We start from the raw sequence: 111428 nt of genomic DNA, 5'->3' as shown, positions 1-111428 counted from the left end.
TCGAACGGATGGATGTTGTAAGTCTGGGCTTCGGCCTCCGGCATCACCTGCACATAGACCTTCCAGCGCGGGAAGTCGCCCCGCTCGATGGCATTGAACAGATCCGCTTGGCTGGTCTCCCGATCTTGCCCGACAGCGGTAGCGGCCTCTTCATCGGTGTAGAAGCTGTGGCCCTGCTCGGTCTTGAAGTGGAACTTGACCCAGAAGCGCTCGTTGGCATCGTTGATAAAGCTGAAGGTGTGGCTGCCGTAGCCGTTCATCTCCCGCAGGCTCTTGGGGATGCCGCGATCGCTGAACAGTATGGTGACCTGATGCAGGGATTCCGGATGGCGTGACCAGAAGTCCCAGGCGGCGGTGGCGCTGCGCAGGTTGGTGCGCGGATCCCGCTTCTGGGTGTGGATGAAGTCAGGGAATTTCAGCGGATCGCGGATGAAAAAGACCGGGGTGTTGTTGCCCACCAGATCCCAGTTGCCCTGTTCGGTATAGAACTTGAGGGCGAAGCCGCGCACATCGCGTTCGGCATCGGCGGCGCCCTTCTCACCGGCCACGGTGGAGAAGCGCAGGAATACAGGCGTCTGCTTGCCGATGGCGCTGAACAGATCGGCCTTGCTGAACGCTCTGATGTCGTGGGTCACGGTAAAGGTGCCGTAGGCGCCCGAGCCCTTAGCGTGAACCACCCGCTCGGGAATGCGCTCGCGGTCGAAGTGGGCGAGTTTCTCCATCAACCAGATATCTTGCATCAGGATGGGGCCGCGCGGACCGGCGGTGAGGCTGTTGTTGTTGTCGACGACGGGGGCGCCGTTGGCGCTGTGCAGGGTCTTGTCAGTCATGGCTTCTCTCCTTGTTGATCTGGGGTCAGCCTACGGATCTGCGCCGTGCTCGGCCAATGGGCCTTTCCTCGCCCTTTGATAGGCAAGACAAATGGGTGTTGCTGGGGGATGTGTAACCGCGCCGGATATTGCATGATGGTGGTTTCGAGAAGGAGCCTCATATGCAGATTACTATCCGTCATGCCGAACCCGCCGATGCCCCCGCCTTGCGGGATCTCTATGCCATGCCCAATGCCCAGGCGGGCACTTTGCAACTGCCTTTTCCGACCTTGGGGCTGTGGCAACAGCGGTTGGAACAGAGTGGTGTGGTGGCGCTGGTCGCCGAGGTCGACGGCCTGCTGGTAGGCCAGCTCTCGCTGCTGGTTGAGTCCAATCCGAGACGCAAGCATGTGGCCTGTATCGGTATGGGGGTACGGGATGACTGGGCCGGCAAAGGGGTGGGCTCTGCCCTGATGGCCGCGGCGCTGGATCTGGCCGATAACTGGCTCAACCTGCATCGGATTGAGCTGACCGTCTATACCGACAATGAGGCCGCACAGGCGCTTTATCGCAAGTTCGGTTTTACCGAGGAGGGGCGAGCCCGTGACTATGCCTTCCGCCAAGGGCGTTATGTGGATGCGCTCTATATGGCCAGAGTCGCGGGGGGCGCCAGTCGCTAACGGCATGGTCGACTATCAGGCCAGATTGCGCCCGGTGATCCGGGCGCTGGAGCAGAACCCCGATCTCTCCATCGAAACGCTGGCAAGCAGTGCCTGCTTGTCTTTCTACCATTTTCACCGGGTGTTTACGGCTGTGGCGGGGGAGACGCCCGGGGAGATGTGTCGTCGTCTGCGCATCCAGCGGGCTGCTTGGCAGCTCTGCTATACCGATGCCAGTGTCACGGCCATTGCGTTGGGGGCGGGGCTCGCCAGCTCTCAGGCGTTTGCCAAGGTATTTCGCCGTTACTATGGTTGCACGCCGGGAGAGTTTCGCCGCGACAAGAGCAAGAATGGACACTTGATGAGCAAGGATGGACACGCACTTGTGCAGCCTAATCCTTATGCTGAGGGTCACTCATCAGCAAGGAGCAATACCATGAAAACCATCGAGATGGACGCCCGCACTCTGGCCTATATGCGTGTCACCGGCCCCTATGGCGAGGGGTATGACCCCGTCTGCAGCCAGCTGCATCAGTGGGCCAGCGCCCGCGGTCTGGAAGGTGGGGAGTGGATCTTCATCTATCACGATAACCCCGAGGTGACTCCGCCAGCCCAGTGTCGCACTGACATCGGGGTGACGGTGCCTGCGGGGACGGTGGGGATGGGTGCGGTCGAGATCCAGATTATTCCCGCCGGTCGTTACGCCCAGTCCCGTTATCTTATTACCGACCGCAGTCAGTATGGCCCTCGTTGGCAGGAGCATATCGGCGACATCGTTGCTGCCGGGCTGGAGTTTGGCAATGGTCCCTGCTTCGAGCTTTATCACAGCATGAGCGATGATCCTGTGCAGGACGATGTCAGCTTTTGCTCCAGCCTCAAGGGGTAGGACGCAGCAAGACGGAAGGGATGGTACAGAACGTCGCGCAGAAACGAGAGAGCCGGACAGTGTCCGGCTCTTTTGCATCTGGCGGATAGGGCGGCGGTTAGCGCTGGAACCCCTTCTGGGCGAACTTGGGACGGGCGTTCATGATCTGTTCCACCTGCTCGTCGCTCATCTTGCCGCGCGACAGCCCCAGCACCTTGTAGGTGAGCAGCGGTCGGGCGGGCAGGGCGATCATCAGGGCGCGGATCTGGTTCTCGTCATCCTTCTCCCGGGTCGGCTTGCCGTAGGCGTAGGTGAGGACGCCGGCATCCATCAGGTTTTTGACGGCGGGCTCGGTGATCGGCAAGTTTATGACGCTTTTACGCTGCAGCACGAACTCGCGCAGCACCGCCTTCTCGTTGAAGTCGAGGAAGCCGATCATCTGGGCCAGCTGGTCCTGCTGACGGCGCGCCTGCCACTCTTCGCATGCCCACTCCCAGGCGATCAGGAAGCCCTGACTGCAGAAGTAGGAGATGGCGATCAGCATGCCGATCCCCAGCCAGGCCGCATGATCCGCAGCCCACTGGCTGACGGCCCCTTTCATCAGCCCGGCCGGAAACAACAGAATGATGCTGCAGCAGAGCAACAACCAGACCATCAGCCAATTGAGGCGGTTCAGTTGATAGAAATGTTGGATCCACCGTTTCATTGTTCATCCTTCCCAAACTGTTGTGGATAGTGAACTACCTACAGCAATCGGTGTGCCAACAGCGCAATAGCGGTGGGGAGGAGGGACTGGCGAGGTTACATTCCCTTACAACTTATTGAATGAGTTGTCATTAATTTGCCTTGTGAGGCGGTGGTCGAGTTGCTAAAACGTCTCCTCAGTCATTGGGGAGTAGCAACCCGCCCGCATTCCGGGCCGGGCCCATGTCAACACTCTTGGATCCTCGCATCCATGGCATGGGCGGCGATAGGCACTATCGCTCTGCAAGACCTTTGGCCTCGATATGCACGCCAGCCGGGCGAGCCATGTCGGGTCCATCGGTTATTCTGCTCGCCTGGCGGTATCTATTATGTTGATTACCCTGCTGTTATTTCTCGTCTCTGCGGTCACCATCTACCTTGCCTGCGAATACTTCGTCAACGGCATCGAGTGGACCGGCCACCACTTCAAACTCTCCCAAAGCGCCACCGGTTCGCTGCTGGCGGCACTGGGTACGGCGCTACCCGAGTGTATCGTGACCCTGACCGCTCTGCTGATGGGCAACACAACCGCCCAGCAGGAGATCGGCATTGGCGCCGCCCTTGGCGGGCCGCTGGTGTTGGCGACCATCGGCTATGCGGCAGTCGGCCTCACCCTGCTGCTTTGCATGGGGCGTACCGAACGGGCCATCGATGGCGAGGTGCAGCGCGAGATTGGCCGGGATCAGCGCTGGTTTATCGGCATCTTTCTGGTGGCGACCGCGCTGGGGCTGGTCGCCTTCACCGGCAAGAGCTGGCTGGCCCCGCTCTTCCTGCTGGTCTACCTCGTCTATGTAAGGCGCGAGCTGAAACAGAGTGACAGCCACGAAGTCGAATTGCCGGAGCCCCTCAAATTGGCACCCGATGCCGGGATCCCGCCCCTTGGCAAGGTGTTGCTGCAGACGTTGGCTGCGCTGGTGGTGGTAGCGCTGGCGGCCCAGCTGTTTGTCCATCAGCTGGAGAGCATGGGCGAGCTGTTTGGCCTCTCTCCGGTGCTGGCGGCCCTGCTGCTGAGTCCGGTGGCGACCGAGATGCCGGAGCTGATGAACGTGCTGATCTGGGTGCGGCAGGGCAAGAACCGGCTGGCGCTGGCCAATATCTCCGGGGCCATGATGATCCAGGGCACCATCCCCAAGGCGTTCTGTCTGCTCTTCACCCCCTGGCTGCTGGATGGCGCCATGATGGCCTCCTCGCTGGTGACGCTGCTGGCGGTCGGGTTGCTCTGGTGGGGGTTCAGAAAGGGAGTGATGACCGCCGGGCGGTTGGCGCTGGTGGGCTTGCTCTATCTCGGTTTTTGCGGCTGGCTGCTGGTGAGCTGAAACGGGAAGCGCGGATATGAAAAAGCCCCCTTGGCAGGGGGCTTTGTTGTATCGGTTGGGGCGGTGCTTACAGCGCGGCGATTTCGGCCTGCTGGGCTTCCAGCTTGGTCAGCTGGAGACGGTAATCTTCCAGCTTCTCGCGTTCTTTGGCGATGACCGCTTCCGGTGCCTTGGCGACGAAGGCTTCGTTGCCGAGTTTGCCTTCGATACGGCCGCACTCGCCCACCAGACGGGCAACCTCTTTGGCCAGACGGGCCAGTTCGGCATCCTTGTCGATGAGACCGGCCATCGGGATCATCAGCTCGGTGGCGCCGATCAGCTTCTTCACTGACAGCGGGGCGGTTTCACCGTCCGCCAGTACGCGGATAGACTCCAGACGGGCCAGCGACTTGAGGAAGGCCTCGTTGTCGGCGGCGCGCTGGGCATCCTTGGCATCGCACTGGAGCAGCACGTTGAGGGGCACGCTCGGTGCCACGTTCATCTCGGCGCGGATGTTGCGGATGCTGACGATGAACTCCTTCACCCACTCCTGATCCGCCATCGCTGCTTCGTCCACCTTGGCGGCGTCGAACTCCGGGAAGGCCTGAATCATGATGGTGTCGGCGTGTACGCCAGCCAGCGGCGCGACCGATTTCCAGATGGTCTCGGTGATGAACGGGATGATCGGGTGCGCCAGACGCAGCAGGGTTTCCAGCACAGTCACCAGGGTATGGCGGGCAGCGCGCTGCTCGGCCTCGGAACCCTTGGTCAGCACCGGCTTGGTCAGCTCCAGATACCAGTCACAGAACTGGTTCCAGATAAATTCGTACAACACACCGGCCGCGATGTCGAAGCGGTAGGTATCGAGGGCGGTACGGAAGTCACGGATGGCCACTTGTAGCTGGGACTGGATCCAGCGATCCGCCAGGCTGAACTGCATTTCGCCACCGGCAAAACCGCAATCCTGATCTTCGGTGTTCATCAGCACATAGCGGGAGGCGTTCCACAGCTTGTTGCAGAAGTTGTTGTAGCCGTCCAGGCGCTTCATGTCCCAGTTGATGTCACGACCGGTAGAGGCCAGCGCGGCCAGAGTGAAGCGCAGGGCGTCGGTACCGTGGGCATCGATCCCTTCCGGGAACTGCTTGGCGGTACGCTTGGCGATCTTCTCGGCCATCTGCGGCTGCATCATGTTGCCGGTGCGCTTCTCCAGCAGATCTTCCAGCGAGATGCCATCGATCATGTCGAGGGGGTCCAGCACGTTGCCCTTGGACTTGGACATCTTCTGGCCCTCTTCGTCACGGATAAGGCCGGTGATGTAGACGGTCTTGAACGGGACTTGCGGCTGGCCGTTTTCGTCCTTGATGAAGTGCATGGTCATCATGATCATCCGGGCAATCCAGAAGAAGATGATGTCGAAGCCGCTCATCAGCACGTCGGTCGGGTGGAAGGTCTTGAGTGCCTCGGTGTTGTTCGGCCAGCCCAGAGTGGAGAAAGTCCACAGGGCGGAGCTGAACCAGGTGTCGAGCACGTCTTCGTCCTGACGCAGTACGGTTACGGCCGGGATGCTGTGCTTGGCGCGCACTTCATCTTCGCTGCGGCCAACGTAGACATTGCCTGCGTCGTCATACCATGCCGGGATGCGGTGACCCCACCACAGTTGACGGGAGACGCACCAGTCCTGAATGTCGCGCATCCAGGAGAAGTACATGTTTTCGTACTGTTTCGGCACGAACTGGATACGGCCATCTTCCACCGCCTCGATGGCGGTCTTGGCCATCGGAGCCACGCGCACGTACCACTGGTCGGTCAGCATCGGCTCGATGGGCACGCCACCGCGATCGCCGTACGGCTGTTGCAGTATGTGATCCTTGATCTCGTCCAGCAGACCCAGCTCTTCGAGCTTGGCCAGAATCGCCTTGCGGGCGGCGAAGCGCTCCAGACCGGCGAACTCGGCCGGCAGGGTTGCGTCATAGGCGGTGCTCGGGTTGCCGTTGGTATCGACCACTTCGGCCTCGGCACGCACGTGGGCGTCCAGAGTGAAGATGTTGATCATCGGCAGGCTGTGGCGCTTGCCCACTTCGTTATCGTTGAAGTCGTGGGCAGGGGTGATCTTCACGCAACCGGTGCCCTTCTCCATGTCGGCGTGTTCGTCGGCAACGATGGGGATCAGACGGTTCACCAGCGGCAGCAGAATGTGCTGGCCGATCAGTGCCTTGTAGCGCGGGTCTTCCGGGTTCACTGCCACGGCGGTATCGCCCAGCATGGTCTCCGGACGGGTGGTGGCGACGATCAGGTAATCCTTGCCTTCGGCGGTCTTGGCGCCGTTGGCCAGCGGATAGCGCAGGTGCCACATGTGGCCCTTGATCTCGCGGTTCTCCACTTCCAGATCGGAGATGGCGGTGTTGAGTTTCGGATCCCAGTTCACCAGACGCTTGCCGCGGTACATCAGGCCATCTTCGTAGAGACGAACAAACACTTCCTGCACGGCGGCGGAGAGACCCTCATCCATGGTGAAGCGCTCGCGCTCCCAATCCACGGAGTCGCCCAGACGGCGCATCTGGCGGGTGATGGTGCCACCGGACTCTTCCTTCCACTGCCAAATCTTGTCGATGAAGGCATCACGGCCGTAATCGTGGCGAGTCTTGCCCTCTTCTGCGGCGATCTTGCGCTCAACCACCATCTGGGTGGCGATACCGGCGTGGTCGGTACCTGCCTGCCACAGGGTGTTTTTGCCCTGCATGCGGTTGTAGCGGATCAGGGTATCCATCAGGGTTTGCTGGAAGGCGTGACCCATGTGCAGGCTGCCGGTGACGTTCGGCGGCGGGATCATGATGCAGAAGGAGTCTTTGCTGGTGTCGCCGTGGGGCTTGAAGTAACCCTGGGCTTCCCAGTGCTGATAGAGCGCCTGTTCGATGGCGTTGTGATTAAAAGTCTTTTCCATGGTCTCGCCGTAATCTGGATGGATGGAGTCTGGTGTTGATTCTTTATGGATCAATTGGTTGCAGTCAGGGCTGCGCCGGATCCGGTGCGGCAAGGACGGGCTGATCCCTCATTTCGAGGGTATGGCCTGCCTGGCGATAGTGCTTGTAGCGCTCGCGGGCTTGCTGCTTTTGTGTTTCGTCAGTGGGGACAAAATCTACCACTTGAGCGAAGTGTCCTGCAAACAAAGGTGTCGCAGTGGCCAGATTGATGAGGCGGGCGTAGCGCCGTTTCGGTGGCTGATAGCCGATCTCCACCGGGGCCATGCCGCTTTCGCCTTGCAGCTGGTGCGGCACGAAGCGCTCCGGCGGCAGTTGCCACAACAGCTCGTCCAGGCGCAGAGCCTGAGCCTCATCGTCGCAGAACAGGTAGATATGGCCCGCGCCCCACGACTCGGCTGCAAGAGTGCAGGCCAGTCGCTCGACCGCAGAGGCCTGCGCGTCATCCTGTTCGCTCATCAGGTAAAAGGTCACTTGGCTCATCAGGTTGATCCCGTTTTGCGGTGACGGACTGTTGACCGCCTCATGAGGCTGACGGGGCGTTTCCCGTCTGCAGCTCACTGATTCAAGAATGAAACAAGGAAGAGGCGGGCCTCTTCCTTGTGGTTCAGGGTAACGCCAACCCTTCCGATGTAGCCATCGGCAGGGGCCGGAGAGTTACTCTTTCTCTTCGATATCCACGCCAGCCCGGTTCAGCAGGAACTGGGTCAGCAGGGGCACCGGACGACCGGTAGAGCCTTTATCCTTGCCACTTTTCCAGGCAGTTCCGGCGATATCCAGGTGGGCCCAGTTGTACTTCTTGGTGAAGCGTGACAGGAAGGCGGCCGCGGTGATGGTGCCGGCCGGACGACCACCAATGTTGGCCATGTCGGCGAACGGGCTGTCGATCTGCTCCTGATACTCGTCGAACAACGGCAGACGCCAGGCGCGATCTCCCGCCTGCTCGGAGGCGTTGAGCAGCTCGTGGGCCAGCGGGTTGTGGTTGGCCAGCAGACCCGAGGTGTGGTGGCCCAGCGCGATGACGCAGGCACCGGTCAGGGTCGCCACGTCGATCACGGTTTCCGGATCGAAGCGGTCCACATAGGTCAGTGCATCACACAGCACCAGACGACCTTCCGCATCGGTGTTGAGCACTTCGATGGTCTGGCCTGACATGGAGGTGAGGATGTCACCCGGACGATAGGCGTTGCCACCCGGCATGTTCTCGCAGCCAGCCAGCACGCCGATGACGTTGATCGGCAGTTGCAGCTGGGCCAGCGCATGCATGGTACCGAGCACGGAGGCGGCGCCACCCATGTCGTACTTCATCTCGTCCATGCCGTCGGCCGGCTTGATGGAGATGCCGCCGGAGTCGAAGGTCAGACCCTTGCCGACCAGCACGATGGGCTTGGCATCCGGATGACCCTTGTATTCGATGATGGCCATCATGGCTTCGTTATCGGAGCCGCGAGCCACCGCCAGATAGGAGTTCATGCCGAGCTCGGCCATCTCCTGCTCGCCCACCACCTTGGTGGTGATGTTGTCGTAGGCATCGGCCAGACGACGGGCCTGGGAGGCCAGATAGGCCGGGTTGCAGACGTTGGGCGGCATGTTCGCCACGTCGCGGCAGACCCGCACACCCTTGGCCACGGCCAGACCGTGAGCGATGGCTTTTTCACCAATGGTCAGTTCCCGACGCGTCGGCACGTTGAATACCAGCTTGCGCAGCGGGCGACGTGGCTCGGCCTTGTTGGTCTTGAACTGATCGAAGCTGTAGAGGCCCGCCTTGGTGGTTTCTACCGCCTGGCGCACCTTCCAATAGGTATCCCGACCCTTGACGTGCAGCTCAGTGAGGAAGCAGACCGCTTCCATGGAGCCGGTTTCGTTCAGGGTGGTGATGGTCTTGTTGATGATCTGCTTGTACTGGCGTTCGTCGAGTTCCCGCTCCTTGCCGCATCCGACCAGCAGTACGCGCTCGCTGAGCACGCCCGGTACTTGATGCAGCAGCAGCATCTGGCCTGGTTTCCCTTCCAGGTCGCCACGGCGCAGCAGCGAACTGATATAGCCATCGCTGATCTTGTCCAGTTGTTCGGCAACCGGAGAGAGGCGACGAGGCTCAAATACGCCGACTACGACGCAGGCGCTCCGTTGCTTCTCTGGACTGCCACTCTTTACACTGAACTCCATGGAATCTCCTACATCCTAAAGACAAAAGGCACCTTTTATTGAATAATGCGGTGCTTGTTGGGGTATCAGAGGCGGAGCGAACAGCCACAGGCTCCGCAGTTCAAACTGGTAAAAATCCAATATACGGCCCTATTTTTCAGGCATTCGACTAAAAACACAAGTTTACTTGGGAATGACTGTGATCGTTTTCCGATATTTGTTCAGGGAAACCCTGAAAACCCAGCTGGCAGTGTTATTCGTATTGCTGCTTATCTTTGTCAGCCAACAATTTATCAAGATCATCGGTGATGCCGCCGATGGCGAGGTGCCGACACGTCTGGTCTCCACCCTGCTGCTGCTCAACTTGCCCAATATGGCGTTGTTGATGCTGCCTATCAGTCTCTTTTTAGCCATTTTGTTTGCCCATGGTCGCCTCTACGCCGAAAGCGAGATGACGGTGATGCATGCGGTCGGCTTCAGCCACCGTTTCGTGATGCGCAGCGCCATGTTGCTGGCCTTGCTGACGGCGGTGGTCGCGGCGTTCAACACCGGCTGGATCGCCCCGCAAGCCAAGGAGCGCGAGTATCAGGTGATCGACGAGTTCAAGTCGGATCCGGGTATCTCCTTCCTGCAGGCGGGCCGCTTTATGGAGCTCGACAAGGGGCGTCTGGTTGCCTATATCCAGGATTTGAACGACAACGGTTCAAAACTACAAAAGATCTTCGTGCTGCAGCGGGCGGAGGGGAACAATCCTCCCTCGGTGGTGGTGGCGAGCGAAGGGGTGGTGACGGTCGATGAGAACGGCCTGCAGTGGCTGACCCTGATGGATGGCTCCCGCTACGAGGGTAACTTCTCCGGCAAGCAGTTCCAGATCTCCGATTTTCGCGAATATGGTCTGGTGATCCGCCAGCAAGAGATGGAGCGTTCCAACCGCAAGGCGGCGGCCAAGCCGACCATGGAACTGTTCGGTACCCAGGACAACGCCATGATGGCGGAATTGCAGTGGCGTATCTCGCTGCCCCTCTCCATTCCGGTGCTCACCCTGCTGGTGGTACCGCTGGCGCGGGTCAATCCCCGTCAGGGGCGCTACGCCAAGCTGCTGCCGGCCATCATGCTCTATCTCTCCTACTTCCTGCTGCTCAGCGCCGCCCGTTCGGCCATCGACAGCGGTCGGCTGCCCTACTGGCCGGGGATGTTCCTGGTGCCGCTCGGTTACCTGCTGTTTATCGGCCTGCCCCTCAATCTGCAGGGCACCAGCTGGTGGAACGGGGTGAAAGGGCGCTATTTCAACAGAAAATCAGCATGATGCTGCAACATAGGAACTTCTGCTGATGTTTGGCATTCTCGATAGATATATCGGTAGGGTCATCTTTATGTCGATCCTGCTGTGTGAAATCACGCTGGTTGGTCTGGCGGCGCTCATCAAATATGTGGAGCAGCTCAAGTCGGTCGGTGACGGCAACTACGACATGATCAACGCCCTCTACTATGTGCTGCTCTCCATGCCCAAGGAGGCGGTGCTCTTCTTCCCGCTGGCCGCGCTGCTGGGTGGCCTGATTGGTCTGGGTCAGCTGGCGACCAGCTCCGAGCTGGTGGTGATGCAGGCGGCGGGTCGCTCCAAGATCAGTATCGTGATGGCGGCGCTCAAGACGGCGATCCCGCTGATGATCATGGTGGGGCTGATGGGGGAGTATGTGGCCCCCATCGCCAAGCGGATGGCAGATGACATCAAGGCGGGCGCGCTCTCCGAAGGTCGTCTGACGGTTTCCGCCTACGGGGTGTGGGCTCGCGATGGCAACAACTTCGTCAATATCAACGGGGTGCGTAACGATGGCGCCCTCACCGGCATCACCCTCTATCGCTTCACCCCCGAGCGCAAGCTGATCGACGTGGTGCAGGCGCAGGAGGGGGTGTTCGAGCGCCACCACTGGCTGCTCAAGCAGACCCAGGTTACCCGCTTCGACGATCCCGCGCAGATCCGCAGCGAGCAGCATGACAAGATGGAGTGGAGCTCAGAGTTGACGCCCAAGCAGCTGGGGGTGGTGAGTATCGACCCCGAGAACCTCTCGGTCTCCGGTCTGCTCGACTACATCGGCTATCTCGATGCCAACAAGCAGGATGCCGGTCGCTACAAGCTGGAGATGTGGCGCAAACTGCTGTCACCGCTCTCGGTGGTGGCGATGATCCTGCTGGCCTCCTCCTTCATCTTTGGCCCGCTACGCTCGGTGAGCATGGGGGCTCGGATGCTGATGGGGATCATGACCGGCTTTGCCGTCTATGTGAGTGATCGGGTGTTTGGCCCCATCAGTCTGGTCTATGCGGTACCGCCCATTCTGGCGGCTATCGCGCCCAGCCTGCTGTTTGGCGGTATCTCCTTCTACATCCTCAGCCGCAAGCAGTAATCCGCACGAGGTTATGAGGAAATGCAAAGAGGGCACCTGTTGGTGCCCTCTTTCGTTGCTGCATTGATCCGGGATTACTTGTTCAACAATTCCAGATTTTCCTGCTTGCTCAGCACAATCACTTCGCACTCGGCCCAGATATCCTGAAACGCCCGCGGACGCTGGCGGTTGAACAGGCACATCAGGTTGCCCAGACCAAAGGCGGCGGTAGCGAGACGGATCAGCGCCTGGGTAACGCGGATGTGGCTGCCATCCTCGTTCTGAATGCGCAGCCGCCAGGCGCGCATGCCGACGGTCTGGCCAGCGCGGGTCCAGAACCAGGTGTAGAAACCGCAGATGACGAAGGCGAGCCACAGGGTGTAGATCAGGCTCAGGTGGTGGCGGGTCAGCAACCAGACGGTATCTTCACCCGCCGGTACGCTGGCCATGCCGGTGACCAGCAACAGCTTGGCGACCCCCATGCCGATGAAGCCAGCGATGATCAGCAGCGAAGTCACCACCAGCGCATCATAGATGAGGGCGCCGAGGCGACGCATCAGACCCGCTGACGGGTATGGCTGAGTGGCGGGAGAGGGGGATTTTTGTTGGACTTTTTTAGGCTTGGCCATCGTTTTTATTCCATTATGATGATGGCGGCATTCTATGTAACTGGCCCCGCATCGGCAAGGCGTTGAATAAATGAACAAACGGGAGTGTTCAATCGAAAAACACCTTGCATGGCATCGCGCCATTCGTATAATCCCTCGCAGTTGCCCGGGTGGCGAAATCGGTAGACGCAGCGGATTCAAAATCCGCCGGTGAATAACCGTGTCGGTTCGAGTCCGACCCCGGGCACCATCAAATTCATGACAAAAGGCCATCATCAATGATGGCCTTTTGTTTTTTGGCGTTACTGCGCATTGGTGCGTTGCTGCTGAGTAGGCAGTACTTCCCGTTACCTCTTGGTATCCCTTCTCTTTTCCCGCTCTCCGTTATTTCATTTCCTTGATACAGCCGCTGACGTCATCACTGCCAGCGGTCTGTTTCTATAGCGGTTTTCTTTCATTTCCTTGCTACGCAGTAGCATGGTTGCGCGCTATCCAAGCAGGGCAAACAGCAGGGTACCGAGGGTGCCAGCGAGCGTCAGCGTGATGATGGCTCTGGGTGTGCCGTGCAGCTTGGTCCACATAAACAGGCTGGTGAGGGCGAGCAGCAGCAGGGCCAGGGCGGCGATATCGCCAAACAGCTGCCAGCCGAGGCCGGTGCCCATACCGCGGTGCAGCCGGTTTAGGCTGGCGGCAAAGTTGGCCAGTTGCAGGTCGGTACGTACCAGCAGGGTACCCTCAACATAGCTGGCGGCCACGCTCTGGCTGAGGGTAACGCCGCGCATCTCCCACTTGGCGGGCAGGGTGAGCGGGCCGTTCGGGGTGGGCAGGGTCTGGGCCGGGGTGATCATGGTTCGCCCGTCGGCAAAGGTATCGGGATAGCGCTGTTGCAGCAGGCTTTTCAGCTGCTCCTGGCTGGCGAGTGGCGCCTCCAGTACTATCTCTTCACTCGATTTGTCGGTGTGGGGGCCGGGAATGGGCAACACGGCACGGTGTTGCAGCCAGAGACCGGTGATGCCGTACATCAGCATCAGGGCGAGAGTAAAAAAGCCGGCCCAGGCATGGAGGCGGCGTACCCATTTGTTGTTGTGAAGGGGAACTCTTCTGCGTTTCATCGTGGTTGCTTCATAAGAAAACTGGCCAGCAGGGGCTGGCCAGTCGGGGTGGTTGTCACAGAGATCAGAAGCGGTAGGTACCGGTCAGACTCAGCTGACGGGGCGTACCCGGCATGATCTGGGTGGCACTGGTGGCGCTGACAAAGTACTCGTGATCGGTCAGGTTTTCGGCGCTCAGCTCGGCTTCCCACTGCTGCCAGCGATAACCGGCGCGCGCATCGAAGCGAGCGTAACCGGGCAGAGTGGTGGTGTTGGCGTTGTCGGCAAAGCGATCGCCCACTGCCGTCACGCCGGTTTCGCCGAACCAGCCCTGCTCGCCACTCTTGTAGCCGAGATAGAACTGGCCATTCTGACGGGAGACGTTCATCGGGCGCTTGCCCTGCAGATCCGCATCCGCCTTGACCTGCTCGGCATCCTGAATGGCAAAGCCGCCACGCAGATAGATCTCGTCGGTCAGCTCGGCGCGGGCGCTCAGTTCGACCCCTTCGGTACGCTGCAGGCCGGTGAGGATCACCTTGGTGGGATCCAGCGGATCCTTGGTGCGCTTGTTGTACATCTCCAGTCGATAGAGGGAGAGAGTGGTCGCCAGCTTGCCGTTCAGCCAGTCACTCTTCACACCACCTTCGTAGAGGCGGGTGTGCTGGGGGTCCAGCCCGTTGTTCTTGTCACCCGGGGTGATGCCGATCAGCTCGCCGCCCACCGGAGTGAAGGTCTTGCTGTAGGAGGTGTAGAAGGCGTGATCCTCGAGGGGGTTCCACACCAGACCGAGGCGCGGGCTCAGGCTGTTGACCGAGACGCTCTCCTCCTTGTTGAGGTCGTAGCGGCGACTGGTGACAGTGAAGTCGTCACGGCGCAGCCCGCCCACCAGATGCCAGTCACCCAGGCTGAGCTGATCCTGCAGATAGAGGCCATTGCCGCGCACCTTGTGTTTGGCGTCGCTGGAGAGCTTCATGGCCCCATTGTAAGTAGGCAGCGAGCCCGGATCGTAGAGGTTGCCAGACGGGATGGCGGTGGCGTTCTGGTAGAGCTTGGGTGTGCGCTCCTGCCAGTTCTGCTCGAAGCCAACCAGCAGGCGATGTTCCACCGGGCCGGTCTGGAACAGACCTTCTGCCTCGGTGTTGCTAATCAGGTTCTTCGCTTTCAGATCCTGCTGCCAGCGGGAGCGGGTCACCTGATCCCCTTTGACGCTGGTGACATAGGTGTTGTCAAACTGGCTGTCGAGGGTGGAGTACCCGAGCTGCTGGCGCAACTGCCACTGATCGTTGATATCCCAGGAGAGGCGGGAGCGGGTGGATTGCGCCACGTCATCGATGAAGTCGCGGCTGGTATCGCTGTAAACATACTCTCGCGGCACATCGGCCGGACGGCCATTGACCCCGGGAATGCCGCGATCCGGGGTGCGGTCATGTTCGTTGCGCTCGTACTGTACCAGCCAGTTTAGGTTGTCGCTGATCTCCCAGTTGGCGGAAGGCGCCAGCAGGGTGCGCTTGCTCTTCACGCCGTTGCGGAAGCTATCTTTGTCCTCTTGCGCCATGTTGAGGCGCAACTGCACCTGCTCACTCGCCTCGCCATTGAGGTCGGCGGCCAGCCGCTGGCTGTCAAAGCTGCCGACCCGGGCGGTGACGCTGGACTCCTGCCCTTTTTGCGGCTTCTTGCTGACCCGGTTGACGATGCCCCCCGTGCTGCCACGGCCGTAGAGCACGGCAGCCGGGCCCTTGAGCACTTCCACCCGCTCGATGTTGCCGAGATCCCGGGTGTACTGCATGTCGTCGCGGAACCCGTCGAGATAGAAGTCGTTGCTGGCGCTGAAGCCGCGGATATTGACCCCATCGAAGCGGGTGTCACCGCTGGCGTTGACCCCGGGAATGCCGCTCAGGGCTTCACTCAGCGTCGGTTGGCCGAAGGCGGTCAGCTCGCTGACCTTGACGCTGTCGATGGTCTGGGGCACCAGCTTGGCTGGCGTATTGGTACGGGTTGCGGTGGCAACTTCCTGATGCTGGGATCGTTTGCCAACCACTGTCATGGTTTCATCGGCGGCCTGGGCAGTGAAGCCTGTGCCCAGCAGTGCCAGCGAGACCAGCGTTCTGCGAAAGTGAGGGTGCTGCATATTCAATATTGACTCTTTGGATGTCGACCTGACGGCTCGAACATATTGATTTAATTATAATTAGCCTGACCCGCTTAAGCGGGATGTCAATGATATTGATTTTCATTTGTCTGGCAAGGTGAAAATGGAGAGGGGTATTGGAGGCGGGTTCTGCGGTCGGGGGAGCTCGGCTGAAAAGCAGAGTCATTGCAGCAAACCGCTAGAACGAAGCGAGGGAAAAAGGGCGTAGAGGAAGAAAAAGGGGCTAAACGTGAAGCGATATCTGGCCCGATAGGACGGGCCGGATATCGGACTCAGTGGGTACGCAGCAGCCGGCGGGTGAGGGGCTGGGCCGCCAGCAGGCGATAGGCCAGCAGAGACGATCCCAGCAGCAGCGGCACCTTGGCGATCTCCCACAGGATGGATGCGCCCTGCGGGCCGAATACGAAGAGCCAGACCACCAGCATCATGTGCAGGCAGTAGATCCCGAGCACTTTGGGGGCCTGACGTTCAAGCCAGCTGCCCTTGCCCCACTCGGGGTTGGCCAGCAGCAGGCCAAACAGGCCGATAGTCCAGGGAAGGGAGCCGAGCAGGAAGTCGTGGCGGGTGAGTGGCACCCCGGCGAAGTGCTGCAGCGCCCAGGCTTCACAGCCATAGAGCGCCACGCCCACCAGCAGCAGTTGCCAGCCGGTGTGGGCATCGGGCTGCCACTGACGCTGGCGCAGCAGGGCACCAAGCGCCACAAACAGCAGGGAGAAGAAGGGGCCGTTACGGGTGAGCAGTGGCCACTCGGCACCCAGCAGCGGCTTGGCATAGGAGCCCCCCAGCAGCGCCAGCAGGTAGAGGCCAAGACCCAGCCAGAGGGCGAGCGCTGGTCTGCCAAGCCGGTAGCAGAGTGCCAGCAGGGTCACCGCCATGATCAGGGCTGGCAGGAACCAGAGGTGGATCATGCCGCCCACCAGCCAGCCATTGAGGGGGTCGCCGAGCTGGAATTGCCACTGCCCGCGCAGGGAGGCCAGATAGCCTTGCTGCACGGCATCCAGCGGATTGAACGGCACCAGCAGGTAGACCAGACTCCATACCAGCCAGAGCAGCAGCAAGGGGCGGCAGTAGCTCCAGGTAACGGTCAGCGGCGCCTCGCGACTCAGTCTCGGCTGCAGAAAGTAACCGGCACAGAGGAAAAACAGCGGCACGGCAAAGCGGCATAACTGGTTGATGGTGCCGCTCAGCCAGAGCCAGGATCCGCTTCCCCACAGGGTGGGATTGAAGGGGTTGGCGAAGGGGGATACGTGAATGGTCATCACGGCCAGAATGGCCAGTACCCGCCCGCACTCGATACTGGAAATACGCATGGTGGCTCGTCGTTACAGGGGTTGTGATGGCACGCTAAAATTCTTACTGCTAGGTTACAACCAATTGATTCTATTAGTGTGAATCACACTGTTGAGTAGTTACGTTTTGTAACGGGATGGCGGAAGGTGTTACCTGTAGCGGGAACTGGATCCCATTTTTTGGGCGCGCTCATGCAGATAAAAAAGCGAGGCAGGTGCCTCGCTTGGTTGGGGATCTCGAGCTTACTGGTGAGTCAGCATGCTGCTCTGGTTGGCTGCAAGGGTGGTTCTGCCCGAGCTCTCCAGCCAGGTTTTGATCCGCTTGGCATCGGCGACCCGATCGTTGGTGGTTTCGGCATTGAGTAGCACCATGATCACCGGCTCACGATTGACCTTGGTACCCAGCACCAGACAGCGGCCCGCTTCGCGGATATAGCCGGTCTTGGAGAGGGTGAACTCCCATTGCCCTTCGCGGATCAGCCGGTTGGAGTTGAGGTAGTGCAGCTGACGCTTGTTGGTACGCACATAGCTCTGCTCGTCGGTGGAATATTGGCGGATCAGCGGATAGGAGGCCGCTGCGGCGGCGAGTTTGGCGAGATCCTGCGCGGTGGAGACATTGCGCGGGTTGAGCCCTGTGCTGTCGGCGTAGCGGGTATTCCACATCCCCAGCATGCGGGCTTTGGCGTTCATCGCCTCGACGAAGGCACGCTGGCCGCCAGGATAGTGGCGGGCCAGCGCCGAGGCGGCGCGGTTTTCAGAGGACATCAGGGCGATATGGAGCATTTCGGCGCGGCTGAGCCTGGAGCCGATGGCCAGTCGTGAACCGGTTCCCTTGATGCGGTCGATGTCGGCATTGGTCACGGTGAGCATTTCGTTGAGGCGCAGGTTGGCATCCAGCACTACCAACGCCGTCATCAGCTTGGTGAGGGAGGCGATGGGCATCACCCGGTTGCCGTTGCGCTCGGAGATCACCTCGCCGGTTCTGTGGTTGGCCACCACGAAGGCAGCCGAGCTGAGGTTGGGCACATCCCGTCGCTCGAGAAAGCCGCTGCTGCTTTTGCTGCTGGCGGAAAAGGGGTTGGCATGGGCATTGTCCATAGTGGCCGGCAGCATTACTGCGCCAAGCAACAGGGGAAGGAGGGAACGCATCATCATGATCAGCTCTACCGGACGAAATACAGGGATATCTCGCTAAGTTATATGTCGTGAACTGGCGCTTCACAATCATTCTCACCTTGATATTGATAATTTACGGCGTTGAGCGTGCTCTGACGGCGAGGAGAGCGTAAAAAAGGTCTCCATAGAGACCTTTTTTGCATTGAAACTATGGACTGGCCGTGATGGCGAGCGGAAGCCAGCGCTAAAAAAATCGGGACCAGAACGGTCCCGATAGGCATGGAGCATTGCTTGCCGTTTAGTGGGCATCTTCCTGCTTGATCTTGAAGCGCATGGCGATCACCACGAACAGCAGCGGGCCAATGATGGTCCAGACGCCGGTGGAGATATCGCCGGAGATAAAGGGGGCGACCACGGTAAAGACGTTGCCGAAGGCGACCAGGATCAGGCTGATGATGGTGGCAAGCAGTACCGAGCCTGCGCTCTTGAAGAAGATCAGGTCCTTGCCCAGCGCCGGGTTGTTGCGATAGCGATACCAGGCGTAGATGAGGAACATGTAGGGCAGGGTCATGCCGACGTTGGTCATGGTGATGATCAGCTCATAGAGGGCGGCGGCCCCTTCCGGGTTGATCAGGGTAAAGATGGACTTGGCGGCAATGAACAGACAGACCACCCAGGCTTGCACCTTGAGGGCTTCAATCCGCACGCCATTCTCGTTCTCGCGCTGGAAACGCTCCGGCCAGAAGTAACTCGGGGTGCCGGTGATGAACTGGCGCAGTGGCGCGTAGGAGAGGGCGATAAAGGCACCCAGATAGCTCAGGAACATGCCAAGGCCAGCAAAGCGCATGAATACCTGTCCCAGCCACTCGCCACCGAGATGGCGCCCCAGCTCCAGCATGATGATGAAGAGGGCGGAGAGAGAGGTGATCCCCTCGGCCGGGAAGTCGCTCCAGCGCATGATGGAGCCGACCGCCAGAAAGCCGATGATGTAGCAGAGCACGATGAAGGCGCCGGAGAGGAAGATGCCGCGCTTGAGGTCGCGCTCCGGATCTTCCAGTTCGTCAGCCACCCCGGCCATCGCCTCGACCCCGCCGTAGGCGAAGATGGCGAACACCATAAAGCCGAGGAAGGGGATGATGTCGTTGAAAGCGGCATTGGGAGAGGCCGTCAGCGATGCCTGGGTGAAGGGCTCCTGCAGAGTCATGCCGCTCACCGCGAAGGTGAAGACGCCACCGACCAGCAGCAACACGTTGAGTGCCACCACGGAGAGACCGCCGATGGCCGCCACTTTGGCGAAGCGGGCGCTACCCAGGGTGATGAGCTTGGTGACGGTGGCAACCAGCGCGATGGCGACCACGCCCAGAATAAAGGGGCCGAAGTCGATGCCGGTGCCCAGGGTGACCGGGATGACGGTGATGTCGCGGCCAAACAGCATGAAGGAGAGGGGCACCCACATAGAGAGCGCCTTGCCAAACATCCAGATGACGTAGGAGGCGAACCACATGGTCAGACCGATAAAGGCGAATCGGGTCGAGACCGAGTGGCGCATCCAGGTAAAGATACCGCCCGCCTCTTTGCGAAAGCCGGTGCCGAATTCGATCATCATCAAAATGAACGGGATGAAGAAAAACAGACCGCCAATCACGAACATCGGAATGGCGGCATATCCCATTCGGTAAAAACCGATCCCGATATTAGTGACGCCAAATACCGATGTTAATATCATCAATATAAAAGCGCCCAACTTCAGCTTTTTTGCTGACATATTAAAAACTCCCTGATGGTGCTGGATTTAAAATAATCAAAAATTAAACAGACGAAACTGGGCCCATTAATAACGCGGTAGCGCCATGCCATCCTGCTGTGACGGGCGCGATCGGGTCATCTCTGACCGGGCTGGCTTACCCGTCAGGCGGTCAATGAATGTATGGGCGGAGCTGCATGGTCTGTGCCATGCGCGGTATTGGTCAGCGTTGCCGAAAAATAACTGTGAACGATTTTATCATTAATGCTGCTGGGCAGGTAAGTTTCCCGAATGAAGCTGTGGTTGAAATAAACAGACCTGCCAGTTAATTGATACGTTGCGGATGTAAACATTTACGCCCGGGCCGACACTTATTTCCATTATTGGTATTCGGCATATTTGGCGGAGTGAATTACGCCATCCTGCCTGATAAATACGCACCAATGGCGACAGCGCTTATCCTCCCAGCCGGGTCAGCAGCACGCCGCCGGTAATAATGGCCGCCGCCGTCAGCCGCATGCGCCCGAGCGGCTCTTTCAGCAGCCAGACAGAGAGCAGCATGGCAAACAGCACACTGCTTTCGCGCAGAGCCGCGACCACGCCAATGGGGGCTTGGGTCATGGCCCAGATAACAATCCCGTAGGCGAGCAGTGACATGGCACCTCCTGCAATTCCCGCCATCGTATGGCGACGGATCTGGCGCCATGCGTTGCGTTTCTGGTGGACGAGCAACACCAGCAGCATCGCCAACCCGGTACAGGCAAAGAGCCAGAGGGTGTAGCGTACCGGTTCACCCCCTGCGCGGGCGCCGGCTCCATCCGAGAGGGTATAGGTCGCCGTGAACATGGCCGTGATCAGTGCTGCCCGAACCGCTTTGCTGTCAAGGCGCTGCTGCCCGCCTCGCCAGGCCATCAGCAAGACCCCCATGATCAGCACGCAGGCGCCGATGATGCCGCCGTAACCGGGGTAGTCCCCCAGCAGCAGGGCACTTAACGCCATGGCGAGCAGTGGGGCACTGCCACGGGCCAGCGGATAGATCTGGCCAAAATCGCCCTGATTGTAGGCATGGCTGAGAAACAGGCAGTAACCGATATGGAGCAGGACTGAGAGGCCGAGCCAGGGCAGCTCGGCAGCAGAGGGAAGCCCCATGGGCAGCAGCGCCACGGCGGCGATAAGCCCTGAGAAGATCGCCACCAGTGACACCCCCACCAGCCGCTCTTCGCCAATTTTGACTAGCGCATTCCAGCTGGCGTGAAGCAGGGCTGCCAGCAGAACGGCAAAAAAGACGGTGGTGCTCATGGGAAAGGACTCTCGGGCGATGGGGGTCAACAGCATACCCGCCCGGAGCCTGATTGGCCGAGATCTTTATCAAGGCTTCGGCTTTGCGGGGCTCGCCTCCTGCGTGGTGGCGTTACCCAGCTGCCCCAGCACCAGTTTGGGATGGGGGTCGGTCTGCAGCGGAATATCCTGCAACTCTGTTCCCTGCTGATGGCGATGGATGATCCCGGCGGCCATCTTGCCCAGCGCCTCGTAGCTGCTGATGGTGCCAACGCTGCAGCCGTGCTCGACGAACAGCTCGGCACTGCAGATGGTAGGGATGGCAGCTGCGTTGAGCGCATTCAGCAGGCGGGGGGCGATGGAGAGCAGATAGCTGTCTGCGGCCAGAAAGACGATGTCGTTTTTGGCATCCTGTTGCAGCCGCTTCAGTTCGTTGTCCAGCCGCCGTGGGTCAGGGGCCATTCGCCAGGTGACCATCTGCCACTGATAGCGTTTTGCTTCATTGAGCAGCATGTCGGCCACCAGCAGGGTGTTCTGCTCACGGGGGTTGAAGGGCAGCAGCAGCCGCTTGCCGGTGGCCAGATGCTCGCTGGCGTTGGCCAGTTGCAGCGCCATCGGCACCATGTTGCTTACCCCGGCCACCATGCTGTTCTGGGCTTTGTCTTCCGAGAGAATGTCAGCCCCGACCGGATCGGAGACCACATTGAAAATCAGAGGCTTGCGGTTGGCCACCAGGCTCTTGGTCATGGTGGTGGCGGTGGTGCCAAAGGTGTAGATGTAGTCGTATTCGGCCAGTTTCGGCAGCATCTGCTGGCGCAGCATGGTTGCCAGCGCCGTACGATCCTGATCGGCGTTATAGATGGTGATGGTGGCCTGATAGCCAAGGCGGGTCAGCTCTGCCCGAAAGCCCGCCTCGGCTGCGGTTTCACCGCGCCACAGCACCATGGCGATAGAGAGGGCGTGAGCGGGAAGAGCCAGCAGCAACAGCAGGAAGAAAGGCAGCCTGACCATAATCATCTCTCCGGCGATACATCTACTGTTGAGCCTAGGCTACTTTATCCGGTCGTGAACGACGCCCAGCAAAAAGCGCGATGGCAAGCCATCGCGCTTTGGGGATCCGCAAAACCTCGATTAAAAGTCGTAGCGGGCAGCCAGCTGGAAGTCATCCTTGTTGGCAGTCGCTTTGCCGGCAACGCTGTCCAGATTGTTGATGCGGTACTCGCCAATCACCCGCAGGTTCTTGTTGAATTTGTACTGGGCACCCAGGGTGTAGTAGTCAATGGCATCGGTTTTCTTGCCGCCACTGACTTCCTGCTCCTGTTTGTTCCACAGAGCCATCAGACCGAAGCCGTTCTCGAAGTTGTAGCCCAGCGCGGCTTCCCAGCCGGTATGGTCGGTGCCACTTTGGACAAAGTCAGAGCCATCGGCATAGCTCAGAGCCGCATAGGCCGCCTTGTTGTCGAACTTGGCAGAGATCAGCCACAGTTTGGCGTCTTCGGTATTCTTTTCCTGACGTTGGCCAACGTTGTAGGCGGTACCCAAAGACAGATTGAACGGGAAGGTGTAAGCCATGGCTGCACCATAGGCTGGGTCAGCTGCGGAGGTCTTGTTGCTGCTCTTGTCTTCTTCTTGGCCGCCATCAAATTTGTAGCTGGCATCAAACTGGAAGCCATTGAACAGGCCGGAATATTTCAACACGGAACCGGCGCGGTTGGTGGCGAAGGTGTCAGTCTTGGCGCCCAGCGCGTCGTTGCCGTAGCCGTCGGAGAGGGAGACATCTGTCCAGTCGGCCAGGAAGCCCGGGGCCCCTTTCTGGCGACCGAAAGTCACAGTACCCCAGTCAGCGCCGACACCGGCAAAGGCCAGACGGGTGCGCAGGTTGTCTGTGCTTCCATCTTTACCCAAGGTCTTTTCGCTGTCGTTGATGTACATCTGCACTTCGTACTGGGCCAGCGCCTTCAGGCCGCTCTGGATCTGGGTCTCGGCCTTGGCACCGAAACGGACAAACTGGTTTGCCCCTTGCTTAGCGCTGTAATCCTTGGTGCCATTCGGATTGGCAGTATCGACGTTTTCTTTCTTGTCGCCGAAGAATTGGCCAGCGTAGATACGGCCATAGAGATCCAGCATGGAGGTGTCATTTTTGTACACTTCAACGGCTTGAGCCTGGAAGGCTGCGGTGAGAGCCAGTGCCACTACAGTCAGCTTTTTCATCTTAATCCCTTGTGGTGTTGCAAGCTTTTGTTTTGAAAACGGGGTCATGCTAGGCAGCGGGGATGACAGCGGGGTGACAGTTGGATGAAGAGTCGATGGCAGTTGGGTTGCAATTGGATGAATTGGCTACATTCTTGCTCGCAGCGGCTACTTTTGTGCGCAAAGGTTTGCCCTTGTGGTAGAATGCCGCCCGTTTTCGAGCTCCATAGGTTGGATATGCGATGAGACGTGAACTGGCAATCGAGTTTTCCCGAGTGACGGAAGCGGCTGCACTGGCTGGCTACAAGTGGCTCGGACGTGGTGACAAGAATATCGCTGATGGGGCGGCTGTAGCGGCCATGCGCCACATTCTCAACCAGATCGAGATCGATGGTGAGATTGTGATCGGCGAAGGTGAAATTGATGAAGCGCCGATGCTCTATATTGGCGAGAAGGTTGGTACCGGACACGGCGACGCGGTGGATATCGCGGTCGATCCCATCGAGGGTACCCGCATGACTGCCATGGGTCAGGCCAACGCACTGGCCGTGCTGGCGGTGGGCGACAAGGGTTCTTTCCTGAAAGCGCCTGACATGTACATGGAAAAGCTGATCGTCGGGCCCAAGGCCAAAGGCGCCATCGACCTGGATCAGGCTCTCGAGCTGAACCTGAAGTCCGTGGCCAAGGCGCTGGGCAAGCCGCTCTCCCGTCTGACCGTCATTACCCTGGCCAAGCCGCGTCATGACAAGGCAATCAAGGAGATGCAGGGTCTGGGTGTGCGGGTGTTCGCCATTCCTGATGGTGACGTTGCCGCCTCCATCCTCACCTGTCTGCCGGACAGCGAAGTCGACATGCTGTATGGCATCGGCGGCGCACCGGAAGGGGTGATTTCCGCGGCGGTGATCCGCGCGCTGGATGGTGACATGCAGGCCCGTCTGGTGCCGCGTCATCGCGTCAAGGGCGACAGCCCGGAAGTGCGTGCGCTGGGCGAGCAGGAAATTGCCCGCTGCGAAGCGCTGGGCATCGATGTGAACAAGGTGCTCAAGCTGGAAGACATGGCGAAGAATGACAACGTCATCTTCTCCGCCACCGGCATCACCAAGGGTGATCTGCTGGATGGCATCACCAGCGATGGCGTGATGGCGACCACCGAGACTCTGTTGATCCGTGGTAAATCCCGCACCATTCGTCGTATCAAGTCGATCCATTATCTTGAGCGTAAAGACAGCGTGGTTCGCGATATCATCCTGTGATGATGGCTCGCTGAACCGGCTGTGTCTGAAGCCCGATCGCCCGTGCGGTCGGGCTTTTTGTTATGCGCCAGCTACGTTTGTGCCGCCGCTTCGGCTATGGTGGCTCAGACCGTCCCAAAGGAGTGGAGTCTATGGAGTGTCGTAGCGGCTGCGCTGCCTGTTGCATCGTCCCCAGTATCAGCAGTGCCATTCCCGGTATGCCAGATGGCAAACCGGCTGGCGTCCCCTGTATCCAGCTCGATAGCGCCCTTGGCTGCAAGATCTTCGGTCAACCGGAGCGGCCAGCGGTGTGCGGCGGTTTCCGCCCCATGATGGATGTGTGCGGCAGCCACCGTGCCGAGGCCATCTGGCTGATCGGCGAGCTGGAGCGGCTCACTACCTGACGAGGGCAGGGCGAAGAGATAAAAAAAGAGGCCGCATCATGCGGCCTCTCGCGTTTCTGTTCGCCGGGAATCAGATCCCCGCCAGTTCCAGTGCCTGACGATAGTACTCGTTGGCCTTGTTGGTAAGGCGGCGTTTGTCCATCAGCTGGCCGAGGGCGTGGTAGGCGGCGGCGCTCGGCGCCCGCTCCACCTCCTGCTCCAGCAGCTTCTGGGCGTCGTCCAGCTGACCTGCCAGCAGATAGAGCTGGGCCAGTGCGGTGTCCACCTCCGGTTGCCCCTGCTGCTTTTGCAGCAGCGTCAGCAGCGGCTGGTAGCTGTCGAGTTTCAGCTTGGGCAGGCGAGTCAGCAGCTGTGGCATCGGCTGTTTGCGCAGCGCCTCCTGCCACAGGGTGGCGGCCTCGCCATCGGCGCCCAGCTGGCGCAGCAGATCGCCGTAGCATGCTAGCAGTTCTGGCTCGAGGCGCAGCTTGCGCGGCAGATCCTGCCATACCGCTTTGAGGGTCTCGAGGCTGCCGGCAGCCTGTTGCAGGCGGCCACACCAGGCCTGTTGCAGCAGATCTTCTTCCTGTTTCGGGGTCAGCTTGCCGACCTTGTGCAGTGTCGGGATCAGGTCGCATAGGGCGCTCCAGTCCTGACGGGCCAAATGCACCTGGCGCAGCTGATCCAGCACCATGGGGTGGCGCGGGTTGAGGGCGTAGACCGACTCCAGCATCGCCAGCGCGGTATCGTACTGGCCCTGCTCGATCTGCAACTGGGTCTGGGTCAGGGTGAGCGCCAGCTCGGCTTTGGGATTCTCCTCCTGCGCTTTTTGCAGGTATTGATCCCGGCGGGCGTCGTCACCACGGGCCTGTGCCGCCTTGGCGGCGCTCAGGTAGTTGAGCAGCGGGGTGTCGCTGTTGCTGGCCCCCTTGATCATCAGCTTTTCAGCCTGACTGTAGTGCCCTTCGGCCATTGCCAGGGTGGCGGCGACGGTCTGTTGATTGGCCTTGCGGCGGCGGCGCGAGCCGTACCAGCCGAGGGTCTTGCGGCGCAGGCCGAATACCCGACCCAGCAGCCACTCGACGATCAGCAGGGCGCCGTAGAACAGCACGGCCAGGATCACCGCGCTGGTGACGGAGGATTCGATGGTGTAATTGCCAAGAGCAATCAGCACATAGCCCTTGTTACCGGAGGCTTGCGGGCCAAAGATCAGCCCTGCGACCATCACGGCAACCAGAATGATTATACGGATCATGGTGCCCTCCTCAGCTGCTGGCCAGAATGCGTTGCAGGCGTTCGGTCAGCACCTGCTCCAGCATGGCCTGGGTCTTGAACTGGGCCGGATAGTCGATCTGGATCTGCTCACCCTTTAGCTTGTCGATCTCGCCCTGCATGTAGCGGGTGGCGCTATTGTCGGTGTCGAAATATTGGGTCAGCCAGCGCTGGGCCTTGTCCAGGCTGTCTTCGTAGAGCGCCTGCTGCTCGCGATAGACGGAGAGCTGGGCCTGCAACAGCTTGGTCTTGAGGTTTTCACGCAGGAAGATCTCCTGCTGCGGCGAGAGCAGTGCCTCGACCGCGCCATCGCGGCGACGGATGGTGACGAAGTTCTCGGTGAACTTGACCCAGTTTTTCTTCAGGTTGCTCTCCCACTCGTCGGGATTGGTGCTGACCGCTTGATCCGGCTCGGCCTTGGCTTCCGGCATGCTGACGGTGGAGAGGGGCAGCAGCTCGATCTGGTCGGACAGGGCAGCCAGCTTGAGGGTCAGCCCCTCGCGGTCGATGCGCGGCATCCCCTTGAGCTTGGCGATATCCTCGGCCAGCGCCTTGCGGATCGGCATCAGGCTGGGGTCGTTGAGGGCGGCGATGCGCTCGTCAGCGTTGCCGAGCAGGGTGATGGCGGAGACGAGGTCATGCTCCAGCCACAGTTTGCGGCCCGCCATCCGAACCAGATACTCGGATTCGGCCAGCATCCAGTCGTTGGGGCGCTTGTCATTCAGGTCCAGTACCCGGTTTTGCAGACCCTGCATCTCTCCCTGCAGCCGCTGCTGGGTCTGGCCCAGCGCGGCCAGCTGCTCGGCATCCTTGCTGCTGGTCTGGTCGATCTTGCTCAGGGCGCTCGCCAGCTGTTGCTTGAGCTGGGCCAGTTCGGCCTGCTGGGCCACGGCGTTCTTGTGACCGTGCAGATAGAGACCACCGGTCAGGCCAAGGGCCAGCAGGATGGCGACCCCTCCCAGTACGGCACCGGAGCGGCTCTTGCTGCCATTGAGCACAGCGGTCGGCTGGGGTTTGACCTGGGATTCTTGTTGTTCTGTCATTCTATCTTCCTCAGTTCCAGTGCGGCCGTCAGGGCCTGGTTGGATGCACCTTGGGCAATCGTGATATGGATAAAGCCCGCTGCGCTGGCCATCTCGGCCACGCGCGGGCTGGGGACCACCAGCAGGCGGTCAAAAAGCCAAGGCCGCTGGTGGTCGGGAACCAGCTCCAGCAGCCGTTGCAGCAGTTCACCACTGGTAATGAGCAGGCTGTCCAGCCCCGCTGCCTGCCAGTGGCGGGTCAATCTGTCCCCGTCAAGCTCGGGGTAGTGGCGCTCATAGGCCGCACAATAGTGCACCAGAGCACCGCGTGAGGCCAGTGTGCTGGCGATGAGATCCCGCCCGCCATTGCCGCGCAGGATCAGTACCCGTTTGCCTGCTATCTGCTGCAGGGCGGGCAGGGCCAGCAGCCCTTCGCTGCGCGGGTCATTCGGGCAACTTGCCGTGATGCCTATGGCTGCAAACGCATCTGCGCTGGCCTGACCCACCGCAAAGTACTCAATATGTGGCCAGGTCTGACCAGTTTGCAACAGAAAATCGTGTGCAAAATGAACGGCATGGATGCTGACGGCGATAACCACGTCAGCACTGCGCAACAGGTCGGGCAGGAGAGGGAGTTCGCTGCCCGCCACGGTTTCCAGCAGCGGGCAGCAGAGTGGTGCATGGCCGTGCTGGCGCAGCAACTGCACCAGCTCGGCGGCCTGGGCGGCCGGACGCACCACCAGCGGGGTCATGCGCGGTAGACCTCGGCCAGGATCTCGTCGGCACCGGCGGCCAGCAGGCGCTGGGCCAGTTGCTCGCCGAGGGCCTCACCATCGGCCAGCGGACCGCGGATCTCGTCACGAATCACCTGGCTGCCATCCGGGCTGCCCACCAGACCGCGCAGCCAGATCTGCTCGCCTTCGACCAGTGCGTAGGCACCGATAGGCACCTGACATCCCCCTTGCAAGGCGCGATTCATGGCTCGCTCGGTCAACACCCGGGCGCGGGTCTCGGCGTGCTCCAGCGGCGCCAGCAGAGCGTGCAGCTCAGTATCGTCGAGGCGGCATTCGATGCCGACCGCACCCTGGCCGTTGGCAGGCAGACTCTGCTCCGGCTCGATAAAGGCGGTGATGCGGTGCGCCATCTCCAGTCGTTTCAGACCGGCGGCGGCGAGGATGATGGCGTCGTACTCACCCGCATCCAGCTTGGCAAGGCGAGTGTTGACGTTGCCACGCAGGTCGCGGATCACCAGATCCGGGCGGGCTGCGCGCAGCTGGCACTGGCGGCGCAGGCTGGAGGTGCCGACCACGGCCCCTTGCGGCAGTTCGGCAATGGCCTTGAAACGATTGGAGACGAAGGCATCGCGGGGATCTTCCCGCTCGCAGATGGTGTGCAGGCCGAGCCCCTCGGGGAACTCCACCGGCACATCTTTCATGGAGTGAACGGCGATATCGGCCCGCCCTTCCAGCATGGCGGTCTCCAGCTCCTTGACGAACAATCCCTTGCCGCCCACTTTGGCCAGCGGGGTATCGAGGATCTTGTCACCCTGAGTGCTCATGGGCACCAGTTCGACCTGCAACTGCGGGTGCAGGGCTTCGAGCCGGTCTTTGACAAAGTTGGCCTGCCACAGGGCCAGCGGGCTCTTGCGAGTGGCAATTTTCAGGGTTCGGGCTGCCATATCAATCAGTTGTTTCATTTTTAGAAGGAAATCGATATTACCACCCTTTGCCCGGGCTTTCATGGCGGAGCCGGCAAAAGCGGGGCCAAGCTCAAAAATGCATGCTGAAAATGATTTTCATTAAGCAAGGGGTGTTGATTAATTCATTGAATTTATTGTGATTTAATGATTTCCCCTGATACTTGATGTGGTCATACCAGAAATAATCTGACGTTTAGCTGAAGGCTTGTTTACCACCGCTGTTTGCATTGTTAACATGATCACACTTTTTTGACGTATCCCCCTTTTGGTGCGTCATTTTCACTTAGGTGATAGGCAGGGCATTGCAGGAACACATCGATACGCTGGTTGCGCGTTATGACGACATTACCCGTCTCAAGACGCAACGGGCGTTAGGCCTCATGAGTCGCTATGGGCAGCAGGTATTCCAACTGCTGCCTGTCATGCTGCACTTCAATCATCCCCTGCTGCCCGGTTATGTCTCCGGTGATGTCCCTCATGGTATCTGGAGCTTCAGCGCCACCGCCGAGCAGCAAGCCTTTATCGATGACCTCTGCCGCAACGCCAACTGTCAGAGCGGCCTTGCCACCCATGATCGGGCCATTCAGGGGCTCTACTCCATGGGCAGCACCTCCTCCATCGGTCAATGCTGTCACTCCGATCTTGATATCTGGGTCTGCCACGTGGCCGGTTTGTCGCAGGAGCGGCTCGATCTGCTGGAGCTGAAATGCCAACAACTCTCCAAGTGGGCCGAACAGCGCGGGGTCGATCTCAACTTCTTCCTGATCCCGGAAGACAAGTTCCGCCAGACCAACGATGCCCAGATGCAGGGGGAGAGCTGCGGCAGTGCCCAACACCTGCTGCTGCTCGACGAGTTCTACCGCAGTGCCATGCGTATCGCGGGCAAACGCTTGATTTGGTATCTGGTGCCCACCGAGTGTGATGATCACTACGATGCGTATGTGAACGAGCTGTTCGAGAGCGGCAAGCTCAAGCAGGACGACTGGCTCGATCTAGGCAGTTTTGACCGTATTCCGGCCGAAGAGTATTTCGGTTCCGCCCTGTGGCAGCTCTACAAGGGGATCGACTCCCCCTACAAGGCGGTGCTCAAGTCGGTGCTGATGGAAGCCTACTCGCACGAGTATCCCAATACCCGCCTGCTGTCGATGATTGGTCGCGACTGGTTCCAGCACAACGAGGGGATGCACTACCGGCTCGACAACTACTGTCTGATGCTGGACAAGGTGACCAACTACCTCAAGTCCATCGGCGACATGGCGCGGCTTGATCTGGTGCGCCGCTGCTTCTACCTCAAGGTGTGCGACGGTCTCAGCCATCCCAAGGATGATCACTCCCCCGAGTGGCGCCGCGAGCAGATGAGCCAGCTGGTCTCCTACTGGGGCTGGGGTCAGGACAAACTCTATCAGCTCGATCATCGCCACGAGTGGAAGATCGAAGAGGTGAAGATCGCTCACGCCGAGCTGCTGGAAGCCCTGATGCAGAGCTACCGCAACCTGATCCAGTTCGCTCGCCGCAACAACATCAGCGAGTCGATCAACCCGGAAGATATCGGCATTCTGTCGCGCAAACTCTACGCCGCGTTCGAGAGCCTGCCGGGCAAGGTGCAGCGCATCAACCTCAAGATCGCGCCGGATCTCAGCGAGCCGGATCTCAGCTTCGTGCAGGTGCCCCACGGTCGCCTCAACCGCGCCGGCTGGTATCTCTACAAACATTCGCTGGAGCCGGTGGACATCATTGGCCGTGCGCCGCTGGAGTTCAACGGCTACATCAGCAAGCTGGTCTCCTGGGCCTACTTCAACGATCTGTTGACGCCCCAGTCGCGGGTGCATCTGTTCAATCAGGGCTCGGATCTGCACATCGACAATCTGCACCAGTTCTGCCGTGATCTCTCCGGCTGCTTCCCCGAGAAGTACCCGCTGGCCACCAACCTGGCCCTCAGTCGGCCGTGCGAGATCCGCCAGCTCTCCATCTTCCTCAATCTGGAGATGGACCCGACCAGTCACTGGGTAGGTCAGGTGATCGAATTTGACGCCAACACCGTGGATGTCTTCTCGTTCGGCCGCAATCAGGAGTGTCTGGTCGGCTCGGTGGATCTGGTCTACCGCAACTCCTGGAGCGAGATCCGCACCCTGCACTTCCAGGGGGATGAAGCCGTGGTCGATGCCCTCACCACCATCCTCGGCAAGATGCATCAGGATGCCGCCGCCCCCGAGATGATCGAGGTGTTCTGCTACAGCCAGCACTTCCGCTCTCTGGTGCGCTCCCGCTTCCAGACCCTGGTGGCGGAGTGTATCGACCTGCGCCTTGCCCGCGACAAGCAGCAGCTGGTCAAGACCATGGCCCTTGGCCGCGAGAAGTACGGCATCTTCTTCGAGCGGCGCGGTGTGTCGGTGAAGAAGCTGGAAAACGCCATCGATTTTTACCGTCACATCTCCCACAACAAGCTGGATCACCTGCCGCTGCGGCTCGACAAGACCCACAGCCAGCATCTGCCGAGCATCGTCGATGCCTACGCCAGCGAAGGATTGGTGCAGTTCTTCTTCGATACCCGGGATGCGGGCACCAACATCTATATCCTCGATGAGGCGAACCGGGTGGAGATCTACCAGCACTTTGCCGGCAACAAGGATGAGCTGGTGGCGGGGGTCAACCGCTTCTACACCTCCAATCACGAGCGGTTCAGCGATGATGGGCAGTTCATCAACTTCAACCTGCCCCAGTACTACGAGATAGTACAAGTGAATGGCGAGCTGGATGTGATCCCCTATCGCAGTCAGGGCACTCTGCGCGAACAGGTACCGCCCGCTCGAGAAGTGGGCTGACCCGTCAGTTGGAATCGCCATAAAAAACGGCCTGCAGATGCAGGCCGTTTGCTTTGCCGGAAGGGCTCACGCGCCGAGGCGAGCCAGCAGCCAGCTGCGAATGTCGCCGAGCTGCGGACGGCAGATCTCGTGGCGCATCGGGTACTCGTGCCACTCGGGGGCGAGCCCGGCAGCTTCAAGCCGGTTCTTGGCATCCCAACCGAGCGACAGGCTCACCACATCGTCGTAGATGCCGTGCATGTAGCAGATGGGCAGGGTGCGAGCAGCCTCGCTCATCTCGCCGAGCAATTTGTCGGGGGCGGCCAGATAGGTGGACATGCAGAGCAGGCCCGCCAGCTGTGCCTTATAGCGCAGCGCGGTGAAGGAGGCAATTACTCCGCCCTGTGAGAAACCTGCCAGCACGATCTGCTCGGGGGCAAACCCGTTGGCCACCAGCTGATCGAGCAGGGCGGCAATCTGGTCGGCCGATTCACGGACATGGGACTCCACGGCCCGCTCGGCGGGATCCTCGAAGCTCTTGATGTCGTACCAGCCGCGCATCTTGTAGCCCATATTGATGGTGATGGGGCGCTCGGGGGCATCCGGCAGCAGGTGACGCACCGGTAGCTCGGCGGGCAGATCCAGCGCGTCCACCAGCGGGGCGAGACCGGCGCCGGAATCACCCAGCCCGTGTAGCCAGATCACCGCATGACGGGCGCCCTGCGGGTGCAGGTCGATCATGGGAACACCACCTCTTCGCCCGCCTGGGCGGTGCAGGATTGGCTCAGCAGCGCCTTGAGCTCGTGGCCGAAGCGGTTGTCGATCCAGGTGTCACCCTGCAGTTCGAAGTGGAAGCCGTTCTCGCGGGTGGCGACCCAAATCTGGTGCAGTGGCTCCTGCTTGTTGATGATGACCTTGGTCTTGTTCTCGAAAGAGAGGGTCAATACGCCGCCGTTGCGTTCGCAGTCGATATCCGGATACCCCTCGTCGAGCGTGTCTTCCACATATTGGAAAAAGGCATCGGTCAGGGCGTGATACTCGTGATCCTTCATCGGTTTATCCTGTTGCTTTTAACAATGTGAGTGCGATTATAGAGGGCCAAAAATTTTTTCGCAGCGAACCATTATGATCACTCAGTTCACCAAGTGTCTGCTTGCCACTCTTCTGTCCCTCGGGTTGGCCGCGTGCGGTCTGAAGGGGCCGCTCTATATGCCGCCCCCCGAGCAGCCACAGAGCCAGAGTACACCGCAAGCAGCACCGCCTGCGACCTCCGAGGCTGCCACCGAGGCCGCGCCGCACTAATGCCGCACCCATTCTAGGAAGGAACCGCCCCCTTGGATCACTTTAACTACGACGCCGACGGCCAGCTTCAGGCCGAGCAAACCTCGCTGCAACAGCTTGCCGAGCAGTACGGTACCCCGCTTTACGTCTACTCCCGTGCGACCCTCGAGCGCCACTGGCACGCCTTCGACAAGGCCGCTGGCGATATTCCCCATCTGATCTGCTATGCGGTGAAGGCCAACTCCAATCTGGCGCTGCTCAACCTGCTGGCACGACTGGGCTCGGGGTTTGACATCGTCTCCGGTGGCGAGCTGTCGCGGGTACTGGCGGCGGGCGGTGATCCGGCCAAGGTGGTCTTCTCCGGGGTGGCCAAGAGCGAGGCCGAGATGCGCCTTGCGCTGGATAAAGAGATCCTCTGTTTCAATCTGGAGTCGGAAGCCGAGCTGGAGCGCCTCAATCGGGTGGCAGGCAGCATGGGCAAGAAGGCTCGCGTCTCGGTGCGGGTCAATCCGGATATCGATGCCGGTACTCACCCCTATATCTCCACTGGCCTCAAGCAGAACAAGTTCGGCATTCCCATCGAGCTGGCGCCAGCCATCTATCGCAAGGCGGCCGCGATGGCGAACATCGAGATCGTCGGGGTGGATTGCCATATCGGCTCGCAACTCACTGAATTGAATCCCTTTATGGAGGCGGCTGACAAGTTGCTGCGGCTGATCGACGGTCTGGCTGCAGAAGGGATTCATATCCATCATCTGGATGTGGGGGGCGGCCTTGGGGTCAACTATGGTTCCGAGCAGCCACCCCATCCCACCGAATATGCCGAAGCGCTGAAGCAGAAGCTGGCGGGCCGGGATCTGACCCTGCTGTTCGAGCCGGGCCGCGCCATCGTCGCCAATGCCGGTGTGCTGCTGACCCGGGTCGAGTACCTGAAGCCGGGCGAGACCCGCAACTTTGCGCTGATCGATGCCGGCATGAACGACATGCTGCGCCCTTCGCTCTACGGCGCCTGGATGAACATCATCGAGGTGGATAGCCGTGCCGGCCATGCTCCCGCGGTCTATGACGTGGTGGGCCCGGTGTGCGAGACCGGCGACTTCCTCGGCAAGGAGCGCACCCTGGCCATTGCCGAGGGCTCCCTGCTGGCAGTGCGTTCGGCCGGAGCCTACGGCTTTACCATGTCATCCAACTACAACACCCGTCCGCGCGCAGCCGAAGTGCTGGTGGATGGTGCCGAAGCACACCTGATCCGCGAGCGTGAGCAGTTGGCCGATCTCTGGCGCGGTGAGCACCTGCTGCCCTGATGGCGCAGGCTGGGACAATGATTTCATAACGGTTGACGGTGAGTTTTTACAGCCCTGACAGCACAGGAATGCACGATGTGGATAGATTGTTCCAGGATGCATGGGGCTTTGGACAACGACTTCATGGCGCTTGGCGACCCTTGGTTCGGTGAATTTTTACAGCCCTAACAGCACAGGAATGCACGATGTTGATAGATTTTTCCAAGATGCATGGCTTGGGCAACGACTTCATGGTGGTGGATGGCGTCACCCAGAAGGTATTTTTCAGCAATGACGTCATCAAGAAGCTGGCAGATCGCCACTTCGGGATCGGCTTTGACCAGCTGCTGCTGGTGGAGCCGCCCTATGACCCTGAACTCGACTTTCACTATCGCATTTTCAATGCCGATGGCAGCGAGGTGGAGCAGTGTGGCAACGGTGCCCGCTGTTTTGCCCGTTTCGTGCGTCTCAAGGGGCTGATCAACCGGGATCGCATCGCGGTCAGTACCGCCCGGGGTCGCATCGTGTTGCAGCTGGAGGGGGAGAATCAGGTCACGGTCAACATGGGTGTTCCCCAGTTTGAGCCGGGCAAGATCCCGTTCCGGGCCCAGAAGGCAGAGAAAACCTATCTGCTGCGGGCGCAGGAGCATACCGTGATGTGTGGCGTGGTCTCCATGGGCAATCCCCACTGCGTCATCGAGGTGCCTTCGGTCGCCGATGCACCGGTCGAGACGCTCGGTGCCATCATGGAGCGCCACGAGCGTTTTCCCGAGCGGGTCAACGTCGGTTTCATGGAGATGGTCAACGCCACCGAGATCAAGCTGCGTGTATTCGAAAGGGGCTGTGGCGAGACTCTGGCCTGCGGCACCGGTGCCTGTGCGGCGGCGGTGATTGGCATCAGTCAGGGCAAGCTCAAGGAGCGGGTCACCGTCAGTCTGCCGGGCGGCAAGCTGACCATCGCCTGGAAGGGGCCGGGCCAGCCGGTCTATATGACAGGCCCCGCCGAGCATGTGTTTGACGGCCAGATAGAGGTTTAGCCGATAAAGGTTCAGGTACGGGGGGCGTTGGCCCCCTTTGCCCATGATGTCGGGGCAGCGAGCCCCATTTCTCTGATGGATCAACCAATTTATGAGCGAACTCAAACGGCAGGAGCAATCGGTGGATGAAGCCACTGTGCTGGAGTACCTGGCCCGTTATCCCGAGTTTTTCCAACGCCATGCCGCCGTGCTGGACCGGATCCGCATTCCCCATGAACGCAAAGGGTCGGTCTCGCTGGTCGAGCGCCAGCTGGAGCGTCAGCGCGAGCGGATCGAACAGCTGGAGCAGGAGATCACCGAATTGATGGGGATCGCCAGCGAGAACGAACGGATCTTCCGGGTCTATGCCGATCTCTACGGCGAGCTGTACGGTTGCCAGACCCTGTTCGAAGTGAGTGCCGTGATGGGCAAGGCCTTTGTCCAGCGGCTGCGCCTGACCGGGTTGCGGCTCTGGCTCAATCCCAAGAAGTTTACCCTGAGCGGGCCCGAGCAGCGCTTTCTGGCACAGGGCAAGCAGCTCGAATCCCTGCTGGGTCAGCGTCTGCCGGGGCAGGATTACTACTTTGGCCGCCTGAGCCAGAGCGAGAAGCAGGCGCTGTTTGGCCACGATGTGCTGGTCAACTCGGTGGCCCTGATGCGGCTCGGCGATCTCGGTGTGCTGGCCTTCGCCAGCTCGGATCCCGGCCATTTTACTCCCCACAACGACACCCTGCTGCTGGGCCAACTGGGGCGCCTGCTGCAACTGCGTCTGCCCGAGTTGACTCATGGCTAGAACACCGGCCAGGGCGCCCGCCAAAGCTCCCGTCGTCGCACCGCCACTGCCTGCGGCACTGGCGGACGAACTGGCGGCCTTTATCGAATACCTGAGGGTCGAGCGTCAGCTCAGCCCTCATACCCGCAATAACTATCAAGCCCATCTGGAGGCGATGACCGCCGAGCTGGTGGCCCTGGGGCTCACTGACTGGGGTCGGCTCGAGGCGAGCCAGGTGCGCACTCTGGTGACCCGGATGCACAAGGGGGGACTTGCTCCTCGTTCCCTTTCCACCAAGGTCTCGGCCCTGCGCAGCTTTTGCGATTGGCAGGTGCGGCAGGGGCGGCTGACCGCCAATCCGGCTCGCGGTATCGTCACCCCCAAACAGGGGCGGCCGCTGCCGAAAAACCTCGATGTGGACGAGATGCACCAGCTGCTCAACATCACCGACGAGCAGGATCCGCTGGCGGTGCGGGATCGCGCCATCATGGAGCTGATGTACTCTTCAGGGCTGCGTCTGGCTGAGCTGGTGGGGATCAATCTGGTGGATCTGAAGCTCGACGACCGTCAGCTCAAGGTGACTGGCAAGGGCTCGCGGGAGCGGGTGCTGCCCATCGGCCGGATGGCGGTCGAGTGGTTGCAGAAGTGGCTCAAGGTGCGCCCGCTGCTGGCCGGGGACGAGAGCGAGGCGCTGTTTGTCTCCAGCCGCAAGCAGCGGCTGTCGGCCCGTTCGGTGCAAGCCCGCCTCGATGGCTGGGGCAACAAGCAGGCGCTCAACGCCCACGTCCATCCCCACAAGCTGCGCCACAGCTTCGCCACCCATATGCTGGAGTCCTCCGGCGATCTGCGGGCGGTACAGGAGCTGCTGGGACATGCCGACCTCTCTACCACCCAGATCTATACCCACCTCGACTTCCAGCATCTGGCCAAGGTTTACGACAGCGCCCACCCCAGGGCCAAGCGTGACCCGGATGCGCAGGACGATGAATAACGGGCCATGAGCCCCCGTTGCAGAGGAGAGTCCATGCACTTCTATCGCCGCTGGCAGCCGGTTGCTGCCATCTCGTTTGACCTCGATGACACCCTCTATGACAACGGCCCCGCCATCGTGCGCGCCGAGCAGTGGATGCTGAGCCATCTGCGCAGCGAATATCTGGCGACAGCCATGCTCGACAAGCCACGCTGGCTGGAGCTAAAACGCGCTGTGTTGCTGGCCAACCCCGGGCTGCGCCACGATGTCAGTCTGGCGCGCCAGCAGACCATCCGTACCGCCATGGTCGAGGGGGGGATGGCCGACCAGCAGGCCAGCCGCGAGGCGGAGCAGGTGTTTGCTGCGTTTCTGGTAGAGCGCTCGAAGATCGAGGTGAGCGAGTCCACTCATCAGCTGCTGGCCAGATTGGCCGAACGCTACCCGCTGGTGGTCATCACCAACGGTAATCTGGATCTGGTTCAGGCAGGACTGGATCGCTACTTCACGCTGGTCTGCAAGGCGGGGGCGGGCGCCAGAATGAAACCGGCGCCGGATATGTTTGAGCAGACCCGCAGTGCCCTCAAGCTGCCAGCGGGGCGGATCCTCCATGTGGGGGATCATCCCGAGACGGATGTGCTGGGGGCCCGTTTGCACGGCTTTCGCGCCGCCTGGCTCAACGAACGGCAGCAACCGTGGCAACAGCTGCAACTGTTGCCGGACGTGGAGCTGACGGCACTGGAGGAGCTGGCCGAGCTGCTGCTCTGATGGCGCTGGCGGGTGGCCCGGCTCAGGCGGTAATGGCTGTCAGCGAATAGCGATGTATGGCAAGGGGTCACGACCGCTATTTGCGGCAAATCAGCCCGAGCAGGGTGTAGCGATCGCGCTGGTTGATGCGGCAGTAACTGATGCCGACGGGTAGCGGCTGCTGCAGGGTGATGGCGCTGTTCTGATAGCGGCAGACCAGATAGAGCGGGCGCAGGCTGCTATCGAGCTGGCTCCAGTAGTGGATCTCGTCGCTGTCGCCATTATCCGGTTTGAGTTGGGCCAGTTCGGCAGGATCTCCGTCGAACAGGGCCAGATTATCGAGCCGGTGGCTGAGGGTTTCGTCCGGTTTGCCATCGTCATTGCGAGTGAACGCCTGCCAGCCCTGCTGCGGGGTCAGCAGCTGCTGGCGACTCTCGATGGTGGCGGGACAATCAAATTGCAGGCTGGCGGCAAGGGCCAGGGTAGTCAGTAACATGGCTGCGGTTCTCTCTTCACGTCCTCAATACGATGCCATGCTACGTCATCTTCCGCCGAACAGCTTCATCAGTTTATCAAGCAGATCAAGCTGTTGTGGTGGTTGCTTCATGGCTTCCGCCTCCCGCTCCAGCAGGGCCCGCTGCTCCTGCTGGCGGTCGCTCAGCACCCGGTAGAGGGGCTCGACCAGCGACTCGCGCTGCATCACCAACTCCTGAAACATTGCCTGATTGATGCGATAGGTTTCGACGGTGGCCACCGCCCGCACCGTGAAGGAGCTGGGCTCGCCGGTGAGCAGGCTCAGTTCGCCAAAAAAGTCTCCCGCGTTGAGCGTACCGAGTTTCAGCTCTCGCCCTTCGACATTGACCACCATCTCGGCCTCCCCTTTGACCAGCACGAACAGCCAGCTGGAGACATCCCCCTGCTCCAGCATGATGTCGCCGCTGACGAAGGGGGCGAACTTCACCTGATCGGCCAGCTGGAGCAGCTCGTTCTCCTGCAACATGGCAAACAGCGGCAGCTTGCGCAGGGTATCGGTTCGTTCGGCTGTGTGGCGCTTGTGGCGGGCATCCAGATGCTGCTTCTCCTTGGCCATAAAGACGTTGAAGATCGGCGGGGTGAGGCGGCGATCGTTGCGGCGCAGGGCGGCATCGATAAGGCTGCGCACCATGGAGTCGGTCGGATCGTCGCGAGCCAGGTCAGTGAGCCAGTAGCGCACTGCATAGCGAGCGATGCCACCTTCGACGTTCATCAGCAGGCAGTCCGGTTGCGGATGCTTGGCGACGCAGGGGAGCTTGGTCTCCCGCAGGGATTTCTCGATCAGCGCGATGATCTGGGTCGGCAGGGTATCCAGGGTCAGATCGAACCAGACCCAGCGCCGCCACTGCAGCGGTTCGCCGCGACGGCGCCCGAGCACGGTGAAGCGCTGTTTGAGCAGATGGCTGTTGGGGATGACGACTGTCTCCCAGTTGCGGGTCTCGATGGTGGTGGCACGCCAGTTGATCTCCACCACCCAGCCCTGGGTGGTATCCACTTGCAGCCAGTCACCGATGGCGATGGAGTTGTCGAGCTGAATGGAGACCCCGGCCAGCAGGTTGCCAAGGGTGTCCTGCATGGCGAAGGCGATGACCGCGGTGATTACCGCGGAGGTGGTGACTATCTCCCCGAGCGCCATGCCGGAGGCGTAGAGGCGAAACAGACCCCAGCCGATATAGCCGATGGTGATGACGATATCGGCGATGATCCGCGGGATCCGCACATGGCAGAGGGGGAGCAGAAACTCGAATAGCAGGATCCCCCATATCTTGACCAGTATCAGGCCAGCCAGCAGGGTGGAGATCTCGATCAGCAATTGATGGGGCAGCGGCAGTTTGAACCAGCCCCCTTCCAGCTGGATCAGCAGGATCACCACCGCGCTAATCATCACGAAACTGAGCTCGGAGAGCAGCTCCCGTCGCTGTCCCGGACGGCGCCAGAAGTGGAGCAGCATCAGGGAGAGGGTGAGCAGGGTCCAGAACGGGTGTTCGCCAATCCAGATCAGTGTCGGTAGCGCGGTGAGGTTTTCGCCAGCCATAGCAGCACCTTATTGTGGTTTTATTTCCAGCATAGCTGCTGCGGCGCGGGGAAATGGTGCGTTGGGGCGGCAATTTATTTATCCTGTGCAGAACCGGGCAAAGGAGTGCGATTGAGTGAAATTTTCAAAGAAAATCATCTGTTTGATGGCCCTGTTTCCATTGGCTGGCTGCGACCTGCTGGCCGAGAAGTATCGGGTCGAATTCCGGGATGGCTCCTGGCGTGAAATAGCCATTACCCCCTTCTCCAGCGAGGCGCGCTGGCGTGAGGGGTGTGCCACCGGCGAGGTGCTGAGCGACATGAAGGTGCCCATCAAGCGGGGTGACACGGTCAATGGCCGCGAGCAGTTGCTGATTGGCGGCGAGAAGTTCGAGCTGGATGACAACAACCTCTACCGCAGCAACGGCATGGTGTTTGGTCATTCGCCTGACCATATCCAGCGCGGGCTCAAGGGGATGGATATCTGCCGCACCTTGCGCCCCGAGCGGGGCGGACTGCCCAAGCTCAAGGCGCGCGGGTTTGGCGACTGAATCGATGAGGGGTTAACTCGCTGCCATCAGTGCACAGCGCTGGCGGCAGGCATCGCCAAAGGCTTGAAAGATCTTGATGGAGTGGGGGTTTTCATTGGCCTTCCACTCCGGATGCCACTGCACTGCCAGCAAAAAGGGTGACAGAGCGGGAGCATGAAGTGCCTCGATCAGCCCATCTTCGGCGTGGGCCAACGGCTCCAGACCCTTCCCCAACCGGTTGATGCCCTGCCCATGCAGGGAGTTGACCGGAATCTGTTCTTCCCCTATCAGTTCGGCAAACCAGCTGCCGGGCAGCAGTTTGATCTGATGGCTCGGCCCATACTGCTCGTCGACCGGATCGTCGGCATCCTCCCGGTGATCGTCATAACCCGGCTCGTTATAGACCTTCTGATGGATGTCTCCCCCCAGCGCCACGTTGATCTCCTGCATTCCGCGGCAGATACCGAGGATCGGCAAGCCACGGGCGAGCGCCCCCTTGATGAGGGGCAGATCGAACAGGTCGCGATCCCTGTCTTGCTGTTTTTCTGGCGTGAGGTTCTCCTGACCGTAGAGGGCCGGATCGATGTTGGAGCCGGCGCCGCTCAGATAGACCCCATCGGCGAGATCCAGATACTGCTCCAGATCGGTGGTGCCGCAGCAGGTGGGCACCAGCAGCGGGACGCAGCCGCTTATCTCCACCATCGGCATGATGTATTTGTGGGTCATCACCTGATAGGCGTGGCCGTTGCGGGGCTGGGCGCCCATGGTCATCAGCACGACAGGTTTACGGGGAGCGGGAGGCTGGGGATTTGGCATAGGGCACCTTGATTATCCTTGGCGTTGAAGTCTCATCCTTCGCCTTGGGCAGGCCCTTGCAAACCGCTAGGGCAAGGGCATGCCTCAAGGCATGGTCATGGGATCCCGCGTCGGGCCGAGTGACAGAATCGTTGGTCAGCCTGGACAGCGACGGCATGGATCCTCTCTTCAGTCTGCCAAGGCCGTTCAATATGTCAAACAAAATGATGCGAAGTTGTTAACGGATTTATCTTGAACTGCTCTGAAGCTGCGATTTAACGGGGCTGTTGAGATGAGCCGTTATGGCTGGGGTAGCAAAATGGTGGATATATTAAACGCGCAGGGATGGCAGGGGATGTGGAGAGAAAAAGGCATCAATAGAAACACGCCTCCCCGAGGGGAGGCGTGTTTCGGGGATCACAGCAGGTCTTCGATCTCGCCGCGCAGATACTGGTACATCTCGCGGTAGGCGACCGGCGGCTTGTTCAGCTCCCGCTCCTTGTTGGCGGAGCGGATCAGCTGGCGCAGTTTCTGGCGATCCAGCTCGTGGAACTGGGACATCAGCTCGTTGAGGGCGCTGTCACCTTCGGTGATCAGGCGCTCTCGCCACTGCTCCAGCCGATGCAGACGTGCATTCACGGTGGAGTGACGGTTCTTGATGATGGAAAGCGCTTCGGCAATCGGCTCGATATCGCGGCTGCGCATCAGGCGGCCGATGAACTGCAGATGGCGACGGAAGGACTCATCCTTCTTCGGCTTGAGTTTGCGACCCAGCTCGACAGCTTCTGCAAGCTCTTCATCCAACGGGATTTTTTCCAGCTCGCTGTGGCTGAGGGAGACGATCTCTTCCCCCATTTTCTGCAATGCTTCGGCATCGCGCTTGAGCTGGCTCTTGCTGGGGCCCCAGTCTTCGAACTCGTTGTCGTCTTGATATTGACTCATCGGTCTCTTGATTCCTGTCATTCACGTTTGGCGGATATGTTACCAGCTTCTCCCGCTGGGCGCAGGGGTCTGATATGCTTACCCCCCTTTCCTTCTTTCATACAGATGTGAGTTATGGATCAGCAAGACCAAATCCGCCAGGATCAAGCCCATCTCGAGGCCGTGGTTGCCGAAGCCCTGGAGATAGCCAAGGGACTGGGCGCCTCGCTGGCCGAAGTCTCCATCAGCAAGCAGACCGGGTTGTCGGTGAACACCCGGGGTTGTGAACTGGAAAGCATTGAATTCAATAAGGATGGCGCCCTCGGCATTGCCGTCTATCGCGATGGTTGCAAAGGATCCTCCTCGACCACCGATCTGAGCAAACCCGCCATTCGTGCCGCCGTTGAAGCGGCCATCGAGATTGCCCGTCACACCTCGGCCGATGATTGCGCCGGTCTGGCGGACGCCGAGCTGCTGGCCTGGGATGCCCCCGATCTGCAACTGTGTCACCAAATCGAGCTGGATCCCCAGCGCGGGATCGAACTGGCCATCGAGTGCGAACGACTCGCTCTGGGTCGCGATGCCCGTATCAAGCACTCCGACGGCGCCGGTTTCTCCAGCCATCTTGGCATCAAGGTCTATGGCAACAGCCACGGCTTCGTCAAAGGCTACGCGGCGTCGCGCAACTCTCTGAGCTGCGTGCTGATCGGCGAGCAGGATGGCGACATGCAACGGGATTACGGCTACTCCTCCAGCCGTACCCTCGACGGGCTCTGGAGCCCGCAGCGCATTGCCGACGAAGCCGTTGAGCGTACCGTCTCCCGCCTCGGCGCCCGCAAGATCTCTACCCGTCATGCGCCTGTGCTGTTCCACCCTGACACAGCCTCCGGCCTGTGGGGCCATCTGGTGATGGCTATCAGCGGTGGCAACCTCTATCGCAAGTCGAGCTTCCTGCTCGACAAGTTGGGCAAGCAGATCCTGCCCGAGTGGCTCACTATTCAGGAGTTCCCCCACCTGCTGGGCGGGCTCGCCAGTACCCCGTTCGATGGGGAAGGGGTGCGTACCCGCGATATGGATATCATCCGTAACGGCGAGCTGATGAGTTGGCTGCTTACCTCCTACTCCGCTCGCAAGCTGGGGTTGACCACCACGGGTCATGCCGGTGGCATCCACAACTGGCAGGTTTCCAATACCGGCCAGGATTTTCAGGGCATGCTGAAAGAGATGGGCACCGGCCTGTTGGTGACCGAGCTGATGGGGCAGGGGGTCAATATCGTCAATGGCGACTACTCCCGCGGCGCCGCCGGTTTCTGGGTCGAGAATGGCGAAATAGCCTATCCGGTCGAGGAGATCACCATCGCCGGCAATCTGGCCGAGATGTTCAGCCACATCGTGGCGGTGGGCCGTGACGAGGATGAGCGATCCAGTCTCAAGACCGGCTCGGTGCTGGTAGAGAATATGAAGCTGGCGGGTCACTGATCCCGGTTTCAACAGAGAACCGAAACCATGAAAAAGGCCCCCTCGCCAACGCGAGGGGGCCTTTTTATCGGCCTGCGATCAGTGGGCTATCAGCCCTTGATGCGCTCGATGCGGCCACCCAGACCCTGCAGCTTCTGCTCGATGTCTTCGTAGCCACGGTCGATGTGATAGATACGGTCGACGATGGTGGAGCCTTCGGCCACGAAGCCGGCCAGTACCAGACTGGCGGAGGCGCGCAGATCGGTCGCCATTACCTGGGCACCCTTGAGTTGCTCGGTGTCACGGCAGATGGCTACGTTGCCCTGCAGTTCGATGTCTGCGCCCATCCGTACCAGTTCGGGAACGTGCATGAAGCGGTTCTCGAAGATGGTCTCGGTGACCATGCCGGTGCCTTTGGCGACGGCGTTCAGCACGGTGAACTGTGCCTGCATGTCGGTCGGGAAGGCCGGGTAGGGGGCGGTCTTGATGGTGACCGGCTTGAGGGTGCGGCCAGTCATGTCGAGGGTGATCCAGTCTTCACCCTTCTCAATCAGGGCGCCAGCCTCTTCCAGCTTGACCAGTACCGCTTCCAGCAGGGTCGGGTCGGTCTTGCGGCAGGTGATCTTGCCGCCGGTGACCGCTGCGCCCACCAGGAAGGTTCCGGTTTCGATGCGGTCAGGCTGCACACTGTAGTTGCCGCCGTGCAGACGCTCGACACCGTCGATGGTCAGGGTGTCGGTGCCCGCACCCTGAATCTTGGCGCCCAGAGTATTGAGGAAGTTGGCCAGATCGACCACTTCCGGCTCGCGTGCGGCGTTTTCGATCACGGTGCGGCCATCAGCCAGGGTCGCGGCCATCATCAGGTTTTCGGTACCGGTCACGGAGACCATATCCATCAGGATGTGGGCGCCTTTCAGGCGACCATCGACACGGGCCTTGATGTAACCATCTTCGATGGTGATCTTGGCGCCCATCAGCTCCAGGCCGTGGACGTGCAGGTTGACCGGACGGGCACCGATGGCGCAGCCGCCGGGCAGGGAGACGTCAGCCGCGCCGAAACGGGCGGCCAGCGGGCCCAGCGCCAGAATGGAGGCGCGCATGGTCTTCACCAGCTCGTAGGGGGCAACGTGGTTGTTCACGGCACCGGTCAGCACGGTCACATTGCCGTTGACCTTGGTGGTGGCGCCCAGCATTTCCAGCAGCTTGATGGTGGTGCCCACATCTTTCAGGCGCGGCACGTTGGAGAGGTGAACCTCTTCATCACAGAGCAGGGTTGCGAACAGGATCGGCAGCGCGGCGTTTTTGGCGCCGGAGATGGTCACTTCGCCGTTGAGAGTACAACGACCATCGATTTTGAATTTGTCCATTTTTACTTCGTTACCAAATCAGGAGGGCAATAGGAATTTACGTTCGCGTTTCCACTCGGCGTCGGTGAACGCCTTGATGGAGAGGGCGTGAATGGCGTTGCTGGCGATCTTGTCCATCAGCGGGGCATAGATGGCCTGCTGCTTCTTGACCCGGCTCATGCCGTCAAACATGTCACCGACGGCGATCACTTGGTAGTGACTACCGTCCCCTTTGACATGGACTTCGGACAATGGCAGAGCCTCAAGGAGTATCGCTTCAATTTCAGAGACTTGCATTATGCGTCCTCAGTTGTGAGCGGGGTTGACTGAAACAGCCCGGCCACCCCGTAGAGGTTGGCCAGGGTATAGAAATCACTGGAGGCGCCCACCAGTTGCGGTGTGGCGCCTCGCGCTAATACGGCTTTGGCCCATTTGACCAGCAGGGCCAGTCCGGCGGAGTCGAGGGTGGTGACGCCGCCGAGCTCGAGCTGGTCGTCCTGCCACCATTCGGCGCGGCGTTGCCACAGGTCATTGACCTGTGGCGCCTGCAGCTCACCGTTGAGGGTCATGGTTTGAGTACCAGCGGCTTGGCGTTGTGCTCGCGCAACTGGGCGATCACTGCATCGATGCCATTCTGGCGAATGAGGCCGCCCAGCTCGCTCTGCTTGGCGGAGAGCAGGCTGATCCCCTCTGCCACCATGTCGAAGGCTTTCCATTCGCCGGTCTTGTTGTTCTTGCGCAGCTTGAACTCGAGGAAGATGTCCGGCTTGCCGGCCTCTTTCACGCTGACATTGACGGCGGTGATGTTGCCGCTGGGAGCTTTGCCCGGCTCGACCTTGACGGTCTGCTTGTCAAAATGGGCCAGCGCATCGGCGTAGGAGCTCACCATGTACTCGGTGAACACCTCGACGAAGGCATTGCGCTGCGCTTCGGTGGTCTCTTTAATCTGGTTGCCAAGCACCTTGTAGGCGGCGAAGCGGTTGTCCACATAGGGCAGCAGCTCTTCGCGGATGATCACCCGCAGGTGATCCGGATTGCTTTTCACCTGGGCCTGATCGGCCTTCAGGCGGGCAAAGGTCTGCTTGGCAGCCTGATCCACCAACGCGTTGGGGTCGGTGGCATCGACTGCGGCCGGGGCAGACAGGGAAAAGAGCATGCTGGTCATCAGGCCCAGCAGCAGGGCGATTTTCTTGAACATGATTACTCCTTCTTGCTGTCTGATTTGCTGTCGGAGGATTGGCTGTAGAGGAACTTGCCAATCAGATCTTCCAGTACGATGGCGGATTTGGTGTCTTCAATCAGGTCGCCATCCTTGAGCATCTCGGTGCCCATCTCCTCATCGCTGAAGCCGGGGGCCAGACCGATGTACTGCTCGCCGAGCAGACCGGAGGTGAGGATGGAGAGGGAACTGGTATCGGCGAACTCGCCAGCGCTCTTTTGCATCATCAGGGTCACTTCGGGCACCTGGGTTTTCGGGTCCAGTACGATGTCGCTGACCCGACCGACCACCACGCCGCCGACCTTGACCGGCGAACGCACTTTCAGGCCGCCGATATTATCGAAATGCGCGCGCAGGGTATAGGTTTCTCCTTCCGGTTTGAAGCTCAAACCGGCCACTTGCAGGGCCAGTGCCAGAATGGCACCGATGCCAGCCAGCATGAAGGTGCCGACCAGGAATTCTACTTTGCTGAACTTCATCTTTACCTTATCCAAACATGACTGCAGTGAGTATAAAATCCAGGCCGAGCACGGCGAGGGATGAGTGGACCACAGTTCGGGTCGTGGCCTGACTGATCCCGGCCGAGGTCGGCTTGGCATCATAGCCGTTAAAGAGCGCAATCCAGGTGACCACCAGGGCGAAAATCAGGCTCTTGATGGCGCCCTGCATGATGTCTTCATGCCAGTCGACGGAGGCCTGCATGGCAGACCAGAAGCCCCCTTCGTCCACGCCGAGCCAGTCCACGCCGACCAGCTTGCCGCCGAAGATGCCGATCAGGCTGAACATAAAGGCCAGCAGCGGCATGCTGATGACGCCAGCCCAGAAGCGGGGGGCGACCACCCGGCGCAGCGGGTCGACCGCCATCATCTCGAGGCTTGAAAGTTGCTCGGTGGCCTTCATCAGGCCAATTTCAGCGGTCAGGGCCGAACCAGCACGGCCGGCAAACAGCAGCGCCGTGACCACAGGACCCAGCTCCCGCAGCAGGGAGAGGGAGACCAGCGGACCCAGGCTCTGCTCGGCGCCGAAATCCTTCAATACGTTGTAACCCTGCAGCGAGAGCACCATGCCGATGAACAGGCCGGAGACCAGAATGATGGCCACCGACTGTACGCCCACCACATACAACTGCTGGATCAGCAGCGGGAAGTGCTTGCGCGGTTCGGGTTTGCCCGCCAGCGCATGGAACAACATGATGGTGGCGCGACCGACGGAGCTGATAAACCGCACTCCGACCCGCCCCAGCTTGCTTATTTGACTTATCAACATCAGAGATCCTGTAGCAGATCGCCTGCCGGAAAATGAAACGGAACAGGACCATCGGGCAATCCTTTGAGGAACTGCTCGACTTCGGGATTGTGCTCCTCGCGCAGCTGATCCGGCGTACCGTGCGCCACCACCTTGCGATTGGCAATGATGTAGGCGTAATCGGCGATGCTCAGCACCTCTTTCACGTCGTGGGTGACGATGACGGAGGTGATACCGAGGGCATCGTTCAGCTCCTTGATCAGTTTGACCAGTACCGCCATGGTGATGGGGTCCTGCCCGACAAACGGCTCGTCATACATGATGAGGTCGGGGTCAAGGGCGATGGCCCGAGCCAGCGCTGCCCGGCGCGCCATGCCGCCGGAGAGCTCGGAGGGCATCAGTTTCGCTGCGCCGCGCAAGCCCACCGCCTGCAGTTTCATCATGACGATGGTGTGGATCAGCTCCTCCGGCAGGCCGGAGTGCTCCCGCAGCGGGAAGGCCACGTTGTCGTAGACCGTCATGCCGGTAAACAGGGCGCCGCTCTGGAACAGCATGCTCATCCGTTTGCGCACTTCATAGAGGCGCGAACGGGAGAGGGTGGGGATATCTTCCCCGTCAAACAGAATGTGACCGGACTCCGGCTTGAGCTGGCCACCGATCAGCCGCAGCAGGGTGGTTTTACCGATGCCGCTCGGGCCCATGACGGCGGTTACCTTGCCACGAGGAATGGTCAGGTTGATCCCGTCATACAACAGCCGATCTCCGTGACTGAAGGTCAGATCGGAGATGGTGATCAGGTCATTGTTCAAACAATTGTCCATCCGGTGTAAATGAGGTGCGAATTTTATGGGGTAGTCTAGGTCTAAGCAACAGCAAGGAACAACTATTGAACAGGCTGCAAGCCCATTTGCACGACAGTTTTCTGTAACAAAGTGCGTCATTGAGAGCGGGACTTGCCATCCGATTCGCTTATCCGGGCAGACTTTTTTATAATCCCGCAGCTAATTTCGGCCCGGAGCTGTGTCTTTATGTCTGTAAAGCCTGAGAAAGTGTCTGAACTGTTCGATTTTCGTCGCAGTGCCCGCGCGGTGCTGGACACAGAAAAGCAAGCCATTGATGGACTCTATCAGTATCTGAACGACGCCTTCGACAAGGCGTGCGAAATGGTGCTGCGCTGCGGTGGCAAGATAGTGGTCACCGGCATGGGCAAATCGGGCCATATCGGCAGCAAGATCGCCGCCACCCTCGCCAGCACCGGCACACCGGCCTTCTTCCTTCACCCGGGAGAAGCGAGTCATGGCGATCTGGGGATGATCTCCAGCGGCGATCTTATCATCGCCATCTCCAACTCCGGTGAGAGCGACGAAATTCTGGCTCTGCTGCCGGTACTCAAGCGCCGCGGCATTCCGCTCATCTGCATGACCGGCAATCCCGCCTCCACCATGGCCAAAGAGGCCAACGTGCACCTGTGCATCAAGGTGGAGAAAGAGGCCTGCCCGCTGGGTCTGGCACCCACTTCCAGCACCACGGCAACTCTGGTGATGGGCGATGCCCTGGCGGTCGCCCTGCTGGAAGCACGCGGTTTTACCGCCGATGACTTCGCCCTCTCTCACCCGGGCGGTTCCCTGGGCAAGCGTCTGTTGCTGCGGGTCGGCGACCTGATGCACAGTGGCGATCTGTTGCCCCGGGTAGGGATAGATGCCACCATCAGCCAGGCGCTGCTGGAAGTGAGCCGCAAGGGACTCGGTATGACGGCAGTGGTCGATGGCAATGGCCTGCTGGCCGGGCTCTTTACCGATGGCGACCTGCGCCGCATTCTTGACCAGCAGATCGATATCCATCACACCCCCATCAGCCGCGTGATGACGGCCAACTGTGTTACCGTAGGTCCAGAGATGATGGCTGCGGAAGCCGTCAAGCTGATGGAAACGAGAAAAATCAACGGATTACTGGTCGTGGATGAAGAGAAACGCCCGCTCGGCGCCTTCAACATGCACGACCTGCTGAAAGCCGGAGTAATTTGATGCAAAACGTACCGACCCTCTATGGTCCGGTGACGCGCAGCCAGTTTGAGAAGGCGGCGCAAATCCGCCTGCTGGTGTGCGATGTGGACGGGGTGCTCTCCAACGGCCTCATCTACATGGGAAACAACGGCGAAGAGCTGAAAACCTTCTGCACCCGTGATGGTGCGGGCATGCGAGCACTGCTCAATGCCGGGATCGAGATCGCCATCATCACTGGGCGCAACTCCCGTATCGTCAGCGATCGGATGAAAAGCCTGGGGGTGGCTCATGTGGTGCAGGGGGCTGATAAAAAGCTGCCTCACTTCGAAGCGCTGCTGGCCAAGCTGGGGCTGACTGCTGAACAGGCCGCCTATATGGGCGATGACACCATCGATCTGCCGGTGATGGCCGCCTGCGGCCTGGGTATCGCGGTGGCCGATGCCCATCCGCTGGTGCTGAGTCGTGCCGATATGGTGACCCGGCTTGGCGGTGGCATGGGCGCGGTGCGTGAGGTGTGTGACCTCATTTTGCAGGCGCAGGGCCACGACGATTATCAGCCCGAGGCCTCGGTATGAGCAGACAGACCCTGTTGTTTGCCCTGTTGTTTCTGGTCGCGCTGGTTGCCTGGCAGTTGGGCAAGGTTGAGCTGGTGCCTGAGAGCGCCGTCAAAATCGAAAACTATCAGCCGGATTTTGTCGCCAAAGATCTGGTGACCACCCGTTTTGATATCAACGGCAAGCGCACCGAGCGGCTGGAGTCGACCTACGCCGAGTATTATCAAATCCTCGAGCAGGCCACCTTCGACAAGCCGGTGGTCTACATGTATGACGATCAGGGGGCTGCCGAGTGGAAGGTGACCGCCGAAACCGGCGTGCTCAACACCGGCGACAACGTCATCCTGCGGGACAAGGTGCATCTGGATGGTCTGCTGCCTACTTCCTTTATCTCCACACTGGATACCCCCTATCTGGAGCTGGATCTGGTGACACAGGATGTGCGCAGCAACCGGGAAGTGAACATTCTGGGTCGGGATTTCCAGACCCAAGGGGTTGGCCTCAAGGGCCATCTGGACCGCAAATATTTTGAGTTACTGGATCAAGGCCATGCCATCTATTTCAATGAAAAACGCTAATCTGGCCCTCGCAGCCCTATTGTTGTGTGGTGCGGTGACCGCCAAAGAGTCCGACTTTGCCGAGAAGGTTTACGTCGATGCCGTCAAACAGGTGGCCGAGATGCAGGACAACCGCATCACCTTCGAAGAGGATGTGACCATCAATCAGGGCACCATCCGGATCAAGGCTGACAAGGTGGTAGTGACCCGCTCCGGCGAGAAAGGGGCCGAGGTGATGACTGCCTACGGCAAGCCCGCCACCTTCTTCCAGATCCTGGATAACGGCAAGCCGGTCAATGCCCACGGCAATACCATCCGCTACGAGCTGAAGAACCGGCTGGTGACCATCACCGGCAACGGTCAGCTCAAGCAGGAAGATAGCCAGGTCAATGGCGATCTAATCCGCTACGACATCGTCAAACAGAAGATGATTGCCGAGAGCAAGAGCCCGAGCCAGCGGGTCAAAACCGTGTTCCTGCCGGATCAGGTAGAGAATTTCGACAAGCCCGCCGACCAGAAGAAGCAGGGAAAATAAGCCATGGCAGTGTTAAAAGCAGTGGGCCTGCAGAAGAGCTATAAGCGCCGCATGGTGGTGAGTGACGTCAGCCTTGAAGTGGGCACTGGCCAGATTGTCGGCCTGCTCGGCCCCAACGGGGCGGGCAAGACCACCTCCTTCTACATGATTGTGGGGCTGGTGCAGCGCGATGCCGGTCTCATCACCATCGACGATCAGGACATCAGCCTGCAGCCCATGCATGCGCGCGCGCGCAATGGCATCGGTTACCTGCCGCAGGAGGCCTCAATCTTCCGTCGCCTGTCGGTGTTCGACAACCTGATGGGCGTGATGCAGACCCGCAAGGGGTTGAGTCGCGAGGAGCGTGAGGACAAAGTTCAGCAACTGCTGGAAGAGTTCAATATCACCCACATTCGCGACAACCTGGGTCAGAGCCTCTCCGGCGGTGAACGCCGTCGGGTCGAGATCGCCCGTGCGCTGGCGGCCGAGCCGCGTTTTATTCTGCTGGATGAACCCTTTGCAGGGGTTGACCCGATTTCTGTGATAGACATCAAGAAGATCATTCAGCATCTGAAAGATAGAGGTCTTGGCGTCTTGATTACCGACCACAACGTCAGAGAGACTCTGGACGTATGTGAGAAGGCCTATATCGTCAGCCACGGCAAGATGATTGCCGAAGGTGCACCGGCTGACATCCTTGCCGATGAGCAGGTCAAGCGCGTCTATTTGGGCGATCAATTCAGTCTATAGTAAGGGGGCATGCCTTCATTTCCTTTGACGAGTGCCTCGCTGAACATAAGGATATCCCGACGTAGATGAAGCCGACATTACAGTTGCGTCTCGGTCAGTCCCTGACCATGACGCCGCAATTACAACAAGCGATTCGTCTGCTCCAGCTCTCCACTCTGGAACTTCAGCAGGAAATTCAGCAAGCGCTCGAAAACAACCCTCTGCTGGAGCAGGAAGAGAGCGAGGCGCAAGAGACCAGTCCGGAAGCGCCGGTCGATGCCAGCCAGCTGGATTCCAGCGATGCCATGGCTCAGGAGCAGATGCCGGACGAGTTACCGGTGGATACCACCTGGGACGAGGTTTACTCTGCCGGCACTGCCCAAAGTGCGGGCCCCATCCACGATGGGGAAGATAGCGTCTATCAGGGTGAAACTACCGAAAACCTGCAGGATTATCTGCTGTGGCAGATGCGGCTCACACCTTTCAGCGATGTGGATGCCGCCATCGCGCTCGCCATCATCGATGCCATCGACGAATCCGGTTATCTGACCGTTGCGCTGGAGGATATTCAGGCTGCCGTCACCAGCGATGACGTAGAGGTGGAACTCGATGAGGTCGAGGCGGTACTCAAGCGGGTGCAGCACTTCGATCCGGTCGGCATTGCTGCACGTTCTGTGCAGGAGTGTTTGCTGATCCAGCTGGATCAGTATGACCCGCAGACCCCCTGGCTCAACGAGGCCAAGGAGGTGATCCTCGAGCACATGGAGCTGCTCGGCAACCGGGATTACCGCACCCTCGCCCGCAAGACAAAACTCAAAGAGAGCGACCTCAAGGAGGTGCTGGATCTGATCCAGCTGCTGGAGCCGCGTCCCGGTAACGGCATCATCCAGAGCGACTCCCAGTACGTGATCCCCGACGTCTCCGTGGTCAAGAAGGGCAGCAAGTGGGTGGTCGAGCTCAATCCCGACTCCGCCCCCCGCATCCGGGTCAACGAGACCTATGCCGCCATGGCACGTAACGCCCGCAGCAGCACCGACACCCAGTTTATTCGCTCCCATTTGCAGGAAGCCAAGTGGTTCATCAAGAGCCTGGAAAGTCGCAATGACACCCTGCTGAAAGTGGCCAGTTGCATTGTCGAGCAGCAACAGGGCTTTTTCGAGTATGGTGAAGAGGCGATGAAGCCGATGGTGCTCAATGACATCGCCGAAGCGGTAGAGATGCATGAGTCGACCATCTCCCGGGTGACGACCCAGAAGTACATGCATACCCCCCGTGGTATCTTCGAATTGAAGTTTTTTTTCTCCAGCCATGTGAACACCGAAGGAGGAGGAGAGTGCTCATCGACCGCAATTCGCGCGCTCATCAAGAAGCTGGTCACGGCAGAGAATCCTGCCAAGCCGTTAAGTGATAGCAAGATCGCGGATTTGCTGGCCGAACAGGGTATTATGGTGGCGAGACGCACGATCGCTAAGTATCGCGAATCCTTGTTTATCCCACCTTCCAATCAGCGCAAACGCCTGGTTTAGGCAAACAAAAGGATGATGTTATGCAAATTAACCTGACCGGACACCATGTCGAGATCACCGAAGCTCTGCGTGATTATGTGAATAACAAATTTGCCAAACTCGAGCGTCACTTCGACCACATCAACAATGTTCATGTGGTGCTTAGCGTGGAAAAACTGAACCAGATAGCGGAAGCCAAATTGCACGTCAGCGGTGGCGAAGTGTTTGCCAACTCTGAACATGCCGATATGTATGCTGCGATAGACACCTTGCTCGACAAGCTGGACAGGCAGATCATCAAGCACAAAGATAAGTTAAATAAAAAATAACCATGCAACTTGAACACATACTGAGTCGGGACTGCACCAAGAGTGCAGTCCCTTGTACCAGCAAGAAACGCGCCCTCGAAATCATCAGCGAGCTGGCCGCCGAACGCCTTGGCACCTCCCGTCAGGCGCTGTTTGAATGCTTGCTGGCCCGTGAAAAAATGGGTAGTACCGGGATCGGTGCCGGTATTGCGATCCCCCACGGTCGCATTGACGATGAGTTCCCGCCAACCGCGATCCTGATGACCTTTGCCGACCCTATTCCTTTCGACTCCATCGACAATCAACCGGTTGACCTGCTGTTTGCCTTGCTGGTGCCGGAAAGCGAGTGCAAGCAGCATCTCAAGACCCTTTCTCTGATGGCTTCCAAGCTGGGTGACAAGGCGGTTTGCCGCCAGTTGCGTCAGGCAACCAGCGACGAAGAGCTCTATCAGATCATGACCTCGGCCTGACAGCAGGCCAAGGATGAGACACCCGTTTTGGCGTGAGGGAACAAGATGCAGTTAATCGTGGTAAGTGGACGTTCGGGCTCCGGTAAAACGGTAGCCCTGCGAGTGCTGGAAGATCTGGGTTACTACTGTGTGGATAACCTGCCCGTCAATTTGCTGCCCCAGCTGATTGTCTCGGTGGAGAGCCAGTACGACAAGCTGGCGGTCAGCATCGATGTGCGCAACCTGCCGAGCGATCCGGAGAAACTGGAAAATCTGCTGGCTCAGGTGCGCAATGAGGGGCGGGTAGAGTTCTCCAGCTTCTTCTTCGACGCCGACAACGGCACCCTGCTCAAGCGCTATGGCGAGAGCCGCCGTTTGCACCCCCTCTCACGCAACAAGCTGTCGCTGGATGAGGCGATTCGGGAGGAGACCCACCTGCTGGCGCCACTCTCCTCGACTGCTGACCTGCGTATCGACACCACCACCCTCAGCATTCACGACCTGAGCGAGCTCATCAAAACCCGGGTACTCGGCAAGAAAGAGAACGAGCTGGTGCTGGTGTTCGAGTCGTTCGGTTTCAAATATGGCATCCCCAAGGATGCCGACTTCGTGTTTGATGCCCGCTTCCTGCCCAACCCGCACTGGATCCCCGAGCTCAAGCCCTTCACCGGCAAGGATGAGCCGGTCGCCAACTACCTCTCGGCGCAGGCTGACGTGATGCTGTTTACTCAGCAGATCGAAAACATGCTGGCGACCTGGTTGCCCCATCTGGAGCGCAACAATCGCAGCTACCTCACGGTCGGCATCGGTTGCACCGGCGGTCAGCACCGCTCGGTCTTTATTGCAGAGCGGCTGGCCAGTGCATTCCGTTTGCTTGGCAAGAACGTGCAGATCCGCCACCGCACTCTCGACAAGAGTGCCCCCCAATCCTGACGGACCAATAGGACGACCCGATGACTGTTTCCGCCTCGGTTGAAGTGAAAAACAAGCTGGGTATTCATGCCAGACCTGCCATGATGCTGTTCGAGCTGGTGCAGGGTTTCGATGCCCACGTGCTGCTGCGCAATGAAGATGGTGTGGAGGCCGATGCTGACAGCATCATCGGCCTGCTGATGCTGGATTCGGCGCAAGGGCGGCAGGTGGAAGTACAGGTTGAGGGTCCCGAAGAGGTCGAGGCTCTGGCCGCCGTGGTGGAGCTGTTCACCTCCGGCTTCAATGAGGAGTAGTCACTCCTCGTTATATGTTATGAACCGGTACGCGCCAGCGCTTTGAAGCTGGCAAAATCCCGACAAGCCAGCAGGTTCCTGCTGGCTTTTTCGTTCATCAGTGCCAGAAACAGGTCGTAGAGACCCATCGCCTCCTCATAATCGGCCTTGCTGATGGCCAGCACGAAGATGAGCGTCGCGATTTCCCCGTTGCCCCAGTCGATCCCCTGCGGTGCCAGTACGGTGTACACCAGAGTGCAGCGCGCCAGCAGACCGAGAGAGTGGGGCAGGGCGATCCCTTCTCCCAGCATGGTGGAGACGATCCGCTCCCGCTCCTGTAGTGAGGCTCTGAAGCCGCTTTCCACCAGATCTTCCGCCTCCAGCTGATCACAGATACGGGCAAACAGTTCGTCCTGGGTGAGGGGTTCTTTGACCACCATGAAGTGGTCGGCATCGAAATATTTGTCGAGCATGTAGGGGCGGGTGCGGTCGATCAGCACCAGCTTGCCAAGCTGCTCCAGCTGGTATTGGGTCGGGAAGGGGGCAACGAGTACCACGGGGGCGTTTTTTTCGTTCACCTTGACGGTACTGATGACAAAGTCCTGCGCGATCTGCGCCAGACCTTCGTAATCCCGCACCGACTCCAGCGTGGTCAGCTGCAACTGGGGATACTCCCGCTTGATGCGTGCTTCCAGTACCCGGAAGGTGGCGTTGCCCGCATCGCAAAGCAATAGCGCCTGCGGGCGGCGGGTATAGCCTATGTCGTAATGGCGCTCCAGCCCGACCCCGATATGGATCACCAGATAACCGATCTCGTGATGGGTCAGTCGGTAGGGGGTCTGCTTGATCCACTCCGAAATGGCCGCCAGCGTGATGTCGTAGGCGAGGGGGTAGTACTGCTTGATGTGATCGGCCAGCGGGTTGTGGTTGCCTATCTGGTATTTGACCCGTAGCAGCATGGCGCTGATATGGGTTTGCAGGTCGGCCCGCAGCTGTTGGTCGCCTCGCAGGTCGTAAGGGTAGTGTTGATGAATGTAGGTCAGCAGATGTTCCACCAGCTGTTCGCTCTCTGCGGCCATGGCAGGGCTGAGCTGGGGAGTATCGGCAATCAGGCGCGCCTGGATCTGGATGGCGAGACCGGCGATCTCATCCTCTACGGGGGGCGTCAGGGTTGGCAATACCGCATATATATCGCGAGATACTGCCAGCAGCGGCAGAGTCAGATCTTCGCTGGCGAAGTGGCGCAACTCGTGACCGGATGCCTGACGCAGCAGGGCAACGGCGCAGTAGATGGCGAGCTGCTGCAAGCTCTCGTCAGCGAGACGCAGCTGATGTCGGGCAAGCTGGGCATGGATGTGATTGCCCACTACCTCCATCGTCTTGCTGGGGCAGAGGTTGGGTAGCAGGGTTTGCAACTGGTTGTTGTGCAGCAACTCCTGATAGAGCAGTTGGGTCAAACAGGCACGGATCGCCGTCTCCTCCCCCTGAATGCGCATCCCCAGGCGGGGTTTGCTCTCGACGCTGAGCCTGAAGTGGCTGAGTTGCTCACGGACTTCCGCCATATCCCCTTGCAGTGCCGCCCGGCTCAGATACCAGGTATCAGCCAGCTCATCGAGCTTGATCCCCTGCTCTGCCGTCAATAGCAGGATCTGCAGGTGCAGCACCCGCTCCCGGCTGGTGCGTGGCAGGCCGCTATCCTGACCCTGGGCCGCCAGCAGGGCGTCGAACAGTCCCTGATTGTAGATCTTGAGCTGGTAGCCGCTGCCACGCTGGTGGATCAGGTGAGCGCCGTGCGTTGCAATCAGTTCGTTGAGGGTCGCCACATCGGTGCGCACCGTGCGGGTGGAGACATTAAGGCGGCGAGCCAGCTCCTCCTGCGGCAGTGGTTCGGCGTGGAGCTGGATCAGCAGTTGATGGAGCCTGGGGTGTGGCAGCTTGATCATAGGGGGTATGCAAGACTCCTGTTGCGAGATAAAGGGTCGATGTTAACAAGTGGGTCATCAACAAGCCAGGCACCGGTCAGTGATTGAACCGGTGCCGTGACTGCCATCAGGCCAACAGTCGTTTCACTATGGCCAGCAGAGTCCGCACATCCTCGGGGCGAGTGTGCCCGCTCGCGCTGTCGATGATGGAGCTGTAGACGTGCGGGATCACCTTCTCGACTCCGGCATCCAGCGCAATCCGCACTATCTCCTCGAAGTTCTCCAGATCGATGCCGCCAGTCGGCTCCAGCCAGAAGTTGTTGCGGGCACAAGCCTCGGCCACTGCCTGATACTCGTCGCGGCAGGCCAGCCCGCCCATGGGGAAGAACTTGACCGAGCTGCCGCCCATGTCCTTGAGCAGGGCGATGGCGGTATCGAGGGGCACTATGCCATCCGGCTGCCCGGCGCTGAGTGGACCGGTGGAGATCTTCACCATGCCCGGCATGCCGGTAGGGGAGATCAACCCATTCACCAGCGTTTGTGACTGGCCGAGCAGCGCCCGGCTGGCGCCGACACCGGTGAACACCTGATTGACGTGCTGGGGCTGCAGTTGGCAGGCCAGTTCGGCCACCATGGCGGATTGGCGCGGATCGCCGGCGCCCAGCCCGATGGAGAGGGCGTTGTCGATAAGCTTGGCGTACTCCTTCATATCGGCAACTGCGGAGGGAATATCCGGGTAGTTTTTGGAGAGCACACCGACCAGCACGTGGCCTTCGGCTGCGTCATATACCTCGACGGCATTCTCTTTGGAACCTGCCAGCACGTTGAGACAGACCCGATCACGGTAGTAGTTGGGGGTAAGGGACATCAGCGATTCTCCTGAACGAGGTTGGCAATGGCGGAGTGGATTTGGTCGAGCTGGGGCACGGAGACGCTGCGCACATCGATCTCGATGTGCCCCTCGTTGGCCTTGTAGCCGCGGCAGTAGATGGCAGGCGTGCCCTGTTGCAGACGGGTGACGACCTGCACTGTGGTCATGCCGATCTGCTGGTGGTCAAACGCGATATCGGTGCGGGCAATGTCGCGTCCTGCGCTGTCCCACACCACTTTGGCGGTGACGCCGGGCAGCTGGTTGAGACGCTCGATGAAGGGGCTCATCTTGGCGACCATGGCGGCGCCGCTCTCTTTCTCTTTGGCCAGATAGCGCTCGATAGCGTGGGTCAGGCCGAGGATCCCCTCCTTGCCCACCTTCATGGCGCGACCGATGCCATTGGCCTGCTGTTTGACCCACTCCACGTACTGACGCTTGCCGAGCACCAGCCCGCTGGTGGGCCCTTCAATGGCTTTGGCACCGCTGTAGATGACCAGATCCGCTCCCTGGTTGTAGTAGAGGCGCAGATCCTCTTCGGCAGCCGCATCGACAATGAGCGGGAGCCCGTGGGCCTTGGCGACCTCGGCGGCCTCGGCCACCGACAGAATGCTCTTCTGCACGCAGTGGTGGGACTTGATATAGAGGATCGCAGCGGTGTTGGCATTGATGGCAGCGGCCAGTTGGGCGGGGGAGCACTCGTTGGCGTAACCGGCTTCCACTACCTTGCCGCCACCCAGATTGACCATGGTACCGACGGGGGCGCCAAAGTTGACGTTGTGCCCCTTGGGCAGCACGATTTCGCTCGGCACGTCATGAGGGTGGGCATGCAGTTGCTCGAGGCGGTAGGGATCGCCGCGCACTATCATGGCGGCGACTGACTGGGCGATGCCGGCGCTGGCACAGGAGACCACCACCGCATCTTCCACATCCAGTAAACCAGCCAGATAGGCGCCGGTCTTGTTGACCAGATCCTTGACCTCGAAGTAGTGGCCCAGGCCAAAATTGACCGCATCGACCACCTCCTGCTCGGGGGTGGAGACGCCGAGTATGGTCATGCGCCCGGAGGCGTTGATCACCGGTTTGAGCTGATATTTCTCATAAACAGAAGGCATGGTGTGATTTCCCATAGTGAGTCAGAACCAGTTCGCCACCGACCAGGGCGGCGAGAGGCTGCAGTTGTTGGTCACCGCTGCGGGACTGGGCTTCGGTATCCATAAACAGGGTCGGGCCGCTGGCGACCTCGAACAGGGTCAGATCGGCATCGGCGCCTACCTCAAGCCGCCCCTTGCCGGAAAGGCGCAGGGCATCGGCGGCCTGATGGGTGACGCAGGCGAGCACCTGCTCCAGCGTCATGCCGATGGCGAGAAACTTCGACATCACGTGAGCCAGACTGTAGACCGGCCCCTTGATGCGGTTCTTGCAGTAGATGTCGGAGCTGATGGTGCGGGGCAGGATCCCCTGCCGGATAGCCAGCTCCGCCACCTCGAAGCTGAAGCTGGCGCCGCCGTGGCCAATGTCGAGCAAGAGGCCCCGTTTCATTGCCTCGCGCACCGCCTGACGCAGCTCGCCAGCCGGGGTCAGAATGCGGTTCGGTTTGCCATTGAAGCAGTGGGTCAGCAGATCGCCATCCCCCAGCAGGGCAACTATCTCGTCCAGATCCGGCGGCGTGTTGCCCACGTGCACCATCAGCGGTAGCTGGCCGTGGGTCTGTTGCAGCGCCTTGGCCATGCGCAGCGGTTGTAGACCTTTTTCTCCGACCACGCTGCCGCTCATCCGCGCCTTGATGCCGACAATAAAGTCGGGGTGGCGGCGAATGGCTGCCGAGGCAAGATCCATATCGAGGTCCCGGCTATCAGCCAGTTCGTTCTGGCGTAGCAGACCGATGCGGGAGATGTTGAGCAGGGCATGCACCCGGGTCTTGCAGCCCGCAGCGATCTGCTGGAAGTCATCCACATCGTCGGCTCCGGTGCTGCCGGCGTCGATGACGGTGGTGACGCCGGACTCTACGCCCACCTTGTCCGGCTCATCGTGATAGATGGGGGAGGTGGGGTAGCAGTGGGTGTGGCCATCGATCCAGCCAGCGCTCACATGCACCCGGCCGCCGAGATCCAGGATCTGCCGCGCCGTTGCCGTCTCCGGCAGGGAGCCGATGGCGGCGATTTTGCCCTCCCTGATGGCGATATCGACGAGCTGGCCATCTCCCAGCCGCCCCGCTTTGATGATGATGTCGTACATGCTGATAACCTCTGGCGAGCCGCCCCGCAGGGCGGCTGGTACTTACACAAGGGCGACCGGGAAGAAGGTACCCAGCAGCATGGCTCCCAGGATGGCACCGCCGGTGATGGGTTTGCCCCACACGTAGAACAGCAGCGCACCCAGCAGGGAACCGATACCGATGGGGATGGAAGCGCCCATGGCGGAGAGGATGATGAGGGGGCCGAGGAAGCGGCCAGAGCTGTTGCCAGCCCCCATCATCACGTCAGCACCGTAAGTGGAGTTGCTCTGGTTGATGGTGAACTTGCGCGCCAGAATGATGACGTAGCCGATGGCCAGACCAATCCCCATGCCGGTTGCCAGCGAGGCGCCGAAGTTCTCCACCGGATAGACGATGCCGGCCCCCAGCAGAAGTGCTGGCACGCCGAGGCCAACCCCGGTCTGGATGGCTCCGCCGATATCCAGGATCCCCACCAGGGATCCCTCGATGATGCGGGCGAACAGGAAGCTGGCACCGAACGCGGCTACCGCGCCGTAGGCACCCGTGTCCATGCCGGCTTTCAGCATGGCGACGAAGGCTACCTCGTTGAAGGCACCGACCCCGTACAGATAGAACATATGGGTACCGGCAAAGACCCCGGCCGAGAGCAGGCCGACGAAGATGGGGAATGACCAGTCGGCGTACCAGAAGTTGTTTTTCAGTTTCTCATCCATGGTGTGACCCCTTATTTGCCGCTCAGCAGGTTATGGACACTTTCCAGCCACAGGGGAACACCCATATGGAAGGATTCAATCAGTTTCATGTCGAAGCCACGGAAGAAGCCGCTCAGCACGAACAGCAGGACGATGGCTGCCATCATCACCTTGGTGACGTGGTTCCAACCGCTCTCTTCCACGCCTTTGCCGATCAGGATGCCGAGCACCAGACCCGGTACCGCGTTGCCCATGATGAGCTGGGCCAGACCGCCGAAGATGGTGGCCCAGAAACCGGATTTCTTGCCCGCTTCGATGGCGGCCAGCCAGAAGATCACCGGCATGACGGTGTTGACCAGCAGGTTGGCGGCCGGTACCAGCACCTTGACCGCAGTGACCTGCAGGGCGGCCGGGACGGCAGCCGCCGTGCTGTTGAGGAAGGCAACCACGATGGCGCCTATGATGCCGCCGGCGATGGCCATCTTTTTCGGGTCGTGCAGGGTGGTGGCGAGATCCCGATTTTTGAACAGCAGTGCCGCCGTGGCCCAGTGCGGGATGATGCGGTGATCCACATCCTGGGTGAAGGCGCCTGCCGCCACAGTCGAGGCCCAGGCGTTGAAGAAGAAGCCCAGACCAAACGAGAAGTGAGAAGCGGGATCCCCCTCGCAGGAGTTAAGTTCGCCCAGGGTGCGGAAGGCTCCCATGCCCTGTACGGTCGGGGCGTGGAACATCCGCGCCGCGCCGGCCCCCACCCCGACGCCAACCAGGCCGCCAATGATGAGTGACTTGATAAAAATGATTAGAAACATCCAACGTATCCTTCTTGTGGGGTTGTGCCTGCGCAGGCATCACACCTGGGTGAATGTCACCTTGGCGACATCCAGACTGGTGACCTGAACCTTGATCTCCAGCTGGACGCGGTATTCGCGGCGCTGGCGCGGCAGGAAGAAGAACAGGAACTTCTCCACTCGGACCGACTCCTCGGCTTTGAGCACCTGTACATCGACCGGCTCAATGCGCAGCAGTACCTGCTGGTTGTCCTTGAGCAGTGTGGGTTGCACCTGGCTGAGGGCGGAGGCAAACGCCTGCTGGCGTGTCGTCCCCTTGCCGTTGACGATGACCTGGGTGGTGAAGTTCTCTTTCATCAGGCGCGTCCGTGCTTCTTGGCGAAGGCTTCGACCAGCTTCTGGCCCAGCTCTTCCTTGTCCATGAAACCGAAGCCCAGCACTACACATCCTTCGTTGATGGCGGTGACGCCCTCTTCAACAGAGCGCATGCCGTAGCGGCACTTGTAGCCGTATTTGGTCTGGGCGGTGATCGCCCCGGCGCCGCCGCTGCCGCAGAAGGAGATGCCGAGATCCGCCTGCTCCTTGTTCATCACATCGCCGAGCTTCATGTCGGCGGCCATGCCGGGGATGATGGTCACGTTGGCCCCGGCAGCTTCCGCGCCTGCACCCACTTTCTGACCCTTGCCGAGACGGTCTCCAATCACGAGTTTGATGGCTGTCATATCGATTTCTCCTTGAGTTAGTGGTTCTGCACCGAGCTGAGTTCGTTTTCTTTGGCGACTTCAAAATGGACGGACAAGAGGTGTGCCTCCTCATGAGCAAGCTGATCCAGCCAGCTGACGACCTGTTCGGCGAGACGCAGTGAGAGGGGGGAGATCTCTTCAAACAGGCTGAGGTCAACTTCTGGCAGGGGCTCGCCGCTGTGGGAGCGCCACACCATGGCTTTGACATGGGAGGCCAGCATCTGCCGTTGCACCTCGTTGGGGATGATGCCCTGTTCGGCCAGCAGGGGATAAATGCGCGCGAGGATATGATCGGTCTGGCGCAGCAACTCCGGGCTGTTCGGGGTCAGGGTCTGGTCGTGAGTCTCTGTTTGCAATGTCTGCTCTCCAAGGCTGGCAGAAGGTATGGCGTTACCCTAAGCCTGCGCGTCGATGTGGAGGAGGCAGTGTTTTTCCGATTCGAAGCGGAAATTCCTGAGGAAATGGCCCCAAAGTGAGCGTTTGGATACTGAAAAGACAAAAAGAGTGTTTATTGGGACCGGTTTTGTGTGATCGGTAGCGCACTAATCGGGGGGCGGGGGCAGGGCAAGCGTTGCGGGAAACTGTGAGTCATCTCACGGTAAGAGACGTTGCCGAGAGGGCAGATATGGAAAAGGGCGGTTTCCCGCCCTTCTCATAAAAAGGAGTGACGCTAGCTGGCCGATGTTGCGCTCGAGCTGGCGGTTCTCTGCTGATAGCGCAGATCTTCCTCTATGGTGACCACCACTTCCAGCGGCTTGCCGGAGCGGAATACCGAGATGGTCAGCTTGGTGCCGGGGCGGCTTTCGACAATCTTGTCCATGGCGCTGCGTACGCCACTGATGGCCTCTCCGTTGATCTTGAGCAGCACATCCCCTCGCTGCAGGCCGCCTTTGGCCGCCGGGCCGTTGGGATCCAGACTCTCCACCACCAGACCACGCAGGTCGCCGAGGTTCATCATCCGCGCGACTATGGGGTTGATCTCGACACTGGAGATCCCGAGGTAGCCGCGGATCACCCGGCCGTTGGCGATCAGCTCATCCATGATCCGTTTTGCCAGCCGGTAGGGGATGGCGAAGCTGATGCCGTAGCTCTCCTGATTGCCGTTGAGGTGATAGGTGGCGGTGTTGATACCCACCAGATCGCCACGGCCGTTGACCAGCGCGCCACCCGAGTTGCCCTCGTTGATGGCGGCATCGGTCTGCAGCAGATCCTGACGGCCATTGCTGTCGGGTCCCATGCTGGAGAGGCCGGTACGGCCGGTCGCACTGATGATGCCCTGAGTGATGGTCTGGCCGACGTTGTAGGGGTTGCCGATGGCGAGCACCACATCCCCCACTTCTGGTAGCCGCTCGGGATCCTGCGGGATCACCGGCAGGTTGTCTGACTCGATATAGAGCACGGCGAGGTCGGTGAGCTGATCGGTGCCGACCAGCTCGGCACTGAAGACCCGACCATCCTGCAACGCGACGATGATCTGGTCGGCATCGGCGATGACGTGGTAGTTGGTCAGTACATAGCCGCGCTGATTCATGATGACGCCAGAACCCAGCCCTTGCGGGCGCAGTTCCCCCTGATTGCCCTGATTGGGGGCAAAGCTGCGGGTGTAGATGTTGACGACGGCAGGGCCTGCCCGATGGGCGGCATAGGAGAAACTCAGTTCACGGGCATTGGTGATGATGCCGGGCAGTTGGGCACCACCGCGAAAATGGGGAAACAGCAGCAACAGCAGCGCTGCGACGGTCAATCCAAAACCGACAGACTTGCCCAAGTAACTGACTAAAGGGGGGATTTTCATGTCATTCTCATCCGTACAGGCTGCGCGCAGAGAATAACACTATCGATGGATAAAAATCACCCGCGGTGAAGGCCGCGGGTGATAGAGAGAGTAGCGAACAACTTGAGCGTTAGCGGATCACCAGATAGAGCGAGGAGTCGCCGCGCTGGATGTTGAGCGCCAGCACGTCAGGCTTGTTCTTGAGCGCCTTGGTCAGCTCGCCCAGGGTGTTGATGCGCAAGCGGTTGACCCCGATGATGATATCACCCTTCTGCAGGCCGGAAGCGGCTGCCGGAGAGCGCGGATCAATATCGGCCACCGCGACGCCGGAGACCGGGTCGGTAGTGGTGCTCAGCTTGGCCCCTTCCAGTGCCGGATGCAGCGCACTGGCGCGTACTTCGCTGTCATCAGCCTGCTTCAGGGTCACCTTGGCCGTTTGTGACTTGCCATCGCGGATCAGTCCCAGCTCGACCTGCTTGCCAGCGCCCATGGTGGCGATCTTGGCGCGTAGCTCACCGAAGGAGCGAACCGGTTTGCCATCGATGCTGACAATGATATCGCCAGCCTTGATGCCCGCCTTGTCGGCCGCCGAATCAGGCATGACCTGATTGACGAAAGCACCATCCTTCTTGTTGTAGCCGAAGGTTTTGGCGATGTCGGAGGTGAGCTCGGTGCCGGTAATACCCAGCTGGCCACGACGCACTTCACCGTACTTGACGATCTGCTCGGTCAGATCCCGCACCATGTTGGAGGGGATGGCAAAGCCGATGCCAATGTTGCCGCCGTTCGGGCCCAGAATCGCGGTGTTGATACCGATCAGCTCGCCACGCAGGTTGAGCAGAGCGCCGCCGGAGTTACCGGAGTTGATGGCCGCATCGGTCTGGATGAAGTTCTCCAGATTCTCGATGTTGAGGCCGCTGCGACCCAGCGCACTGACAATACCGGAGGTGACGGTCTGGCCCAGACCAAACGGGTTGCCGATGGCCAGCGCATAGTCACCTACCCGCAGCTCGTCGGAGTCGGCGAACTTGATCTGCACCAGATCCTCGGCCTTGATTTGCAGCAGGGCGATGTCGGACTGCTTGTCTTCACCGATCTTCTTGGCCGCGTACTCACGACCATCCTTCAGATTGACCTTGATCTCGTCCGCCTCGTGCACCACGTGGGCGTTGGTGATCACGTAACCCTTCTTGGCATCGACGATGACACCGGAGCCGAGCGCCTGGAATGGCTGCTCGCTCACCTGTTCATCGGGCATGTTGGGGCCGAAGAAGAACTTGAACTGTTCCGGCAGACGCTGACGGGTAATTTTTTTGCCAGAAACCGAGATATTGACCACCGCCGGGGTGACCTGTTCGAGAACAGGCGCCAGGCTTGGCATCTCCTGATTTGAACCTAACAGGGAAGGCAGTGCAGCCTGAGCAGGGGCCGCAGACATGGCGATACCGACACTGAGGGCTAGCACACTGAGCATGGAAAGAGGTTTACGCATATGAAAAACAGCTCCCAGAAAAAGTTGCATTGCAATCGTCAAGGTCAGACCACGGGACTGGCCAATTAGTTCCGCGAGGAACTAGTTTGGTTGCTTGAGCAGTCCGGAAGAGGCGCCAGCATAGTCGCGAGGCGGAATGCCCGGCTCTTCTGCCACATTGGCAGGGGCTTCTTCTACCAATGATTCGCGGAACAGCGGTTCCTGCGCCTTGGCCAGGAATTTGCTCTGCTCGGCCATGTGGCGATAGAGGGTCTGATACTGCTCGGCCAGTTGCTCCATCAGGGCGGCACTGTCGGCGAAGTGGGTGTTGATCTGGCCCTGATAACTCTCGAGCTCCTTGTGGGCCTTCTTCAGTTCCTGTTCGAGACGGCCAGCATCGCGGCTACGCACCGAAAAACGGCCGAGAACGATACCGATAATCAAGGCCGCGACAGCCAGCAGGATCCCAGTTAACAGACTCATAGATGCTCCTTGTTACAGCTAAAACAGAGTGGGTTTATGCGGTCGTCATAACCGCCATGCCTTGATGGCACTATACCGTGCGTCCTGAGGCCGTGATACCATTTTGTCCTCGATTCAGGGACTTGGAGAGGCGCTCAAGGATGACACCGCAGCAAAAATACCAGCAGGATCTGCTGCGCCCCGGCTTTGTGGCCGACCCCGCGCAGGGGATGGCCATTAGCAGGCTGGAGCGACTGTATCAGGATTTGCTACGGCGCCCGACTCCGACCAGATCTCGAGGGCTGCTGGGTTGGCTGCAAAAGCCCAAGCCGCCGGAGCCCGTCCTCGGTATCTATATGTGGGGCGGAGTGGGCCGAGGCAAGACCTGGCTGATGGATACTTTTTTCGACAGCCTGCCTGGGACGCGCAAGATGCGCAGCCATTTCCACCGTTTCATGCACCGCATTCACGATGAACTGCAGGGGCTGAGCGGGCAATCCGACCCCCTCAAGCTGGTGGCCAGCAAGCTTGCCAGTGAAACAGACATCATCTGTTTCGACGAATTTTTTGTCTCCGACATCACCGATGCCATGTTGCTGGGCACGCTGTTTCAGGAGCTGTTTGGTCACGGTGTCGTGCTGGTCGCCACTTCAAATATTCCGCCGCAGGATCTTTATCGCAACGGGCTGCAGCGAGCCCGTTTTCTGCCTGCTATCGAGCTTATCGAGCGCCATTGTGAGGTACTTAACGTGGATGGTGGTATCGACTATCGCCTGCGTACGCTGGAACAAGCCGAGATTTATCACTGCCCGCTGGATTTGCAGGCAAAAGCCAATCTTGACCACTATTTTCAGCAATTAACCGGCGGACACACGGCTTGCGAGGGGACGTTCGAGGTCAATCATCGTCAGCTGAGGTCGCTCGGGATGGGGGAAGGGGTGCTCTATATGGAGTTTGAGCAACTTTGCTGTACTCCCCGCTCCCAGAACGACTATATCGAGCTGGCCAGACTGTTCCATACCGTTCTGCTGGCCAATGTGCAGCCAATGGGCACAGGCACGGATGACGCGGCTCGTCGCTTCATTGCCATGGTCGATGAGTTCTACGAACGGCACGTCAAACTCATCATGTCGGCGGCTGTTCCCATGACAGAACTCTACGGCGAAGGGCTGCTGAATTTCGAATTCCAACGCTGTCTTTCACGGCTTCAGGAAATGCAATCGCACGAATACCTTGCCAGAGTGCACCTTCCTTAGTCACAATACCGCGCCTGCCAGTCGGATGGGCATCTGCGGCAGGTAGGGCCGGGCGACATTTGCTGGTTTCATGGCAGTGAAATTAGCAGGTGATATTTAAGGCAACTTCACTTATAATCGCCCGGCCCACGTTACAGCTGTCGATAAGACAGCAACACTTTAAGCTTTACTTGTATTCGAAGGGGTACAGGTAGGCCATCGTTTGTTGTTTGTGGGAGAGCCCCCATAAGCAATTGGGTCTGTAACAGGTAATTGGGTTTAACTTAATGAAAACTTTCGTTGCCAAGCCAGAAACCGTAAAACGTGACTGGTACATTGTGGACGCAGAAGGTAAAACTCTGGGTCGTATCGCAACCGAGATCGCTGCTCGTCTGCGTGGTAAGCACAAAGCTGAGTACACTCCGCACGTTGACACCGGTGATTACATCATCGTTGTAAACGCTGAGAAGGTACACGTAACCGGTAAGAAATTTACCGACAAAATGTACCACGCTCACTCCGGTTTCCCGGGTGGTATCAAGTCAATCAGCTTCGACAAGCTGATTCAGCGTAAACCGGAAATGGTAATCGAAGCAGCCGTCAAAGGCATGCTGCCGAAAGGTCCTCTGGGCCGTGCCATGTTCCGTAAACTGAAAGTTTACGCAGGCGCCGAGCATGCTCATGCTGCTCAGCAACCTCAAGTACTGGATATCTAATCGGGAACTGGCAACATGGCAGAAAATCAATACTACGGTACCGGCCGTCGCAAAAGCTCCACTGCTCGCGTATTTATCAAAGCGGGTAGCGGCAAGATCGTAATCAACCAGCGCTCCCTGGAGCAGTACTTCGGCCGTCCGACTGCCCGCATGGTAGTTCGTCAGCCGCTGGAACTGGTTGAGATGACCGAGAAACTGGACCTGTACATCACCGTTAACGGTGGTGGCATCTCCGGTCAAGCTGGTGCGATCCGCCACGGTATCACTCGTGCTCTGATGCAGTACGACGAAACCCTGCGTTCCGAACTGCGTAAAGCTGGCTTTGTTACTCGTGATGCCCGTAAGGTTGAGCGTAAGAAAGTTGGTCTGCACAAAGCTCGTAAGCGTCCGCAGTACTCCAAGCGTTAATTCGCTTTTGGTACTCACTCTTTCGAGTGTCAAAAAAGCCTGGCGGTTGCCAGGCTTTTTTTATTGGTAATATTACCGACATCAATGCTAACCACGCGTCACAAAAGACAAAAAATTGTTTCTTTATTGTTTTCATTGCTCACCGCTCTTTCTTGTCAAGTTGTTATCTTTTCTTTAAAATTTCCCCTGTTTTCTGTGGCAATTGTAAATCCAGCTTCCGCCGCTGTTGTCACGGGAAAAATGGGGAACAGGGACACTATAAGAATGTGCGGAGTCCACATGGGAGAGTTTTTGGATGAGCAATGCGCCAGTTGATACCGGTCGCCGCAGATTTCTTACCTGGTCAACGGTTGCCGTTGGTGGGGTAGGAGCTGCGTTTACCGCAGTGCCGTTTATAAAGTCATGGAATCCGAGCGCCAAGGCCAAAGCAGCCGGTGCGCCGGTTGAAGTCGATATCAGCAAGTTGGAACCGGGTCAGCTCATCCGTGTCGAGTGGCGAGGCAAGCCTGTCTGGGTGGTGAAACGCACCAAACAGACGCTGGATGCCTTGGCCGCGCATGATGACAAGCTGCGGGATCCCTCATCTGAAGAGCCGCAGCAGCCTGACTATGCCCATAACGGGTACAGATCGATCAAGCCCGAAATTTTTGTCGCGGTCGGTATTTGCACCCACTTGGGGTGTTCACCTTCCTATCTGCCTGACAGCTTTGGCGAGCAGGTGCAGGGCGTTACGTCCGGCTTCTTCTGCCCGTGCCATGGCTCCAAGTTCGACATGGCCGGCCGTGTGTTCCAGGGGGTGCCTGCACCGCTGAACCTGGTCATTCCGCCCTATCAATTCATTAATGACACCACCATCCTGGTCGGTGCCGATGGCAAGGAGGCCTGACCATGTTGAGTAAACTGATGGGCTGGATCGATTATCGATTCCCGCTCACGGCCATGTACAACGACCACATGGCCAAGTATCCGGCACCGAAGAACCTGAACTTCTGGTACTTCTTCGGCTCGCTGGCCATGCTGGTGCTGGTCAACCAGATCATCACCGGTATCTGGCTGACCATGAACTACAACCCCTCTGCGGAAGGTGCGTTTGCCTCCGTGGAGTACATCATGCGCGATGTGGAGTACGGCTGGCTGCTGCGTTACATGCACTCAACCGGTGCGTCTGCATTCTTCATCGTGGTCTACATGCACATGTTCCGCGGCATGATCTATGGCTCTTATCAGAAGCCTCGTGAACTGTTGTGGATCTTCGGCATGCTGATCTTCCTGGTGCTGATGGCAGAGGCCTTTATGGGCTACTTGCTGCCCTGGGGCCAGATGTCATTCTGGGGGGCTCAGGTCATCATCTCGCTGTTTGGCGCCATTCCGGTCATCGGTGACGATCTGACCCTGTGGATCCGCGGTGACTACGTGATCTCCGGTGCGACCCTGAACCGCTTCTTCGCGCTGCACGTCATCGCGTTGCCGCTGGTGCTGGTGATGCTGGTTGCCATGCACATTCTGGCGTTGCACGAAGTGGGCTCCAACAACCCGGATGGTATCGACATCAAGAAGCACAAGGACGAAAACGGCTGGCCGCTGGATGCGGTGGCATTCCACCCTTATTTCACCGTCAAGGACATGATCGGTGTGGCGGGCTTCCTGTTCTTCTTCTGCGCCATCATTTTCTTCAAGCCGGATATGTGGGGTTACTTCCTCGAGAAGCCGAACTTTGAAGTGGCCAACGGCCTGAAGACTCCTGCTCACATCGCGCCTGTGTGGTACTTCACTCCCTTCTACGCGATTTTGCGTGCCGTACCCGACAAGCTTCTGGGCGTCATCATGATGGGCCTCTCTATTGTGGTGTTGTTCCTGCTGCCTTGGCTGGATCGCTGCAAGGTGCGTTCTGTTCGCTATCGCAGCAAGCTGCACAAGCTTAACATCGCCCAGTTCGTGGTCTGCTTTATCATCCTGGGGGTGCTGGGGGTGCTGCCGTCGACGCCGACCCTGACGCTGGTTGCCCAGATTTGTACCTTGGGTTATTTCGGTTTCTTCGTGCTGTTGTTCTTCTACAGCAAAAACGAACGCACCAAGCCGCTGCCGGAGAGGGTTACATTTAAATGAAAAAAATAATATTTGCAGTGCTGACCCTGCTGCCATCTCTGGTATTTGCAAGTGGCGGAGCTGTTCATCTGGACAAAGCCAATTACGATCTGAGTGACAAGGCATCGCTGCAACGCGGCGCGGCCACCTTCATGAACTATTGCGCCGGATGCCACTCTACCCAGTATCAGCGTTATAACCGGGTCGCAGAAGATCTCGGGATCCCCGAAGATTTGATGAAAGAGAACCTGATTTTCACCGGCGCAAAGGTCGGTGACCTGATGAAGAGCGCCATGTCAGAGAAGGATGCCGCCAAGTGGTTTGGTGCGCCGCCCCCCGATCTGACTCTGGTTGCCCGGGTACGTGGTGCGGACTGGATTTACACCTATCTGCGCTCTTTTTACGTGGATGAGACCCGTCCGTTCGGGGTGAATAATGTGGTGTTCCCGTCTGTGGGTATGCCTCATGTGTTGGAACCGTTGCAGGGAACCCCCCGTGCCGAGTTCGTCACTCACACGGTCGATGGAGTCGAGACCCAGCAGGTTGTCAGCATCAAATCTGACGGTAATGGTGAAATGGATGACGAAGAGTATGATCAGACGGTACTGGATCTGGTAAACTTCTTGGTCTACTCGGCTGAACCGGTACAACAGGAGCGTGAACGCATGGGCTTCTGGGTGCTTGGTTTCATCGTGATCTTCTTCATCTTCACTGTGCTGTTGAAGAAGGAATTCTGGCGCGACGTTCACTAAGCGACCAGATACGGGTAATATAATGCACGGCAATGAAGACCAAGATGCTTCATTGCCGTTTCTGCTTTTTAATGACGGGAGGGTTCAATGGCTGTAGCTGCCAATAAGCGTTCGGTAATGACGCTGTTTTCCGGTGCCAACGATATGTTCAGCCATCAGGTGCGTATTGTCCTGGCGGAGAAGGGTGTTAGCGTGGATATCTGCCAGGTTGATCCAGCCAATCTGCCGGATGAGCTGGCCGAGCTGAACCCGTACAACTCTGTACCGACCCTGGTTGATCGTGAGCTGGCACTCTACACCTCGCGCATCATCATGGAGTATCTGGACGAGCGCTTCCCGCATCCGCCCCTGATGCCTGTTTACCCGGTTGCCCGCGGTAACAGCCGTCTGATGATGCACCGCATCGAGCTGGACTGGTACTCACTGGCTGACAAGATCATGGCCGGTACCGATGCTGAAGCGGCACGCAACGAACTGCGTGACAACCTGCTGGCCATCGCGCCGATCTTCGGTGAAATGCCCTATTTCATGAGCGAAGAGTTCGGTCTGGTGGATTGCTACATGGCACCGCTGCTGTGGCGTCTGCCGAGCCTTGGCATCGACCTGACCGGTCGTGGCGCCAAAGAGCTGAAGGCCTACATGGTTCGTCTGTTCGAGCGTGAGTCCTTCCAGGCTTCCCTGACCGAAGCCGAACGCGAGATCCGTGCTGGCGTATGAGCATGGAACCGACAATGACACCGAGCCGCCCGTACTTGTTACGGGCGTTCTTTGACTGGTTGCTGGACAACGATCTGACCCCTCATCTGGTGGTCAACGTCAACATTCCCCATGTGATGGTGCCGATGCAGTTTGCTCAGGACGGGCAAATTGTACTGAACATCGCGCCCCGAGCCGTGATGCAATTTCACATGGATAACGAGGCTATCAGCTTCAGTGCCCGTTTTGGCGGGGTCTCCCAGCAGGTTTATCTCCCGATGGCGGCAGTGTTGGCTATCCATGCCCGGGAGAACGGTGTGGGCACCATGTTCCCGCCCGAGCCGGGTTACGATATCTGGCTTGAGCAGGCTGAAGCGCCGGTGGAGCCTGAGCCGGAACCGCCGCGTCCAAGCGGTCGTCCGACCCTGAAGGTAATCAAATAAAAAACGCAGCCGATTGGCTGCGTTTTTTTATGTGCGGTCGGGCTTAGTTCTGGGCGAACTCGAAGGCTTTGATCACGCGCTTCACGCCGGTTACATGGCGGGCGATGTTGACTGCCTGCTCTCCCTCCTGGCGAGTCACCAGACCAATCAGGAACACCTCGCCGTTCTCGGTGACCACCTTGACCTTGGTGCTGTCGAAGTTCTTGGTGCCGAACATATCGGCTTTCACCTTGGAGGTGATCCAGGAGTCATTGCTGCGAGTGGTGAAACTGGCAGGTTGGCCGATGCGCAATTCGTTGTAGACGTGGCGCACCCCTTCGATGCGACTGACAATTTTGCCCGCCTCAATCTTGTAAACGTCAGAAGGTGTCTGGCCGACCAGCAGGACGCGGCCATTGTTGCTGTAGACGCTGATCTTGCTGGCTGCGCTGAGTGGTTTGTTGTCGGCCAGCAGATTGGCCGCTTTCAGCTCGATGGTCTGGTCATCCCACTGCGCGCCCAGCGTCCGGCGATCGCCAGAGGCCTTGGCAGTCCCTGCGGCGCCGCCAACAACCAGGGCTGCGCAGCCTTGCAGCAGCAGGGTGCTAACCAGCAGACCGAGCAGGATAGTGTGCTTTTTCATGGTTTCAATCTTCCTGTTGCGGGAAAAGTGTCTGGTCGATGAGATCACACAGGCAGTGCAGGGTCAACAGGTTCACTTCCAGAATGCGAGGGCGACGGGCGGAGGGAACACGGATCTCCACATCGTTCGGGCCGAGCAGACCTGCCATTTCGCCACCGTCACCCCCACTCAGCACCACTATGGTCATGTCGCGGGAGAGGGCGGCCTCGGTGGCCTTGATCAGGCTGCGGCTGTGGCCGGAGGTGGTGATGACCACCAGAATGTCGCCAGGCTGGCCCAGCGCGCGGATCTGCTTGGCGTAGACCTCTTCAAAACCGTGGTCGGTGGCGATGGCGCTGATGGTCGCCATGTCCGGGGTCAGGGCCATACCGGGCAGGGAGGGGCGCTGGGTCTCGTAGCAGTTGACCAGCTCGGAGATGAACAGTTGCGCCAGTGCGGCAGAAGGACCGTTACCGCATGCCAGCACCTTGTGGCCATTGAGCAGGCAGATGGTGATCATCTGGGCTGCAGTATGGATGGCATCCGGCAGCGCCTCGGCGGCGGCTATCTTGGTCTGGATGCTTTCGGTGTAGTTCTCTTTGATGCGGTCAGTCATAGGGTCCTCTTAAAATGCGTTCTGGATCCAGGCTGGCTGGTCGCCCTCGAACGCAATCACATCGAATCGGCAGGCCTGATTGGCCTCGTTGATGGCATGTTGCTTCAAATAGTGGCGCGCTGCCAGCATGATCTTGTGCTGTTTGCTGCGGGTGACCGAGCTGGCGGCCCCGCCATGGCTGCCGGTGGCCCGGTAGCGCACCTCAACAAACACCAGGGTCTGGCCCTGGTGCATGATGAGATCTATTTCACCGCCACGACAGCGGTAGTTGCGAGCTACCGGTTGCAGGCCCCGGGCCTGCAACCAGCGTTCAGCGACTTGTTCAAAGTGCTGTCCCTTGCTCGTTGGTGAGGGGAACAGGCTCGGCAACTGCTGGCGCATCCGTTTCCATAGTTCCTTCATTGGAGGGCTCCTCCAGTTGCTGAACGGCGTTCTCGTCGACCAGTTTGCCGTTCTGGTAAGTACCCCAGCTCAGCATCCGCACGATATTGCCCTGGGCATCCACGCTCAGCTGACCGCTCATGCCAGCCTGCTGCATGCCGCCCACCTTGCGCATCTGCTGCAGGTTCTCAGCCAGACTGACGGCATCGTAGCCCATGGCAAACAGACGCAGCAGGTCACCCTGAGTCTGTGGCCAGAGCAGGGCGATCTGCTCGCGCTGTTTCTCGTAGCCGCCCAGCAGCAGCGGCATATCGGCGATATGCATGCCGTTGAGCTCGGAGGCGACCTCGGTGGCGGCGCTGTCGTAGCCACGGGAGCTGGTGTAGATGGGCAGGCTGCCCATCGGATTGACCGAGACATCCACGTAGGGCTTGATCATCCGGGTTTCCAGGCTGTTGGCCACCACATAAACGGCATCGATGCTGCGCGGTGCGGCATCAGAGAGTTGCACTACCTCGCCAGCACGGGCGGTAGATCGGCCGCTCAGGGCATTCTTGACCATTCCCTGTACTTCGTTGCGGGCACCGAAGGTGGCAACGACCGGCTTATCCTGGCTCAGGGTGGCCCAGCTCTGCTCGAACGCCTTGATACTGCTGTAACCGATCCGCCCCTGAGCGGCGATCAGCAGCGGTTTGCGGTAGCCCTGGGTGTAGAGGTATTGGGCTGCCTGCGCGGCATCTGCGGCGGCAGAGAGGGAGAAGTAGTAGGTGGTGTCGTTGACGACCGGCTTGTCCAGCTCGTTGAGCGCCAGTACCGGCACGGTCGGATTGGCTTTGAGCAGCTCCTCGACCCGGTCTTTCAGCAGCGGACCGATGATCATGTCTGCCCCTTCCTGAATCGCCTGCTTATACAGGTCGCCGGTCGACTTGCTCTGGGTGTCGTAGAAGTTCAGGGTGAATTGCCCCTGATTTTCCTTATAAGACATCAGCATACCGTTGCGGATGGCGGCGCCCTGCGGCTCCAGATTGCCGGAGAGGGGCAGCAGCACAGCGATCTGTTGCACCGAGGTGCTGGCAGTGGCCGCCAGATCGCCCAATCCTGCCGGCATATCCTTCTGGGCTGGATGGTTAGGGAAGTCACGCTTCCAGCCTGCCAGCTGGCGGGCCAGCAGGTTCGGCTGGGCGCCAAACTCGTTGACCAGTGCCGCCAGTCGCAACCAGCCGGTGGTCACATCAGGGGCCGGAGCCTCTTCCAGCGCCTGCAGGGTGGAGGGGGTCATGCTTTTCAGCAACGACCAGATCTGCTGATGGTTGGTCGCCTGCTCGCTCTGATTGAGGTAGGGTTCCAGTGCAATCAACGACTTGGCAGCGCCAAACTTGTTGTTGATGTCGAGCTGCAGCACCACGCGCTGGCGATACCAGTCCTTCTGGGTATCGGCATCCAGCACCACCTCGGGTTTGCCTTCCAGCAGGATCAGCGCCTGATTGGCGTGGCCTTGCGCCAGCAACAGATGGGCTTGCAGCAGTTGCAACTGCGCCTTCTGAACGGGATCTTTGGCCTGCTTCTGCAATTGCTGGAACAGCGCCGAGGCCGGTTTGGCCTGGCCCAGCGCCAGATAGCTGCGTGCCGCCAGCATCTGCCAGGTAAAGGCCTCGGCCGGCTTGGCGTGGTCCACCTGCTCAAGATACCACTGGGCATTCTTGGTCAGATTGGAGAACGCAGAGGGCATGCCTGACTGCCCTGACGGTTGATTGGGCTCCGACGCACAGGCGGCGAGCAGTACTGCCGCGAGTATGATGCCGAAGAGTCGTGATACACTTAGCTGCTTTGTAACCCGGTTCAAGTTCATTCCCCGACCAGTGTTGAAGTTCCCCATAGTGTAAACGGGCCAATATGGCGACACAATTGTCGGGGCACTCGGAGATCCCATGAGTGACATCCCAACCCTGTATATAGTCCCCACTCCGATCGGCAATCTGGCGGACATCACCCAGCGTGCATTGGACATTTTACGCAGTGTCGATCTGGTGGCAGCTGAAGATACCCGTCATACCGGTATCCTGCTCAGCCACTACCAAATCTCGGTGCCGACCTTCGCCCTGCACGATCACAACGAGCAGCAGAAAGCCGATGTGCTGATCGGCCGGATCAAAGAGGGCAAGAGTGTTGCGCTGGTCTCCGATGCCGGCACTCCGCTTATCAGCGACCCCGGTTATCACTTGGTCACCCGCTGTCGTGAAGCCGGGGTCAAGGTGGTGCCGCTGCCCGGTCCCTGTGCTGCCATCACCGCGCTAAGCGCGGCCGGTCTGCCCACCGATCGCTTTGCCTTTGAAGGCTTCTTGCCCGCCAAGAGCAAGGGACGCGACGATCGCCTGCAAGCCGTTATCGAAGACACCCGCTCGCTGGTGTTTTACGAATCTCCGCGCCGTGTGCAGGATACAGTGGAGGCGATTGCTCGCATTCTCGGTGAGCGTCAGGTGGTGGTGTGCCGCGAGCTGACCAAGACCTTTGAGTCGATCCACGGTCTGCCAGCCTCTGAAATGCTGACCTGGCTTGGCGAGGATGACAACCGCTGCCGCGGCGAGATCGTGCTGGTCGTGGCTGGCGCCTCCAAAGAAGAAGAGGATCTGCCTGCCGAGGCGATCCGCACTTTGGGACTGCTGGTGGCAGAGCTGCCACTGAAAAAAGCGGCCGCCCTGACCGCCGAGATCCACGGCGTGAAGAAGAATGCTCTCTATAAATATGGTCTCGAGCACTATTGAGTCGGTGGAATGGGCCGCCAGATTATTTTATGACCATCACGCTCCTCTATATCTGCGAGCATTCACCCTGTAAACGGGGATCAAAGCGCGATAAATGGCTGTAAACGGGAATTGCCGGTTTACCCCGTGCGTATCGCAAGGCTATAATCCGCGCCTCGGAGTTGGCTGGGCAATCGCTGCTTCGTCGTTGTGTCCCTCGGGACAGACGGGCGGAGGGGAGGAAAGTCCGGGCTTCACAGGGCAGGGTGCCAGGTAACGCCTGGGGGGCGTGAGCCTACGACCAGTGCAACAGAGAGCAGACCGCCGATGGCCCGCAAGGGATCAGGTAAGGGTGAAAGGGTGCGGTAAGAGCGCACCGCGCGACTGGCAACAGTTCGTGGCACGGTAAACTCCACCCGAAGCAAGACCAAATAGGCCCCTATTGGCGCGGCCCGCGTTGGGGGCGGGTAGGTTGCTTGAGCCAGCGAGCGATTGCTGGCCTAGAGGAATGATTGCTACCCGGGGCAACCCGGTACAGAACCCGGCTTACAGGCCGACTCCGACCTCATTCCGAAGAGCCCTGCGATTTATCGCGGGGCTCTTTTTTATGCATGAGAAAATATGGCTTCGTTGGCAGGATATTTTCGACCTTGTCATTTTGAATGAAAATATATGTTTTAAATCAATCGAATAGTTTTGTATTTGGCGCGATGGCAGCGATAGATGGTGATAGAACCCAGGATGGTTGTTCGCACCTACATATTGTGTGTGTTCTCAGTTCATTCACTTATTTCAATTAATCACCAGAGTTTAACGCCAAATAACTTGTGGAAAATCAACCCACTCAATCCGCAACATGCAATTGCTGCGTCAATATGTTCCCTCTGTCCCATCTCCTTGCTTGAAAAGCCCCCTGCACGTCCTTAAACTTCAAGGTGGGGAAAAGTGGATCAAAGTGGTTTTTAGAGGGGCAATCTGCCTGCTCACTCACCTTCAGGGACTGCAATTTGTTGCGTGGCGCTCATGCCATCAGCCTGGACAGTAAAGGGCGGCTGGCAATTCCGACCAAATTCCGTGATTGGCTGCGCGACGAAAGTGACGGCCAGCTGGTCTGCACCATCGATATTGCCCATCCCTGTCTGCTGCTTTATCCCCTGAATGAATGGGAAGAGGTCGAGCGCAAGCTCAAGACTCTCTCCAGCATGAATCCGCAAGAGCGCCGTTTGCAGCGACTGCTGCTGGGACATGCAACTGAATGCGAGCTGGATGGCAATGGCCGTCTGCTGCTCAGTCAGCCACTGCGCAACCATGCGGGGCTGGACAAGAAAATCATGCTGGTGGGCCAGCTCAACAAGTTTGAGCTGTGGGATGAAGCCCGCTGGCAACAACAGGTCAATGACGACATCTTGGGTCTGCCCGGGGACGATTGGGCAAGCTCACCACGACTACAGGATTTCTCTTTATAAATGACCCAAGCCGCTGAACACATCACAGTGCTGCTGCACGAAGCCGTTGAAGGTCTGGCCATCAAGCCGGACGGTGTCTACGTCGACGGTACTTTTGGCCGTGGTGGTCATTCTCGTCTGATCCTGCAGCACCTTGGCCCCAATGGCCGCCTGATCGCCATCGACCGCGATCCCCAGGCGATCGCCGAAGCAGCCAAGATCCAGGATCCCCGTTTCGAAATCGTGCACGGCCCCTTCTCCGGCATCGCCTCCTATCTGGATGAGCGCGGTTTGCTGGGCAAGGTGGATGGCTTCCTGCTGGATCTGGGGGTCTCTTCACCCCAGCTGGATGATGCCGAGCGCGGCTTCAGCTTTATGAAAGATGGTCCGCTCGATATGCGGATGGACCCCACTTCCGGTCAGAGCGCTGCCGAGTGGCTGGCCAAGGCCGATGTGGATGACATCGCCTGGGTGCTGAAGACCTTCGGTGAGGAGCGTTTTGCCAAGAAGATCGCCCGTGCCATCGTGCACGACCGCGTGACCGAACCTTATGTGCGTACCCGTCAACTGGCGGAGATGATTGCCCGGGTCAATCCGAGCAAGGAGAAGGGCAAGCATGCGGCAACCCGCAGCTTCCAGGCCATTCGCATCTATATCAACAGCGAGCTGGACGAGATCGAAACCGCGCTCAACGGTGCACTGGAAGTGCTGGCACCACATGGCCGTTTGTCGGTGATCAGCTTCCATTCGCTGGAAGACCGATTGGTAAAGCATTTCATCCGCAAGCACGAGAAGGGGCCGGAAGTGCCTTACGGCATTCCGTTGACCGAGGCCCAGCTGGCTGGCGGTCGCAAATTGAAGTCGGTCGGCAAGGCGCTCAAGCCTTCTGATCATGAAGTATCTGAAAACAGCCGGTCACGCAGCTCGGTGCTGCGGGTTGCCGAACGGCTGGCGGAGTAAGCGATGAGCGAAGTGCGTGTTCATCTTGCCAAGGAGATCGTTGCCGATCTCTGGCGGCACAAGCTGCAGATTTTTCTGTCGGTCGCCGTGCTGGTGACCGCGTTTGCCGTGATCCTGGTGACCAACATGACCCGCGGTCTGACGGCCAAGCAGAACGATCTGATGGCAGAAGAGGATCGCCTCAATATCGAATGGCGCCACCTGCTGCTGGAGCAGGGCACCCTGGCTGAACACTCCCGGGTGGCGAGTCTGGCGATGGACAAGTTGCAGATGGGTCGTCCGCTGGTGACCACCGAGAAGGTAATTACCCAACCATGAAACGCAAGGCTACAGCCAAAGCTGCCAAAGCGAATGTCAAAGCGCCATCTATCTATCCATGGCGCTTTCGCACGCTTGCGGTGTTTATCGGCATCGCGTTTGTGGGTCTGATCCTGCGTCTTGCCTGGATCCAGGTGATCAATCCGGATCGTCTGCGTCAGGAAGGGGACATGCGTTCCCTGCGTACCACCTCTACCCAGGCGGTGCGCGGCATGATCACCGATCGCAACGGCGAGCAGCTGGCGGTTTCTGTGCCGGTCGAAGCTGTCTGGGCCGATCCCAAGACAGTGCATGAATCCGGTGCCATCAATAACGAGCGAGCCTGGCTGGCACTTTCTGCCGTGCTCAAGCTCGACATCAATACCCTCAAACACCGCATCGCCAACCCCAGCAAGCGCTTCGTCTATCTGCAGCGTCAGGTTACTCCTGCGGTGGCGGAATATATCAAGGGGCTCAAGCTGGGTGGCGTCTACCTGCGCCCCGAAGCGCGCCGCTTCTATCCGACTGGCGAAATCAGTGCCCATCTGGTGGGGGTGACCAACATCGATGGCAGCGGTATTGAAGGGATTGAGCGCAGCTACAACGAGTGGCTGACGGCGACACCCGGCGAAATGCGGGTGCGCAAGGATCGTCAGGGGCGCGTCATCGAGCGGCTTGGCATCGTCAAAGAGGGCAAGAACGCCAACGATCTGCAGCTCAGTATCGATCAGCGGGTGCAGGCTCTGGCCTACCGAGCCCTCAAGCGGGCAACCGACGAGAACAAGGCGACCTCCGGCTCCATGGTGATGCTGGATATCAAGACCGGTGAAGTGCTCGCCATGGTCAACACCCCCTCCTATAACCCGAACAACCGAGGCCAGTATCAGAGCTTCCGGGTACGCAACCGGGTGGTGACTGATACCTACGAGCCAGGTTCGACCGTCAAGCCATTGATTTTGCTCAGTGCCTTGCAGGCAGGTGTCACCAGCTGGAAGGATTTCATTCCCGGTGGTCCGCTCTTTATCGGTGCCAAGCAGATCAAGGACGTCAGTATCCACAAGGCGACCAACCTCTACGATATCCTGCGTTACTCCTCCAACATCGGTATGTCGCGCATCGCGTTGCGGATGCCGGCGCAGGAGATGATCAACACCCTCAGCATGTTCGGTTTCGGCATGGATACTGGCAGCGGGCTGATGGGCGAGAGCAGCGGCATGCTGCCCCAGCGTCGCCGCTGGTCCGATATCGAGCGGGCAACCCTCTCGTTCGGTTATGGTCTGCGAGTCACCCCGCTGCAGCTGGCTTCCGCCTACGCCACCCTGGCCAACAAGGGCAAGCGGGTGCCGCTCTCCATCGTCAAGGTGACTACGCCGCCCAAGGGTGAGCAGGTTATCGATCACAACAACGCCGCTGCCATGTTGCAGGCGCTGGAGTATGTGGTCGACAACGCCATTCCAAAAGCCAAGATCCCGGGCTATCGGGTTGGCGGCAAGAGTGGTACTGCCAAGGTCGCCGTCGCCGGTGGCTATGGCAAGGATTACATGGCCTGGTTTGCCGGTTTCGCACCCGCCAGTGATCCCCGTTTCGTCATGGTGGTGGTGATCAACGAGCCAAAAGGCAGCGCCTATTATGGCGGCGCCGTGGCGACCCCACCGTTTGCAGAGGCCATGGGCGGGGTGCTGCAGCTCTTCAATATTCGTCCCGATGCGGTGCCGCCAGCGGTGCCCACCAAACTTGCCCGTACGGAGGCTTCTCTTGTCCCGCGCACTTGATGCATTACTGCGCTCCTTCGGTATCCAGGCGCCGGCGCTCACCCTGACCGATATCCAGCTGGATAGTCGGCGGGTTGGCCCCGGCTCGCTCTTCGTGGCCATTCGCGGTCATCAAGTGGATGGCAGACGGTTTATCGAACAGGCGGTGGCTCAGGGAGCGACCGCTGTTGTGTTTGAGGAGGATGGTGAATTTATCCCACCATCGACTCCGGTTCCCTGTATCGGGATGCGGGAGCTGCCCGCTCACCTCTCTGCTCTTGCGGGCTATTTCTACGATCAGCCAGCCCAAAAATTGGATCTGGTCGGGATCACCGGCACCAACGGCAAGAGCACTACGGCACTGCTGGTCGCCAACTGGCGCACCCTGCTGGGTGGCAAAGCGGGTGTGATGGGCACCATCGGCAACGGCCTGTTTGGCAACCTGATCGAAGCGGAAAACACCACCGGCAGCGCCGTGCAGGTGCAAGCCAATCTGGCTGCGCTGCAAGCGCAGGGGGCGGATCTGGTGGCGATGGAGGTCTCCAGCCACGGTCTGGTGCAGCACCGCGTCGCCGCGCTGCCCTTTGCCGCCGCGGTTTTCACCAACCTGAGCCGGGATCACCTCGACTATCACGGCACCATGGAGGCCTATGGTGCCGCCAAAGAGCAACTGCTGCAGCTGGTCGATGAGTCGAATGCGGTGATCAACCGTGATGATGAGTTGGGGGCCAAGTGGCTCGAAAAGTACCCGGCAGCGGTGGCGTTCAGCGTTAATGGCCCGATTGAACACCATTCTGGCCGTCAATTAACGGCGCAGCAGCTCGATTTTCACCAGCAAGGTTTTCGCGCGCAGATTAACTCCAGCTGGGGGAATGGTGTATTATCCGCCCCCTTGCTCGGGCGCTTCAACGTCAGCAATGTGCTGGCCGCGATGGGCGTGATGCTGGTGCTCGGTTACGACTTCCACGAGCTGCTGGCAACAGCGCCTCAGTTGCAGCCGGTAACCGGTCGCATGGAGTGCTTTGGCGGTGGTGATACGCCGCTGGCGGTGGTCGATTACGCCCACACCCCGGACGCTCTGGAGAAGGCATTGCAGGCCCTGCGGGTGCACTGCACAGGGCAGCTCTGGTGTCTGGTCGGTTGTGGTGGCGACCGCGATCGCGGCAAGCGCCCCATGATGGCCGCCATGGCCGAGCAGTATGCGGATCGCGTGATCCTGACCGACGACAATCCCCGTACCGAGGAGCCGGCCCGGATCATGGCCGACATGGTGGCGGGTCTTCGCGATCCTGCTGCGGTGCAGGTGGAGCATGACCGGGTCAAGGCGATTGCGCTGGCCATCGGTCAGGCGAGCAAACAGGACATCATCCTGGTGGCCGGTAAGGGTCACGAGGATTATCAGATCATTGGAACCGACAAGCGGCACTACAGCGACCGGGAAACCGTCGCGGCCGCCTTGCACACATTATTGGAGTCATTCAAATGATGACCCTCAGGCTTGCCGAGCTGGCTCAGGTACTCGATGCCCGTCTGATTGGTGACGACGGCGAGATCACCGTCGTCAGTACAGACACTCGCACTCTGGGCGCGGGTGCCCTGTTCGTTGCTCTGCGCGGCGAGCGCTTCGATGCCCACGATTTTTGCGAACAGGCCGTTCAGGCAGGGGCCTCTGCCCTGCTGGTCGAGCGTGAGCTGCCGCTGGCCATCCCCCAGCTGGTGGTGACCGACAGTCTGAAGGGGCTGGGCCGTCTCGGCAAACTGGTGCGTGAGCGCATCAACCCGAAAGTGCTGGCCATTACCGGCAGCTGCGGCAAGACCACGGTGAAGGAGATGGCAACCGCCATCCTGCGTCATGAAGGAGAGGTGCTGGCCACCGCTGGCAACTTCAACAACGAGGTGGGCGTGCCGCTCACCCTGCTGCGCCTCGAGCCTCAGCACAAGTTTGCGGTGATGGAGCTGGGTGCCAACCATCCGGGCGAGATCGCCTGGACTACCTCGCTGGCCAAACCCGATGCCGCCATCATCAACAACGTGGCGGCGGCCCATCTGGAGGGCTTCGGCTCGCTGGAAGGGGTGTTCCACGCCAAGAGCGAAATCTTTGAGGGGCTGAGCGAGGGTGGCACAGCCATCGTCAATGCCGACAACGAATTCTGGCCGAAGTGGCGGGAACGCGGCATTCAGTGCGCCTTCTCCATCGACGATCAGAGCCAGCCGTTCCATGCGCGCAACCTTGTGCTCAACGAGCGAGGCTGCGCCGAGTTCGTGATGGTAACCCCGCAAGGCGAGCTGAGCCTGACTCTGGCGATCCCGGGTCGCCACAACGTGGCCAATGCGTTGGCTGCCGCCGCGGGCTGTCTGGCCCTCGGCGCATCCCTCGCCTGTGTCAAGGCGGGGCTGGAACAGATGGCACCGGTCAAGGGGCGTTTCTGCGTGCAGCGCTGGGGCGGTCTGACCTTGGTGGATGATACCTACAATGCCAGCGTGGAATCCGTGCTGGCGGGCATCGATGCCCTGACCGCCATGGGCGGCTTCAAGGTGCTGGTGTTTGGTGATATGCGGGAACTGGGTGAGGAGTCTGCCGAGCAACACGCCCGGGTTGGCCGTCATGCCCGCGAGCGCGGTCTGGATGCCGTGCTGACAGTGGGGGAAGATAGTCGCCACACCGCAGATGCCGCGGTTGGCCGACATTTCGATAACAAGGCGTCGTTGTTTGAAGTGCTTGCGCAAATGATAAATACACATCAGGAAATTTCGATTCTGGTCAAGGGGGCCCGTGGCTCCCGCATGGAAGATATCGTCGAGATGGTCAAAGGCCATCAGGAGTCAGCCACATGCTAGTCTGGCTGGCCGAACTGCTCACCCCGCACTTCACCTTCTTCAACGTCTTCTCCTACCTGACGTTTCGCGCCATCCTGTCGATCATCACCGGACTGGGGGTTGCCCTCTGGATGGGGCCACGCCTGATACGTCGCCTGCAGATCCTGAAGTTTGGTCAGGTGATCCGCAACGACGGTCCCGAGTCCCACCTCAGCAAGCGGGGCACCCCGACCATGGGTGGCCTGATGATCATTGCTGCGATTTTCACGTCTGTGCTGCTCTGGTGCCGCCTCGACAACCCCTATGTCTGGCTGGTGCTGTTTGTGCTGGGTGCCTATGGCGCCATCGGCTTTGCCGACGACTACCTCAAGGTGGTGCGCAAGAATACCGACGGCCTGATCGCGCGCTGGAAGTATTTCTGGCAATCCGCGGTAGCGCTGGCGGTGGCGGTGTTCCTCTATGCGACCGCAACCCATGAGGGCCAAACCCAGCTGGTGGTGCCTTTCCTCAAGGATGTGATGCCGCAGCTTGGCTTGATGTTTATCGTACTGACCTACTTTGTCATCGTCGGCACCTCCAACGCGGTCAACCTGACCGACGGTCTCGACGGCCTGGCCATCATGCCGACCGTGATGGTGGCGGGGGGCTTTGCCCTGATCGCCTGGGCCACCGGTAACGTCAACTTTGCCAACTACCTGCACATTCCCTACGTGCCCTATACCTCCGAGCTGGTGATCGTCTGTACCGCCATTGTCGGGGCGGGTCTGGGTTTCCTCTGGTTCAACACCTATCCGGCGCAGGTCTTCATGGGGGACGTTGGTTCCCTGGCACTGGGCGGCGCGCTCGGCACCATCGCCGTGCTGGTCCGTCAGGAGTTCCTGCTGGTGATCATGGGCGGCGTCTTCGTGATGGAGACTGTCTCGGTGATCCTGCAGGTGGGTTCATACAAGCTGCGCGGCGTGCGGATCTTCCGCATGGCGCCGATCCATCACCACTACGAGAAGAAGGGCTGGCCGGAGCCGCGCGTCATCGTGCGCTTCTGGATCATCACCCTCGTGCTGGTGCTGCTGGGTCTTGCCACTCTGAAGGTGAGGTAAGGCCATGGTCATCATCATCGGATTGGGCAAAACCGGACTTTCCTGCTTCGACTACTTCCTCGGCCGTGGCGTGACGCCACTGGTGATGGATACCCGTGCCAACCCGCCCGGCAAGGATCAACTGCCGCCTGAGGTAGAGCTCATTCACGGTCTCGACGAGGCGCAGCTCAAGCAGGCGCACATGATCGTCGCGAGCCCGGGTATCGCGCTGGCGACCCCCGAACTGAAAGCAGCTGCCGAGTGTGGCGTGCAGATCGTCGGTGATATCGAGCTGTTTGTGCGCGAGACCCAGACCCCGGTGATCGCCATCACCGGCTCGAACGGCAAGAGCACCGTTACCACCTTGGTGGGCGAGATGATTGCCGAAGCCGGTCTCAATGTCGGCGTGGGCGGCAATATCGGCACGCCTGCGCTGGAGCTGCTCAAGCAGCCGATGGATCTCTGCGTGCTGGAGCTCTCCAGCTTCCAGTTGGAAACTACTCACAGTTTGCGTGCTGCTGCATCCGTGGTGCTGAACCTCTCAGAAGATCACATGGATCGCTATCAGGGCATGGCCGACTATCGCGCCGCCAAGATGGAGATCCATCAGCACTCCAAACACATTCTGGTCAATCGTGACGATGCCCAGACCCTGCCCGATGTGGGTCAGGTGTGGCAGAGCTTTGGTCTCGATTGCAATGGCTATGGCCGTTGTCTGCTGGATGGCCGCCACTGGTTGACCCTGCACGGCGAACCGCTGTTGGCAGTGGACGAGATGAAGATCGTCGGTGCCCACAATCAGGCCAACGCCCTTGCGGCCATGGCGCTGTGCGATGCGGTCGGTATTCCCCGTGCGGCTCAGCTTACCGTGCTGCGTCGTTTCGAGGGCTTGCCCCATCGTGCCCGCTTCGTGCGCGAGGTGAACGGGGTGCGCTGGATCAACGACTCCAAAGCCACCAACGTGGGGGCCACGCTGGCTGCCGTTGCCGGTGTGCGCGAGTCGGTCAAGGGGCGCCTGCTGCTGCTGGCCGGTGGTCAGGGCAAGGGGCAGGATTTTGGCCCGATACAGGCGCTGCTGGGTAACCAGATCGATCACATGTACTGCTTCGGTCAGGATGCCGAGGTGCTGCTGGCACTGGGCGAGCAGACCGAACGGGTGGCCGACTTGGCCGCTGCGGTTGCCAAAGCAGCGGCCGATGCGAAGCCCGGTGACTGGGTGCTGCTGGCGCCGGCCTGTGCCAGCCTCGATCAGTTCAAGTCGTTCGAGGTGCGCGGCGATCGCTTCACCGAGATGGTGCTGGCGCTATGAACGCCCTTCGCGCAGCAGCAGGTCTGTTCCAACGCTGGCTGTTACCGGCGCGTCCTGCCGGTCTCTACGATCGGCAGCTGGTACTGCTGGCGCTCTCCCTGATGGCGGTCGGGGTGGTCATCGTGGCCTCGGCGTCGATCCCCGAAGGGATTGCGCTGGGGGATGACCCCTTCATGTTTGTGAAGCGTCACGCCCTGTTTCTGGTGATGGCGCTCGGTATCTCCTGGTTTGTGTTGCAGGTGCCGATGGCGCGCTGGCAACAGCACAACGGCCCCATGCTGCTGCTGGCGATCTTGATGCTGGTGCTGGTGCTGCTGGTGGGCCGAAACGTTAACGGTGCGGTGCGCTGGTTGCCGCTCGGCCCCTTCAACCTGCAGCCTGCCGAGTTTGGCAAGCTGGCGCTGTTTGTCTATCTGGCCGGTTATCTGGTGCGGCGCCAGAGCGAAGTGCGTGAAGCCTGGATCGGCTTCCTGAAACCGCTGGCGGTGTTCGGGGTGCTGGCGGTCTTGCTGCTGTTGCAGCCGGACCTGGGTTCCACCGTGGTGATGTTCGTTACCTCGTTTGGCATGCTGTTTCTGGCCGGAGCCCGACTGGGACAGTTTTTGACCCTGATCGGCGCGGGTCTCGGCTCGGTGGTGATGCTGATCATCGTCGAGCCCTACCGGATGCGGCGGGTGACCTCCTTTATGGATCCCTGGGCCGACCCGTTCGGCAGCGGCTACCAGTTGACCCAGTCGCTGATGGCGTTTGGTCGTGGCAGCTGGTTTGGCGAAGGGCTTGGCAACTCTATCCAAAAGATGGAGTACCTGCCGGAAGCGCACACTGACTTCGTGTTTGCGATCCTCGGTGAAGAGCTGGGTTACGTCGGGGTGCTGGGCGCCCTGTTCCTGATTTTTGCGCTGGCGGTCAAGGCGCTCAAGCTGGGGCATCGCGCGCTGGTGGCAGAGCGGCTCTATGACGGTTATCTGGCCATCGGCATCGGCATCTGGTTCAGCTTCCAGACCTTCGTTAACGTCGGCGCGGCCAGCGGCATGATGCCAACCAAGGGCTTGACCCTGCCGCTGGTGAGTTACGGTGGTTCCAGTCTCATCATCATGTCGGTGGCGGTGAGCATGTTGATTCGAATCGATTTTGAGTTGCGTCAGGCGACAGCCCAGGCGCGCGTGCGGGAGGTTTAGTGAGCAAGACTCTGTTGGTGATGGCGGGTGGTACCGGTGGGCATGTGTTCCCCGGTCTGGCCGTGGCCGATCGCCTGAAGGCCCAGGGCTGGACTGTCCACTGGCTCGGCACTGCCGACCGGATGGAGGCGGAGCTGGTGCCCGCCCACGGTTATCCCATCTCCTTCATCGATATTCAGGGGGTGCGTGGCAACGGCATCAAACGACTGCTGGTGGCGCCCTATCGCATCGTCAAATCGATCCTGCAGGCGCGTCAGGTGCTCAAGACCGTTCGCCCTGATGTGGTGCTCGGCATGGGCGGTTTTGCTTCCGGCCCGGGTGGCGTGGCGGCCTGGTTCTCCGGCATCCCGCTGCTGCTCCATGAGCAGAATGCCGCTGCCGGCATGACCAACAAGTTGCTGGCCCGTATCGCCAGGCGGGTGTTGATGGCATTTCCGGGCGCCTTCGCGCCGAGCCGTCGCACCGCCGTGGTCGGTAATCCGGTGCGTCCCGAAGTGGTCGCCCTGCCGGATCCGCAACTGCGCAGCGGGGATGAGCCACTGCATCTGCTGATCGTCGGCGGCAGTCTGGGCGCTCGGGTGCTCAACGAGCAGGTACCTGCTGCGGTGGCGGCATCCGGCGTGCCTATTGAAGTGCGTCACCAGTGTGGCAAGGGCAATGCCGAGACTGTCTCTGCTGCCTATGCCCAGCACGGCATCAATGCCGAGGTGAGTGAATTTATCAAGGATATGGCCAGCGCCTACGCCTGGGCCGACCTGGTGGTTTGCCGTGCCGGTGCCCTGACTGTTTCCGAAGTGGCTGCCGCCGGTGTGGCCGCCATTTTCGTGCCGCTGCCCCATGCGGTGGATGATCACCAGACCCGAAACGCTTTGACCCTGGTCGACGGTGGTGCAGCCGAGTTTCTGCCCCAGTCCGAGCTGAATACCGCATCGCTGGCGGCGCGTCTGACCTGGCTGGCTGGTCGCAGGGAGACCCTGTTTAACATGGCGAAAGCGGCTCGCCGCGTCGCCATCACCGATGCGGCCGAGCGGGTTGCAGATGAGTGCAAACAGCTCGCAACCGGGCAGCGTGGTAAAGATTGATGAGCAAGGTTGCAGCGGTGACACCGTGCAGCCTTGTACCTGTATGTATTGATGCCGCCGTGCAACTGCGCTTTGACGGCACATGGCCTGCGGCAGACTAAAGAGACGATTATGACCAAGGTTGAACTGGCAAAACTGCGTACTGTGATCCCCGAAATGCGCCGCGTGCGTCGCATCCACTTTATCGGCATCGGTGGTGCCGGTATGGGCGGGATCGCCGAAGTGCTTGCCAACGAAGGGTATCAGGTAACGGGTTCTGATCTGGCTCGCAACGCCGTAACCGAGCGGTTGGCCGGACTGGGTGCTCACATCTTTGTCGGCCACAGTGCTGAACACGTTGAGGGTGCCAGCGTGGTGGTGGTCTCTACCGCCATCAAGCAGGACAACCCGGAGCTGCTGGCTGCCCGCGAACTGCGGATCCCGGTGGTGCGCCGCGCCGAGATGCTGGCCGAGCTGATGCGTTTCCGCCACGGTATCGCCATTGCCGGTACCCACGGCAAGACCACCACCACCAGTCTGGTGGCGAGCATCTATGCCGAAGCCGACCGCGACCCGACCTTCGTCATCGGTGGCCTGCTCAACAGTGCCGGCACCAATGCCCGACTGGGCAGCAGCCGCTACCTGATCGCCGAGGCGGACGAGAGTGACGCCTCTTTCCTGCATCTGCAGCCGATGGTCTCTATCGTGACCAACATCGAAGCGGATCACATGGATACCTACGGCGGTGATTTCTCCAAGCTGAAGGCCACCTTCATCGAGTTTCTGCACAACCTGCCCTTCTACGGACTGGCGGTGGTCTGCATCGATGATCCGGTGATCCGTGGCATGTTGCCCGAGATTGCCCGTCCGACCTTGACCTACGGTCTCTCTGACGATGCCGATGTGCAGGTGCTGGATTTTGTCCAGACCACCAACCACAGCTGCTTCCGTGTTCGCCGCAAAGAGGCGGGTGAGCTGCAGGTGACCCTCAATTTGCCGGGTATTCACAACGCATTGAACGCCGCAGCGGCGATAGCTGTCGCGACAGAGGACGGTGTTAGCGATGAGGCCATCATCTCTGCACTGGCCAAATTTGAAGGGGTCGGTCGTCGCTTCCAGCAGTATGGCGAGTTTGAAACCGGTCGCGGCAAGGCGATGCTGGTGGACGATTACGGTCACCACCCGAGCGAAGTGAAGGTCACGATCAATGCTGCCCGTGCCGGTTGGCCCGAGAAGCGTCTGGTGATGGTGTTCCAGCCGCACCGTTATACCCGCACCCGCGACCTCTACGAGGACTTCGCCGATGTGCTCTCCAAGGTAGACGTGCTGGTGATGCTGGAGGTTTATGCTGCCGGTGAGGAGCCGATCCCGGGCGCTGATGGACGGGCACTGTGCCGCTCCATTCGCTCGCGCGGCAACCTGGAACCCATCTTCGTCGCCACGCCAGATGACGTGCCAGCCGTGCTGGCCGACCTGATCGGCGAGGGGGATTTGGTGCTGACTCAAGGCGCCGGGAACGTCGGGGCTCTGGCCCGTCGTCTCGGAGAGATGAAATTGAGCATAGATAGCATGAAATCTGGCGCCTGAGGGCCCAATGAGTATTTTGACCGCCAAGCCGGGGCCTATATAATGGCGAACCGGTCTGTCAAAGGCCGGTTTAGCGCGTTACACGGGGATCGATCGGGTGGAGGCAAGGGCACAGGGGCGCACCAAGGGTGGCTTCATCGCAGGGGTAGCATTTTTCCTGCTGGTGATATGGGGCTGCTACCGGACGGCGCTGGATGTTAAAGGTTGGCTGACAGATGCCAACCGGTTGCCCATGAGCGAGCTGTTGCTGCAGGGGCAACACCAGTATTTGCAAACCGAAGAGCTGCGGATGGCCGTGCTGGATGGCGCCGAGCTGCGCAACTTCTTCGAATTGGACGTCAACGAATTGCAGGCAAGGCTCAATGCCTTGCCATGGGTGGCCTCGGTCTCGGTACGAAAGAAGTGGCCGAACAAGATCAAGATCTACCTCACGGAACAAGATGTGGCGGCGCGCTGGAATGGCAACCGCTTCGTCAACACCAAGGGCAAGGTATTCAGTGCCCCGGATCGGGTCAAGACGCCGCTGTTGCAGCTGTCAGGGCCGGATGACCAGGCCGCCCGGGTGTTGAAAGAGAGTCGGCAGTACGAGTCGCAACTGGCTGCCAAGGGATACAAGTTGCTGGGGGTGAATCTGACCCCCCGCCATGCCTGGGAACTGACCCTGGATGGCAATATCAAGCTGTTCCTGGGACGCAATGACATTGCGCTCCGGTTGCAGCGGTTTATCGATGCCTTCCCGGTTATCGAACCCCGTGCGCAAGTCGCCTACGTGGATCTTCGATACGACACCGGAATGGCAGTTGGCTGGAAGAAGAGCGAAGAGAAAGTGCATGACCAACACCGCAGATAGGAATTTGATTGTCGGACTGGATATCGGCACAACCAAGGTGGCGGTTCTGGTCGGGGAAGTATTGCCGGACGGTGAACTGAACGTCATCGGTATGGGCAGTCACGCTTCTCGCGGAATGGAGAAGGGCGGGGTCAATGACCTCGACTCCGTGGTCAAGTCACTGCGCCGCGCGGTGGAAGAGGCCGAGATGATGGCAGATTGCCAGATCAGCTCGGTCTATCTGGGGTTGTCCGGCAAGCATATCGATTGCCGAAACGAGACCGGTATGGTGCCCATCTCCGATGAAGAGGTGACCCAGGAGGATGTGGACAACGTGATCCACACCGCCAAGTCGGTTCGCCTCTCCGACGAGCTGCGGGTGCTGCATGTGCTGCCTCAGGAGTTTGCCATCGATTATCAGGAAGGGATCAAGAATCCGGTCGGCCTCTCCGGTGTGCGGATGGCGGCCAAGGTTCACCTGATCACCTGCCATAACGACATGGCTCGCAACATTGAGAAGTGTGTGGAGAAGGTCGGTTTGCGCGTGGATCAACTGATCTTCTCCGCGCTGGCCTCCAGCTATGCCGTGTTGACCGAAGACGAGAAAGAGCTGGGTGTCTGCGTGGTGGACATCGGTGGCGGCACCATGGACATGTCGCTGTTTACCGGCGGTGCCCTGCGCCACACCAAGGTGATCCCGTACGCTGGCAGCACTGTGACCAGCGACATCGCCTACGCCTTCGGCACGCCGCCGCTCGACGCGGAAGCGATCAAGGTGCGCTACGGTTGCGCCCTCGGCCGTCTGGTCAGCAAGGAAGACAATATTGAAGTACCCAGTGTCGGCGGTCGCCCGGCGCGCAGCCTGCAACGGCAGACACTGGCAGAAGTGATTGAGCCCCGTTACACCGAGTTGCTCTCCATGGTGAATGATGAGCTGGTGCGGGTACAAAGCGAGTTGAAAGCGCAGGGGGTCAAGCATCAGCTGGCAGCCGGTGTGGTCTTGACCGGCGGCGCTGCCCAGATTGAAGGCATTGTGGAGTGTGCAGAGCAGATCTTCCAGAGCCAGGTCCGGGTGGGAGAGCCCATGAACATACGTGGTTTGAGTGATTACGTGCAGGCACCGGTGTACTCGACTGCGGTCGGGTTGCTGCAATATGGCCGCACCCATCAAGCCACAGGTAGCAACAAAGAATATGCCGCCAAGGCAAGCGTCGGTGGCCTGGTCAAACGGGTGAGCAACTGGCTGCGTGGCGAGTTCTAAGAATTTTGCTGAGTCAGGCAAATAAAGCGGAGAGACAACATGTTTGAATTTATGGATAGCCACACTGACGAAGCCGTCATTAAAGTGATCGGTGTAGGTGGCGGCGGCGGTAACGCTGTCGAACACATGGTTCGTCAAAATATTGAGGGTGTTGAGTTTATTACCGTCAACACCGATGCCCAGGCACTGCGTAACTCCAGCGCCAACACTACCCTGCAGATCGGCGGTGGCATCACCAAGGGTCTGGGTGCCGGTGCCAATCCGGAAGTGGGTCGTGATGCAGCCATGGAAGATCGCGAAGCACTGCGTGAGCTGCTGACCGGTTCCGACATGGTGTTCATCGCCGCCGGTATGGGCGGTGGTACCGGTACCGGTGCTGCGCCGATCGTGGCCGAGGTGGCACGCGAGATGGGCATCCTGACCGTTGCTGTAGTGACCAAGCCGTTCTCCTTCGAAGGGAAGAAGCGGATGGGCTTCGCCGCGCACGGTATCGAAGAGCTCTCCAAGAACGTCGACTCCCTGATCACCATCCCCAACGACAAGTTGCTGAAGGTGCTGGGTCGCGGTATCTCCCTGCTGGATGCCTTCAAGGCGGCCAACGATGTACTGCTTGGCGCGGTACAGGGCATTGCCGAGCTGATCACCCGCCCGGGCTTGATCAACGTCGACTTCGCGGACGTACGTACCGTAATGCGTGAAATGGGTACTGCCATGATGGGTACCGGTTCCGCCTCCGGTGATGACCGTGCTGAAGAAGCGGCCGAGAAAGCCATCTCCAGCCCGCTGCTGGAAGACGTGGATCTGGCTGGTGCCCGTGGCATCCTGGTCAACATCACCGCCGGTATGGACATGACCATCGAAGAGTTCGAAACCGTGGGTAACGCGGTCAAGGCCTTCGCTTCCGAGAACGCCACTGTAGTTGTGGGTACCGTAATCGATCCGGAAATGCACGACGAACTGCGTGTGACCGTGGTTGCTACCGGTATCGGTGCCGAGCGCAAGCCCGACATCACGCTAGTCAAGAGCAGCCAGGTGCAAGAGCGTCCGGTACGTCAGCCGCTGGTTAGCGACATGATGCAAGGCCGCGTGATGGACGAAGCCCCGGCCAAGGTGGTCAACGCCGAGCCGCAAGCTCGTCGTGAACCGGATTACCTGGATATTCCGGCGTTCCTGCGCAAGCAAGCTGACTAAGCCTCCTATGGCTCTCGTTTGTTTGTTGTTCAAGGAATGTGCTAAGATGGCCTGCCAACGACCATCTGGTCCGGATTTTAAGCTGTTTAGGGTACACCCATGATTAGACAAAGAACCTTGAAAACGAGTGTACAGGCGACCGGTGTCGGCCTGCATTCGGGCCGGAAAGTCACCATGACGTTCCGTCCGGCGCCTGTGAACACAGGAATCGTTTACTTGCGTACCGACCTGAATCCTGTGGTGGAGCTGCCAGCCAATGCCGATCAGGTGCGCGATACCGTGCTCTGTACCGCTCTGGTCAACGAAGCCGGTGTCCGTGTCTCTACCATTGAGCACCTCTCCGCCGCGCTGGCCGGGATAGGGATCGACAACCTCTATGTCGAGGTTGACGCGCCCGAGATCCCGGTGATGGACGGCAGTGCACATCCCTTTATCTACCTGCTGCAGGAAGTCGGGATCCGTGAGCAGAATGCTGCCAAGCAGTTTGTGCGGATCAAGAAGAGCATCCGGGTTGAAGATGGCGACAAGTGGGCGGAATTCCACCCCTATCGCAACGGCTTCAAGATGGATCTCGAGATCGATTTCCAGCATCCGGTCTTTGAAGGGCGTAATCAGCGTTGCGTGCTGGACTTCTCCGGTGCCTCCTTCGTGAAAGAGATCAGCCGTGCCCGTACCTTCGGGTTCATGCGCGATATCGAGTACCTGCGTTCCCAGAACCTGGCGCTGGGCGGAAGCCTGGAAAACGCCGTGGTACTGGACGACTATCGGGTGCTGAACGAAGACGGTTTGCGTTATGAGGACGAGTTCGTCAAGCACAAGATGCTGGACGCGATTGGTGACCTCTATATGTGTAACCGCAGCATCATCGGTGAGTTCCGTGCCTACAAGACCGGACATGCCCTGAACAACAAGCTGCTGCGCGCCTTGCTGGCCGAGCAGGAGGCTTGGGAACTGGTGACTTTCGAGGGTGAGGGCGACAAAGCGCCTATCGCTTACTACGATAACGGTCTGGTTCTGGCCTGATAGCAGTGCAACGGAACGTCGGTCCTCTCTCCGCACCGACGTTCCGTCATTTGTTTACTCCATCCTTTAATACCGATTATCTCCCGGTTTTATTTCCCGTGCAGGCTCCTGGCCGCACCTGACCGAGCAGACTGATTTCTATGAGCATTACCCTGATCCTCCACGGCAAGCAGCGACGCAAGTTGCACCTGCCCAAACAACGTCTGGCTTGGGTCGGCGGTATTCTCTTATCCCTGTTGGCCCTTGGTGGTGGTTGGCTCTGGCAGAGCTGGCACCAGAAAATGGAGGCGCTGGAAGTGGCGCTTGCCGTTGCCGAGCAACAGTCCGTCGACCAGAGTGGCGACGAAGCCCGTGAACAGTTGGCAATGCTGGCTGCTCAGGTAGGCACCATGCAGGGCCAGCTTGGCCGTCTCAATGCCCTCGGCGAACGATTGACCGAGCAGGCCGATCTCGATCCCGACGAGTTCAATTTCAAAGAGCTGCCCCCCATGGGCGGCCCTTCTTATGATGAAGAGCTGGAAGTGAGCCTCAACGAGCTGCAAGCCTCGATGAAACACCTCAGCCAGCAGCTCAGCAGCCGTGAAGAGCAGCTGTCGGTACTTGAATCTTTCATCATGAATCACCATATCACCGATGCCGGTTTTATTTCCGGCACGCCAGTCAAACAGGAGCGAGTTTGGGTCTCGTCCGGGTTTGGTGGACGGGTCGATCCGTTCAACGGGCGTGCCAAGATGCACAAAGGGGTCGATTTCCGTGGCAAACCCGGAACCCCGATTCTGGCCACCGGGCCCGGCATTGTCAGCTGGGCGGGCCGTCATCCGGAATTTGGCAATATGGTGGAGATTAATCACGGCAATGGCCTGGTCACCCGCTATGCCCACAACTCCAAGTTGCTGGTCGAGGTGGGCACCCTGGTTGATCAGGGTCAGAAGATTGCCTTGATGGGACGCACCGGTCGCGCGACCGGGGTCCATCTGCATTACGAAGTGTTGAAAGATGGTCGTCAGGTCAACCCCGCACGCTTTCTCAGTGCCAGACGGGGTTAGGTTTTTTTCTTCAGGTTCCAGTGACGGAACGCTTTTATAACCAGAAATAGTTGGTACCCATGATTAGCACACTGCTTACCAAGATTATCGGCAGCCGGAACGACAGAACGCTCAAGGCTTTGCGCAAAATTGTAAAACAGATCAATGCCATGGAGCCGCAATTCGAGGCTCTTTCTGATGCCGAGTTGCAGGCCAAAACGGCTGAATATCGTCAGCGTATCGAGCAGGGTGAGACCCTGGAGCAGTTGCTGCCGGAAGCGTTCGCGACCGTGCGTGAAGCCTCCAAGCGGGTGTTTGGCATGCGCCACTTCGACGTGCAGCTGATCGGCGGCATGGTGCTGAACTCCAACCGCATCGCGGAAATGAAAACCGGTGAAGGTAAGACTCTTACTGCGACTCTGCCAGCTTACCTGAACGCCCTGAGTGGCCGTGGTGTGCACGTGGTGACGGTGAACGACTATCTGGCCAAACGTGACGCTGAGGCAAACCGCCCGCTGTTTGCCTTCCTCGGCATGACCGTCGACTGCAACGTGCCCGGTATGGATGCGTCCCAGAAGCGTGACGCCTATGCCGCAGACATCACCTACGGTACCAACAACGAATTCGGTTTCGACTACCTGCGCGACAACATGGCGTTCTCGCCGGAGCAGCGCGTACAGCGTCCGCTCAACTACGCGCTGGTGGATGAGGTGGACTCGGTGCTTATCGATGAAGCCCGGACTCCGCTGATCATCTCCGGTCCGGCCGAAGATAGCTCCGAGCTCTATATCCGCGTCAACAAACTGATCCCGCTGCTGGTCAAGCAGGACAAGGAAGACACCGAAGAGTACACCGGCGACGGTCACTACACAGTAGACGAGAAGAACCGTCAGGCCCTGCTGACCGAAAACGGTCAGATCTTCGTGGAAGAGCTGCTCAAGAAAGAGGGGCTGCTGGACGAGAACGACTCCCTGTTCTCCGCCTCCAACATCAGCCTGCTGCACCACGTCAATGCGGGTCTGCGCGCTCACACCTTGTTCGAACGAAACGTGGACTATATCGTCCAGAAAGACGAGATCGTCATCGTCGACGAGCACACCGGTCGTACCATGCCGGGTCGTCGCTGGTCAGATGGTCTGCATCAGGCCGTTGAAGCGAAGGAAGGGGTGAAGATCCAGAACGAGAACCAGACACTGGCATCCATCACCTTCCAGAACTACTTCCGTCTCTACAACAAGCTGGCGGGGATGACAGGTACTGCAGATACCGAAGCCTTTGAATTCCAGCAGATTTATGGCCTGGATACCGTGGTTATCCCGACCAACAAGCCGATGGTGCGCAAGGACATGGGCGATCTGGTCTACCTGACCGCCAATGAGAAGTATGCCGCCATCATCGAAGATATCCGTCAGTGTGTGGCCAAGGGCCAGCCTGTACTGGTTGGTACCGTCTCTATCGAGAACTCCGAGCTGCTCTCCGGCATCCTGACCAAGGAGAAGATCCCGCACAAGGTGCTGAACGCCAAGTTCCACGCCATGGAAGCGGAGATCGTCGCCCAGGCCGGTCAGACTGGCGCTGTCACCATCGCCACCAACATGGCCGGTCGTGGTACCGACATCGTGTTGGGCGGCAACTGGCAGGCAGAGATTGCCAAGCTGGAGAACCCGACCAGCGAGCAGATTGCCGAGCTGAAAGCCGCCTGGCAGGTGCGTCACGATGCGGTGCTGGCCGCTGGTGGTCTGCACATTATCGGCACCGAGCGTCACGAATCCCGTCGTATCGACAACCAGCTGCGCGGCCGTTCCGGTCGTCAGGGTGACCCGGGCTCCTCCCGTTTCTACCTCTCCATGGAAGATACCCTGATGCGGATCTTCGCCTCCGATCGCGTGACCGGCATGATGAAGAAGCTGGGCATGGAAGAGGGCGAAGCCATCGAGCACCCGTGGGTCACCAAGGCGATCGAAAACGCCCAGCGCAAGGTGGAAGGTCGCAACTTCGACATCCGCAAGAGCTTGCTGGAGTTTGATGACGTGGCCAACGACCAGCGCAAGGTGGTCTACGAGCAGCGCAATGAGCTGCTGGATACCAACGACATTTCCGAGACCATCCACGTTATCCGTGACGACGTCTACGGCGCGGTGATCGACGAGTACATCCCGCCCCAGTCTCTGGAAGAGATGTGGGATGTGCCGGGTCTGGAAGCACGCCTGAAGGCGGACTTCGCGCTGGATCTGCCGCTGCAGCAGTGGCTGGCGGAAGATGACAAGCTGTATGAAGAGAAGCTGCGCGAGCGCATTCTGGACGAAGCCACCAAACTCTATGCCCACAAGGAAGAGCTGGTCGGCAAAGAGGTGCTGCGCAACTTCGAGAAAGCGGTGATGCTGCAAACTCTGGATGGTCTGTGGAAAGAGCATCTGGCGGCCATGGATCACCTGCGTCAGGGCATCCATCTGCGCGGTTACGCCCAGAAGAACCCCAAGCAGGAGTACAAGCGCGAATCCTTCGATCTGTTCACCCAGATGCTGGAAACCCTCAAGCGCGACGTGGTCAGCATCCTGAGCCGTGTTCAGGTGCAGGAGCGCGATGTGGAAGCGATGGAAGAGCAGCAGCGCCAGCAGGCGGAAGCCGCTCCCCGTACCTATACCCACGCCGCTGCCGAGAGCCAGCTGGCCGATGAGCAGGCCGCAGGCGAAGAGGGCCACACCACCTTCGTGCGCGACGAGCAGAAGGTCGGTCGCAACGATCCCTGCCCGTGTGGTTCCGGCAAGAAGTACAAGCACTGCCACGGTCAGTTGACCTGATCGACGCTATGCCATAACAGGCGGGCCAAGTGCCCGCCTTGTTTTTGTCAGAAGGTGGCGAAGTCACTGTAGTGGCGCCACTTTGCAAAGGATTATCGGATATCAGGCATTATCGGTCGTTCACCCAGCCAGAGGTTGGGCGCATCGAACGGCCCGGTCATGTATCGCGTGTAAAGGTACCAAGATGGAACAGAAAAAACGGATCTGGGTGGCGGTTGGCGTCATCGAGAATGAACGGGGCGATATCTTCATCGCCAGACGCTCCTCCGATCGCCATCAGGGGGATCGCTGGGAGTTTCCCGGTGGCAAGGTCGAGTCGGGCGAGGATCTGCTCACCGCACTGGATCGGGAGCTGTGGGAAGAGATCGGCATCCGGGTATTGGATTGTGCCCCCTTTATGGAGCTGCAGCACGACTACCCCGAGAAGCAGGTATTGCTGGATATCTGGAAGGTGACCCGTTTCAGCGGTGAGCCGTTCGGCAAAGAGGGGCAGGAGTGTCTGTGGGTGCCGGTGGCAGAGCTGCATAACTACCACTTCCCCGATGCCAATGGCCCGATTGTAGCGCGGCTACAGGGTCTGCTGGCGTGAGCCGGTAGCAATCAACAAGCATCAAAAAAGGGCCAATCGGCCCTTTTTCATATTGCAGAGGTGAGTGACCGGAGGCTTATAGCCACTGGTCACCCTCTTCCGGCTCCGGCAGCAGATCCGGGTTGATCTCCCCCGGGATCCTCTTCTCTTCATCGGCCCACTCGCCGAGATCGATCAGCTGGCAGCGCTTGCTGCAGAAGGGGCGGAACGGACTCTGCGGGCCCCACTCCACTTCGCTCTGACAGGTCGGACACTTTACCTTGGTGACCATAAGCCCTCCTTAGCAGCAGGCGAGCTGGAATGGCACGTCGCCAATCGGCTGTTCTGCGGTAGGCAGAAAGCGCAGCGCGAAGCGGTTCTTGTGGCCGCTCAGGGTCGGGTAGCAGAACAGATTGCCCGGCAGCTTGATGCGGATCAGCTCGGCGCTCTCGGCGGTGTCCTGGAAGAAACCGTTGCTGGCAACCTGCTCGCTGAAGCTGCCTGATTCACGCCACAGGCGCAGCAGCAGAGTGATGGCATTCATCAGCAGGTTAATATCGCTCAGCCAGCCCTGCATCTGCTGGTGACGGGTGATGGCCGGGGTTCCGAGCCAGTGGTGCAGCTGCGGTACGTCGAAGGCACACAGGCCACCCGGAATGGAGAAGCGCTGGCGGATGGAGCCGAGCAGACGATCCTCTTTCAGGCGGGCACCCGGGCGTGGCGAATTGAGCAGGTTGCGGGAGAGCTGGCTGCTCTCTTGCTGCATCAGTTTGATCTGCTCCAGATCGACATCGGGCAGGCTGGCCCAGTGGCTCAGACGCTGGCCGAGACGCTCCAGATCCTTGATGAGGTCGGCGCGCAGGTCACCACGCTCAAGCAACTCCTGCAGATCGAACAGCCCCTTGAAGAAGGCGATATGTGCCCAGGATTGTTCACTCTCCAGATTGTCGCGGATCTGGGAAAACAGGGACTCCAGACGAAGATAGGTCCGGCTTTTTTCATTGAGGGGGAAATCGTAAATCATGCCTAATCCTGGCCAGCCATAAACCGGCCTAGTGTACTCACACTTGGCGGCCTTGTTGAGAGGCAATTGCCAGATATGTCTCGTGCAGCGCCAAAATCCGCGTTTTAATCGCCATTTCACTGCCATTGTGGTTTTCGATGACATCATCCGCCGCAGCGAGGCGTTCCACCCGACTCGCTTGGGCGGCGATGATGGCCCGGGCCTGCTCGGCCGATACCCCATCACGGCGACAGGTGCGCTCAATCTGGGTGGCTTCATCCACATCGACCACCAACACACGGTTGGCGAGGCCAGTGAGTTTGTTCTCCACCAGCAGCGGCACCACCAGCAGGCAGTAAGGAGAACTGGCCGCGGCACACTGGCGCAGCATTTCGCTGCGAATCAGCGGGTGGAGCAGGGCATTGAGCCACCCCTTGGCCTGCGGGTCGCTGAAGACCCGCTCGCGCAGGGCGCGACGGTCGAGTTGACCGCTCGGATCAATCACATTCGGGCCAAAATGGTCGGCGATGGCGGCAAGGGCCGGGGTACCCGGCTCTACCACTTCGCGGGCGATCACATCGGCATCCACCACCTCGATACCTAGCGCGGCAAACTGATTGGCGATAGTGGTCTTGCCGCTGCCGATACCACCTGTGATAGCAACTACATACATGGGGGCCTCTTGCTCAAAGCAGGGTAGAGAGATACCAGCGGGTGATGGTATCGCCCCATAGCAGCGCAATCCAGCCCGCGACGGCGAGGTAGGGGCCGAAGGGGATGGGCTTGCCCTGATGATGTTTTTGCAAGGCGATCAGGCTGATGCCGATCACGGCGCCGACCAGAGATGAGAGCAGCAGAATTATGGGCAGCGCCTGCCAACCGAGCCAGGCGCCCAGCGCCGCTAGCAGCTTGAAGTCGCCATAGCCCATCCCCTCCTTGCCAGTGAGCAGCTTGAAGGCCCAGTAGAGGCTCCAGAGCACCAGATAGCCCGCCATGGCGCCGATCACGGCATCCGCCAGCGGTACGAAGCCACTTGCCAGGTTGAACAGCAGCCCGCCCCACAGCAGTGGCAGGGTGAGCTGGTCGGGCAGCAACATCTTGTCGAGATCGATGAAGGTGAGGGCGACCAGAACCCAGGTCAGCAACAGGGCGGCCAGTGTGCCCCAGCCCGGTGTTATGACCATGGCTACGGCCACCGAGAGCAGGGCGGTCAGCAGCTCTACCAGCGGATAGCGGGCCGAAATAGGGGCTTGGCACTCACCACAGCGCCCCTTGAGCCAGAGCCAGCTCAACAGCGGGATATTTTCCAGTGCTGTGATGGCATGGCCGCAATGGGGGCATGCCGAGCGCGGCACCATCAGGTTGTAGCGCTCTGGCGCAGTGGCCTCCTCATCAGGGGCGAAGTAGCTGTGATACTCGGCCTGCCACTCCCGCTCCAGCATGATGGGCAAGCGGTGGATCACTACGTTAAGGAAGCTGCCGATCATCAGGGAGAAGAGAAAAACCAGCGAGAAGTAGAGCCAGGGCAAGCTGTGAGCCAGCTCGAGAAGAAGTGTCATAACCAACCGTCAGTTATTGAATTGGGGGGAGGGCATGATTGTGGTGCCATGCCCTGATAAATCAGCCTACCACGTCGCCAAGCTTGAAGATGGGCAGGTACATGGCAATAACCATGCCGCCGACCAGCACCCCGAGCACCACCATGATGAGGGGTTCCAGCAGGCTGGTGAGGCCATCGACCAGATCATCCACCTCCTGTTCGAAGATGGTGGCGACCTTGGAGAGCATATCATCGATGGCACCGGACTCTTCACCGATCATCACCATCTGGATCACCATGTCGGGGAAGAGATCGACGGTGCGCATTGCCACGTTGATCTGCATACCGGCCACCACCTCGTTGCGGATCGCCATGACCGCGGTGCGATAGACATAGTTACCCGAGGCCCCAGCCGCCGAAATCAGCGCATCTACCAGCGGGATACCGGCGGAGAAGGTGGTCGACAGGGTGCGGGCAAAGCGGGCCATCGCCGCCTTGTGCAGGATCATCCCGACCACCGGAATGGTGAGGACGAACTTGTCGGTATTGTCTTTCACCTTCTGGGAGGCCCGCCAGGCCCGCACGTAAAGGAAGATGCCAAGGGCCGTGCCACCAAAGAAGACATACCACCAGTTCTGCATAAAGCGCGAGATGCCGATAACAAACTGGGTGAACACCGGCAACTCGGCACCAAAGCTCTTGAAGATATCCTCGAACTGCGGAATGACGAACAGCAGCAGGATGGAGGTGACCACGATGGCGACCAGAATGACCATGGTGGGGTAGAACATCGCCTTCTTGATCTTCGATTTGAGCGCTTCCGACTTTTCCCGATAGGTGGCGATACGGTCGTAGATGGTCTCCAGCGCACCGGATTGCTCACCGGCTTCCACAAGATCGCAATAGAGATCATCAAAGTAGAGGGGATGGCGGCGCAGCGCCTCCGACATGGGGGTGCCAGTCTCCACATCGGCGGCAATCTGCCCCATCAGCTCGCGCATCGAGGCTTTCTCGTGGCTGCGGGCGATGATCTGCAGGCTCTGCACCAGCGGTACACCGGCGGAGAGCATGGTAGTTATTTGGCGTGAGACGATGGCGATATCCATCGGTTTGATCTTGGCACCGCCCTTGGAGAAGAGCCCCTGGGATTTCTTGGCTACCTTGGTGACGTTGACTCCCTGCTTGCGCAGTTCGGTCTTGACGGTGTTGATGCTATCGGCCTGCAGCTCGCCGGAGACCTTCTGCCCCTTGCGATTAACCCCATGCCAGCGGAAGGCGAAGACTTTCTTGGGGGCATTGTTCTTTTTCGTTAGGGTTGCCATTTTTGCATCCTGCAATGGGGTTGGTTGTCAGAGTCGGACTCCGCACGTCACCAACCTGGTCAAGGTGCCCGACTGGCTTGATGCCTGCGGGGTACTGATAGGGTGGGTGGTACCTTCTTGGCGCCATCCCAGTCACTTTAATGCCTGATTATTCTGTCGCTCGGGTTACCATCCATACCGAGTTTGTGGGCGAATGATGCGTTCTGCCAACCAAACCGGCGGGTCGTTCCGCTACGCGGATCAGTTGGTGGTGACCCGGTTGACCTCGGCCAGACTGGTGACCCCGAGCCGGGCCTTCTCCAGTCCCGAGGTGCGCAGGGTACGCATCCCTTCCTTCTGGGCGATCGCGGCGATTTGCAGGGAGTTGGCCCCTTGCATGATCAATTTGGCGATGTTCTCTGACATCAGCATGATTTCGTAGATGCCGACCCGTCCCTTGTAGCCGCCGGAACACTCCTTGCAACCGACCGGTTTGAACAGTCGCAGCCCGGCTGCCAGCTGCTGCGGCGTAAAGCCCAGTTCCAGCAGTTCGGCTTCCGGCACCACTTCCGGCGCCTTGCAGTGGTCGCACAGTTTACGGGCCAACCGCTGGGCCATGATCAGGGTCACCGAGGAGGCGATGTTGAAGGCGGGCACCCCCATGTTCATCATTCGGGTCAGGGTTTCGGCAGCCGAGTTGGTATGCAGGGTGGAGAGCACCAGGTGGCCGGTTTGTGCTGCCTTGATGGCGATTTCGGCGGTTTCCAGATCGCGAATTTCCCCCACCATCACCACATCCGGGTCTTGCCGCAGGAAGGAGCGCAGGGCGCTGGCGAAGGTTAGCCCCGCCTTGGGGTTGACCTGCACCTGGTTGACGCCGGGCAGGTTGATCTCCACCGGGTCTTCGGCGGTGGAGATGTTTACCTCGGTGGTGTTGAGAATATTGAGGCCGGTATAGAGCGAGACCGTTTTGCCCGAGCCGGTGGGGCCGGTCACCAGGATCATCCCCTGTGGTTTGGAGAGGGCGCGCAGGTACTGCGCCTTCTGCCGGTCATCAAAGCCTAGTTGTTCGATATTGAGGCGTGCCGCCGAGGAGTCGAGCAGACGGATAACGATCTTCTCCCCCCACATGGTGGGCAGGGTGTTGACCCGCATATCCATCGACTTGTTGCGCGACAGCTTCAGCTTGATGCGGCCATCCTGTGGCAGCCGCCGTTCGGCAATATCGAGTCGTGCCATGACCTTGAGGCGGGCGGAGAAGCGGTTGGAGAGGTTAACCGGCGGGGTAGCAATTTCATGCAGAATGCCATCGATGCGAAAGCGAACCCGATACTTGAACTCGTAAGGCTCGAAATGCAGGTCGGAGGCACCGCGCTTGATGGCATCCATCAGGATCTTGTTGATGTACTTGACGATGGGAGCATCGTCATCGGCGGTATTGACGCTTTCGTCCAGCCGACTGTTCTCGTCGGAGACTTCGAGATCCGAAATCTCGGCCTCGTCGATATCCTCCATGCCGAGGGCGTCGTTTTCGCTCTCCAGCAGCTTGCTGATGGCGGCGGTGAGCTTGTTCTCCTCCACCAGCAGCGCCTCGGTATGGAGCCCGAAGCTGAAGCCAAAGTCCTCCAACGCCGAGACATTGGTCGGATCCGACATGGCGATATAGAGGGTGTGGCCCTGGGTGTAGATGGGCAGCACGTGGTGCTTCTCAATCAGCTTCTGATTGAGGTACTTCTGCGGGATCTCGGCCAAATCGAAGGCGGCAAGATCCAGCAGAGGTACCCCATACTCCAGCTCGCAAAAATCGGCGAGAGCCTTGCTGTCGAGGATCTCGTTCTCTATCAGAAATGTCACAAAGGGTTTGCGCTGGGCCTTGGCCTGGCTCAGATAGCGCTGGGAGTCCTCTTCACTAATCAGTGAAGAGGCGGCCAGGCTTAACGCCAGGCCGCTATTAGGGCTAGAGGTCATTTGTTATCAGCAAATGCCGTCAGCAACACAACTACCAACGGCACCACTTGGGTTGGCTTCCCATTTGACTCGCCCATTTTCTTCTGTGCCCTTCAAGATATAATCTTTATTAACAGGATCTTTACCGGTTGCTTTGATTTCATACGTAGCAACACCTTGGTTCCCGCTAGTTGAGATCTCAACCTTATCAACGATAGCGGTTCCAACCGTGCCACTGACAGCAGTTTCGGCGGCGGTTTTACATGCTGATGGAGCACTACCAGATTGACTGCAAATTTCTATAGCGGTTTTAGCTGCACCAGTCGCAGTGATAACCTCTGTAAATTTCGCTTTTTTGGTATAAGTCTGATAAGCCGGCAGTGCTACCGCCGCCAGAATGGCCACGATCGCGACCACGATCATCAGTTCAATAAGGGTAAAACCCGATTGTTTCTTCATTTGAAATATCCTTTTATCCTTGGTTCCTGGGAAGTGTCGGTAGAAAACCATCCGAACGTCAGTATCTTATCCGAGCTGTCAGGGGTGGCAACAGAGATTGCTGCCTTTGTTAACCACTTTCATGTCATTTACCAAAAACTTGATGCGAGTCATAAAATAAGTGGCTTCTTATGACTCTTTGTTACGGGTGAAAGCGGGTCCGTCATTACACTCCTTTGCTGAGGGATCCTGCATAAAGAAAAGGCGCCTATGGCGCCTTTTGCAAGTTGTTTATCCGCTTAGGTCGAGTATTTTCTCAGGCCTGAGGGGGAATCTCACTGCTGGATAAAGCGCATGGAGAGATCGAGCGCCCGCACATGCTTGGTGAGCGCCCCGACCGAGATAAAATCGACGCCAGTGGCCGCAAACTCGGCCAGAGTGTCGAGGGTCACATTGCCGGAGACTTCCAGCTTGGCGCGGCCCTGATTGATGGCGACCGCTTCCCGCATCATGGTCACGTCGAAGTTGTCCAGCATCACGATATCGGCCTTTGCCGCCAGCGCCTGTTCCAGCTCTGCCAGTGATTCCACTTCCACCTCCACCGGTTTACCCGGATTGAGATGACGAGCCTCATTAATCGCCTCGGCAATACCGCCACAGGCGAGGATGTGGTTCTCCTTGATGAGGTAGGCGTCGTAGAGGCCGATGCGGTGATTCTTGCCGCCGCCACAGGTGACCGCGTACTTCTGGGCGGTGCGCAGCCCAGGAATGGTCTTGCGGGTGTCGAGCAGACGGCAGTCGGTGCCCTCCAGCTCTGCCACATAGCGGGCGGTGAGGGTGGCGACGCCGGATAGGGTCTGGACAAAGTTCAGGGCATTGCGCTCGCCGGTCAGCAGCAGGCGGGCTGGGCCGTGGAGGCGGAATAGCTCCTGATTGGGGGAGAGTACTTCCCCATCCTGCACCTTCCACTCCACCTTCACCTCGCCACCGAGCTGGGCCTTCAGTTGCAGGAAGACTTCATCCACCCAGGGTTGGCCGCAGAATACTCCGGCTTCACGGGTGATGACCCGGGCGCTGGCCATCCGATCTGCCGGGATCAGCTGGGCGGTGATATCGGCGCTGGCGTCCGGTTGGTCAAGTGTGGTGAGGGCATCGCCCAGATCTTCGAGTAGTGCGGCGCGCACGGCGCGGCTGACATCCTGTTGAAACATGCCTTATTCCTGCAAGGGTCTGAGCAGCAGTTGCCGCTCTTTTTGAACCAGCTCCAGCCGACCGAGGGCGTTCATGCCAACCAGCACTTCGTCACCGTCTGCCGCCGGATTGATAAAGATGGCCAGATCGTACAAGGTCAATGGCCCCATCGCCAGCGTTTCGATGGTGCCGTTGCCGACCCGGATCTGCCCCGCGGCGGTATTGACCTGGCTGCTGCCATAAGCGGTCAGGCCGAGCCGCTCGGCAACCTGCTGCGGGATGGTGATACGGGTGGCGCCGGTATCGAGCAGCAGTTGCACCGGCTGGCCGTTGATGGCACCCTCCAGACGATAGTGGCCGCTCTGGTCGGCTCGCAGCAACAGCTCGCCGCTGGCGGTGACGCTTGGTTGGTTGCGGGAGTGAAAATAGAGGGTCAGCAGGCCCATCAAAGAGAGCCAGGCCAGTAACCACATCCAGCGTGCCGTGTGCTGCATACCCCATCCATATCGAGCGGAAGATGACTCAGCCTAACATACCATTTCCCATTGATTCAGTGAGTTGGTGCTGGGTTGCCTATCGCGTATCTTCGTTTTTTCGCCATTTATCAGCCAACTCGAGTAGCCGATGACTCAACTCGCTTCGCAACCTTGTTTCTCTATCGATGCCGCTGGCTGGTGCCAGCAGGCGCGCCCGGTGCCTTCTCCCCATCACAACGAACGGGCTGCCCCGGATGATATCTCCCTGCTGGTGGTGCATGGCATCAGCCTGCCGCCGGGGGAGTTTGGTGGCCCCTTTATCGACGATCTCTTTATGGGGCGACTCGACCCCGATGCTCACCCCTATTTTGCCGGTATCCATCAGCTGCGGGTTTCGGCTCATTGCCTGATCCGCCGTGATGGCGAGTTGGTGCAGTATGTGCCGTTCGGCGCGCGCGCTTGGCACGCTGGTGTCTCGAGCTGGCAGGGGAGGGAGGCATGCAATGACTTCTCCATTGGCATCGAGCTGGAAGGGACTGACGAAACCCCCTATACCGAGGCTCAATACCGGGCGCTGGCGGGGCTCACCCGAGCTATCTCGGAGCGCTATCCGGCGATTACCCACGAAAAAATTGTCGGCCATTGCGATATCGCGCCAGGGCGCAAGACGGATCCTGGAGCCAGTTTTCAGTGGGATTACTACCGGCAATTACTAAACAGCTAAAGTAAATATTCAAATTTAGTTTGGATTTTAAAATCAATGGCTTGCCTATCTGGCAGGCCATTTTTGTTTCTGGTTGCGCAAATGTTATTTGTGAGCGAGGTCAAGAATATTGGTCAGACCATTTTCTATGAGCTAAATCATGTTTCCCCTGCTTTACCTCTTAAGTGGTGGGGCTGATTCTTGACTCAGATCATCTTTTGAGTGGACTTTTCAAAAGGCCTCTGCTAATTTTCGCCCCATCCATAAAATTGGTAATACCAATTTAACAAAGTAGCCTCATGCCCTATCGCAAGATTACGCAACCCAAGTTGGCCGACTCCATTGTCGCCGAGCTGGAACAGATGATTCTGGAGGGCAGCCTGCAGCCGGGGCAGAAATTGCCTCCCGAGCGGGAACTCGCCATCCAGTTTCAGGTATCGCGCCCCTCCTTGCGCGAAGCCATCCAGCGACTGGAAGCGCGTGGATTGCTTTATCGCCGTCAGGGCGGCGGCACTTATGTGCAGAATGCCCTGAGCAAGGGGATCGCCGATCCTCTGTTCGAACTGCTCAGTACCCACCCGGAAGCCCAGTATGATCTGCTGGAGTTTCGCCACGCGCTGGAAGGCATCTGTGCCTACTATGCGGCCTTGCGGGGAACCGGGTCTGATTTCGAGCGTATTCGTCAGGTGCAAACCACCATCGAAGAGGCGGGCCAGCTGGGCTCGCTGGTGGCCGAATCGGCAGCCGTGACCCAGTTCTATCTGGCGGTGGCCGAGGCGTCCCACAACGTGGTGCTGCTGCACCTGCTGCGGGCCATGAGCCCGATGCTCGAACAGAACATTCTGCAGAATAACGAGATTTTGAATCGCCGCCCGGGAGTGGTAGCCAAGATACGTCGCCATCGCGCGAATCTGATCGAGGCTATTCTTTCGGGGGCTCCGGAGCGGGCCAGAACAGCTTGTCATGAGCATCTGGCCTTTATCGAGGACACCTTGTTGGATATGCAGAGGGAAGACAGCCGGATCCAGCGATCCATGCGTCGGATCCGTCAGCAGGAAAACTAATCCCACAAGGCTCTATTGTCGAATGCTTGCGCCCTTCGCCGTGCAATGCCGTGCAATCACAACAACATAGGAACCAGCCATGTCTGATATCCTGAAGAACGATGTGGACCCGATAGAAACGCTGGAGTGGCTTGCCTCTCTGGAATCCCTGCTGCGTGAAGAGGGTCCGCAACGCGCTCAGTTCATCCTTGAACAGTTGGCCGAGAAAGCCCGCGTAAGCGGTGTGGACGTGGCTGCCAAGGCAAATCGCGATTACATCAACACCATCCCGTCCAGCGATGAGCCGGACTACCCGGGTGACCTGGAGATGGAACGCCGCATTCGCGCCATCATCCGCTGGAACGCCATGATGATCGTGCTGCGCGCGTCCAAGAAAGACCTGGACCTGGGTGGTCACATGTCTTCCTTCGCTTCTTCTGCGACCATCTATGATGTCTGCTTCAACCACTTCTTCCGTGCTCGCAACGAGAAGGATGGTGGCGATCTGGTTTACTTCCAGGGTCACATCTCCCCGGGCATCTACGCCCGTGCGTTTGCTGAAGGTCGTCTGACCGAAGAGCAGCTGGACAACTTCCGTCAGGAAGTGGACGGCAAGGGTATCCCTTCCTATCCGCACCCGAAACTGATGCCGGACTTCTGGCAGTTCCCGACCGTCTCCATGGGTCTGGGCCCCATCGCCGCCATCTATCAGGCTCGCTTCCTGAAGTACCTGACCGACCGTGGCATCAAGGATTGCTCCGAGCAGACCGTTTACGCCTTCCTGGGTGACGGCGAGATGGACGAGCCGGAAGCCAAGGGTGCCCTGACCGTTGCCGTGCGTGAAAAGCTCGACAACCTGGTATTCGTGGTCAACTGCAACCTGCAGCGTCTGGATGGCCCAGTTGTCGGTAACGGCAAGGTCATCAATGAGCTGGAAGGCCTGTTCGCTGGCGCCGGTTGGGATGTCACCAAGGTTATCTGGGGTCGCAAGTGGGATGAGCTGCTGAAGAAAGACACTTCCGGCAAGCTGATCCAGCTGATGAACGAGACCGTGGACGGTGACTACCAGACCATGAAGTCCCGCGACGGTGGCTACATCCGCGAGCACTTCTTCAACCGTTATCCGGAAACTGCCGCGCTGGTCAAAGACATGACCGACGAGGAGATCTTCGCCCTGAACCGCGGTGGTCACGATCCTCGCAAACTGTTCGCTGCATTCAACAAGGCGACCCAGACCAAGGGCAAGCCGACCGTTATTCTGGCCAAGACCATCAAGGGTTACGGCATGGGTGAAGCGGCTGAAGGCAAGAACATCGCTCACCAGGTCAAGAAGATGGAGCTGGACTCCGTGCGTCACCTGCGTGACCGCTTCAACCTGCCGGTGGCCGACGAGCAGCTGGCCGATCTGCCTTACCTGAAGATCGAAGCCGGTTCTGCCGAGCACAAATACCTGCACGACCGTCGCACTGCCCTGAAAGGCTATGTGCCGACCCGTCTGCGCGAAAGCACCACCAAGCTGGAAATCCCGGCACTGGATGCCTTTGGCCCGCTGCTGGGTGAGCAGGCGCGCGAAATCTCCACCACCATGGCGTTCGTGCGTTCCCTGAACGTGATGCTGAAAGACAAGTCCATCGGCAAGCGCATCGTTCCGATCCTCGCTGACGAAGCCCGTACCTTCGGTATGGAAGGTCTGTTCCGCCAGATCGGTATCTACAGCCCGCACGGTCAGCAGTACACCCCGCAAGACCGTGACATCGTCTCCTACTACAAGGAAGACAAGCAGGGTCAGGTTCTGCAAGACGGTATCAACGAGCTGGGCGCCATGTCCTCCTGGCTGGCTGCTGCGACCTCTTACAGCACCAACGATTGCCCGATGATCCCGTTCTACATCTACTACTCCATGTTCGGCTTCCAGCGGATCGGCGACATGGCGTGGGCAGCCGGTGACCAGCAAGCCCGTGGCTTCCTGCTGGGTGCGACCTCCGGTCGTACTACCCTGAACGGCGAAGGTCTGCAGCACGAAGATGGTCACAGCCACATCCTGGCGAACACCATCCCGAACTGCATCTCCTACGACCCGTCCTACGCCTATGAAGTGGCGGTGATCGTACAGGACGGCCTGCGCCGCATGTACGGTGAGAACCCGGAGAACGTGTTCTACTACATCACCACCCTGAACGAGAACTATGCCATGCCGGCCATGCCGGCAGGCGCCGAGGAAGGCATCCGCAAGGGTATCTACAAGCTGGAATCCGTCGCCGGCGCCAAGGCGAAAGTTCAGCTGCTGGGTTGTGGTTCCATCCTGGGTCACGTGCGCAAGGCTGCCCAGATCCTGGCCAGCGAGTACGGCATCGGTTCCGATGTGTTCAGCGTCACCTCCTTCAACGAGCTGGCCCGTGACGGTCAGGACGCGGATCGCTGGAACATGCTGCACCCGACAGCCGAAGCTCGCGTACCGTACATCGCTCAGGTACTGGGTTCCGAAGCCACCATCGCTGCGACCGACTACATGAAGTCCTTCGCCGATCAGGTTCGCGCCTTCGTTCCGACCGAGAACTACCGCGTGCTGGGTACCGACGGTTACGGCCGTTCCGACAGCCGTGCCAACCTGCGTCGTCACTTCGAAGTGAACGAGTTCTACGTGGTGGTTGCTGCTCTGACCGAACTGGCCAAGCGCGGCGAGGTAGACAAGCAGGTTGTGGCCGACGCCATCGCCAAGTACGGCATCGATGCCGACAAGGTCAACCCGCTGTACGCGTAAGTGGATCAAGGGTCGCGCCGTCATGCGGCGCGAC

112 protein-coding genes, 1 tRNA gene, 1 other RNA gene and 1 riboswitch (1 of these 115 running past the window's edge) are annotated in these 111428 nt (G+C 59.5%); of the genes, 58 read left to right on the top strand and 56 right to left on the bottom strand.

Annotation, left to right across the window (positions count from 1 at the left end):
* A protein-coding gene (locus AB5Y99_RS19285; RefSeq protein ID WP_005336438.1) for a catalase crosses the window boundary here: on the bottom strand, positions 1 to 830 show its 5' portion. Its footprint begins 619 nt before the window's first position; 830 of the gene's 1449 nt are visible here — the first part of the coding sequence; the start codon lies at positions 828 to 830; its stop codon lies beyond the left edge, outside the window.
* Positions 831 to 991: 161 nt separating this feature from the next.
* Here AB5Y99_RS19285 and AB5Y99_RS19280 point away from each other — a divergent pair, with 161 nt between their 5' ends.
* Both AB5Y99_RS19280 and AB5Y99_RS19275 read left to right on the top strand, forming a co-directional pair.
* On the top strand, positions 992 to 1489 hold the full coding sequence (locus tag AB5Y99_RS19280) for a GNAT family N-acetyltransferase (RefSeq protein ID WP_139478196.1): 498 nt from the start codon (positions 992 to 994) through the stop codon (positions 1487 to 1489).
* A gap of 4 nt (positions 1490 to 1493) precedes the next feature.
* On the top strand, positions 1494 to 2354 hold the full coding sequence (locus tag AB5Y99_RS19275; RefSeq protein WP_181269605.1) for a GyrI-like domain-containing protein: 861 nt from the start codon (positions 1494 to 1496) through the stop codon (positions 2352 to 2354).
* Positions 2355 to 2451: 97 nt separating this feature from the next.
* Here AB5Y99_RS19275 and AB5Y99_RS19270 read toward each other — a convergent pair whose 3' ends face one another.
* Entirely contained in the window at positions 2452 to 3039 is a 588-nt protein-coding gene (locus AB5Y99_RS19270) for a superinfection exclusion B family protein (RefSeq protein WP_021231803.1), read from the bottom strand.
* A 172-nt stretch (positions 3040 to 3211) separates the two neighbouring features.
* A riboswitch (yybP-ykoY riboswitch) is annotated at positions 3212 to 3318 on the top strand.
* An 88-nt stretch (positions 3319 to 3406) separates the two neighbouring features.
* Between AB5Y99_RS19270 and AB5Y99_RS19265 the strand changes: the two genes are divergently transcribed.
* Positions 3407 to 4393, top strand: a complete 987-nt coding sequence (locus AB5Y99_RS19265; protein ID WP_181269545.1) for a sodium:calcium antiporter — start codon at positions 3407 to 3409, stop codon at positions 4391 to 4393.
* Positions 4394 to 4460: 67 nt separating this feature from the next.
* On the opposite strand, the gene AB5Y99_RS19260 is transcribed toward AB5Y99_RS19265, so the two are convergent.
* The 3 genes from AB5Y99_RS19260 to pepA form a co-directional block, all read right to left on the bottom strand.
* Complete coding sequence (locus AB5Y99_RS19260; RefSeq protein WP_043821841.1) at positions 4461 to 7313, bottom strand: valine--tRNA ligase; 2853 nt, start codon at positions 7311 to 7313, stop codon at positions 4461 to 4463.
* Positions 7314 to 7377: 64 nt separating this feature from the next.
* Positions 7378 to 7833 carry a DNA polymerase III subunit chi gene (locus AB5Y99_RS19255; RefSeq protein WP_005336425.1) on the bottom strand — a complete coding sequence of 152 codons (456 nt, stop codon included), beginning with the start codon at positions 7831 to 7833 and terminating at the stop codon, positions 7378 to 7380.
* A gap of 174 nt (positions 7834 to 8007) precedes the next feature.
* Positions 8008 to 9516: a leucyl aminopeptidase gene (gene pepA / locus AB5Y99_RS19250; protein WP_005336423.1), complete on the bottom strand. Its 1509-nt coding sequence runs from the start codon at positions 9514 to 9516 to the stop codon at positions 8008 to 8010.
* Between the two features lie 172 nt (positions 9517 to 9688).
* Here pepA and lptF point away from each other — a divergent pair, with 172 nt between their 5' ends.
* A complete protein-coding gene (lptF, locus tag AB5Y99_RS19245) occupies positions 9689 to 10801 on the top strand; it encodes an LPS export ABC transporter permease LptF (RefSeq protein ID WP_075115806.1) in 1113 nt (370 codons plus the stop codon).
* 25 nt (positions 10802 to 10826) lie between these two features.
* Positions 10827 to 11897, top strand: a complete 1071-nt coding sequence (gene lptG / locus AB5Y99_RS19240) for an LPS export ABC transporter permease LptG (RefSeq protein ID WP_021231808.1) — start codon at positions 10827 to 10829, stop codon at positions 11895 to 11897.
* A 74-nt stretch (positions 11898 to 11971) separates the two neighbouring features.
* On the opposite strand, the gene AB5Y99_RS19235 is transcribed toward lptG, so the two are convergent.
* Positions 11972 to 12505: an RDD family protein gene (locus AB5Y99_RS19235; protein WP_042053459.1), complete on the bottom strand. Its 534-nt coding sequence runs from the start codon at positions 12503 to 12505 to the stop codon at positions 11972 to 11974.
* A gap of 143 nt (positions 12506 to 12648) precedes the next feature.
* Here AB5Y99_RS19235 and AB5Y99_RS19230 point away from each other — a divergent pair.
* Positions 12649 to 12734: transfer RNA gene (locus tag AB5Y99_RS19230), tRNA-Leu, on the top strand.
* Positions 12735 to 12972: 238 nt separating this feature from the next.
* Here the strand turns inward: AB5Y99_RS19230 and AB5Y99_RS19225 are convergent.
* From AB5Y99_RS19225 to AB5Y99_RS19190, 8 genes are all read right to left on the bottom strand, one after another.
* Entirely contained in the window at positions 12973 to 13596 is a 624-nt protein-coding gene (locus AB5Y99_RS19225; RefSeq protein ID WP_368210550.1) for a PepSY-associated TM helix domain-containing protein, read from the bottom strand.
* 64 nt (positions 13597 to 13660) lie between these two features.
* Positions 13661 to 15703: a TonB-dependent receptor gene (locus AB5Y99_RS19220; protein ID WP_368210547.1), complete on the bottom strand. Its 2043-nt coding sequence runs from the start codon at positions 15701 to 15703 to the stop codon at positions 13661 to 13663.
* 293 nt (positions 15704 to 15996) lie between these two features.
* Positions 15997 to 17034, bottom strand: a complete 1038-nt coding sequence (locus AB5Y99_RS19215) for an acyltransferase (protein WP_368210546.1) — start codon at positions 17032 to 17034, stop codon at positions 15997 to 15999.
* Between the two features lie 222 nt (positions 17035 to 17256).
* Positions 17257 to 18168 (bottom strand): D-alanyl-D-alanine endopeptidase, encoded by a 912-nt coding sequence (gene pbpG / locus AB5Y99_RS19210; RefSeq protein ID WP_368210544.1) that lies wholly within the window; start codon positions 18166 to 18168, stop codon positions 17257 to 17259.
* 259 nt (positions 18169 to 18427) lie between these two features.
* Positions 18428 to 19894, bottom strand: a complete 1467-nt coding sequence (gene yjeM, locus AB5Y99_RS19205; protein ID WP_042053465.1) for a glutamate/gamma-aminobutyrate family transporter YjeM — start codon at positions 19892 to 19894, stop codon at positions 18428 to 18430.
* A 435-nt stretch (positions 19895 to 20329) separates the two neighbouring features.
* A complete protein-coding gene (locus tag AB5Y99_RS19200; RefSeq protein WP_368210541.1) occupies positions 20330 to 21208 on the bottom strand; it encodes an EamA family transporter in 879 nt (292 codons plus the stop codon).
* Between the two features lie 33 nt (positions 21209 to 21241).
* Positions 21242 to 22162: an ABC transporter substrate-binding protein gene (locus tag AB5Y99_RS19195; RefSeq protein ID WP_368210538.1), complete on the bottom strand. Its 921-nt coding sequence runs from the start codon at positions 22160 to 22162 to the stop codon at positions 21242 to 21244.
* A 120-nt stretch (positions 22163 to 22282) separates the two neighbouring features.
* A complete protein-coding gene (locus AB5Y99_RS19190; protein ID WP_368210537.1) occupies positions 22283 to 23362 on the bottom strand; it encodes a porin in 1080 nt (359 codons plus the stop codon).
* A 221-nt stretch (positions 23363 to 23583) separates the two neighbouring features.
* Between AB5Y99_RS19190 and glpX the strand changes: the two genes are divergently transcribed.
* Both glpX and AB5Y99_RS19180 read left to right on the top strand, forming a co-directional pair.
* Positions 23584 to 24594 (top strand): class II fructose-bisphosphatase, encoded by a 1011-nt coding sequence (gene glpX / locus AB5Y99_RS19185; RefSeq protein WP_005336386.1) that lies wholly within the window; start codon positions 23584 to 23586, stop codon positions 24592 to 24594.
* 131 nt (positions 24595 to 24725) lie between these two features.
* Positions 24726 to 24977 carry a YkgJ family cysteine cluster protein gene (locus tag AB5Y99_RS19180; RefSeq protein ID WP_042053467.1) on the top strand — a complete coding sequence of 84 codons (252 nt, stop codon included), beginning with the start codon at positions 24726 to 24728 and terminating at the stop codon, positions 24975 to 24977.
* A gap of 70 nt (positions 24978 to 25047) precedes the next feature.
* On the opposite strand, the gene AB5Y99_RS19175 is transcribed toward AB5Y99_RS19180, so the two are convergent.
* The 4 genes from AB5Y99_RS19175 to hemC are packed head-to-tail and all read right to left on the bottom strand — an operon-like array spanning position 25048 to position 28928.
* Positions 25048 to 26211 (bottom strand): heme biosynthesis HemY N-terminal domain-containing protein, encoded by a 1164-nt coding sequence (locus tag AB5Y99_RS19175; RefSeq protein ID WP_042053468.1) that lies wholly within the window; start codon positions 26209 to 26211, stop codon positions 25048 to 25050.
* Between the two features lie 10 nt (positions 26212 to 26221).
* On the bottom strand, positions 26222 to 27271 hold the full coding sequence (locus AB5Y99_RS19170) for a uroporphyrinogen-III C-methyltransferase (RefSeq protein ID WP_042053469.1): 1050 nt from the start codon (positions 27269 to 27271) through the stop codon (positions 26222 to 26224).
* Positions 27268 to 28002 carry a uroporphyrinogen-III synthase gene (locus tag AB5Y99_RS19165; protein WP_204480747.1) on the bottom strand — a complete coding sequence of 245 codons (735 nt, stop codon included), beginning with the start codon at positions 28000 to 28002 and terminating at the stop codon, positions 27268 to 27270. Before AB5Y99_RS19165 ends, AB5Y99_RS19170 begins: the two co-directional genes overlap by 4 nt.
* Positions 27999 to 28928, bottom strand: coding sequence for a hydroxymethylbilane synthase (gene hemC / locus AB5Y99_RS19160; RefSeq protein ID WP_136501663.1), 930 nt, complete (start codon positions 28926 to 28928; stop codon positions 27999 to 28001). Before hemC ends, AB5Y99_RS19165 begins: the two co-directional genes overlap by 4 nt.
* Before the next feature lie 323 nt (positions 28929 to 29251).
* On the opposite strand from hemC, the gene AB5Y99_RS19155 reads away from it, so the two are divergent.
* Positions 29252 to 31771: a class I adenylate cyclase gene (locus AB5Y99_RS19155; RefSeq protein ID WP_368210533.1), complete on the top strand. Its 2520-nt coding sequence runs from the start codon at positions 29252 to 29254 to the stop codon at positions 31769 to 31771.
* Positions 31772 to 31837: 66 nt separating this feature from the next.
* Here the strand turns inward: AB5Y99_RS19155 and AB5Y99_RS19150 are convergent, their stop codons facing one another.
* Together AB5Y99_RS19150 and cyaY are read right to left on the bottom strand one after the other, a co-directional pair.
* Positions 31838 to 32491: an alpha/beta hydrolase gene (locus AB5Y99_RS19150; RefSeq protein ID WP_368210532.1), complete on the bottom strand. Its 654-nt coding sequence runs from the start codon at positions 32489 to 32491 to the stop codon at positions 31838 to 31840.
* Entirely contained in the window at positions 32488 to 32802 is a 315-nt protein-coding gene (cyaY, locus tag AB5Y99_RS19145; protein WP_069554181.1) for an iron donor protein CyaY, read from the bottom strand. The genes AB5Y99_RS19150 and cyaY overlap by 4 nt, the downstream gene beginning before the upstream one ends.
* A 73-nt stretch (positions 32803 to 32875) precedes the next feature.
* On the opposite strand from cyaY, the gene AB5Y99_RS19140 reads away from it, so the two are divergent.
* The 6 genes from AB5Y99_RS19140 to AB5Y99_RS19115 all read left to right on the top strand — a co-directional run bounded on the left by AB5Y99_RS19140 (position 32876) and on the right by AB5Y99_RS19115 (position 37837).
* Positions 32876 to 33052 (top strand): lipoprotein, encoded by a 177-nt coding sequence (locus AB5Y99_RS19140; protein WP_074045189.1) that lies wholly within the window; start codon positions 32876 to 32878, stop codon positions 33050 to 33052.
* A 32-nt stretch (positions 33053 to 33084) separates the two neighbouring features.
* A complete protein-coding gene (gene lysA, locus AB5Y99_RS19135; RefSeq protein ID WP_245095674.1) occupies positions 33085 to 34335 on the top strand; it encodes a diaminopimelate decarboxylase in 1251 nt (416 codons plus the stop codon).
* 185 nt (positions 34336 to 34520) lie between these two features.
* Positions 34521 to 35351, top strand: coding sequence for a diaminopimelate epimerase (gene dapF / locus AB5Y99_RS19130; protein ID WP_005336371.1), 831 nt, complete (start codon positions 34521 to 34523; stop codon positions 35349 to 35351).
* A gap of 91 nt (positions 35352 to 35442) precedes the next feature.
* Positions 35443 to 36123 carry a DUF484 family protein gene (locus tag AB5Y99_RS19125; RefSeq protein WP_043821859.1) on the top strand — a complete coding sequence of 227 codons (681 nt, stop codon included), beginning with the start codon at positions 35443 to 35445 and terminating at the stop codon, positions 36121 to 36123.
* Complete coding sequence (gene xerC / locus AB5Y99_RS19120; RefSeq protein ID WP_043821861.1) at positions 36116 to 37093, top strand: tyrosine recombinase XerC; 978 nt, start codon at positions 36116 to 36118, stop codon at positions 37091 to 37093. Before AB5Y99_RS19125 ends, xerC begins: the two co-directional genes overlap by 8 nt.
* A 33-nt stretch (positions 37094 to 37126) precedes the next feature.
* Positions 37127 to 37837 carry an HAD-IA family hydrolase gene (locus AB5Y99_RS19115; RefSeq protein ID WP_127006247.1) on the top strand — a complete coding sequence of 237 codons (711 nt, stop codon included), beginning with the start codon at positions 37127 to 37129 and terminating at the stop codon, positions 37835 to 37837.
* A 76-nt stretch (positions 37838 to 37913) separates the two neighbouring features.
* On the opposite strand, the gene AB5Y99_RS19110 is transcribed toward AB5Y99_RS19115, so the two are convergent.
* Both AB5Y99_RS19110 and AB5Y99_RS19105 read right to left on the bottom strand, forming a co-directional pair.
* On the bottom strand, positions 37914 to 38312 hold the full coding sequence (locus AB5Y99_RS19110; protein ID WP_219295695.1) for an STY0301 family protein: 399 nt from the start codon (positions 38310 to 38312) through the stop codon (positions 37914 to 37916).
* A 45-nt stretch (positions 38313 to 38357) separates the two neighbouring features.
* Entirely contained in the window at positions 38358 to 39884 is a 1527-nt protein-coding gene (locus AB5Y99_RS19105; RefSeq protein WP_368210527.1) for a cyclic nucleotide-binding domain-containing protein, read from the bottom strand.
* A 145-nt stretch (positions 39885 to 40029) separates the two neighbouring features.
* Between AB5Y99_RS19105 and AB5Y99_RS19100 the strand changes: the two genes are divergently transcribed.
* Positions 40030 to 40413: a hypothetical protein gene (locus AB5Y99_RS19100; RefSeq protein ID WP_088868371.1), complete on the top strand. Its 384-nt coding sequence runs from the start codon at positions 40030 to 40032 to the stop codon at positions 40411 to 40413.
* Positions 40414 to 40425: 12 nt separating this feature from the next.
* On the opposite strand, the gene AB5Y99_RS19095 is transcribed toward AB5Y99_RS19100, so the two are convergent.
* A complete protein-coding gene (locus tag AB5Y99_RS19095) occupies positions 40426 to 41208 on the bottom strand; it encodes a gamma-glutamyl-gamma-aminobutyrate hydrolase family protein (RefSeq protein ID WP_368210526.1) in 783 nt (260 codons plus the stop codon).
* A gap of 396 nt (positions 41209 to 41604) precedes the next feature.
* A complete protein-coding gene (gene yjgA, locus AB5Y99_RS19090) occupies positions 41605 to 42129 on the bottom strand; it encodes a ribosome biogenesis factor YjgA (RefSeq protein ID WP_005336359.1) in 525 nt (174 codons plus the stop codon).
* 114 nt (positions 42130 to 42243) lie between these two features.
* On the opposite strand from yjgA, the gene pmbA reads away from it, so the two are divergent.
* The gene (pmbA, locus tag AB5Y99_RS19085; RefSeq protein ID WP_040068810.1) at positions 42244 to 43587 is read left to right on the top strand and encodes a metalloprotease PmbA; all 1344 of its coding nucleotides are present in this window, start codon (positions 42244 to 42246) and stop codon (positions 43585 to 43587) included.
* 89 nt (positions 43588 to 43676) lie between these two features.
* Here the strand turns inward: pmbA and murA are convergent, their stop codons facing one another.
* The 7 genes from murA to mlaF are packed head-to-tail and all read right to left on the bottom strand — an operon-like array spanning position 43677 to position 48197.
* A complete protein-coding gene (gene murA / locus AB5Y99_RS19080; RefSeq protein ID WP_005336355.1) occupies positions 43677 to 44933 on the bottom strand; it encodes a UDP-N-acetylglucosamine 1-carboxyvinyltransferase in 1257 nt (418 codons plus the stop codon).
* A gap of 18 nt (positions 44934 to 44951) precedes the next feature.
* The gene (gene ibaG, locus AB5Y99_RS19075; RefSeq protein WP_005306001.1) at positions 44952 to 45209 is read right to left on the bottom strand and encodes a BolA family iron metabolism protein IbaG; all 258 of its coding nucleotides are present in this window, start codon (positions 45207 to 45209) and stop codon (positions 44952 to 44954) included.
* Positions 45209 to 45481 carry a lipid asymmetry maintenance protein MlaB gene (locus tag AB5Y99_RS19070; RefSeq protein ID WP_279491549.1) on the bottom strand — a complete coding sequence of 91 codons (273 nt, stop codon included), beginning with the start codon at positions 45479 to 45481 and terminating at the stop codon, positions 45209 to 45211. The genes ibaG and AB5Y99_RS19070 overlap by 1 nt, the downstream gene beginning before the upstream one ends.
* The gene (locus AB5Y99_RS19065; protein WP_368210524.1) at positions 45478 to 46110 is read right to left on the bottom strand and encodes an ABC transporter substrate-binding protein; all 633 of its coding nucleotides are present in this window, start codon (positions 46108 to 46110) and stop codon (positions 45478 to 45480) included. The genes AB5Y99_RS19070 and AB5Y99_RS19065 overlap by 4 nt, the downstream gene beginning before the upstream one ends.
* A gap of 2 nt (positions 46111 to 46112) precedes the next feature.
* A complete protein-coding gene (gene mlaD / locus AB5Y99_RS19060) occupies positions 46113 to 46610 on the bottom strand; it encodes an outer membrane lipid asymmetry maintenance protein MlaD (protein ID WP_005336348.1) in 498 nt (165 codons plus the stop codon).
* A gap of 7 nt (positions 46611 to 46617) precedes the next feature.
* The gene (gene mlaE, locus AB5Y99_RS19055; RefSeq protein WP_005355158.1) at positions 46618 to 47397 is read right to left on the bottom strand and encodes a lipid asymmetry maintenance ABC transporter permease subunit MlaE; all 780 of its coding nucleotides are present in this window, start codon (positions 47395 to 47397) and stop codon (positions 46618 to 46620) included.
* On the bottom strand, positions 47397 to 48197 hold the full coding sequence (gene mlaF, locus AB5Y99_RS19050) for a phospholipid ABC transporter ATP-binding protein MlaF (RefSeq protein ID WP_005336343.1): 801 nt from the start codon (positions 48195 to 48197) through the stop codon (positions 47397 to 47399). The genes mlaE and mlaF overlap by 1 nt, the downstream gene beginning before the upstream one ends.
* Before the next feature lie 207 nt (positions 48198 to 48404).
* Here mlaF and AB5Y99_RS19045 point away from each other — a divergent pair, with 207 nt between their 5' ends.
* The 10 genes from AB5Y99_RS19045 to npr all read left to right on the top strand — a co-directional run bounded on the left by AB5Y99_RS19045 (position 48405) and on the right by npr (position 55221).
* Complete coding sequence (locus AB5Y99_RS19045; RefSeq protein ID WP_005336342.1) at positions 48405 to 49400, top strand: KpsF/GutQ family sugar-phosphate isomerase; 996 nt, start codon at positions 48405 to 48407, stop codon at positions 49398 to 49400.
* Positions 49400 to 49954: a 3-deoxy-manno-octulosonate-8-phosphatase KdsC gene (gene kdsC / locus AB5Y99_RS19040; protein WP_101530526.1), complete on the top strand. Its 555-nt coding sequence runs from the start codon at positions 49400 to 49402 to the stop codon at positions 49952 to 49954. The genes AB5Y99_RS19045 and kdsC overlap by 1 nt, the downstream gene beginning before the upstream one ends.
* On the top strand, positions 49951 to 50511 hold the full coding sequence (gene lptC / locus AB5Y99_RS19035) for an LPS export ABC transporter periplasmic protein LptC (RefSeq protein WP_005336338.1): 561 nt from the start codon (positions 49951 to 49953) through the stop codon (positions 50509 to 50511). The genes kdsC and lptC overlap by 4 nt, the downstream gene beginning before the upstream one ends.
* Positions 50498 to 51025 carry a lipopolysaccharide transport periplasmic protein LptA gene (lptA, locus tag AB5Y99_RS19030; protein WP_040068817.1) on the top strand — a complete coding sequence of 176 codons (528 nt, stop codon included), beginning with the start codon at positions 50498 to 50500 and terminating at the stop codon, positions 51023 to 51025. The genes lptC and lptA overlap by 14 nt, the downstream gene beginning before the upstream one ends.
* A 3-nt stretch (positions 51026 to 51028) precedes the next feature.
* The gene (lptB, locus tag AB5Y99_RS19025; protein ID WP_323892368.1) at positions 51029 to 51754 is read left to right on the top strand and encodes an LPS export ABC transporter ATP-binding protein; all 726 of its coding nucleotides are present in this window, start codon (positions 51029 to 51031) and stop codon (positions 51752 to 51754) included.
* A gap of 65 nt (positions 51755 to 51819) precedes the next feature.
* Positions 51820 to 53259: an RNA polymerase factor sigma-54 gene (locus tag AB5Y99_RS19020; RefSeq protein WP_005336331.1), complete on the top strand. Its 1440-nt coding sequence runs from the start codon at positions 51820 to 51822 to the stop codon at positions 53257 to 53259.
* A gap of 20 nt (positions 53260 to 53279) precedes the next feature.
* On the top strand, positions 53280 to 53567 hold the full coding sequence (gene hpf / locus AB5Y99_RS19015; protein WP_005336323.1) for a ribosome hibernation promoting factor: 288 nt from the start codon (positions 53280 to 53282) through the stop codon (positions 53565 to 53567).
* A 2-nt stretch (positions 53568 to 53569) separates the two neighbouring features.
* Positions 53570 to 54016, top strand: a complete 447-nt coding sequence (ptsN, locus tag AB5Y99_RS19010; RefSeq protein ID WP_005336322.1) for a PTS IIA-like nitrogen regulatory protein PtsN — start codon at positions 53570 to 53572, stop codon at positions 54014 to 54016.
* A gap of 45 nt (positions 54017 to 54061) precedes the next feature.
* Positions 54062 to 54928 carry an RNase adapter RapZ gene (rapZ, locus tag AB5Y99_RS19005; protein ID WP_005341768.1) on the top strand — a complete coding sequence of 289 codons (867 nt, stop codon included), beginning with the start codon at positions 54062 to 54064 and terminating at the stop codon, positions 54926 to 54928.
* 20 nt (positions 54929 to 54948) lie between these two features.
* A complete protein-coding gene (gene npr / locus AB5Y99_RS19000; RefSeq protein WP_005336318.1) occupies positions 54949 to 55221 on the top strand; it encodes a PTS phosphocarrier protein NPr in 273 nt (90 codons plus the stop codon).
* A gap of 17 nt (positions 55222 to 55238) precedes the next feature.
* On the opposite strand, the gene AB5Y99_RS18995 is transcribed toward npr, so the two are convergent.
* The 12 genes from AB5Y99_RS18995 to AB5Y99_RS18940 all read right to left on the bottom strand — a co-directional run bounded on the left by AB5Y99_RS18995 (position 55239) and on the right by AB5Y99_RS18940 (position 66159).
* Positions 55239 to 57143 carry a transcription antiterminator gene (locus tag AB5Y99_RS18995; protein WP_368210521.1) on the bottom strand — a complete coding sequence of 635 codons (1905 nt, stop codon included), beginning with the start codon at positions 57141 to 57143 and terminating at the stop codon, positions 55239 to 55241.
* 106 nt (positions 57144 to 57249) lie between these two features.
* Positions 57250 to 57990, bottom strand: a complete 741-nt coding sequence (locus AB5Y99_RS18990; protein WP_368210519.1) for a KDGP aldolase family protein — start codon at positions 57988 to 57990, stop codon at positions 57250 to 57252.
* Entirely contained in the window at positions 57990 to 59105 is a 1116-nt protein-coding gene (locus AB5Y99_RS18985) for a DgaE family pyridoxal phosphate-dependent ammonia lyase (protein WP_368210516.1), read from the bottom strand. Before AB5Y99_RS18985 ends, AB5Y99_RS18990 begins: the two co-directional genes overlap by 1 nt.
* A complete protein-coding gene (locus tag AB5Y99_RS18980) occupies positions 59089 to 60228 on the bottom strand; it encodes an amidohydrolase/deacetylase family metallohydrolase (protein ID WP_368210514.1) in 1140 nt (379 codons plus the stop codon). Before AB5Y99_RS18980 ends, AB5Y99_RS18985 begins: the two co-directional genes overlap by 17 nt.
* Positions 60229 to 60270: 42 nt before the next feature.
* Positions 60271 to 60921, bottom strand: coding sequence for a DUF4310 family protein (locus AB5Y99_RS18975; RefSeq protein ID WP_005355144.1), 651 nt, complete (start codon positions 60919 to 60921; stop codon positions 60271 to 60273).
* A gap of 11 nt (positions 60922 to 60932) precedes the next feature.
* Complete coding sequence (locus AB5Y99_RS18970) at positions 60933 to 61709, bottom strand: DUF4311 domain-containing protein (protein WP_005355143.1); 777 nt, start codon at positions 61707 to 61709, stop codon at positions 60933 to 60935.
* Positions 61710 to 61748: 39 nt separating this feature from the next.
* Positions 61749 to 62045, bottom strand: a complete 297-nt coding sequence (locus AB5Y99_RS18965) for a DUF4312 family protein (RefSeq protein WP_019444839.1) — start codon at positions 62043 to 62045, stop codon at positions 61749 to 61751.
* The gene (locus AB5Y99_RS18960) at positions 62045 to 62410 is read right to left on the bottom strand and encodes an SFCGS family glycine-rich protein (protein ID WP_005355141.1); all 366 of its coding nucleotides are present in this window, start codon (positions 62408 to 62410) and stop codon (positions 62045 to 62047) included. Before AB5Y99_RS18960 ends, AB5Y99_RS18965 begins: the two co-directional genes overlap by 1 nt.
* Positions 62411 to 62427: 17 nt before the next feature.
* Positions 62428 to 62787, bottom strand: a complete 360-nt coding sequence (locus tag AB5Y99_RS18955) for a transcriptional regulator (RefSeq protein ID WP_139494757.1) — start codon at positions 62785 to 62787, stop codon at positions 62428 to 62430.
* A 314-nt stretch (positions 62788 to 63101) separates the two neighbouring features.
* Positions 63102 to 64226 (bottom strand): outer membrane-stress sensor serine endopeptidase DegS, encoded by a 1125-nt coding sequence (degS, locus tag AB5Y99_RS18950; RefSeq protein WP_058057526.1) that lies wholly within the window; start codon positions 64224 to 64226, stop codon positions 63102 to 63104.
* A 109-nt stretch (positions 64227 to 64335) separates the two neighbouring features.
* Positions 64336 to 65697, bottom strand: coding sequence for a Do family serine endopeptidase (locus AB5Y99_RS18945; RefSeq protein ID WP_005336295.1), 1362 nt, complete (start codon positions 65695 to 65697; stop codon positions 64336 to 64338).
* Between the two features lie 81 nt (positions 65698 to 65778).
* On the bottom strand, positions 65779 to 66159 hold the full coding sequence (locus tag AB5Y99_RS18940) for a YhcB family protein (protein ID WP_201943710.1): 381 nt from the start codon (positions 66157 to 66159) through the stop codon (positions 65779 to 65781).
* Between the two features lie 140 nt (positions 66160 to 66299).
* Here AB5Y99_RS18940 and zapE point away from each other — a divergent pair, with 140 nt between their 5' ends.
* The 8 genes from zapE (at position 66300) to AB5Y99_RS18900 (ending at position 72473) form a co-directional block, all read left to right on the top strand.
* Positions 66300 to 67394 (top strand): cell division protein ZapE, encoded by a 1095-nt coding sequence (zapE, locus tag AB5Y99_RS18935; protein ID WP_118854504.1) that lies wholly within the window; start codon positions 66300 to 66302, stop codon positions 67392 to 67394.
* A 266-nt stretch (positions 67395 to 67660) separates the two neighbouring features.
* Positions 67661 to 68089 (top strand): 50S ribosomal protein L13, encoded by a 429-nt coding sequence (gene rplM / locus AB5Y99_RS18930; RefSeq protein WP_005336289.1) that lies wholly within the window; start codon positions 67661 to 67663, stop codon positions 68087 to 68089.
* Positions 68090 to 68104: 15 nt separating this feature from the next.
* The gene (gene rpsI / locus AB5Y99_RS18925) at positions 68105 to 68497 is read left to right on the top strand and encodes a 30S ribosomal protein S9 (RefSeq protein WP_005336286.1); all 393 of its coding nucleotides are present in this window, start codon (positions 68105 to 68107) and stop codon (positions 68495 to 68497) included.
* A gap of 295 nt (positions 68498 to 68792) precedes the next feature.
* Positions 68793 to 69383 carry a ubiquinol-cytochrome c reductase iron-sulfur subunit gene (petA, locus tag AB5Y99_RS18920; RefSeq protein WP_040068840.1) on the top strand — a complete coding sequence of 197 codons (591 nt, stop codon included), beginning with the start codon at positions 68793 to 68795 and terminating at the stop codon, positions 69381 to 69383.
* 2 nt (positions 69384 to 69385) lie between these two features.
* Positions 69386 to 70603, top strand: a complete 1218-nt coding sequence (locus AB5Y99_RS18915; RefSeq protein ID WP_040068842.1) for a cytochrome bc complex cytochrome b subunit — start codon at positions 69386 to 69388, stop codon at positions 70601 to 70603.
* Complete coding sequence (locus tag AB5Y99_RS18910; RefSeq protein WP_368210511.1) at positions 70600 to 71334, top strand: cytochrome c1; 735 nt, start codon at positions 70600 to 70602, stop codon at positions 71332 to 71334. The genes AB5Y99_RS18915 and AB5Y99_RS18910 overlap by 4 nt, the downstream gene beginning before the upstream one ends.
* Before the next feature lie 87 nt (positions 71335 to 71421).
* Entirely contained in the window at positions 71422 to 72051 is a 630-nt protein-coding gene (gene sspA / locus AB5Y99_RS18905; RefSeq protein ID WP_005336279.1) for a stringent starvation protein SspA, read from the top strand.
* A complete protein-coding gene (locus AB5Y99_RS18900; RefSeq protein ID WP_368210509.1) occupies positions 72048 to 72473 on the top strand; it encodes a ClpXP protease specificity-enhancing factor in 426 nt (141 codons plus the stop codon). The genes sspA and AB5Y99_RS18900 overlap by 4 nt, the downstream gene beginning before the upstream one ends.
* A 43-nt stretch (positions 72474 to 72516) precedes the next feature.
* Here the strand turns inward: AB5Y99_RS18900 and dolP are convergent, their stop codons facing one another.
* The 4 genes from dolP to AB5Y99_RS18880 are packed head-to-tail and all read right to left on the bottom strand — an operon-like array spanning position 72517 to position 75800.
* Entirely contained in the window at positions 72517 to 73095 is a 579-nt protein-coding gene (dolP, locus tag AB5Y99_RS18895) for a division/outer membrane stress-associated lipid-binding lipoprotein (protein WP_005336277.1), read from the bottom strand.
* A 4-nt stretch (positions 73096 to 73099) separates the two neighbouring features.
* Positions 73100 to 73690, bottom strand: coding sequence for an SIS domain-containing protein (locus tag AB5Y99_RS18890; protein WP_368210508.1), 591 nt, complete (start codon positions 73688 to 73690; stop codon positions 73100 to 73102).
* A gap of 9 nt (positions 73691 to 73699) precedes the next feature.
* Positions 73700 to 74092, bottom strand: coding sequence for a YraN family protein (locus tag AB5Y99_RS18885; protein WP_085941981.1), 393 nt, complete (start codon positions 74090 to 74092; stop codon positions 73700 to 73702).
* On the bottom strand, positions 74013 to 75800 hold the full coding sequence (locus tag AB5Y99_RS18880) for a penicillin-binding protein activator (protein WP_368210505.1): 1788 nt from the start codon (positions 75798 to 75800) through the stop codon (positions 74013 to 74015). Before AB5Y99_RS18880 ends, AB5Y99_RS18885 begins: the two co-directional genes overlap by 80 nt.
* A 199-nt stretch (positions 75801 to 75999) precedes the next feature.
* Between AB5Y99_RS18880 and rsmI the strand changes: the two genes are divergently transcribed.
* From rsmI to mutT, 20 genes are all read left to right on the top strand, one after another.
* The gene (gene rsmI, locus AB5Y99_RS18875) at positions 76000 to 76833 is read left to right on the top strand and encodes a 16S rRNA (cytidine(1402)-2'-O)-methyltransferase (protein WP_113740263.1); all 834 of its coding nucleotides are present in this window, start codon (positions 76000 to 76002) and stop codon (positions 76831 to 76833) included.
* Positions 76834 to 76990: 157 nt separating this feature from the next.
* An RNA gene (gene rnpB / locus AB5Y99_RS18870) (RNase P RNA component class A) lies at positions 76991 to 77377 on the top strand.
* Positions 77378 to 77819: 442 nt separating this feature from the next.
* On the top strand, positions 77820 to 78278 hold the full coding sequence (mraZ, locus tag AB5Y99_RS18865) for a division/cell wall cluster transcriptional repressor MraZ (RefSeq protein WP_013723406.1): 459 nt from the start codon (positions 77820 to 77822) through the stop codon (positions 78276 to 78278).
* Entirely contained in the window at positions 78279 to 79217 is a 939-nt protein-coding gene (gene rsmH / locus AB5Y99_RS18860; RefSeq protein WP_005336168.1) for a 16S rRNA (cytosine(1402)-N(4))-methyltransferase RsmH, read from the top strand.
* A gap of 3 nt (positions 79218 to 79220) precedes the next feature.
* Entirely contained in the window at positions 79221 to 79535 is a 315-nt protein-coding gene (gene ftsL / locus AB5Y99_RS18855; RefSeq protein ID WP_005336166.1) for a cell division protein FtsL, read from the top strand.
* The gene (locus AB5Y99_RS18850; protein ID WP_005336163.1) at positions 79532 to 81286 is read left to right on the top strand and encodes a peptidoglycan glycosyltransferase FtsI; all 1755 of its coding nucleotides are present in this window, start codon (positions 79532 to 79534) and stop codon (positions 81284 to 81286) included. Before ftsL ends, AB5Y99_RS18850 begins: the two co-directional genes overlap by 4 nt.
* Positions 81219 to 82751 (top strand): UDP-N-acetylmuramoyl-L-alanyl-D-glutamate--2,6-diaminopimelate ligase, encoded by a 1533-nt coding sequence (gene murE / locus AB5Y99_RS18845; RefSeq protein WP_368210502.1) that lies wholly within the window; start codon positions 81219 to 81221, stop codon positions 82749 to 82751. Before AB5Y99_RS18850 ends, murE begins: the two co-directional genes overlap by 68 nt.
* The gene (gene murF / locus AB5Y99_RS18840) at positions 82748 to 84103 is read left to right on the top strand and encodes a UDP-N-acetylmuramoyl-tripeptide--D-alanyl-D-alanine ligase (protein ID WP_368210499.1); all 1356 of its coding nucleotides are present in this window, start codon (positions 82748 to 82750) and stop codon (positions 84101 to 84103) included. The genes murE and murF overlap by 4 nt, the downstream gene beginning before the upstream one ends.
* On the top strand, positions 84097 to 85179 hold the full coding sequence (mraY, locus tag AB5Y99_RS18835) for a phospho-N-acetylmuramoyl-pentapeptide-transferase (RefSeq protein WP_005355120.1): 1083 nt from the start codon (positions 84097 to 84099) through the stop codon (positions 85177 to 85179). The genes murF and mraY overlap by 7 nt, the downstream gene beginning before the upstream one ends.
* 4 nt (positions 85180 to 85183) lie before the next feature.
* The gene (gene murD / locus AB5Y99_RS18830) at positions 85184 to 86467 is read left to right on the top strand and encodes a UDP-N-acetylmuramoyl-L-alanine--D-glutamate ligase (RefSeq protein ID WP_368210496.1); all 1284 of its coding nucleotides are present in this window, start codon (positions 85184 to 85186) and stop codon (positions 86465 to 86467) included.
* Positions 86464 to 87645 (top strand): cell division protein FtsW, encoded by a 1182-nt coding sequence (ftsW, locus tag AB5Y99_RS18825; RefSeq protein ID WP_005336154.1) that lies wholly within the window; start codon positions 86464 to 86466, stop codon positions 87643 to 87645. Before murD ends, ftsW begins: the two co-directional genes overlap by 4 nt.
* Positions 87645 to 88727, top strand: coding sequence for an undecaprenyldiphospho-muramoylpentapeptide beta-N-acetylglucosaminyltransferase (murG, locus tag AB5Y99_RS18820; RefSeq protein WP_058057545.1), 1083 nt, complete (start codon positions 87645 to 87647; stop codon positions 88725 to 88727). The genes ftsW and murG overlap by 1 nt, the downstream gene beginning before the upstream one ends.
* 111 nt (positions 88728 to 88838) lie before the next feature.
* Complete coding sequence (gene murC, locus AB5Y99_RS18815; protein ID WP_005336150.1) at positions 88839 to 90293, top strand: UDP-N-acetylmuramate--L-alanine ligase; 1455 nt, start codon at positions 88839 to 88841, stop codon at positions 90291 to 90293.
* Positions 90294 to 90390: 97 nt separating this feature from the next.
* Entirely contained in the window at positions 90391 to 91143 is a 753-nt protein-coding gene (locus tag AB5Y99_RS18810) for a cell division protein FtsQ/DivIB (RefSeq protein WP_005336149.1), read from the top strand.
* A complete protein-coding gene (gene ftsA / locus AB5Y99_RS18805) occupies positions 91124 to 92383 on the top strand; it encodes a cell division protein FtsA (protein ID WP_005336148.1) in 1260 nt (419 codons plus the stop codon). The genes AB5Y99_RS18810 and ftsA overlap by 20 nt, the downstream gene beginning before the upstream one ends.
* A 39-nt stretch (positions 92384 to 92422) precedes the next feature.
* Positions 92423 to 93574, top strand: a complete 1152-nt coding sequence (gene ftsZ, locus AB5Y99_RS18800) for a cell division protein FtsZ (protein WP_005336147.1) — start codon at positions 92423 to 92425, stop codon at positions 93572 to 93574.
* Positions 93575 to 93673: 99 nt separating this feature from the next.
* Complete coding sequence (lpxC, locus tag AB5Y99_RS18795; protein WP_368210494.1) at positions 93674 to 94597, top strand: UDP-3-O-acyl-N-acetylglucosamine deacetylase; 924 nt, start codon at positions 93674 to 93676, stop codon at positions 94595 to 94597.
* A 140-nt stretch (positions 94598 to 94737) separates the two neighbouring features.
* A complete protein-coding gene (locus AB5Y99_RS18790; protein ID WP_224969337.1) occupies positions 94738 to 95643 on the top strand; it encodes a M23 family metallopeptidase in 906 nt (301 codons plus the stop codon).
* Between the two features lie 59 nt (positions 95644 to 95702).
* Positions 95703 to 98423, top strand: a complete 2721-nt coding sequence (gene secA / locus AB5Y99_RS18785; RefSeq protein ID WP_005336144.1) for a preprotein translocase subunit SecA — start codon at positions 95703 to 95705, stop codon at positions 98421 to 98423.
* A 184-nt stretch (positions 98424 to 98607) separates the two neighbouring features.
* Positions 98608 to 99012, top strand: coding sequence for an 8-oxo-dGTP diphosphatase MutT (gene mutT / locus AB5Y99_RS18780; RefSeq protein WP_019444787.1), 405 nt, complete (start codon positions 98608 to 98610; stop codon positions 99010 to 99012).
* Positions 99013 to 99088: 76 nt separating this feature from the next.
* Here the strand turns inward: mutT and yacG are convergent, their stop codons facing one another.
* From yacG to AB5Y99_RS18735, 9 genes are all read right to left on the bottom strand, one after another.
* Positions 99089 to 99283, bottom strand: coding sequence for a DNA gyrase inhibitor YacG (gene yacG / locus AB5Y99_RS18775; protein ID WP_005336142.1), 195 nt, complete (start codon positions 99281 to 99283; stop codon positions 99089 to 99091).
* 9 nt (positions 99284 to 99292) lie between these two features.
* Positions 99293 to 100015 carry a cell division protein ZapD gene (gene zapD / locus AB5Y99_RS18770; RefSeq protein ID WP_005336141.1) on the bottom strand — a complete coding sequence of 241 codons (723 nt, stop codon included), beginning with the start codon at positions 100013 to 100015 and terminating at the stop codon, positions 99293 to 99295.
* Positions 100016 to 100052: 37 nt separating this feature from the next.
* Positions 100053 to 100667, bottom strand: coding sequence for a dephospho-CoA kinase (coaE, locus tag AB5Y99_RS18765; protein WP_236322453.1), 615 nt, complete (start codon positions 100665 to 100667; stop codon positions 100053 to 100055).
* Positions 100668 to 100680: 13 nt separating this feature from the next.
* Positions 100681 to 101553 (bottom strand): A24 family peptidase, encoded by an 873-nt coding sequence (locus tag AB5Y99_RS18760; RefSeq protein ID WP_368210491.1) that lies wholly within the window; start codon positions 101551 to 101553, stop codon positions 100681 to 100683.
* A 61-nt stretch (positions 101554 to 101614) separates the two neighbouring features.
* A complete protein-coding gene (locus tag AB5Y99_RS18755) occupies positions 101615 to 102856 on the bottom strand; it encodes a type II secretion system F family protein (RefSeq protein ID WP_005336136.1) in 1242 nt (413 codons plus the stop codon).
* A gap of 240 nt (positions 102857 to 103096) precedes the next feature.
* Positions 103097 to 104803: a PilB family type IVa pilus assembly ATPase TapB gene (gene tapB, locus AB5Y99_RS18750; protein ID WP_236350129.1), complete on the bottom strand. Its 1707-nt coding sequence runs from the start codon at positions 104801 to 104803 to the stop codon at positions 103097 to 103099.
* A gap of 6 nt (positions 104804 to 104809) precedes the next feature.
* Positions 104810 to 105241 carry a prepilin-type N-terminal cleavage/methylation domain-containing protein gene (locus AB5Y99_RS18745; RefSeq protein WP_100652541.1) on the bottom strand — a complete coding sequence of 144 codons (432 nt, stop codon included), beginning with the start codon at positions 105239 to 105241 and terminating at the stop codon, positions 104810 to 104812.
* A gap of 314 nt (positions 105242 to 105555) precedes the next feature.
* Positions 105556 to 106431, bottom strand: coding sequence for a carboxylating nicotinate-nucleotide diphosphorylase (gene nadC, locus AB5Y99_RS18740; RefSeq protein WP_216960555.1), 876 nt, complete (start codon positions 106429 to 106431; stop codon positions 105556 to 105558).
* A 3-nt stretch (positions 106432 to 106434) separates the two neighbouring features.
* Positions 106435 to 106905 carry a TIGR02281 family clan AA aspartic protease gene (locus tag AB5Y99_RS18735; protein ID WP_005336129.1) on the bottom strand — a complete coding sequence of 157 codons (471 nt, stop codon included), beginning with the start codon at positions 106903 to 106905 and terminating at the stop codon, positions 106435 to 106437.
* Between the two features lie 130 nt (positions 106906 to 107035).
* Between AB5Y99_RS18735 and ampD the strand changes: the two genes are divergently transcribed.
* The 3 genes from ampD to aceE all read left to right on the top strand — a co-directional run bounded on the left by ampD (position 107036) and on the right by aceE (position 111394).
* Positions 107036 to 107611 (top strand): 1,6-anhydro-N-acetylmuramyl-L-alanine amidase AmpD, encoded by a 576-nt coding sequence (gene ampD, locus AB5Y99_RS18730; protein WP_368210487.1) that lies wholly within the window; start codon positions 107036 to 107038, stop codon positions 107609 to 107611.
* 278 nt (positions 107612 to 107889) lie between these two features.
* On the top strand, positions 107890 to 108654 hold the full coding sequence (gene pdhR / locus AB5Y99_RS18725) for a pyruvate dehydrogenase complex transcriptional repressor PdhR (RefSeq protein WP_005336127.1): 765 nt from the start codon (positions 107890 to 107892) through the stop codon (positions 108652 to 108654).
* 79 nt (positions 108655 to 108733) lie between these two features.
* Positions 108734 to 111394: a pyruvate dehydrogenase (acetyl-transferring), homodimeric type gene (aceE, locus tag AB5Y99_RS18720; protein WP_368210485.1), complete on the top strand. Its 2661-nt coding sequence runs from the start codon at positions 108734 to 108736 to the stop codon at positions 111392 to 111394.
* Positions 111395 to 111428: the final 34 nt, after the last annotated feature.

The sequence above is a fragment of the Aeromonas sp. R4-2 genome (assembly GCF_040908295.1).
Lineage (GTDB): Bacteria > Pseudomonadota > Gammaproteobacteria > Enterobacterales > Aeromonadaceae > Aeromonas > Aeromonas veronii.
Note: the sequence above shows the minus strand (reverse complement) of the source record. Positions and strands in the feature narration are given on the sequence as shown.

Excerpts from the sequence above, each read along its gene's own strand:
- AB5Y99_RS19280 (WP_139478196.1), top strand. The coding sequence starts at position 992 with ATGCAGATTACTATCCGTCATGCCGAACCCGCCGATGCCCCCGCCTTG.
- AB5Y99_RS19275 (WP_181269605.1), top strand. The coding sequence starts at position 1,494 with ATGGTCGACTATCAGGCCAGATTGCGCCCGGTGATCCGGGCGCTGGAG.
- AB5Y99_RS19270 (WP_021231803.1), bottom strand. The coding sequence starts at position 3,039 with ATGAAACGGTGGATCCAACATTTCTATCAACTGAACCGCCTCAATTGG.
- AB5Y99_RS19265 (WP_181269545.1), top strand. The coding sequence starts at position 3,407 with ATGTTGATTACCCTGCTGTTATTTCTCGTCTCTGCGGTCACCATCTAC.
- AB5Y99_RS19260 (WP_043821841.1), bottom strand. The coding sequence starts at position 7,313 with ATGGAAAAGACTTTTAATCACAACGCCATCGAACAGGCGCTCTATCAG.
- AB5Y99_RS19255 (WP_005336425.1), bottom strand. The coding sequence starts at position 7,833 with ATGAGCCAAGTGACCTTTTACCTGATGAGCGAACAGGATGACGCGCAG.
- pepA (WP_005336423.1), bottom strand. The coding sequence starts at position 9,516 with ATGGAGTTCAGTGTAAAGAGTGGCAGTCCAGAGAAGCAACGGAGCGCC.
- lptF (WP_075115806.1), top strand. The coding sequence starts at position 9,689 with ATGACTGTGATCGTTTTCCGATATTTGTTCAGGGAAACCCTGAAAACC.
- lptG (WP_021231808.1), top strand. The coding sequence starts at position 10,827 with ATGTTTGGCATTCTCGATAGATATATCGGTAGGGTCATCTTTATGTCG.
- AB5Y99_RS19235 (WP_042053459.1), bottom strand. The coding sequence starts at position 12,505 with ATGGCCAAGCCTAAAAAAGTCCAACAAAAATCCCCCTCTCCCGCCACT.
- AB5Y99_RS19225 (WP_368210550.1), bottom strand. The coding sequence starts at position 13,596 with ATGAAACGCAGAAGAGTTCCCCTTCACAACAACAAATGGGTACGCCGC.
- AB5Y99_RS19220 (WP_368210547.1), bottom strand. The coding sequence starts at position 15,703 with ATGCAGCACCCTCACTTTCGCAGAACGCTGGTCTCGCTGGCACTGCTG.
- AB5Y99_RS19215 (WP_368210546.1), bottom strand. The coding sequence starts at position 17,034 with ATGCGTATTTCCAGTATCGAGTGCGGGCGGGTACTGGCCATTCTGGCC.
- pbpG (WP_368210544.1), bottom strand. The coding sequence starts at position 18,168 with ATGATGATGCGTTCCCTCCTTCCCCTGTTGCTTGGCGCAGTAATGCTG.
- yjeM (WP_042053465.1), bottom strand. The coding sequence starts at position 19,894 with ATGTCAGCAAAAAAGCTGAAGTTGGGCGCTTTTATATTGATGATATTA.
- AB5Y99_RS19200 (WP_368210541.1), bottom strand. The coding sequence starts at position 21,208 with ATGCTGTTGACCCCCATCGCCCGAGAGTCCTTTCCCATGAGCACCACC.
- AB5Y99_RS19195 (WP_368210538.1), bottom strand. The coding sequence starts at position 22,162 with ATGGTCAGGCTGCCTTTCTTCCTGCTGTTGCTGCTGGCTCTTCCCGCT.
- AB5Y99_RS19190 (WP_368210537.1), bottom strand. The coding sequence starts at position 23,362 with ATGAAAAAGCTGACTGTAGTGGCACTGGCTCTCACCGCAGCCTTCCAG.
- glpX (WP_005336386.1), top strand. The coding sequence starts at position 23,584 with ATGAGACGTGAACTGGCAATCGAGTTTTCCCGAGTGACGGAAGCGGCT.
- AB5Y99_RS19180 (WP_042053467.1), top strand. The coding sequence starts at position 24,726 with ATGGAGTGTCGTAGCGGCTGCGCTGCCTGTTGCATCGTCCCCAGTATC.
- AB5Y99_RS19175 (WP_042053468.1), bottom strand. The coding sequence starts at position 26,211 with ATGATCCGTATAATCATTCTGGTTGCCGTGATGGTCGCAGGGCTGATC.
- AB5Y99_RS19170 (WP_042053469.1), bottom strand. The coding sequence starts at position 27,271 with ATGACAGAACAACAAGAATCCCAGGTCAAACCCCAGCCGACCGCTGTG.
- AB5Y99_RS19165 (WP_204480747.1), bottom strand. The coding sequence starts at position 28,002 with ATGACCCCGCTGGTGGTGCGTCCGGCCGCCCAGGCCGCCGAGCTGGTG.
- hemC (WP_136501663.1), bottom strand. The coding sequence starts at position 28,928 with ATGGCAGCCCGAACCCTGAAAATTGCCACTCGCAAGAGCCCGCTGGCC.
- AB5Y99_RS19150 (WP_368210532.1), bottom strand. The coding sequence starts at position 32,491 with ATGATCGACCTGCACCCGCAGGGCGCCCGTCATGCGGTGATCTGGCTA.
- cyaY (WP_069554181.1), bottom strand. The coding sequence starts at position 32,802 with ATGAAGGATCACGAGTATCACGCCCTGACCGATGCCTTTTTCCAATAT.
- AB5Y99_RS19140 (WP_074045189.1), top strand. The coding sequence starts at position 32,876 with ATGATCACTCAGTTCACCAAGTGTCTGCTTGCCACTCTTCTGTCCCTC.
- dapF (WP_005336371.1), top strand. The coding sequence starts at position 34,521 with ATGTTGATAGATTTTTCCAAGATGCATGGCTTGGGCAACGACTTCATG.
- AB5Y99_RS19125 (WP_043821859.1), top strand. The coding sequence starts at position 35,443 with ATGAGCGAACTCAAACGGCAGGAGCAATCGGTGGATGAAGCCACTGTG.
- xerC (WP_043821861.1), top strand. The coding sequence starts at position 36,116 with ATGGCTAGAACACCGGCCAGGGCGCCCGCCAAAGCTCCCGTCGTCGCA.
- AB5Y99_RS19115 (WP_127006247.1), top strand. The coding sequence starts at position 37,127 with ATGCACTTCTATCGCCGCTGGCAGCCGGTTGCTGCCATCTCGTTTGAC.
- AB5Y99_RS19110 (WP_219295695.1), bottom strand. The coding sequence starts at position 38,312 with ATGTTACTGACTACCCTGGCCCTTGCCGCCAGCCTGCAATTTGATTGT.
- AB5Y99_RS19105 (WP_368210527.1), bottom strand. The coding sequence starts at position 39,884 with ATGGCTGGCGAAAACCTCACCGCGCTACCGACACTGATCTGGATTGGC.
- AB5Y99_RS19100 (WP_088868371.1), top strand. The coding sequence starts at position 40,030 with ATGGCCCTGTTTCCATTGGCTGGCTGCGACCTGCTGGCCGAGAAGTAT.
- AB5Y99_RS19095 (WP_368210526.1), bottom strand. The coding sequence starts at position 41,208 with ATGCCAAATCCCCAGCCTCCCGCTCCCCGTAAACCTGTCGTGCTGATG.
- yjgA (WP_005336359.1), bottom strand. The coding sequence starts at position 42,129 with ATGAGTCAATATCAAGACGACAACGAGTTCGAAGACTGGGGCCCCAGC.
- pmbA (WP_040068810.1), top strand. The coding sequence starts at position 42,244 with ATGGATCAGCAAGACCAAATCCGCCAGGATCAAGCCCATCTCGAGGCC.
- murA (WP_005336355.1), bottom strand. The coding sequence starts at position 44,933 with ATGGACAAATTCAAAATCGATGGTCGTTGTACTCTCAACGGCGAAGTG.
- ibaG (WP_005306001.1), bottom strand. The coding sequence starts at position 45,209 with ATGCAAGTCTCTGAAATTGAAGCGATACTCCTTGAGGCTCTGCCATTG.
- AB5Y99_RS19070 (WP_279491549.1), bottom strand. The coding sequence starts at position 45,481 with ATGACCCTCAACGGTGAGCTGCAGGCGCCACAGGTCAATGACCTGTGG.
- AB5Y99_RS19065 (WP_368210524.1), bottom strand. The coding sequence starts at position 46,110 with ATGTTCAAGAAAATCGCCCTGCTGCTGGGCCTGATGACCAGCATGCTC.
- mlaD (WP_005336348.1), bottom strand. The coding sequence starts at position 46,610 with ATGAAGTTCAGCAAAGTAGAATTCCTGGTCGGCACCTTCATGCTGGCT.
- mlaE (WP_005355158.1), bottom strand. The coding sequence starts at position 47,397 with ATGTTGATAAGTCAAATAAGCAAGCTGGGGCGGGTCGGAGTGCGGTTT.
- mlaF (WP_005336343.1), bottom strand. The coding sequence starts at position 48,197 with ATGGACAATTGTTTGAACAATGACCTGATCACCATCTCCGATCTGACC.
- AB5Y99_RS19045 (WP_005336342.1), top strand. The coding sequence starts at position 48,405 with ATGTCTGTAAAGCCTGAGAAAGTGTCTGAACTGTTCGATTTTCGTCGC.
- kdsC (WP_101530526.1), top strand. The coding sequence starts at position 49,400 with ATGCAAAACGTACCGACCCTCTATGGTCCGGTGACGCGCAGCCAGTTT.
- lptC (WP_005336338.1), top strand. The coding sequence starts at position 49,951 with ATGAGCAGACAGACCCTGTTGTTTGCCCTGTTGTTTCTGGTCGCGCTG.
- lptA (WP_040068817.1), top strand. The coding sequence starts at position 50,498 with ATGAAAAACGCTAATCTGGCCCTCGCAGCCCTATTGTTGTGTGGTGCG.
- lptB (WP_323892368.1), top strand. The coding sequence starts at position 51,029 with ATGGCAGTGTTAAAAGCAGTGGGCCTGCAGAAGAGCTATAAGCGCCGC.
- AB5Y99_RS19020 (WP_005336331.1), top strand. The coding sequence starts at position 51,820 with ATGAAGCCGACATTACAGTTGCGTCTCGGTCAGTCCCTGACCATGACG.
- hpf (WP_005336323.1), top strand. The coding sequence starts at position 53,280 with ATGCAAATTAACCTGACCGGACACCATGTCGAGATCACCGAAGCTCTG.
- ptsN (WP_005336322.1), top strand. The coding sequence starts at position 53,570 with ATGCAACTTGAACACATACTGAGTCGGGACTGCACCAAGAGTGCAGTC.
- rapZ (WP_005341768.1), top strand. The coding sequence starts at position 54,062 with ATGCAGTTAATCGTGGTAAGTGGACGTTCGGGCTCCGGTAAAACGGTA.
- npr (WP_005336318.1), top strand. The coding sequence starts at position 54,949 with ATGACTGTTTCCGCCTCGGTTGAAGTGAAAAACAAGCTGGGTATTCAT.
- AB5Y99_RS18995 (WP_368210521.1), bottom strand. The coding sequence starts at position 57,143 with ATGATCAAGCTGCCACACCCCAGGCTCCATCAACTGCTGATCCAGCTC.
- AB5Y99_RS18990 (WP_368210519.1), bottom strand. The coding sequence starts at position 57,990 with ATGTCCCTTACCCCCAACTACTACCGTGATCGGGTCTGTCTCAACGTG.
- AB5Y99_RS18985 (WP_368210516.1), bottom strand. The coding sequence starts at position 59,105 with ATGCCTTCTGTTTATGAGAAATATCAGCTCAAACCGGTGATCAACGCC.
- AB5Y99_RS18980 (WP_368210514.1), bottom strand. The coding sequence starts at position 60,228 with ATGTACGACATCATCATCAAAGCGGGGCGGCTGGGAGATGGCCAGCTC.
- AB5Y99_RS18975 (WP_005355144.1), bottom strand. The coding sequence starts at position 60,921 with ATGGATGAGAAACTGAAAAACAACTTCTGGTACGCCGACTGGTCATTC.
- AB5Y99_RS18970 (WP_005355143.1), bottom strand. The coding sequence starts at position 61,709 with ATGTTTCTAATCATTTTTATCAAGTCACTCATCATTGGCGGCCTGGTT.
- AB5Y99_RS18965 (WP_019444839.1), bottom strand. The coding sequence starts at position 62,045 with ATGAAAGAGAACTTCACCACCCAGGTCATCGTCAACGGCAAGGGGACG.
- AB5Y99_RS18960 (WP_005355141.1), bottom strand. The coding sequence starts at position 62,410 with ATGACAGCCATCAAACTCGTGATTGGAGACCGTCTCGGCAAGGGTCAG.
- degS (WP_058057526.1), bottom strand. The coding sequence starts at position 64,226 with ATGAAAATCCCCCCTTTAGTCAGTTACTTGGGCAAGTCTGTCGGTTTT.
- AB5Y99_RS18945 (WP_005336295.1), bottom strand. The coding sequence starts at position 65,697 with ATGCGTAAACCTCTTTCCATGCTCAGTGTGCTAGCCCTCAGTGTCGGT.
- AB5Y99_RS18940 (WP_201943710.1), bottom strand. The coding sequence starts at position 66,159 with ATGAGTCTGTTAACTGGGATCCTGCTGGCTGTCGCGGCCTTGATTATC.
- zapE (WP_118854504.1), top strand. The coding sequence starts at position 66,300 with ATGACACCGCAGCAAAAATACCAGCAGGATCTGCTGCGCCCCGGCTTT.
- rplM (WP_005336289.1), top strand. The coding sequence starts at position 67,661 with ATGAAAACTTTCGTTGCCAAGCCAGAAACCGTAAAACGTGACTGGTAC.
- rpsI (WP_005336286.1), top strand. The coding sequence starts at position 68,105 with ATGGCAGAAAATCAATACTACGGTACCGGCCGTCGCAAAAGCTCCACT.
- petA (WP_040068840.1), top strand. The coding sequence starts at position 68,793 with ATGAGCAATGCGCCAGTTGATACCGGTCGCCGCAGATTTCTTACCTGG.
- AB5Y99_RS18915 (WP_040068842.1), top strand. The coding sequence starts at position 69,386 with ATGTTGAGTAAACTGATGGGCTGGATCGATTATCGATTCCCGCTCACG.
- AB5Y99_RS18910 (WP_368210511.1), top strand. The coding sequence starts at position 70,600 with ATGAAAAAAATAATATTTGCAGTGCTGACCCTGCTGCCATCTCTGGTA.
- sspA (WP_005336279.1), top strand. The coding sequence starts at position 71,422 with ATGGCTGTAGCTGCCAATAAGCGTTCGGTAATGACGCTGTTTTCCGGT.
- AB5Y99_RS18900 (WP_368210509.1), top strand. The coding sequence starts at position 72,048 with ATGAGCATGGAACCGACAATGACACCGAGCCGCCCGTACTTGTTACGG.
- dolP (WP_005336277.1), bottom strand. The coding sequence starts at position 73,095 with ATGAAAAAGCACACTATCCTGCTCGGTCTGCTGGTTAGCACCCTGCTG.
- AB5Y99_RS18890 (WP_368210508.1), bottom strand. The coding sequence starts at position 73,690 with ATGACTGACCGCATCAAAGAGAACTACACCGAAAGCATCCAGACCAAG.
- AB5Y99_RS18885 (WP_085941981.1), bottom strand. The coding sequence starts at position 74,092 with ATGAAGGAACTATGGAAACGGATGCGCCAGCAGTTGCCGAGCCTGTTC.
- AB5Y99_RS18880 (WP_368210505.1), bottom strand. The coding sequence starts at position 75,800 with ATGCCCTCTGCGTTCTCCAATCTGACCAAGAATGCCCAGTGGTATCTT.
- rsmI (WP_113740263.1), top strand. The coding sequence starts at position 76,000 with ATGAGTGACATCCCAACCCTGTATATAGTCCCCACTCCGATCGGCAAT.
- rsmH (WP_005336168.1), top strand. The coding sequence starts at position 78,279 with ATGACCCAAGCCGCTGAACACATCACAGTGCTGCTGCACGAAGCCGTT.
- ftsL (WP_005336166.1), top strand. The coding sequence starts at position 79,221 with ATGAGCGAAGTGCGTGTTCATCTTGCCAAGGAGATCGTTGCCGATCTC.
- AB5Y99_RS18850 (WP_005336163.1), top strand. The coding sequence starts at position 79,532 with ATGAAACGCAAGGCTACAGCCAAAGCTGCCAAAGCGAATGTCAAAGCG.
- murE (WP_368210502.1), top strand. The coding sequence starts at position 81,219 with ATGCGGTGCCGCCAGCGGTGCCCACCAAACTTGCCCGTACGGAGGCTT.
- murF (WP_368210499.1), top strand. The coding sequence starts at position 82,748 with ATGATGACCCTCAGGCTTGCCGAGCTGGCTCAGGTACTCGATGCCCGT.
- mraY (WP_005355120.1), top strand. The coding sequence starts at position 84,097 with ATGCTAGTCTGGCTGGCCGAACTGCTCACCCCGCACTTCACCTTCTTC.
- murD (WP_368210496.1), top strand. The coding sequence starts at position 85,184 with ATGGTCATCATCATCGGATTGGGCAAAACCGGACTTTCCTGCTTCGAC.
- ftsW (WP_005336154.1), top strand. The coding sequence starts at position 86,464 with ATGAACGCCCTTCGCGCAGCAGCAGGTCTGTTCCAACGCTGGCTGTTA.
- murC (WP_005336150.1), top strand. The coding sequence starts at position 88,839 with ATGACCAAGGTTGAACTGGCAAAACTGCGTACTGTGATCCCCGAAATG.
- ftsA (WP_005336148.1), top strand. The coding sequence starts at position 91,124 with ATGACCAACACCGCAGATAGGAATTTGATTGTCGGACTGGATATCGGC.
- ftsZ (WP_005336147.1), top strand. The coding sequence starts at position 92,423 with ATGTTTGAATTTATGGATAGCCACACTGACGAAGCCGTCATTAAAGTG.
- lpxC (WP_368210494.1), top strand. The coding sequence starts at position 93,674 with ATGATTAGACAAAGAACCTTGAAAACGAGTGTACAGGCGACCGGTGTC.
- AB5Y99_RS18790 (WP_224969337.1), top strand. The coding sequence starts at position 94,738 with ATGAGCATTACCCTGATCCTCCACGGCAAGCAGCGACGCAAGTTGCAC.
- secA (WP_005336144.1), top strand. The coding sequence starts at position 95,703 with ATGATTAGCACACTGCTTACCAAGATTATCGGCAGCCGGAACGACAGA.
- mutT (WP_019444787.1), top strand. The coding sequence starts at position 98,608 with ATGGAACAGAAAAAACGGATCTGGGTGGCGGTTGGCGTCATCGAGAAT.
- yacG (WP_005336142.1), bottom strand. The coding sequence starts at position 99,283 with ATGGTCACCAAGGTAAAGTGTCCGACCTGTCAGAGCGAAGTGGAGTGG.
- zapD (WP_005336141.1), bottom strand. The coding sequence starts at position 100,015 with ATGATTTACGATTTCCCCCTCAATGAAAAAAGCCGGACCTATCTTCGT.
- coaE (WP_236322453.1), bottom strand. The coding sequence starts at position 100,667 with ATGTATGTAGTTGCTATCACAGGTGGTATCGGCAGCGGCAAGACCACT.
- AB5Y99_RS18760 (WP_368210491.1), bottom strand. The coding sequence starts at position 101,553 with ATGACACTTCTTCTCGAGCTGGCTCACAGCTTGCCCTGGCTCTACTTC.
- AB5Y99_RS18755 (WP_005336136.1), bottom strand. The coding sequence starts at position 102,856 with ATGGCAACCCTAACGAAAAAGAACAATGCCCCCAAGAAAGTCTTCGCC.
- tapB (WP_236350129.1), bottom strand. The coding sequence starts at position 104,803 with ATGACCTCTAGCCCTAATAGCGGCCTGGCGTTAAGCCTGGCCGCCTCT.
- AB5Y99_RS18745 (WP_100652541.1), bottom strand. The coding sequence starts at position 105,241 with ATGAAGAAACAATCGGGTTTTACCCTTATTGAACTGATGATCGTGGTC.
- nadC (WP_216960555.1), bottom strand. The coding sequence starts at position 106,431 with ATGTTTCAACAGGATGTCAGCCGCGCCGTGCGCGCCGCACTACTCGAA.
- AB5Y99_RS18735 (WP_005336129.1), bottom strand. The coding sequence starts at position 106,905 with ATGCAGCACACGGCACGCTGGATGTGGTTACTGGCCTGGCTCTCTTTG.
- ampD (WP_368210487.1), top strand. The coding sequence starts at position 107,036 with ATGACTCAACTCGCTTCGCAACCTTGTTTCTCTATCGATGCCGCTGGC.
- pdhR (WP_005336127.1), top strand. The coding sequence starts at position 107,890 with ATGCCCTATCGCAAGATTACGCAACCCAAGTTGGCCGACTCCATTGTC.
- aceE (WP_368210485.1), top strand. The coding sequence starts at position 108,734 with ATGTCTGATATCCTGAAGAACGATGTGGACCCGATAGAAACGCTGGAG.